The sequence below is a fragment of the Sphingomonas sp. dw_22 genome, from assembly GCF_018449795.1.
GTDB lineage: Bacteria > Pseudomonadota > Alphaproteobacteria > Sphingomonadales > Sphingomonadaceae > Sphingomonas.
In genome coordinates this window covers 1-114,393 of the sequence record NZ_JAAVVE010000006.1, presented here as the reverse complement: position 1 = coordinate 114,393, position 114,393 = coordinate 1, and the positions used below count along the sequence as shown (strand labels likewise).

Sequence of the window (114,393 nt, the reverse complement as noted above, 5' to 3'; positions counted from 1 at the left end):
AGGCTTGGTGATGATTATAAGCCATCGATCATTCATCTTGATTTCGGTCAGGTAGTGCAAACGCTGGAAAGCGAGGCGCGTTTCGATTTTCTTGTAATTCATCTTGATCATCGATGGTTTTTCGATGTCGCGCCTGGTGCGGAATCGGTAGAGCGAGCGGAGGATCTCGTCGAACGCATACGACGTTGGCTGGACCGCGGGCCGGGATCGGTATTGCTGAACACCATCCCCTATCGCCCACGTTCGACAGTGGACAGCGACCTTCATCAGCAGATCGAGGCGCTCCACGCGATCCATCGCGTATTTTTCGATCTGGCGGCATCTACAGAGCGCGTCGGTATCGTCGACGCTGCCGGGATCCTGTCCGAGATCGGGTACGCGACGAGCTTTCGAGAGCGAAATCGCATCCTGATGCAGTCGCCTTATGCGCCTGCTGCGGCGAACGCTATCATGGACGGCTATGCAGCCTCTATCGGAGCCGCCCTTCGTCCGCGACGAAAGGCGATCATAGTCGACGCGGACAATACGATCTGGGGCGGTGTGGTCGGCGAGGTCGGGGCTGAGAGCGTCGCTGTGGATCGAGAATATCCCGGCATCGTACATTTCACGCTACAGCAACAACTCAAAAGGCTGCGAGCGCTAGGTGTCATCCTCTGTGCCGTCACGAAAAATAACAAGGAAGATTTCCTGGAGGTTTTCGCGAAGAGGAACATGCCACTCACGCTCTCGGACTTCACGACCTACCGAAGTAACTGGAATCCGAAGAGCGAGAATATCAAGGAAATCGCAAATGAGCTCAATATCGGGCTGGATGCGATAATATTCCTTGATGACAACCCTTTCGAAATCGAAGAGGTCAGTACCCGTTTGCCTCAGGTGGAATGTCATCTCTTCCCCAATGCGCGCCCGGAGGTGGCATTGACGGTCTTGGACCACATCGGAAGTCTGAGTGCGCGTAGCCTCACGGCCGAGGATGTTGTCAAAGCGGAACAATATCGGGCCGAAGCCGAACGGAAGCAAGCGCGCGGGGCTGCGCCGACACTAGAGGAATATATCGCCTCGCTTGGAATTCAGGTGCAGGCGAGTGTCAACGATCCGTCGCACCTGCGTCGCATCACGCAGCTCACCAATAAGACGAACCAGTTCAATCTGACCTGCCGCCGCTATGTGGAGGCGGAAATTCAGCAGGCTATGGATCAGGGCCATGTCTATAGCTTCAAGGTCTCGGACCGTTTTGGCGACATGGGCCTGGTGGCTGTTGCGATCGTGCGTGACGGCATGATCGAGAATTTGCTGATGAGTTGCCGTGCGTTGGGACGGCGGGTCGAGATCGCGATCCTACGCTACATTTGTGACCGACACGCGGATGTACAAGGGATCTACAGCCCTGGTCCGCGCAACCAGATGGTCGCCGGCTTTTACGACGACAATGGGTTTGCGTTTCAGAAACTTTGCGGCGACAGCCGTATCTATACATTGGAACAAGGTCCGACCGATGAGCAGCATTTCACAATCGCAGACTGATCTCGCCAACGCGGAGAACATCGTTCGTCGCGTGATGGCTAACCTGTCGGTCGAATGGGCTCGACCGGATCTGGCCGAGATCGCGCTCGATCACGATCTGTTCTCCGAGATCGATTCATTTTCGGTCGTGGAATTGCTGTTGCAGACCGAAACCGAGGTCGAAAGCGTTACGGGTTCGTATATTCCCCTGGCCAGCGAGTCCGTGCTCGACGCGGACAAATCGCCGTTGCGCGAGTTGCGTCGTTGGATCGCGTATGTTGCGGAGGCTATCGCACGTGGCTGACCTTGCGTTCTCGAACGTCGGTATAACCGGCATCGTCACCACGGTTGGCGGTCAGCGTCTGATGTTCGATGCGGAACGCGAGCAACTCGGGCTTTCCCTTGAGGAGGCCGAGCGGCTCAAGCGGTCGATCGGGTTGTCATCGCGCCATGTCGTCGTGCGGCGTGACACGACCACTTCGGACCTTTGCCTGCATTCTGCTCAGCAGTTGCTGAAGGGGATCAATGTGGACCCGTCCGCGATCGATGGCCTGATCATGGTGACCCAAACCCCGGATTACGCATCACCGTCCAGTGCAATCCGTCTGCAGCATCTGCTGGGCATGCGGGTAGGAACAGCATGTTTCGACATACGACTTGGTTGCAGCGGTTTCGTATATGGGCTGGCCATGGCTGCGAGCTTAGTCGAGAGCGGGCTGTCCCGCGTGCTCTTGTGCGTCGGCGATGTCGCAAGCCGGATGGTGCCGCAGGACAACCACGCTATCACTCCGCTCATGGGGGATGCAGGCGCTGCCATAATGGTAGAGCGGAAACCCGGGTTCGCTCGGTTTCAGCTGTATAGCGACGGTTCGGGTGAAAAGGGCCTGTACATCCCCAACAGCGGCTTGCGCCGCGATCCAGAGGACGAAGGCAAGGCGCCGTTCATGGAGATGGACGGGGCTGCGGTGTTCAACTTCACATTGAAGCGGATACCAGCGATGCTGACGTCAATTCTGGAATTTGCCGGATGGACTGCCGATGAGGTTGATCATTTCGTCCTCCATCAGCCCAACCGCTATATTCTGAAGAACGTTCAGAAGCGCCTTGGATTGGGAGAGGATAGGCTGCCGAGTTCGACGCAATCCGTGTATGGCAATCAAAACTCCGCTTCGATTCCAGGTACGATCTGCGGTTTCCTGACAGATGCGTATTCGACGAGTTCTCAGCGGTCTGTATTCGCGGGTTTCGGCGTGGGGCTCAGCTGGGCCGCGTGCGCCATCGACACCGATCCTATGCTGGTCCCTCCTCCTTATCTTTACGAAGGTGAATCCTGATGAACCGTACAGAATTTATCGCCGAAGTGCAGAACACCCTGGACGTAGTCGAGCCTCTGACTGGCGAGCAGCTTCTTGCAGACATTCCGGATTATGACTCCCTTGCCGTCCTGAACCTGCTGAGCCTGTACGATGGCTTGGGCGTGGCTGCCACGCCTGAGCAGATCACCGAAGCTCTCACCGTCAACGACCTGATCGCGATCGCGGGAAACTCTCTGAGCGATGGTTGAACGTGGGCATGTTCTGATCGTCGGCGCCAGCAGTGGCGTGGGCTTTCGATTGGCCGAACGGCTTCTGCCGAACCATGATGTTTCGGCAGTCGCTCGTCGGGAAGATCGTCTGCGGCCATTGCAGGAGCAGGGCGCCAAGGTTTTCGCGGCCGACGTCTCTGCTCTGGATGGGATACCGAAGCTCACCAGTGAGGTCGTTGCGGCGGGCGGACCTCTCACCGCACTGATTTACTGTGCAGGGATGCAGCGGCTCAAGCCCATTCGCATGATGTCGCCGACGGATATCCAGCAGCTATACACGGTCAACCTGGTGGCGCCGACCGTTTTCGGCGCCCAGTTTGCCAGCAGGCGGGTTTCCACCGACGATGCGGTGTTCTGCGCGGTTTCCTCGATCGCGGCGGAACGTCCAGAATCCGGCATTGTCGCGTATGCAGCGTCCAAGGCAGGACTAAGCAACCTTGTTGGTGGGCTTGCACGCGAACTCGGGCCGCGCCGTGCAGTCGGCGTGGCGCCGGGCTGGATCGATACGGAAATGACCCAGGGGTTCGCCCATGTCTATGACGAAGCCTTCCGTGAGCGCCTTGCCAAAAATAGTCCTGCCGGTCCCGCTACCGTCGATTCGGTGACTGATACAGTGCTTTTCCTCCTTTCCCCGGCTGCGCGCTCGATCACTGGTCAGGTGGTGCGTGTCGACGGCGGGGCGGCAATCTAGGATTTAGACGATGTCACAACCCAAGCTCGCAATCTTGGGAGGGGGAGGGTTCGCCCGCGAAGTGGCGGAGGTCGCTCGACTATGCGGATTCACGATCTCCGCCTGCTACGCGATCGATCCTGGCACCTTCGCACCGATCCATCGCGGTTACCTGGACGAACTTGCCGCTGACGCGAAGGAAATTGACGGTGTCGTGTTCGGCATCGGGGCAACGGATCGCCGTACGCTGAAGCGTCGAATGGGTTTGGTCACCTGGCTACGGGATCTCGGCATCGCCTGTCCTCCGCTGGTATCCCCTCGTGCCGTGATATCGGAACATGTTTCGGTCGGGGACGGCGCCTTTGTCGCACATGGCGTAGTCCTGTCCGTTGGCGCGAAATTGTCACCGTTTTGCGTCGTGAACAGTGGTGCGATCATCGGCCATGATGTTCATGTCGCGGAGAATGCGATCATCGCGCCAGGGGCGTTCCTTGGCGGCGGGGCCTCGATTGGCGAAAGCACACTCATTGGGCCGCTGACCAAGGTCTTGCAGGAAGTGGCGATCGGCAGCGATGTCATTCTCGGCGTCGGCTGCACTGCACTCCGCTCTCTACCGGACGGAGCGACCGTCTGGCCGCGGCCCGATCGCACCACGTAATGGCGTGATCCGATAGAGTGGTCGAAGTAGGTCGCGTTCTGGCCAAGGCCTGTACGACACCATTTCCGCTTGCAGCTACTTCCAGCTTTTCCATCAGGGTCCGTCACGCCACCGCATCCAGAAAGGGATGCTCAATTTGGCTATTTGCCGTTTGAACCCATGAACTCGGGCATCGTCGCCGCTTCCGTCGAGTTAATGTCCTTGCGTCGTATGACTTGGGCCACGGTAGCGTAGAGTATTTTCAGATCGAGCCAAAGCGACCGATTATCCACATACCATGTATCCAGGGCGAATTTCTCATCCCATGAAATAGCATTGCGCCCGTTGACCTGGGCCCAGCCGGTAACCCCCGGCTTTACGTCGTGCCGTCGTGCCTGTTCGGAACTATAGCGCTCAAGATAGACCATGAGCAGGGGGCGAGGGCCTACCAGGCTCATATCTCCCATCAGGACATTCCAAAGCTCGGGCAGCTCATCAAGGCTTGTCGCCCGCAAGAACCGCCCAACTCGCGTCAACCGCTCCCCGTCCGAGAGCAATCGCCCATTGGCGTCTCGCGCGTCGGACATCGTGCGGAACTTGATCATGCCGAACGGTCGCCCGCCCTGACCTGGGCGTTGTTGGCGAAACAATACTGGCCGTCCCATGCTCCATGCGACCGCGGCGGCGCACAGCAGGACAATCGGCGACAGGAAAAACAAACCCGCCGCAGCACCGACAACATCTATAGCTCGCTTGATCATGACAATCAGGCTGCCAGCCTGCGTATCACATCGATAACGCGTTGGACGTCGTCTTGCGTCATCGCCGAGCCTGACGGCAAGCAAAGTCCTTGTTCGAATGCCAGTTCGGCGGCCTTCCCACCTCGGCGGGGGGCGCCGGCGAAGACGGGCTGCAGGTGCATCGGCTTCCACAATGGCCGGCTTTCGATATTCTCTGCCTCCAGAGCCAAGCGCGTTTGCTCGTTGTCGAATTTGGCGACGGCAGGATCAATCCGAACCGTCGTAAGCCAGCGATTGGCTTGCATGCCAGTGGCTTCCGGACTGAAATCTAGTCCCGGGATCGCGGCCAGCGCTTCGCGGTACCACGTATGGATGCGACGGCGCTGCTGAACACGTTCGGCGAGGACGTGCAACTGGCCTACGCCGATCGCGGCGCAGACATTGCTGAGGCGGTAGTTGTATCCGTATGTCGTATGTTCGTAATGCGGTGCGGGATCGCGCGCTTGGGTCGACAGGAACCGTGCACGTTCGATCGCTTCGGCGTCATCGCTTGCCAGCGCGCCGCCACCCGACGTAGTGATGATCTTGTTGCCGTTGAACGATAGGATGACGAAATCGGCGCCCTTTCCGGCGTGGCGTCCGTCGCGATATGCGCCCACCGCCTCGGCGGTATCGCTGATCCAGACGAATCCATATTCTTCGCGTAGGCGGGCCATTCTCGCGCCGTCGACGACGTGACCGTAAAGATCGGTGGTGATAACGACCTTCGGTTTCGCGCCCCGCGCGTGCGCTTGGCGGAGTTCTGCTTCCAGAAGATCCAGGTCGATGAGAAAATCATCGGGATCGACGTCGAGAAAAACCGGGGTCGCTCCAGCATATAAGATCGGTGCTACGCCACCGATAAAGGTCATGGTCGCGCCCCAGACCTCGTCCCCCGGCACGATTCCGCTCAATCGCAGCGCCAGATGCAGGGCGGCGGTTCCGCTCGACAACGCAGCGACGTGCGTGACGTCAGTCAATGCCGCCAACTCCTGCTCGAAGGCAGTGACCATCGGGCCAGTGGGAGCGATCCAGTTGGATGCGAACACGTCCTGAACGAGGCCGAGTTCCGTACCCCCCATGTGCGGAGCAGACAGGAATAGTCGATCGAACACGAAAACCTCTTCAAATGCACGTCAGACGCGCGCCAGCCAATACGCTGGAGACGAGTAGAGCGAGACTAATCGGTGTCAATGCTCGACACTCGATCCGCCGCGAACATGAGGCGGTTCTGCCATTCAGATGCAGACTTCCGGGGCTCACGCTTGAGGCTGGAAAGGCGCGATCGATGCGAACGCAGGTGCTAATGTCGATATCTGCGCGCGCTTCGCATGGGCAGGTCAGGCTTTGTTAGCGGCGCCCGCCAGGGACTGCTCCAGAGCTCTCACACCGATGTCGAACGCCAAGCGCTTGCGATAGTAGGCGGCCCCGGCGCTTCCCATCGCCATCCGTTCCGCCTGCGTCATCGCCAGCAGCGTCTTGATGGCGGCGAGGAACGCGTCGACATCATCCGGTGCGAACGTCAATCCTGCGCCGGCTTCCTCGACCATGGCCGCCGCATCGCCTCGCACACCCATCAGGATGGGTCGTCCGATCGCAAGATAGGCCTGGGTTTTCGACGGTATCGTGATTTCGAAAAGAGGGTCGTCGCGCAGGTGAACCAGTAACGCGTCGGCCGCTTCGAACAGTTCGCCCATCTGGGATGGAGGACGAGGTTCATGGAAGGCGATGTTGTTGAGGGACAGGTCCTTGGCGTGTTGCCGTAGTACCTCGCGCTCAATACCCCCGCCAACCATCGTGAATCGGACGTGCGCACCCTCTTCCTGTAGCGCGGCCGCCGCTTTCAAAACGATGTCCAGTCCTTGGGCCTTTCCCATGTTTCCGGCGAAAAGGATATCGAAAGGGCCAGTTTTATCAGGGAGCACGGGCTGCAAGCGGTGCGCGATATCGGCGATTTCCGAAGGTGCCCAGTTCCAGATGACCGTTATTGGAGTCTTGACGCCCCGTTCTTGAAGTCGGCGGCGGAAACCTTCCGAAAGTACGATGATCCTGCTGGCTCGACGCAAGCTGAAGTCGGTCCACCATCGGATTAATCCGAGAAGGCGGGGATCGTTGAGCATACCCGTCGCCGCAAGCGTATCTGGCCATAGATCTTGAACATCAGGCACGAATGGAACGCCGCGCAAGAAACGAAGCGCAATAGCTGGAAGGGCTGCCGTCATCGGTGGTGTGTAAACGTATACCACATCCGGCTTGCGGATAAACAATGCCAACAGGGTAGAAGAAATGGCAAACGAGGCGTAATTCGCTATACGACGCAAAGCGGAGTTATCATGGCTAGGATAGAGATATCCTCGCGTTATCGGTATATCGTCTATTATTTCGTGCTGACGAAGGCGAATCCGATATCCAGGATAGACTCTACCACCTGGATAATTCGGGAAGCCTGTGAGGACTTCGACTTCGTGGCCCATGGCTTGCAGCGCTTTGGCGAAACCCAGACCTTTGAAATGCGGCTCTGGCTGAAACCACTGAGTGATAATCAATATACGCATCGTTTTCCGTATCTAGCAGTGATTGCGTATCCTGTTGCCCGCTTGAGAGATACGAAATTTACTCTCTCGCGAATGGGCGTGCACCACGTGACAGTTTTGTATCGTGTGTCCTATCGCAAGATGTGCGATACCATCGCGTTTCATGTCTTGGCGGCCGACCGATGGCCGGAGGCGGATCTAACGTGTCCAGTCCGGCAGTAAGCGTGGTTGAGATCGCGTTCTGTTCAATTGCGGCGGTTTTGCAGTTTGTCCAACAAGTCCGTGACCGGATGCTTGCCAAAGCGTGGGACATAGCGACGATAGCGGCGATGGGAATCTCGCCAGTAGCTCCAAATAAGTCGTGACGACACCAGCCCCACCGATCCGTGATCATGGTGATATACCACAATCTCGGGGATGTAGTAGATCGCTTCACCTTCCTCCGAAATTCTACGACTTAGGAAAAATTCCTCATGCATCAGGAAAACTTCTGCAGGAAGTTCTCCAACTTTGTCGATGAAACGCCTGGACAAGATGTAACATGCACCCAATCCCATGAAAATGAAACCTTCAGCATGATGGTTATCGACATCTTTGCGTCGTGTGAATCTGTGTGTGATCTTCGCGAATAGGGTCAACAGGCGAGCTAAGTTGAAGGAAGCGGCGTATCCGTCGAGCACAAGGCCACGGAAGCTGCTGATGGGACGGATCGCGTGGGGATTTTGCCGGACCCCTGTGACGGTCAGAATATTGGGGGCGACCACCATCCGTTCCGCGATGGTGGCGCTACGCTTGGCGACCTGCACGCCGAAATCTGCCGGGAACTCGAGATCGTTGTTGCCGACGATATAGGCATCCGCGTCGGGCATGAGTTCCAGCGCGCGATGCAGGCCCAGGTTCAGTCCGGCGAAATATCCAACGTTCTTTTCCGAGAAGAGCAGATCGACGGTGGGCTTTCCAGACACCAGGCGGCGAAGCTCGTCCTGTTGGTCCTGTCTGGAGTCGTTATCCACCACCACGATCAACGCCGGAGGCGCATCGCCACTGAGCAAAGTGTCGACCGCCGGACCGGTATAATGGGAGTTGTTGTAGTTGGTGCAGATAAAGACGTATTTCATATAGAGACCCATGTAAATTGATTGGCCGCTACATGGCCTGATAGTTAAGCTTAAATCTGGTGATGTAGAGGACTATGCCGACTAAAAAAATACCAATGGGAAGTGTGGTCCAAGTGAGTGAGCTAATAAGGAAGCTCTGGTATATAAAGGCCGTAGAAAATATGAATGCGGCCACAGAGAATGATGGCTTACTAGAAATAAGCATCGATCTAAAGGCTTTGTGAGCAAAAAAACTCAAAGATGCAATGCAAATAAGTGACCCCGCCAGCCCAAAGTCGTGGATCATCCCCCGAAAAGAAGTGTATATATTAGTTTGTATGTAGGGTGGTATGGAAAGATATTCAGAGTATACGCCATTCGGTACGTATCTATCGTCTCCGAATAACTTGAATATTGACATAAACGTGTAAAAGCCTTGGGTAAGGCCAGGATCGTCATAAGATTGAGCAGATGCCTCGCCTATGTAATTTCCGAACCAATCCGAAAATGCGAATAGGTGCCCAGATGTGTATGAGGCCCAATAAGGAGCGAGGGCGTCGATAAGATCCCTGTCGGCGACAGACGACATCCCTCGTGACAGGAAGGATACGGTGACCAGGGAAATCGTGACCACGAGACCCACAATGGCAGCAGGAATAGCTCGCTTGGAGAAAAGTGATGTCTTGTTATGTTGAATTCTATCGCTCAATATTCCTCCAAGAAATATCGCCGCACTTAAAAAAAGCATTCCTTTAGCACTTTGTGATATCATAACGAATATAGATGGAAACAAGGCTGATATGGCTACGCCCCATTTCATGTAATGATTTCTCTGAGAAAGCACTATCAATCCACCCAGGCCGGCGCAAAAATAAGCGAGTACGGTGCCAGATTGTTGATATATATTAGAAGAAATATCATAACCATATCTGCGCCCGGCATATTCTGCGGCGCTATCGTTGATGTTGGTGAAAAGCTGCGTAAGCGAGATGCCTTGAACGATGGAGTTCATCAGCAAACATGCAACGGAGAGAGCAAAGCCTATAAAGAATAATACCAGAAAAAAGCGATCACTATAATAATCTCTATAAGGCGCTTTTATTATAGCACTGGTCGCAAAGGCCGTTTTCCAAGTGGACATGCTGGCGGCGGACACGGCTACGGTTGCGCCGAGGATATAGAGCATTGCAGCTGGGTACACATGCGCACTGGGGAAGCAAACCAGCGGTATGATCGTGTAGGCAAACCACGCCAGAGCGAACAACACGGCGGGAAAGGCCCAGGCCCGCACAATGCGACGGACCAGCAGGGCATTCCCCAGAATGCACAGGCTGAGCAGGATACAGAGTATGCGTTCCCCCCAATCAATCATGGATCGGGCTCCCGTAATCCGCGAGGCGATGCGGCCTCGTCCTGTAGCGAACGATGACGATGGCAAGAAGGAGAAGCTCGGCACCGCAGAAGCAGATGGCGGCACCAATGGCGCCGTACAGATGCGCCAGGAGCAGGCAGCCGATCGCGCTCGCTGTGCCGGCGGTTAGGATTGCTCGCAGATAATAACGCTGGTCGCCCAAGAAGTTCAGCCCGGCGGATCCGAACATGAAGTTGGCAAGGCCGAAAACCGGTGCGGGCGCGACAATGGCGAATATGATCCCGATCCCCGGGAGCTCCTGAAAGCGGCGCAATGCATCGATCCTCGGGGCCAATTGGTTGAAGCTCAGGAGCAGGGTGATGACGACGATCGTGACGACCGCGATCTGGGGTAACGTGTAGCGCAGGATTATCACAGCGGTATCGCGTCCAGGGCTGTCATATCCGCGCAGCGCGCGTAAGACTTTCGGGAAGGCGATCTGATTGAGCGGCCTGGTTATCGCCTGGATCATCTTGATGCTCTTTTCGGCCAAGGAGTAGCTGCTGATTGCGCCGGCCGGGACGCCGACCATGCCCATGAGCAAGACGTTCACCTCACGGTAGAGCATGACGGCCGCGGTTCCTACGAAGATCCGGTGGCCATGCGTCAGATAATCAAACACAATGCGTAGCCGGACCCAGCGCAGTCGCAGGCCAAGCGCATACACCTTGTATAGCGTGGAGGCGATGCCGGCGATTGCGAAGGGGCCACCGATCGCCAGAGGGACGAGGATGCTGTCTTGAGGTGAATGGACGAACAACAGGACAAGCACGAGGCTCAGCAAACGGGCTGTCAACGTGAGGATCGCCGGGGGAATATTGAATTCAATGCCTTGGTAGAACCAGTACGAGTGAAAGACCTGACCCAGCGGAACGAGTAGCCAGCAGGCCAGCAGCACGACAGGGAGGGACGTAAAGGCGAACGTCACGACCAGGAGAATAGTTGCTATGCCAACGAACAGAATAAGTCGCGTGGTCAGTACGGCACTAAGGACTTTGGATAAGGCCTCCCGGTGACTGTGCGGTTGAAAACCGCTGATCCGAGATACGCCGTCGACCTCGAAGCTATAGAGGACGATTGCGACGGCAATCATCGATATCGCTTCCGCGATCGCGACATTGGCATAGGACACTGTGCCGAGGCGTGCGATCGAGAACGGCACGATCAGCAGCGGGATAACGGCGTTCGACGCCTGAAGGCAGGTTAGTGCCGTCAGATTGAGTGCATCGGCTCGCCATTTTTTAAGCATGTGAAATCTTCGTCATAAATCTCTGCAGGGCGACCGAGTGATGTCGGCCCGATCCCATCAGGACGTCTTATGAATAGTCGTGCGTGCGGATGCCATCCCAACTGTTGGACAGTTTCGCTGTTCCTAGGATTAATTTTACCACGCGCTCGCTGGTATTGGCGATCTGGTAGTCCACCGGAACGAGCGGAGGCGTGCCGGCTTCCGCCTTTTCCTTATGCAGGGCAACCGCGGCCATCACGCCCGAAAGAATTGCATCAGGATTCATGCCCGTCACAATGATGTTGCCCGTATCCATCGCCTCCGGGCGTTCGATCGCGTCGCGAGGAGTGATGGCTGGGAAGTCGAGGAGTGAGCTTTCCTCCGCAATCGTGCCGCTGTCCGATATGGCGCAGCGCGCGTGCATCTGAAGATGGTTGTAGTCGTGGAACCCGAACGGCTTGAGATACTGGACGCGCGGATCCAACACCACGTCCGTCAACGCATCCAGCCGCTTCTTGGTGCGCGGGTGGGTGGAGACGATTACCGGCATGTCGTTCTGCTGGGCGAGCTGGTTCAGAGTTTCGACCAGGGCCGACAGGCGCGGCTTGCTGTCCACATTCTCCTCGCGGTGCATCGAGACGATGAAATAGCGATCCTTGCGCAACCCCAGGCGATTCAGGATGTCGGAAGCGTCGATCTGGCCCCGGTAATGGTCGAGCACTTCGCGCATGGGCGAGCCGGTCAGATAGATGCGGCGGTGCTGCATGCCTTCCGACAGCAAATGCCGGCGGGCATGCTCGGTATAGACCAGATTGAAGTCACTGACGTGATCGACCAGCCGGCGGTTGGTTTCTTCCGGCACATTGCGGTCGAAGCTGCGATTGCCGGCCTCCATGTGATAGATCGGCACCTTCATGCGACGGGCCATGACCGCACTTATTGCACTGTTGGTGTCGCCCAGCACTAGAAGTGCATCCGGGCGTTCCGCCTTCAGCACTTCTTCCGTTCCGATCAGGATTCCGCCTAGCACGGCACCCAGGCTGGATGTGTCCACTCCCAGGAAATGATCCGGCTTGCGGACGCCCAGATCGCTGAAGAACAACTCGTTCAGCTCATAGTCCCAGTTCTGCCCGGTATGGACGATCCGGTGATCGGTATAGGCATCCAGCCGCGCCATCACGCGGGAAAGCCGGATGATTTCCGGTCGGGTGCCCAGCACGGTCATAACCTTTAGACGCGCCATGATCAAACCTTTGCAGCGATGGTGTCGGGATAGGCGCGGTCGAAAATCTCGTTTGCCCAGAGTAGTGAGATCAGTTCGGTGTCACCGATATTGGTCACATCATGGGTCCAGCCCGGGACCGTCTCGACGATTTCGGGTCGCTCACCGGAGACGATGATCTCGTGCGTTTCGCCGGTCACAACATGACGGAAGCCAAAACGCGCGATTCCGTGGACGATCAGAAACTTCTCGGTTTTGCTATGATGGTAATGCCCACCGCGCGTCACCCCAGGGTGAGCCGTGAAATAGGAAAATTGCCCCGAAGTGCGGGTTTTCAATATTTCCGAGAACGAGCCACGGGGATCGGAATGTGCAGCAATGACGTAGCTGAATTCCTCGAGCGGCAGCGCGGAGACATAGGTCGAATAGAGTGCGCGGGTCAGTCCGGTTCCGACGCTGTCGATCAGATTGTCGCTGCGATCCTGGCGAAACCCGGCAATCGTCTCGGCCACTGCGCCGACCGTCGTGTGATATATCGGATCGATTGTCACCGCGCCTTCGGGCGCCTCGCCGTTCACGATGGCGACCAGCGCGGCCATGACGTCGTCGATGTAGACCAAGCTGAGTGGGGCGGCAGGATCGTTGACCTGGATCGGCAAGCCACGGGCGATATTATGGCAGAAAGTCGCCACTGCGGAATTGTAGTTCGGTCTTGCCCATTTTCCGAATACGTTCGGCAGGCGTAGGATGTGAACAGGCGATCCCGTCTCTTCGGCCAACACCTTGAGGCGCTCTTCGCCGGCCAGCTTGCTACGACCATAGTCGGTTGGTTCTTCGGCTCGACTGGATGAAGCATACGCGATGCGCACCGGATGTCCGGCCGCTGCGACGGCTTCGGCGATCAGATCGGCGGTGCCGTGATTTACCGCCATGAATTCGGCCGGGTCCGTCGGTCGATTGGCACCGGCCAGATGGATCACGGCGTCGGCGTCCGCGATTGCCGTGAACCAGGATTCGCGCGTGCTCTCACGAGAGAGGGGCACGGCATCCATGCCCAGTTCGCTCAACCGGACGATGAAATTACGGCCAATGAAGCCATTGGCGCCCGTGACGACGATCCGCTGTGCAGGCATCAGTCAGCCCGCCCCGCTTCACCACTCAGCACCGCTTGCATGTAATCGAGCTTGTGCAGGATTGCCGTCATGCCGGTCTGGTCTAACTGATCGGTGTTGTGCGAATTGAAATCCGCGGCCTCGGAAATGCGGCGCTCTCCTTCCTCCACGAACACTGCATAGTTGAGATCGCGGTTGTCGGGCGGGACACGATAATAATCGCCGCGGTCTTCCGCTACGGCCATTTCTTCTCGACTCAACAGTGTCTCGAATAGCTTCTCCCCGTGACGCGTACCGATAATCTTCATCGGATGGTCTGGCTTGCCGAGCACTTCCAAGACGGACTGCGCAAGCACTTGGATCGTTGCTGAGGGAGCCTTCTGGACGAACATGTCGCCGTTCCGGCCGTGCTCGAAGGCATAGAGCACCAGATCGACAGCTTCGGCCAACGTCATCACAAAGCGGGTCATCGCGGGATCGGTAAGCGTCAGCGGCAAGCCCTTGCGCACCTGGTCTACGAAGAGCGGAATAACCGACCCTCTCGAGGCCAGGACATTGCCATAGCGCGTCGCCGTGATCGTCGTCCGAGTATTCAGCGCCAGTCGCGATTTGGCGACGACTACCTTCTCCATCATCGCCTTGGAAATGCCCATGGCGTTGATCGGATACACGGCCTTGTCGGTCGAGAGGCATACTACCCGCTCGACACCCGCTGCGATTGCGGCTTCGAGCAAATTGTCCGTGCCGATCACATTGGTTTTCACCGCTTCCATCGGATGGAATTCACAGGAGGGCACCTGTTTCAGTGCGGCTGCGTGGAAAATATAGTCGACGCCTTGCACCGCACTCGCCACGGCGCGTATATCGCGAATATCGCCGATATAATATCGCAGACGAGCGTCGCGATAATGGAGGCGTTGATCCTCTTGCTTCTTTTCATCCCGACTGAAAATTCGGATTTCTGAAAATGGCTCGTTGATAAAGCGCCGAAGGACGGTCGAGCCGAACGACCCGGTGCCGCCGGTGATCAGAAGAATCTTGTTTTCGAACATCGTGATTCCTGAAACTGGGGATGCTCGCGCAACACCGGGTGGGCTGTTGAGCTTCGTGCCGGACCACCTAGCAAACCCCTTCTTTAGATCAATAGCAAAGCCTTTTCCCTGCCGTGACCGCGGCATCGCGACGCTGTTGCCGCGTGCTCATTTGGCGCGAGGATGGGGCGTTGCGCCATCTATCGGCGATCCTGCCCAAGCGATCGGCGTTCAGGTTGCGGCGCTCAGCCGCCTGCTTACCGTCAGCACTCCTTCTGCGTATGCCGCAGCCGTCATGCCGGAGGCGGAGTTGCCCGCAAGCTGCAAGTCGCCCACCTTGCCTTGAATGCGAATGCCAAAAGCACACTCTGCAGCCTGGCCTCGAGTGTCGGTGCATATATTGTCCAACAGAACGAGTCTGTGGATGAGCGATCCTGCTCCGTTGAAATCCACACCAATGCCTTGTGGCGTTGAAAAGGCTCCGGCGCGGGACAAATTGCGGCAAAGATTATGTTTTAACTCTATCGATCCGAGTTCACCATTGGGGTTAGTGATTATTTGGGAACCAAATGTCGTCTCGTTGAATGAATTATTCTCTATTTGAAAATTATCGTGAATCTGGTTGGGTTTCGCCGTTGCCTGAAGGGTGAATCCTGATGAAGCTGTTTTTTTCGCAAATGAATTAACCTTGTTTCCTTTTACGATGACATTTGTTTGGGATAGTGGGGAGAGGCATCCGATGCCGATTTTTATGTCAACGCCCGGATATGTAGTATCGTCAAATGTTATTACGTTATTGTCGATAATTACATTGGATACATGAGATTGTTCTCCATAGAACATTATGCCAAAGCCACTAACTCTATTTAATTCATTGTCAGAAATGGTTATATTTGTTGATATATTTTCAGTTCTATTTCCATCAATCCATACACCCTGATAGTAATTACTAATCTTGTTACCGATGAACCTTTGATTAGATCCGTGCACTTCAAATGCTACGTTTCCGCCGATATCCGTTTTGGGCGCACGGTTCGCGAAGGTGCATTTCTCGCACACGACATCCTGTGCCCAGGCGTAGATTGCGCTATGATCTGGCGTATCGAGGCCGCCATCGATGAATTGGCAACCATAGATTCTCCAGTTGCGGCCCAGCGTTGTGTTGGACGCGTTGGATTGCGCGGTCACGATGCACGAGACGCCGGGCGTATTCACAAACCGGCATCGATCGATGGCAACATTGGTAGCGAGCGCGGCATGTCCGCCCGGCGTGCCGCTGATGAAGATATGCGCTTGATTAAGCAGCCTATATTGTCTTGAGGAACGCGCGGGGCTGATGGGATTGTTCAGCCCGTTCATATCCATCTCGAGGCCTCGCCATGATATGTCGGCGAGTTGCTCGTTGGTGCCAAACATGCACATGAACACGACCGCTTCGTTCGTGCTGACGTCGTTGATGATTCGAAATGTCGCCCCTGGTTCTGCATCGATATGCATGCCGTTACGAATGGCGAAACAGCGTTGACAACGCCCGGCTTCCGCCTCGAACGATCCGATCGGCGTGATATTGTAGAGGCCGGCGGGAACGACCAGGCGCTGCCGCTTGCTTGCAGCGGTGTCGATCGCGCGCTGGATATGGCCAGTAAGCGCCCTTGCCCTGAGTGGGGCATTCTCGACCGTGCGCGCTATGATGCCGGCATGGAACGCCTGTGGGATCAAATCGAATAGGTTGATGGTGTCGGTGCTGGATTGGCTCCGCGCGACAGCCAATGCCGTGAAGGAAGCGGCTGCTGGAGTGACCAAGGTCATGCCAACGATGGCGCGGCGGGACAACGTCGATGGACCGTTTGTCATGGCGAAGATCTTTGCTTGCTGGGGGGGAGGGGCACGACCCCTATAAGCCATTGTCAGGGGCGATTCATTTCGCTGCCATGAACGTGCGATCGCGATGGCCTGTGACAAGAATTACGTAGGGTCCAATATGGGGTAACCGTTGATGGTGGGTCTTTCCGGCGATCCGTCCGGGCAAGACCGGTTTGGCGGCTGCTGCGGCATCATTTCCTGGTTCAAGCAAAGCGTCTCGGGAAAAGGTAGCCCCCTGCATTGGACGGCGGGGAATGTGCGTGCTAGTCGCCCGCCAGAAAACGGGGATCGACGGCGGACTATTGCAATGGCTTCGCAGATGAATAGCGGTCAGGCGTTTTCCGCTGCTATGTCTCGAATTGGAGTGATCATGCCCTTCGTTGAGGTTGCGCGCCCACTACTGGCGCTGCCCAGAGGGTCGAAGCGTTTGATGGCTGCGGCGCTTGACTGCGCGCTATGCGCGTTGACGGTATGGCTCGCCTATTATTTGCGCCTTGGACATTTTGTTCCACTCGCCGGGCGACCCAGCGTTGCAGTGGGCCTTTCGGTCCTAGTTGCGCTGCCGATATTCCATTTCCTCGGTCTGTATCGAATGGCGTTCCGGCGCGCAGGCGCAGATATCCTGCCGGCAGTGACCATGGCATGTGGTGCCTATGGCCTCTGCTACGCGACTGTCGTCACCGCCTACGGCTTTGACGAAATTCCGCGGACTATCGGGATTATCCAGCCGATCCTCCTGTTTCTGGCAGTAGGATTGCTTCGACTGTCGGTCGGCTATGTCTTGGGCGGGCAGATGCAACGGCGCATCGATACGAGGCCTCAGAGAAGCGTATTGATCTATGGCGCTGGTTCGTCAGGCCGGCAGTTAGCTGCGGCGATGAGTGCGAGCCGGGAATTGCGGGTCGTCGGGTTTCTCGATGACGATCAATCGTTGCATGATACGCGGGTAAATGGCCTCCGGGTGCATCCGATCGAGCGGCTGCGCGACCTTGTCGATCACAATAACGTGACCGATGTCATGCTGGCGCTGCCATCGGCACCGCGTCAGCGGCGCAACGAGATCATCCAGAGCTTGCGAGGGCTGCCCTTGACGGTGCGGACCTTGCCTGGGCTGATGGACCTTGCGCACGGACGCGTACAGGCAAGCGATCTGCGCGAGTTGTCGATCGAGGACCTGCTTAGTCGCGAGCCAGTAGCACCTGAAATTGACGCTGTTCGCGACAAGATCGCTGGCCGCACGGTATTGGTCACGGGTGCAGGGGGATCGATCGGTAGTGAATTGTGCCGTCAGATCGTGGCTGCCGGGCCGGCTCGTATCCTGTTACTGGAGACGAGTGAATTCGCGCTGTATGCGATCCACCGTAATTTGACTGAAGTGGCCAACATCGAAGTCGTGCCGCTGCTGGGATCGGTAACCGATGCGTTTCGCGTCACGGAGATCATGCGCGCGTGGTCTCCTGACATCGTATTCCACGCAGCAGCCTACAAACATGTCCCGCTCGTCGAGCACAATCCTCTTGAAGGATTGCGCAATAATGTCCTAGGCACGCTTCGAGTGGCTGAGTTGGCCACCCAGTTTGGTGTGAATGACTTTGTCCTGGTCAGCACGGATAAGGCGGTGCGGCCAACCAATACAATGGGAGCGACGAAGCGACTGGCCGAGCTCGTCCTCCAAGGGCTCGCAGCGCAGGACGGCGGTACGCGATTTTCGATGGTGCGTTTCGGGAATGTGCTCGGCTCCAGCGGATCCGTGGTCCCGTTGTTCCGCGAGCAGATCCGGCAGGGCGGCCCCATCACAATCACCCACCGTGACATCACCAGATATTTCATGACCATCCCGGAGGCCGCGCAGCTTGTGGTGCAGGCCAGTGCGATGGCGACGGGCGGGGAGGTCTTCGTACTGGACATGGGTGAACCGGTCCGCATTGTGGATTTGGCGCGCAACATGATAGAGTTGTGCGGCCTTAGTGTTCGGTCGGACGACAATCCTGATGGCGACATCGAGATCGTGACAATCGGTATGCGCCCCGGTGAAAAGCTCTATGAGGAGCTTCTAATCGGCGATAATCCCCGGCCAACGGCGCATCCCCGGATCATGATGGCATCTGAGCACCATATCCCTTGGCTGGAACTGCGACCCAAACTGGATGAGCTGGAGCATTTTATCGACACCGGGGCTGTCGAATCTGCGCGAGAGCTGTTGTGCGAGTTGGTTTTTGAGTTCGCTCCCGCAAGCGAAATTGTTGACTGGGTGAAAATGCAGACAGCTGAGCGCGGATAATCAAAAATAGCTACTATTGTTGCTATATATCGAGACATTTATGATATCGCGCTCAAAAAACCTGATTAAGCCTAGCTTGTCATTCATCTTGCTGGCGATATTGTTTGGTATTCTATGGATTGCTGGAGGCGCTTCGCGTGCTGATGTAGTCGGGCAGACCGTTGTTCGAGGCGCGGCTTGGTCGTCCCTGATCATCATGCTGTTATTTGGACGATGGCCCGTCTTGGCGCGGGCGAGACCGGCGTGGATATTCCTGGCTGCTGCGATAGTTATCGCCCTGCTTCAACTGTTTCCGCTGCCTGCGGAACTGTGGCGGTCACTGCCTGGTCGCGCGATCCTGATCGGGCCTGCAAGCGGTGAAACAGGAGCATGGCGGAGTCTTTCACTCGTGCCTGGGGCCACCATCAATGCGCTCGGCGCACTGATCGTCCCTTTCTCCGTTCTGATCCTGACGACGGGATTGGCCGATCGCGAGAGGGCCTGGCTACCTAGCATTGTCTTGATACTCGTGGTTGCTTCTATGCTTGTCGGAATTCTGCAGGTTTCGGGAGCGGGTATCGATAACCCCTTGGTCAACGATACGCCCGGCATCGTGAGCGGCACGTTTGCGAACCGCAACCATTTCGCACTGTTCTTGGCCCTGGGCTTCCTCTTTTTGCCGGTCTGGATGTTCCGCGGGGGGCACCGGTTGCGGTGGAGAGGCCCGATAGGCCTGGGAATGTTGCTGTTGTTCGCCTTGATGATTCTGGCCAGCGGATCGCGTGCTGGGATGGCGTTTGGCGTGCTTGCCATCGGTATCGCCAGCCTGATGGCGCGCCACGGACTGCGCCGTGAATTCCGGCATGCCCCGCGCTGGGTTCTTCCAGCAGTCGTCGCTGCTGCCATCACGTTGTTCGCATCGGTCGTGTTCATCAGCGTCGTTTCGGAACGGGCCTTCTCGGTCCAACGCAGCTTGGCGCTCGATGTCGAACAGGACATGCGAAGTCGCGCCCTGTCCACGGTTTTGGAAATGACCCGCGCCGCGTTCCCGGTCGGAAACGGGCTGGGAAGCTTTGACACGATGTTTCGGATCCATGAACCGGCCAATCTCCTGAAGCCGACATATTTCAACCATGCTCATAATGATTATCTTGAAGTCGTGCTGGACGCGGGCCTGCCCGGCCTACTGGTATTGCTGGCCGCTCTGGCATGGTGGATAGCGTCAAGCGTCAAGGCGTGGCGCAATGGCAAAAAGGATGGCGCAACGCTTCCGGTACTCGGCTCGGCGGTCCTGTTGCTTGTCTTCACCGCCAGCATATTTGACTATCCTGCGCGCACGCCGATGATTATGGCGATGATCGTCCTTGCCGCAGTATGGCTTTCCGACCCATCGGATGGCCGTTTACCTAGGTCAGACTAGCTTCTATAGCCCCGCCCCTAGTTTTCCCGGGAAATCTCAAGCGCATGCGAAAGATCTGCACTGCCCTCCTAGTGTTCCTCGCTCTCCCCGCATGCGCGGGTCGCGAGCCGCTTAAGTCGAGCGAACGACTGACCGTCGTGCAGGACAGGGCAACACTGCCCGCGCCGACCCGTCAGGATCTCAACGCACCGGATCGGCCAGCATTGATCGGACCATTGGACACGATCCAGGTCGACGTATTCAACGTCCCGGACCTAAGTCGGGAAATCCAGGTCGATGCCAGTGGCCGTATCGCCATGCCACTGGTCGGCACGGTCGATGCGCGCGGCAAAACGGCCCAGGAGCTGGCGGCAACGGTGGAGACCGCTCTACGTGGCCGATATGTCCGCAATCCCGAAGTCACCGTGAACATCAAGAGTTCGGTAAGCCAGGTAGTCACGATAGACGGGCAGGTCGTCGAGCCGGGTCTGTATCCGGTCACCAACCAGATGACGCTGCTGCGCGCGGTCGCGTCGGCCAAGGGGCTGAGCGAATTCGCGCGGCAGGACGACGTCGTCATCCTTCGGACCGTCGGAGGTCGCAAGATGGCCGGGTTGTACAATATCGATGCGATCCGTCGCGGGGCCTACGACGACCCGCCTATCTTCGCTAACGACGTCGTAGTCGTCGGAGACTCGCCGCAGCGCCGTCTGTTCCGTGATTTCGTGTCGCTGGCCCCCCTTCTCGCCGCGCCGCTCATTGCGGTTGTACAGTAAGGTTTCGAACCGACATGACTATAATTTCGCCAAATTCGGGCGGTGCCGCAGTTTCTGAACCGTCGCAGGTCGGGGGTGTGCAGCCAATGGAAGCTGCTCGCATTCCGATTGTCAGGCAGTACCTCCATATCGCGTTGCGATGGAAATATGTGATCATTGGCATCACGGTGGCATGTGTCATCCTGGGTCTTATCGTCACGTTGCTGATGACGCCTAAGTATACAGCGACTGCAACCGTCGAGATCGCGCGTGAGGCGAACCAAGTCACCAATTTTCAAGGTGTAGAGCGCGAGACTACATCATTCGATCAGGAGTTTTATCAGACTCAATATGGGTTGCTTCGTTCGCGCGCTTTGTCTGAGCGGGTGGCAACGCAATTGCGTTTTGTTGATAATCCAAAATTCTATACTTTGTTCAAGTATACGACAAATGATCCGGCGCTACGTTTGGTCAACGGAGTATTTCCTGCCGCAGGCCGTGCTCAGCGCCAGCAGATTGCCGGCAAGATTCTGCTGCGCAATATTTCGATCAATCCGACGCGTTTATCACGCTTGGTTGATATCGCTTTCAGCAGTTCTGATCCCATCCTTTCCACCCGCGTAGCTAATGCTTGGGCGGAGAATTTCATCCAGACTAACTTGGAGCGGAAGGTACAGGCGACTTCGTACGGTCGAAATATGCTCCAGCGCCAGCTTGCGTTGCAAAAGGAGTTGCTCGACAACAGTCAGCGCCAATTGGTAGCCTACGCGTCGTCGCAACAGATAATCAATCTTCCAGCACAAGGGGCGGGGAGCAGTGGGCCGACCACAGTGGAGCGGTCGATAGTGGCGGACGATCTCGCCGCTCTCAACGCCTCGCTTGCGCAGGCGACCGCTGAGCGCATCCAGGCTGAAGCAAGAGCTCAGCAGGGCGGGAATGCCGGCGCGTCGACAGAGGCGCTTCGCAACCAGGCCATCAATAATTTACGTCAGCGCCGTGCGGAATTGGCTGCAGATTATCAGCGCCTGATGGTTCAGTTCGAACCTGGCTATCCGGCCGCGCAGGCGATCAAGACCCAGATTGATCAACTAGACCGTTCGATCACGCGCGAGGAAGGCCGCGTTTCAGGATCTATCCAGGCGGATTATCGTGAGGCGCTACAACGGGAAAACGCGCTGCAAGCACGCGTGAACCAGTTGAAGGCAAACTATCTCGATAACCGGCGCCGCAGTATCCAGTATAACATCTACCAGCAGGAAGTGGATACCAACCGCGCACTCTATGATGGGCTGCTTCAGCGCTACAAGGAGATCGGTGTCGCCGGCAACATTGGCGTGAACAATGTGTCGGTAGTAGACGCCGCCGATGTGCCCCAGCGTCCGTCCAGCCCCAGCCTGCCAATCAACTTGCTCGTTTCGCTCCTCGCCGGCCTTGGGATTGGTGCGCTCGCAGCCTTTGCGCTCGAACAGATGGATGAGGCGATCGCCGATCCGGCGGAGGTCGAGCGGCGGCTCGGTCTACCGCTGCTGGGCTCAGTGCCGAAGGTTCCGGCCGGCACGTCTCCGCGCGACGAACTACTCGATCGCAAGTCCGACCTGGTAGACGCTTATCTCGCGATCAACACGAACCTTGGCTTCACGACCGCACACGGCGTGCCGCGGACATTGTCGGTTACGTCCACCCGGCCTGCGGAAGGCAAGTCGACTACCGCATTGGCATTGGCGACGATGCTGGCCCGGGCCGGCAGGCGTGTCATTCTTGTCGATGGCGACATGCGCTCACCATCGGTCCATCACTTGGGCGGGGTCGACCACGAACGTGGTCTGAGCAACTTCCTCGCTGGCGATGATGCGATCGATACGCTGACATTCCCGATGAGTGATTTGGGTTTCACTGCGATGTCGGCGGGGCCCATTCCGCCGAACGCGGCCGAGCTTCTGACTGGCGATCGTTTTGGCATGCTGCTTCAGCGGTTGCTCGAACGTTATGATCACGTTGTGATCGACTCCCCTCCTGTCATGGGCCTCGCTGATGCGCCGCTGATAGCGAGCCGGGTCGAAGGCGTGGTCTATGCCGTGGAATCGCATGGTATTCGATCGAGCTTGGTCAAAACTGCACTTGGTCGTCTCGCTGCGGCAAATGCGCGCATTTTCGGCGGCGTGCTGACCAAGTTCGAAGCCCGCAAGGCGCACTATGGCTATGGCTATGAATATGGCTACGGCTATGGGCGTCACGAAGCAAAGTCGTAAGGTATAGACATGTCTATGCGCCGCTATCTCGCGCGTCGCTCTCCGGCTGAGTGGGCGGTGCGGGTAGCGCTGGCTGCAGTTGCGGCAGTCTTAGGCTATTATGGGATCACGTTTTCTGCTGCGCAGGCCGCACGCAAGACGGATCCCGTGCTGGCATATCGGCTTGCCCCCTATGACGGGCGAAACACCGCAGCATATGCCGCATCGATCGTGAGAAACAATCCTACGCTGGAGGACGGTCGACGCGCGGGCGATCTGGCGCGGCGGGCGTTGCGCCAGGACCCAACCGCTGTCGCCGCGCTTTCTACCTTGGGGCTCATTGCCGACCTTCGTGGCGATAGGGCTGACGCGCGGCGGATGTTCGCCTCTGCGCAAGCGCTATCGCGGCGAAGCCCGTCCACTCAGCTTTGGCTGATCGAAGACGCAGTGACACGTGGGAGCGTTCGGGAGGCGCTTCGGCAATATGACATTACGCTGCGCGTCTTCCCCTCACTAGAGGGGATGCTCTATCCAGTTCTCGCCTCCGCTAGCGATGATCCGGAAATTCGGCATGAGCTGGTGAGGACGCTTGCGGGCAAGCCAATGTGGGGTGTGAACTTCATCACATTCATGGCGGGGAGCGACTCGGACCCGCAGGTAACTGCGGCTTTGTTCGTCGATCTGCATCGTGCTGGCGTCGCAGTGCCGCAGGCCGCAGTTGCAGGCGCCGTCAACGCACTGATCGCGGCGGGGCATTTCGATGCGGCTTGGTCCTATTATGCCGCCACGCATCCTGGCGCGGACAGACGTCGTTCGCGCGATCCGCGCTTCTTGGCGCAGGCCGAAGCGCCTTCGCAGCTTGACTGGATCGCTTTGAACGATGGCGGATTGACGACGAGCATTCAGGGCGGCCTGTTTGATTTCTCGGTGCCCGCGAGCGTTGGCGGTCCCTTGCTGCAGCAGATCCAGTTGCTTCCCCCGGGGACCTACCGGTTGATCGGGCACAGCATTGGACTTGACCTGCCCGCCGGCGCGTCTCCTTATTGGATGCTTAGCTGCCGCGGTGGTCGTGAGATCGGTCGTATCGAAATGCCGAATTCGTCAGTCGCCAAGGGGACGTTCACCGGCACATTCAGCGTCCCGGCCGACTGTCCGTCACAGCTGTTGCTTCTCAACGCCCGCCCGACTGACGCGATATCTGGCATATTCGGCCAAATCGATCGGGCCGAACTCGTGCCGGTCAGTTGATATGAAGATGCCGGTAACACTTCGATGGACGTTGGCGGTGCTGAGCGTAACGCTGTCCACTTCGGTGGCAGCGCAGGTACGCCCCACGCCAGCGCCTGTACAAGCGAACGATTTCGGCGAGGGCAGTCAGCCGGAGATACGGCAGCAGGCGCCAATTCAGGCCAATCAGGCAGGCCAGATTGGGGGTTCCGCTGTCGGACAGGTCGGTCAGCGGCAAACGCGCGAAAGCGCAGAGATCGAAACTGGGATAAAGCCGATGAGCCGGATCGCCAACCGGATACAGAATCGGATACAGAACCGTATCCGTAACCGGATCGACCACAACTACGACCCCCAAGCCAATGCGACCAACCCATTCGCGACCGCCGAGGATCAGGCCAGAAAAAGTGGCTCGCCGCGCTGATCCTATGGCCATACCTCGCGGGGTGCTGGAGGTAAGCTTTGCACGCGCGACGCGCGTTGCACGGGTTTGCTATGCGCCTTCGGCGTGCTGATGCTCCGTTGCTGAACCACTTAGTCATTCATGCACAGCTGCTGGGCAAAGCCTATATATGATAATGTCCTTTATCATGGATTTTGCCGGGGCCCGAACGTCACCTCGGAATTATCGGATGCGCCGGCCATCCCCGCCAAGCTCCTCGCAAAGCGGGCGATACACGGAATCGATCTGGAACGTCCGCACGCCCAGGCCATAGGCCTTTTGCAGATCCTTGCGCGCCAGCGTCATGGCGTCGTCGCCGCGATAGTGGAATGTGTTGACCGCCGCGATGGCGTCGAGCCCGTGCAGCCTGGCCAGGTCGATCGCTTCCCTGGTGATCGTGTCCGCACCTTCGAACAGATACCAGGCGCGGGGTAGGGCCTCGCCCCGGGCCGCCGCCGCGCGCAGGGCCTCGCCGTTCGCGGCGCCCGGAATCCGGCCCTGGAAATATCGCTCCGTCTCGACGTCGGTCAGGATATAGGTCGATTCCATCAAGTCGTTCCGCATCAGCGCCCGTTCCATCGCCTGGTAATATTCGGGCTGATTGGGCTCGTTCTTCACGTCGAGCATCAGCCGCATCCGGCCCTTGCAGCGCTCGGTGAGCTCTTCGAACAGCATCGGCCGCGATCCTCCCGGCGTCGCCCGCAGCTGCCGGATCTCCGACCAGTCCATCTCGAGAACCTTGCGGGGATCGCCGTAGAAGCGCTGGAAGGTCGCGTCATGCTGCAGGATCGGGCACCCGTCGCGAGTCCGGCGGACATCCACCTCGGCCATCCAATAGCCCTGCTCGATCGCGGCTTCGAGCGAGGCCGGGCTGTTCTCCGGATGGGCGTCGTCCACCACGCCGCCGCGGTGCGCGATCAGGCGCATCGCCGGCGCATCCTTCGCGGCGAGCGGGCCAGACAGCCCGGCGGCGACAGGGGCGGCGGCAAGCAGTTGCAGGAAATCACGGCGGTCCATGCGGGATACTCCAGGTCTCGGGTCAGGCGGGCGCGGCTCCGTGCCGGCACGGAGCCGCGCCCGATGCGATCGGTCAGAACTTCATCGTGCCGGTGAGCAGCGAGGTCGTGCCGGAATTGACGATGTCCGACACCGCCAGGCTGTGCCTGCCGATATGCGCCCAATAACTTTCGGTGTTGAACAGGTTGGAAATCGACAGATCCAGCTTGGCATTGCCGGTCACGCGCCAGCCGGCATGGAGATCGACCCGGCCCGCCGGGCGCACCCAGACATCGTCCCAGGTCGCCTTCTTGCTCAGCGTGTCATAGTCCGAGACATAGGCGCCGCTGTAATTATAGATCAGGTCGAAAGTGAACGGCCCCTGCTCGTAAAAGAGCTGCGCGTTGGCGAGATAATCGGGGGCGTTCTGGATGCGCTCCATCCGGGTTCCGTCGCCGAGCAGGTCGACGCGGGTCCATTGGCGGGTGAAATTGCCGCCGATGCCCAGGCCGTCGAACGGCGCCGGCATCGCGCTGAAGCGCTGCTGGAAGGACACTTCGAAACCATAGACGTCGCCCGAGCCGCCGTTCGCCGGCTCGACCGTGACGGTCCCGCCCGTGCCCTCCTGGTTCTGCACGCCCGCTGCGGTGCCGGCATCGTAGATATAGTTGCGCAGGCGCTTGTAATAGCCGGCCACCGACAGGCGCGTCCCGGTGGGGAAGCTCCGCTCCGCCGACAGATCGAGATTGAGCGCCCGGATCGGCTTCAGGTCGGGATTGCCCTGGGTGATCGTGACGACCCGGTTGCCGCCCGAATTGGTGACGCTTTCCGTGGCGCCACCGCCGAGCTGCAGGAAGGGCGGCCGCACATAGCTGGTCCAGATCGCGCCGCGCACCACCGAGCGGCTGTCCGGGCGATAGTTGAGCAGCAGGCTGGGCAGCGCCTCGTCGAACGTGGCGTTGCTGTGCTCGAAATGCCCGACCAGCCGGTTGTTGTCGTCGTCGCTCGGCGTGTACCAGAAGGTGCTGTGGACGTCGGTATGCTCGAAACGGAAGCCGGGGATGAGTTCAAGGTCGCCCGTCTTCAGATCGGCCAGCACATAGCCGGCGGAGACCGTCTCGCGCGCCTTCTGGGTGTTGCAGTTGAAGGCGTTGACGGAGTCGCCGCCGCACGAGGTGATCGTGCCGTCGCGGCCGCCAAGGGGCTCGGCCAGCCGATTGTACAGATCGAACAGCGCCCCCAGGTCGATATAGGGGGAGGACCAGTCATAGCCCCGGCCGGGGAAGACGGGGGAGAAGGCGCCCTTGACGATCCCGAGATCATCCAGGGTCTGGATCTCGTCGCCATAAGCGACGCCATAGCCGCGCTTGGTGACGGTGCGCCGGCTCTGGACGAGCTTGCCGCCGAACTTGACGTAGCGCAGCACGCCTTCCTCGCCGAAATCGTAGCGGAGATCGATCTGCCCGCCGAACTTCTTCTGGGTGCTGCGCTTGTCGGTGATGTCGATGGAGCCGCCGGCGGCCGACATGCCCGGAATGTCCTGCATCGCCGGGGTCAGCAGCGGCTGGGGATATTTGTCGGCATAGCCGAACAGCGTGGAGCCGCCATAGGGCGTGGCGGCCGCGACTTCGATATGGTTGGGGCGTGAATTCTGGCCCCAGCTGTAGAAGATGTTCGGCGCGATGTTGAGGCGCCCGAAATCATGTTTGCCGCCGAGCTGGACCGTGCCCAGCGTCGCCTTTTGCGGATTGGTCTCGTACCAGAATTTGGTCGCCACGCTGCCGAGCACCGGGGCGTAGAGGCCGGGGCCGATCGGCGTGCCCTTGGAACCGTCCTGCTTGTCCGTCGCGACGATCTGGGTGAGATTGCTGTTCTGCTCGCTGATGGCCTCCGCATAGGTGGCGCGCAGATAGATCGTCGTGCCGTCATCGGCATGCCAATCGAACGACGCGTTGCCGCTATAGCGCTCGGTATAGCCTTCCGAGACGCCGAAATTGGCGCCCGTCAGGATCAGGTTCTTGGCCGGATCGAGGCCGGGAGCGCTGTTTCCTGCAGCGTCCTGCTGCGCGAAATCGGTGCCATAGTCGCAGCAATGCGCCTCCTGGATGCCGCCGATCATGCTGTTGACGAAATGGCGGATGTCGTAAAACCCGCTGACATAGACGCCGAACTGCCGCCCCGCGCCGAACTTGTGGGCCAGCTCGCCACCGATATTGTAGCCCAGCCCGTCCCGGCCATAGGCGCGGGCGCGGCTCTCCAGCCGGCCGCCGGCGGTCACGCTGCCGCTGGTGTCGCCGCTATAGTCGAAGGCCGTGGGGTGCGGAAATCGACCGTGCCGCCGATCGCGTCGCCGTCCATGTCCGCGCGCGAGGTCTTGTTCAGCACGATCGTGTGCAGGCCGGAGGGGGGCAGCAGGCTGAGCTGGACGGCGCGGCTATAGGGGCTGGCCTGCGCGGCCTGCACGCCGTTGATGAGGTTGATGTTGTATTCGGCATTGAGGCCGCGGATCGACACGAACATGCCCTCGCCGCGCGAGGTGTTGTCGACGCCGGCGGCGAAGCCGGACGATCCGGTGTTCGTCACGTTGACGCCGGGCAGCAGCCCGAGCGCCTCGGCGACGTTGTGGACGGCGGTGTGCGACAGATCCTCGGCCGACAGCACGTCGATGGTGTTGCTGGCCTTGGTCTTCAGGTCGGACGCCTGATCGCGAGTGCCCACCACGACGATCGCGGGTTCCAGCTCCTGCGGCGGCGTCTCGTCCTGGGCGGCCGGGATCGGCCTGGCATCGGCGCCGAGGATCGCGGTCTTCCCGTCGAAGGAGCGCCCGCGCAGCCCCGTGCCGGACAGCAGGCGGCCGAGCGCCGCCCGGACGTCCAGCTCCCCCTTGACGGGCCTGGTCCTGCGCCCTGCGGCCTCGTCGCTCGATACGACGATCTGGATCCCGGCCTGCTCGGCGAATTGGTAGATGCCCGTGGCTGCCGGCTGCTCCGGCACGTCGAAGGAGCGGACTTGCGCCTGGGCGGCGGCGGGAAGGCAGATCGCAGTCGCGACGGCCGCGATGGCCGATCGGCGCGCAGAATAGAACATGAATGGAGACCCCTTTCTTGATGTTCTCAAACAAGGAGACAGCCGCGCGTTCGAAATTCCGTCGGGTGGCCGAATATTAATTCAGGAAGAACTATTTATTTCGTTTTGATTACAATCTGACCGTCACGATACAGGACTTCGGCGCCAACAAGCGCTGCGGCCGCCTCGGCGAACTGCTCGGGCTCATTTGCCTTGAACAGGCCGATGATGCGCTTCTTCCCGAATTTGGGGTCGTCCAGCACGATCTGGGTCCGATTGATGCGATTGAAACGGGCGACGGCCATGGCGATCGGCTCGTCCTTGATCCGGATCTGCGCCAGTTGCGGCAGCGGCGTGGGAACCGGTCTGATCGGCGGCAGGTTGGGTCCGGGATCGAGCTTCAGGCTGGCGCCAGCCCGCAGCAGGACCGCCTGGTCGCCCTCCCCGCGCTCCCAGACCAGCACGCGCCCCTCGCGCACGCTGACCGTGCCGCCGAAGCGGCCGAAGCGCTTCACGGAATATTCGGTGCCGGTCGCCTGGGCGAACACCGCGCCCGATCGCACCACGAAGGGCCGGTGCGTGTCCTTCGCCACCTTGAACCGCGCCTCTCCGCTCAGCAGGACGATCTGGCGCGCGCTGTCCGAAATCGCGACTTCGATCCTTCCCTCGCTGCCCAGCGTCACGATCGACCCGTCCTTGAGCTTCACGACATGATCGGCCTGCGCGACCTGGCCGGCGGGAAAGATCGGCACGCCGACCGCCGAAAGCGCCGCCGCCGATGGCGACGCGACGGCCCCAGCGCCGGGCGGCCGTGGGGAAGCCGGCAAATCCCGTCCGGCGCTCATTGTCGTTGCCCCCCGCCCGACGTGCGCCTGCCCGACGGCGTCTTCCATCGCGCACAGTCCCGCCTGGGCACGGAAAAACGCGCCCCGATGCCGGCGATCGGCATTCAGCCACGCCTCAAGCTCGGAACGGGTCGCGTCGGTCATCTCGCCATAGGCCGCGTGCGTGGCCCAGCGGACAGCCTCATCGTCCGGATCAGTGGGATCGAGGTTGGACAATCAGACGTACCTCTCGTTCTTGCGCTTCTGTTTCGGCGTCCTGGTCCGCGACCGTTTTGAGCACCCGCTTCAGCCCGCGCGCAATGTGATTCTCAACGACGTTCTCGCTCACGCCCAGTTGCCGGGCCGTTTCCTTCTGCGACAGCCCATCGAAACGCCGCAATTCGATCACCCGGCGGCAAGTCGAGGAGAGCGCGGATAAAAGCCCGTTGACGCGCTGCAGTTCCTGGCTGGCTTCCACGGCCCGATCGGCGGTCGGTTCATTATCAAGGACGTCGATCCATTCGTCATCCGTCATGGCCGTGAAGTTCGCGACCTTCGCCTAGCGCACCATATCGACGGCGACGCTGTGCAGCGTGCGCAGGAAATAGGCTTTGGGGCTGACGATATGGCTTATCGATTTCAGCGCGGAGAGCCGGCAACAGGTCTCCTGGATCACGTCATCGACATCGATCGTGTTGCCCCAGCGCCGAGCGAGCCAGCTCCGCGCGGCGCCTTCATGGGGCAGGATCTCATGCGCCACCCATATCGAGATACTGTTGCGATGGGCGATCATCGATACGGCCAATTGCGTTGCTGGACTGCCGCAAGCCGAATCGGCGTGAGGAACAGGAGGCTCCCTCAACCGCACCCGTGACGGGTTGATGACATGCCTACGCCGCTGGAAGGCGGAGGGGCGCCTAATGCCACGCCTGACCGGGAAAGCCGATCGCGTATCCGTTCAGAAGCCTAGGGCGATAACCGTCACCTATCAGTCGAATGGGCTCTCAAACCCTGCAAATCCTGGCGCTTCGGCGTCCTTCGCCGACAGTACGGGCTCCACGCTCGCCGGCCATTCGATCGCCAGTTCGGGATCGTTCCACCGGATCGCGCCTTCGCACTCGCGCGCATAGGGCGCGTCCACCTTGTAGAGCACCTCGACATCCGGGGTCAGCGTCATGAAGCCGTGCGCGAAGCCGGCCGGTATCAGCAACTGGTTGAACTTCTCGGACGACAGCTCGAGCCCGACCCATTGCCCGTAGCTCGGCGAGCCGCGGCGGATATCGACCGCCACGTCGAAGATCGCGCCGCGCAATACGCGAACCAGCTTGGCCTGGGCGAAGGGCGGCGCCTGGAAATGCAGCCCGCGCACCGTACCGGGCTCGGCGCTTAGCGATTGATTGTCCTGTACCCAGTCGATCGAGATTCCCTCGGCCTCGAAAGCCGAGCGCTTGTATACTTCGGAAAAGAAACCGCGATGATCGCCCTGCTTTACCGGCAGGATTTCGATGACCTCGGGAATGGCGAGACGGCGGAATTCGGTCATGCTTGGGTCACCAGTTTCTTGAGATAAGCGGCATAGCCGGTTTTGCCGAGCTTAGCCGCGCGGGCGAGCACCTGGTCCGCGCCCAGCCAGCCAGCGCCCAGCGCGATCTCCTCGGGGCAGGCGATCTTGATGCCGGTGCGATGCTCGATCATGCGGACGAACGAGCCGGCCTCGTGCAGGCTCTCATGCGTGCCGGTATCGAGCCAGGCATAGCCGCGGCCGAGCCGGGTGATGGTCAGATCGCCGCGCTCCATATAGATGCGGTTGACGTCGGTGATCTCGAGCTCGCCGCGCGCCGCGCGCCGAGGGACGGATCGAGCGGGCGAGGTCGGTCACGTCCTTGTCGTAGAAATAGAGGCCGGTGATCGCCCAGTTGGACTTGGGATCGGCCGGCTTCTCCTCGACGCTGAGCGCGCGGCCGGTCTCGTCGAACGAGACGACGCCATAGCGCTCCGGATCGTCGACATGATAGGCGAAGACGTTCGCCCCGCCCTTTTCCGCTTCGGCCACGGCGGCCTTGCATTTGTCGCCCATGTTCGCGCCGTGATAGATATTGTCGCCCAGGATCAGCGCGTTGGGCTGGCCACCGACGAAATCGGCGCCGATGACGAAGGCTTCCGCCAGGCCGTTGGGCTGGGGCTGCACCGCATAGCTGAACTGCACGCCGAATTCGGATCAGTCGCCCAGCAGCGCCTCGAACATCGGCAGGTCGCGCGGCGTGGAGATGATGAGGATCTCGCGGATGCCGGCCAGCATCAGCACCGACAGCGGATAATAAATCATCGGCTTGTCGAAGACCGGCAGCAACTGCCTCGAGATCGACAGCGTGGCGGGGTACAGGCGAGTGCCGCTGCCTCCTGCCAAGATAATGCCCTTCATTTGCGAATATGCCCCTTGGTGATCGAGAGGCGGCGTTTATCCGAGTTGGCGGTGGCTGCCCACCCTGTTCGCCGATGCTGTCTCGAAAAGAACTGTAGCGCCACACCCCTGCATGATTAGTGCCGATCTCGGGAAGCAGCTCGAGCCTTTGTCGCGCAACTCGTCGCGACGGGGCGCTACAACTCCAAGAGCGAAGTCCTGCGCGAAGGCGTAAGGCTCACCCAGGATCGGGAGACGCGGCTGGCGGCGCTGAACGCGTCGATCGCGCGCGGCCTGGCCGAGGCGCAGGCGGGCGCACGAAGTCGGCGTCCGAAGTCTTAGACCGGCTCGAAGCCAAATATCGCGCGATGACCCGCGGCACCGAAGATCGTCCACGGCGGAGGCCGAGGCCGACATCGAGGCGATCGGCGATCATATTGCCCGGGACAATCCCGAGCGGGCCATCCGCTTCACGGCCGAGCTGCGCGGCAAGTGTCTTGGGCTCGCCGATTTCCCCAGGAGGTTCCCCCTGGTCCCTCGATACGAGGCCCAGGGCATCCGCCGGCGCATGCACGGCGACTATCTGATCTTCTACCAGGAGGCGGCCGAAAAGGTGGCGGTGCTGCACGTCCTGCATGGTGCGCGGGACCATGCGGCGATCTTAGGGCTCCTCAGTGGCCGTAGGTCTTGATGCCCTGCCGCCGCAGCTTCACGCGCCGACGGCGCCGCCAGGCTAGGCTGCCCCAGATCGAGAGGCCAAGGAGGGAAATGGCGATCAGGCCATAGGCGATGAGTTCACGAGACAATGACGTACCTTCGATTTTCGAAGCGATTGACGACCATACCCATTTCTAGACAGATCCGTTGCGGATGTGGAACCTAATCCATAAAAAATCCGTCCTATCCCCCCCCCGGAATGCGCCGCGCCAGCCTGGAGCATTTCCTACTCGAAAGCACGAACTTTGCACCCGGATCCGGGCTTTTCCTCTCGCACTGTGTGATTGTGGTCCCAAAAGTTCGTGCTTTCGAGTAGGAAATATATGGAACGACTCGCCCCACCCCGCCCTCCTAGCAATCCCCCCAATCGTAGCGTGACTGTTCCAGCTGGACAGCCCCTTGAAGGGCGAGACTCGTAGCGAGCGCTCGCTGATGGCCTTTCCCTTCTTCTCTTTGTCGAAGACCGCCTGGATGAAACCCCTATGCCCGGCTGTCCGAGGCGCTGGGGCGGCGGCAGGGCACCCAAGTCAAGACCAATATCGAGGCCGGCGGCGAGGGCGAGGAGGGCTTTTTCTCCTGGCTGTCCGAGGCAGCTTCATTACAGCACCACCCGCGCCGGCGAGCGCCGGCTGAAGGCGGTGAAGGTCCGGCTACGCACTGGCTCTATCGCGCGATCCTGCGCGATCGCCAGATGCTCAACTATGCCGCCGCATATTTCCAGCTCGGCCCGATCGAGCGGCGCATCTACGAGGTGGCACGCACGACCGCCGAGGATGGCCGGCTTGAAGTGGATCTCGCGACCTTCCGCCTGCAGGTCGGCTATCAGAACCCGCTGCCGAATTTTCGCTCTGCAATGAAGGGGATAGCCCAAGCGGACGCAATCCCCGACTATCATGTCGAGCTGGTCGAGGACGCCGCCGCGCCACCCCGGTGCGGGTGGTGATTATCGCCCGCACGAAGCGGCGCTGCCCGCATCGTCCGAATCGGAAACGCAGGATGCCGGGGCCGATTCGGCTGGCCGCGCGAATTGATATCCGAAATCACGAACCACAGGCGCTTTCTTTGTTGGATTTTAACTGCGAGATTTGCCGATGCCGGCATTTGGCCGGCAGTGAGCGAACAACGGAATGGCTGTGACCACATAAAGGAAAGCCCGGCACGAAGGCCGGGCACCCCAAGGCTATAGGGAGTGACGTCGCCAAACGTCGATCCGGGTTCCCGTCGTCTCCTATCAGATAACTGAGGTGGTCCCGCCTTTTTGGACAGTTTTGCGACTGAGCTAAGCTAATCCTGGTTGTCGTTCATGCCGCCATTTTGGTCATCAGATCATGGGGGGCATGCCCCCCATGATCTGATACGCCGATCCGCCTATAGGCCTCCGCCGGGGTTTGCCCGGCCAGACCCGAGTGGGGTCGCTGGTGATTATAATAGGTGATCCACCGGCTGAGGCCAGCGCGTAGCTCGGAGCCGGTCTCGAAGGCGTGCAGATAGACGCACTCATATTTGAGAGAGCGCCACAGGCGCTCGATGAAGACGTTGTCCATCCATCGCCCCCGGCCATCCATGCTGATCCTCACCTCGGCATCTCGCAGCACGCTGGTGAACGCGAAGCTGGTAAACTGGCTACCTTGGTCCGTGTTGAAGATCTCGGGCCGACCGAAGCGCCCCAGCGCTTCCTCCAGCGCCGCGACGCAGAAGCCCGCGTCCATGGTGTTCGACAGCCGCCACGCCAGCACCTTGCGGGTCGCCCAGTCCATGATCGCGACCAGGTAGAGGAAGCCTCTCCGCATCGGGATATATGTAACGTCCGCGCACCAGACATGGTTCGGCCGTTCGATCGCCAACCGGCGCAGCAGATAAGGATAGACCCGATGCTACGGGTGCCGATCGCTCGTGCGGGGCCGCTGGTAGATGGGCGAGAGCCCCATCATGCCCATCAGCCGCCGCACCCGGCGCCGGCCAACGTCATAACCCTCACGCCGCAGATGCCGGACCATCTGGCGGCTGCCATACCACGGCATGTCGAGGAACGACGCGTCAATCACCCGCATCAGCGCCAGCGTCTCCTCCGTCGCCGGCACCGGCGCATAATAGTAGCTCGACCGGCTGATCGACAGCAGCCGGCATTGCGCCGTGATCGACAGATCGTCGTGAGCAGGGTCGATCCACTCCCGCCTCCGCGCCACGCTCATCGACCGGAGGCCTTCGCTAAAAAATCCCGCTCCACCAGCAACTGGCCGATCTTGGCGTGCAGCTTGTCCACTTCCGCGTCGCTGGCCGCCCTGGCCGCTTCGCCAGCACCGGAGAACGTAGCCGACATCCCCTCGATCGCCTGGCGCTTCCATGCCGCGATCATCGTGTGGTGCACCCCATGCTTCGCCGCCAACTCCGCCAGGGTCAAATCCCCACGGATCGCCTCCAGCGCCACCTTCGCCTTGAAATCCGCGCCGTAGCGCTTCCTCGTCGTCTTCATTCCCGTCCGTTCCTCACGTCGGGATTAGCTTAGCGACCTGTCCAGAAAACCGGCACCACCTCACGATGTCGGGTATGATCTTCGGATCGGCGCCCAGCTTCGAGACGGTGAGCGGGAGCATTGCGGAGATCCAGGAGCGGGTGAACGACGCCAAGCCCGGCTGAAAATCCGCGAGCAGGTCAACTGCGCAATCAGATGAAGGCAAGCAGATTGGTGGAAGCCGATTTGTGCGCGCCAGAAGCGTGTCGGATACTCGTTCTCGATGACCACAAGGAGGAATCCAGATCGATCTTCCAGAATGTGAGTCCAACCGCTCAATCAAGTCAGAGCGATAAATCCGAGGACATCCGTATGGACACGGTGGCAGTGTAGAAGTATAGAAGAGCCGTCGGAAAATTTTAGATGTAGGTCAGTGACCAAGGACTCGAACCGCGTCCGCGTGTTATAAAACGAGTGTATTTGGTGTTATAAAATTGACTTCAATTTTAGTTAGAGAAATCTTCTCAAATTGATGTCGATATTTATTAGGTTCTCTTCTGGGCCGATCAATTGCGCACGGGCGTGGATCTGCACGGCGCGGAATTGGCGGTCGCGAATGCTGTGACGGGTTGGGACAGTGCCCCTTCAGGACCAACGCTGCGAAATCGAAGGAACTCGCAGACCTGCTGGGCAATCTGAACGGCGATGCCGCATCCCTTGTCCGGCGATCCATCCCGCAGATATTCGGTGCCTTCTTTCCCCCCGGTGAAGACGTGTCGCCCACCACCAAGCCTCTCGCCGCGATGCTCTTCATGCTTATCCCCATGGACGAGTCGCTTTCGCGCGTGGACCTCGACCTCCTGGCCAACTGCTCGCACGTCTTTTGGAATTCGGACTATCCAGCGACGAATACGAGGGGCTGATTGGCGACCTGGATGAAATTCAGACGCGCATGGGATCGTATGCACACCTGCCCTGGAGCCTGGATGTCTGTGAAATTCTCGCCGTTGCACCGGCCGCGTCGGAAGCTGCGCGCGAGGCTCGACTGCGCTTCTTCTTGCAGGTGATTGGGCAGGCTCAAGGTTTTGCGCATCGGCTGGGTCCGCCGGACCTCCTACCGATCGACTATCTCGCCCAGGATTACCGGGTCGAGTCGGAAGCGCTTGCTGGTCTTAACCGAACCGCTGCTGAGAATGCCGCCGAAAAGGCGCTTCCGGATCTCGCTGGCAAAACGATCGGAATCTACACGCTCGCGGAAGCCGGTGGCAGCCGCACCAAGCGGACGCTCAAGCATATGTTTCCGGGCTGCAAGGTCGCGGTCAATTCGGACCTCGTGTGACGGCGCAACTCACGAGCCTCGCGAAGGCAGCCGACCTTTTCATCTTTGCGTGGAAGAGCAGTAGTCATCAGGCATTCTATTGCGTGAAGGATGCGCTTCCGACCGGCGAGCCGATATGGGCTCAAGGCAAGGGAACGGCGAGCATCGTGCGCGCCGTTATGGATAGCATCGGCTAGCGAAGCTGCACACGCTGGGCGGCATCGTGCTTTGCGAGAGCCTCTTCCCAAGCGTTACGGGTCGCGTGATCCGCTTTGGCAGCAACGGATGTGTGCATATTCATCGATCAGTTGCTTTTTCAGCCGACCCAACATAGCCCGGTCATGGCGGAACCGATGCGGCATCCGACATCGGCAAGCGGCTTGACGACTTCAGTCCGCGAGGTCTGGCCAGTCTTCCGGTACGAGCGCAGGCGGCTTAGTCCAAGGTCGCTCAACCAGGGCCTCCTGAAACCAGGGATTGCCGCCGCGCGCGCATCCTGGGCAGCATCGCTTTCATTAGCGCGACCGGACCAAAGACGTGGGTGGCGAACAGCTCGGCAACGTCCTGATCGTCATCCGGATACGGGCCGCCGTCCCCGGCGTCGATGTTCGCGGCGTTGCCGCCGATCTGGGCACAGCCGAGGGCGCTGTCGCTTTGGTCGCCGCCGAGCCCTATGCCGACATCCTGGTCAACAATGTCGGCATCTACCGCCAGCGCGACTTCTTCGACATCGAAGACGCCGAATGGCAGCAGATGTTCGACGTCAATGTGATGTCGGGCGTGCGCCTTTCGCGCGCCTACCTGCCCGGCATGATCGAACGGAACTGGGGACGCGTGCTGTTCCTGTCGTCCGAGGCATCGCTCCAGATCCCTGCCGACATGATCCACTATGCGATGACCAAGACCGCCTATCTCACGATCTCGCGCGGGCTCGCCAAGCGCGCCGCCGGTACCGGTGTCACCGTCAACGCCATCCTGCCCGGGCCGACGCTTTCGGAAGGTCTGGTCGCGCTGTTGCAAGATGAGCAGGCCAAGTCCGGCAAGTCGATCGACGAAGTCGCCCGTGATTTCATCCGCGCCGAGCGGCCCAGCTCGATCCTCCAGCGCCCGGCCACGGTCGAGGAAGTCGCTAATCTGGCGGTCTATGTCGCCTCGCCGCTGGCCTCTGCGACCACTGGCGCCGCGCTTCGGGTCGATGGCGGCGTCGTGGAGTCCATCGCCTGATGATTGTCGTCGCTGAAGCTACAGAGCGTAGTTTACCGACGGCTTTATCCACCTGACGGCGCAGGCCATTTTGGCCTCGGGAGGATCGCCCGCCCCCATCCCTCGGCGGTCCTCCCACCCCTTTCCAAGCCAAGGGCGCCGACTGGCGGCGCGAAGAGGTCGACATGAACATGCACGTTCCCGAGACGCTCGTGGCCGCCCGGCCCAGCCTCGCACTCCGCTGGCGCAAGAGCGCCCTGATCGCCGCGCCGTTGCTCGCCATTGCCGCGGGCATCGGCGCGACGTTGGTCCATGAGGCGCCTGCGGCGTCGTCCGCTCCGGTGCCGGTCGTCACCGTCGCCCAGCCGCTGGTGCGCAACATCGACCAGTGGGACGACTATGTCGGCCGCTTCGCCGCGAGCCAGGCGGTCGAGGTGCGGCCCCGCGTTGGCGGCGCGATCACCGCCATCCATTTCCACGACGGGCAGATGGTCGCGAAAGGCCAGCTTCTCTTCACTGTCGATCCGCGCCCCTATCAGGCTGCGCTCGCCGAGGCGCAGGCCGGCGTCGCCAGCGCCCGCAGTGCGCTGTCGCTTGCGCGGTCGGACTATCAGCGCGCCGTCCGCCTCCAGGCCGACGACGCCATCGCCGCGAGCGAGGTCGAGACGCTACGCAGCCGCGTGACCGCGTCGGAAGCCGCGCTCGCCGCCGCCGAGGCGCGTGTCCGTGCCCGCGCGCTTGACATGGAGTTCACCCAGGTCCGCGCGCCGATCGCCGGCCGCATCTCCGACCGCCGCATCGATGTCGGCAATCTGGTGTCGGGCGGGGAGGGGACGGCGGCGACATTGCTGACCACCATCAATGCGCTCGATCCGATCTACTTCGCCTTCGATGCGTCGGAGGGGCTGTTCCTGAAGGCCAAGCGGCAACAGGCGGGCGGCGGCACCGTCGAGGTGCGTCTCCAGGACGAGACCGGCTATCGCTGGAAGGGCAAGCTCGACTTCACCGACAATGGCGTGGATCCCCGCTCGGGCACGATCCGCGGCCGTGCGGTGATCGCCAATCCCGACGGCGTGCTGACTCCCGGCCTGTTCGGCAACATGCGGATGGGAAGCGGCCGCGGCCGGGCGCTGCTCGTCCCCGATACCGCGATCCAGACCGACCAGGCGAGCAAGCTCGTGCTCGTCGTCGGCCGCGACGACAAGGTCGAGCCGCGCATCGTCAAGCTCGGCCCGGTCGTGGACGGGCTGCGCGTCATCAATGCCGGGCTGAAGCCGGGCGAGCGCGTCGTCATCGGCGGGATCCCCGCTGCCGCTCCCGGCGCCAAGGTCCAGCCCAAGGCCGGCAGCTTCGCCGCCACCCCCGACACTTCCCCCGCAGCCGCCGCGTCCAGTGCCGGCGAAGCCACGCTCGCGTCGAACTGACGCCCTTTTTCGCAAGGAGAGCCACCATGCGTATCGCACGCTTCTTCATCGACCGGCCGATCTTCGCGGGCGTGCTTGCGCTCGCGATCGCCATTGTCGGCGCCATCGCCTATTTCGCGCTGCCGGTCTCGCAATATCCCAACATCGTGCCGCCGACGGTGACCGTCACCGCCAGCTATCCCGGCGCCAACGCCCAGACCGTCGCCGAGACCGTCGCCGCGCCGGTCGAGCAGGCGATCAACGGCGTCGACGACATGCTCTACCAGTCGTCGCAATCGACCGGCGACGGCAAGCTGACGATCACTGTCACCTTCAAGGTCGGCACCGACCCCGACAAGGCGCAGGTGCTGGTGCAGAACCGCGTCGCCACCGCGCTGCCGCGCCTCCCCGAGGAAGTGCAGCGGCTCGGCATCGAGACCAGGAAGATCTCGCCGTCGATCCTGATGGCGGTGAACCTGGTCTCGCCCGACGGCTCGCGTGACGCCGAGTACATCATGAACTATGCGCGCACCCAGGTGCTCGACCCGCTGAGCCGTATCGACGGCATCGGCAATGTCGACCTGATGGCGGGCGGCCGCGACTATTCGATCCGCGTCTGGATCGACCCCAACCGTGCCGCCGCGCTCGACCTGACCGCCGGCGAGATCGTCGCTGCGCTGCGGGCGCAGAACGTCCAGGTGGCCGCGGGCAAGCTCGGCCAGGCGCCGGCCGGGCCGGACGATGCCTTCCAGGTCAATGTGCGGACGCAGGGCCGCCTGACCACGCCCGAGCAGTTCTCCGACATCGTGATCCGCACCGATCCCGATGGCCGCCAGGTGCATGTGAAGGACGTCGCGCGGGTCGAGCTCGGCACCGACAATTATGCGGCCGTGACCTACCTGAACGGACAGCCGACCGCGATCCTCAACATGCTGGCACGCCCGGGCGGCGATGCGGTGCGCGCCCGGGCCGCGGTCTATTCGACAATGAAGACGCTCTCGAAGAGCTTCCCGGCCGGCCTCGAATACCGGATCGCCTATGATCCGACGAGCTTCGTGGTCGATTCGATCAACGCCGGCTTCTACACGCTGTTCGAGGCGACGATCCTCGTCATCCTCGTGATCCTGGTCTTCCTCCAGAAGTGGCGCGCGGCGCTGATCCCGGTGCTCGCGATCCCCGTCTCGGTGCTCGGCACCTGTGCCGTGCTGCTGGCGATGGGATACTCGATCAACAACCTCTCGCTGTTCGGCATCGTCCTCGCCATCGGCATCGTCGTCGACGACGCGATCGTCGTGGTCGAGAATGTCGAGCGCAACCTCGAGAACGGGATGACTCCGCTCGCGGCTGCCCGCGCCTCAATGGACGAGGTCTCGACCGCGCTGGTGGCGATCGTGCTCGTGCTGTGCGCCGTGTTCGTGCCGACCTTGTTCATCACGGGCCTGTCGGGCGAGTTCTACAAGCAGTTCGCCGTCACGATCGGCACCGCGACGATCTTCTCGCTGATCCTGTCGCTGACTCTCTCGCCCGCCATGTCGGCGCTGATGCTCAAGGCATCGCACCGCCACGAGGATCCGAAGGGCTGGCATCGCTACACCCAGGGTGCGGCCGACTGGTTCAACGACGGCTTCGACCGGCTGAGCGAGCGCTATGGCGCGCTCACCCGCAAGCTGGTGCTGATGCCGCGCCGGATGATGGCGATCTATTCGGTGCTGATAGCACTGACCGTCGGCCTGTTCTGGGCCACCCCCAGCGGCTTCGTACCGCTCCAGGACCAGGGCTATTTCGCCGTCCTCGCCCAGCTTCCTCCGGGCTCGTCGCTCCAGCGCACCGATGCGGTGGTCAAGGAGATCGCGAAGCGCGGCCTCAAGATCGACGGCATCGCCCATGCCGAGACATTCACCGGCATGGACGGCCTGTCCTCGACGCTGGCGCCGAACAGCGGCGTGGTGTTCTTCCCGCTCAAGTCGTTCCACGAGCGCGGCAGGACCGGGCGCACCGACCAGGCGATCATGGCCGACGTCCGCAAGGCGACCGCCGATATCGACCAGGCGCTGGTGATCGTCGCCTCGCCGCCCGTGATCGCCGGCATCGGCGGCAACGCGGCGACCGGATATCGCATGATGCTGCAGGACCGCAGCGGCCATGGCTATCAGGACATGGGGAAGGTCGCCGGCGAACTGGTCGGCAAGGCCAACAAGGCCGAGGGCCTCGCCCAGATCTTCACCTTCTACAACACGTCCTCGCCCAGCATCTTCGCCGATATCGACCGGCAAAAGGCCGATCTGCTCGGCGTGAAGCCCGAGCGCGTGTTCGAGGCGATGCAGGTCTATCTCGGTTCGGCCTTCGTCAACGACTTCAACCTGCTTGGCCGGACCTTCCACGTGACCGCCCAGGCCGACGCGCCCTATCGCCGCACGACCGCCGACATCGCCAATCTACGGGTCCGCTCGGATCTGGGCGGAATGGTGCCGATCGGCAGCCTTGCGACCTTCCACGACGAATCCGAGCCCTATCGCGTCACCCGCTACAATCTCTTTCCCGCGGTCGAGATCGATGGCGACACCGCGCCGGGCTATTCCTCGGGCCATTCCTTGAAGGCGATGAAGGAACTGGCCGCCCAGATCCTGCCTGCCGGCTATGGCTTTGAATGGACCGGTATCGCCTATCAGCAGGAGACGGTGGGCAATACCGCGGGGATCGTGTTCGCGCTCGCCATCGTGTTCGTCTTCATCGTGCTCGCGGCACAGTTCGAGAGCCTGATGATGCCGCTGGCGATCATCCTGATCCTGCCGATGTCGCTCCTGGCGGCCATGGCGGGAGTGAACCTGCGCGGGTTCGACAATAACGTCCTCACCCAGATCGGCCTGATCGTGCTGATCGCGCTGGCCGCCAAGAACGCGATCCTGATCGTCGAGTTCGCCCGTCAGGCCGAGCGCGAGGGACTCTCCGCCGTCGATGCCGCAGTGAAGGCGGCGCGGATGCGGCTGCGGCCGATCCTGATGACCAGCTTCGCCTTCATCCTCGGCGCGGTGCCGCTGGCGCTGGCGCACGGGGCAGGGGCGGAGCTGCGCACCGCACTCGGCACTGCCGTCACCTTCGGGATGTTCGGCGTCACCGGCTTCGGACTGGTCTTCACCCCCGTCTTCTATGTCGTGACCCGCACGCTGGGCGAGAAGCTCGCCCGGCGCCGGCCGATCCTCAATGCCGATGCTGCCCTGCAGCCGGCCGAATAGGGAGGGACTTCCCATGCGTACCGCACTCATCAGCCTCACCGCTTTGCTCCTCGCGAGCTGCGCCACCGGCCCTTCTTATGTCGCGCCGTCGCCACCGGTCGCCTCGGCCGGCCCGCTGATCGGCTCCGCTTCGCCCGCGGTCTCGACCGCAGAGGCCGTGACCGACTGGTGGAAGCTTTACGAGGATCCGATCCTTGATGGCCTCGTCGCCGACGCGCTCGCCGCCAACACCGATATCCGCGTCGCGGTGGCGCGGCTGGAGCGAGCACAGGCCGCGTTCCGGGCGGCGCGGGCCGATCGACTGCCGCAGGGCTCGATCGACGCCACCGGTGGCTACCAGCGCGCACCCGAAATGCAGGCGCTGCCCGGGGCAGATCGCGAGACCGGCTTTGTCGATGGTGGCCTGTCGGTCAGCTACGAGGTCGATCTGTTCGGCCGGGTGCGGCGTGGGATCGAAGCGGCACGCGGTGATGCGGCGGCAGCGCAAGCCGATGCGGACGCCGTCCGTGTCGCGATCGTCGCGGACACGACGCGAGCCTATGTCGATGCCGCGTCCGCCGCGCACCGACTGGCGGTGGCGAAGCGCAGCGTTGCGCTGCTCGATCAGTCGCTGCGCCTCACCGGCAAGCGGGTCGAGGCGGGGCGCGCCACGAAGCTCGACACGCTCCGTATCGGATCGCTGCGCGACCAGCAGGCTGCCGAGATTCCCGCGATCGAAGCCGAGCGCCAGGCGGCCTTATTCCGTCTCGCCACGCTCACCGGCCGCGCGCCGGCGGAGTTGCCCGCTTCGGCCGGCGCGCGGGAGACGCTGCCGCTGATCGATCGTCCGATTCCAGTGGGGGACGGCGCCGCGCTGCTCCAGCGCCGGCCCGATGTCCGCGCGGCCGAGCGCCGGCTCGCGGCCGACACCGCCCGGATCGGCGTCGCGACAGCGGACCTCTATCCGCATATCGCGCTCGGCGGATCGGTCGGCCAGACCAGCACCGGGTTCGGCGACCTGCTCACCGGCGGACCGCTGCGCTTCCTGCTCGGGCCGCTGATAAGCTGGAATGCCAATCCGTCCGCCGCCCGCGCGAAGATCGCCGAGGCTCGGGCCGACACACACGCCTCGCTCGCGCAATTCGACGGCGCCGTCCTGCGGGCGCTGGAGGAGACCGAGACCGCGCTTTCCGCTTATGCCAAGGCGCTCGACCGGCGCCACCGGCTGGTCGCCTCGCGCGATCAGGCCAATGACGCGGCCAGGATCGTCCGCGCCCGCCAGCGCGAGGGCCAGGTCGATTTCCTCGTCGTGATCGACGCCGAACGCACCGCCGCCGATGCCGAGGCGCGGGTCGCGCTGGCCGATGCCCGCGTAGCCGATGCCCAGATCGACCTGTTCAAGGCGCTGGGGGGTGGCTGGCAGTCCGCAAGCCGGGCGCAGGTCGCGGCCAAATGACTGTCGCTCCGGAGGCGACATATCGTCGCTTCCGGGCCAGTTTATCCATCAAATAGGCAACGCTACCTCGGCATCGCACCATCGATCGAGGAATCCGCCATGCACGCCGCACCTATCGAAGCCCCGCGCCAGGCCAGCGGCGTCGCCGTGGTCTTCGCGGTCTGCCTCGCCGCCTTGATCCTGCCGCTGAGCTTCTCGGGCGGCGCCGTCGCCACCCCGGCGATTGGCCGCGACCTGGGTGGCAGCGCGACGTCGCTGACCTGGATCACCAACGCCTTCATGCTGACCTTCGGCAGCCTGCTGATGACCGCCGGCGCGCTCGCCGACCAATATGGCCGCAAGCGCGTGTTCCTGGCCGGCGTCGGCATCTTCGTCATCTTCTCCGCGCTGCTGAGCTTCGCGCCGTCGATCTGGGCGATCGACCTGCTCCGCGCGGCGCAGGGTGTGGGTGCCGCGGCGGCGTTGGCCGGCGGGTCGGCGGCGATGGCGCAGGAGTTCGACGGCCATGCCCGCATCCGCGCCTTCTCGATGCTCGGCACCACCTTCGGCATCGGCCTGTCGTTCGGCCCGATGATCGCGGGCTGGCTGAGCGAGACGCTCGGCTGGCGGTCGATCTTCGTCACCAGCACGGTGATCGGCGCGGTCGCTCTCGCCTGGGGCGCCCGCACGCTCCACGAAACCCGCGATCCTGACGCGACCGGCCTCGATTGGCCCGGCGTGCTCAGTTTCACCGGGGCGCTGTCGCTGTTCACCTTCGGGGTGATCCAAGCGCCCGAGAGCGGTTGGACCAGCGCGTTGGTGCTAGTGCCGCTCGCCGCTTCCGCCCTGCTCGCCGCATTGTTCGTCCGGGTCGAGGGCCGTGTTGCTCGGCCGATGCTCGACCTCAGCCTGTTCCGTTTCCCGCGCTTCGTCGGCGTACAACTGCTGCCGATCGCGACCTGCTACAGCTATGTCGTCCTGCTGATCCTGCTGCCGCTGCGCTTCATCGGCGTCGAGGGGCAGAGCGAGATCGATGCAGGCCTGATGATGCTCGCGCTCTCCGCGCCGATGCTGGTGGTACCGACGCTCGCCGTATCGCTCAGCCGCTTTGTCTCGCCGGGCATCCTCACCGGTATCGGCCTGCTGATCGCGGCTGCCGGCCAGGTCTGGCTCGGCATGATGACGCCCGCCGATGGACTGTGGATCGCGCTGCCGATGCTCGTGATCGGCCTGGGCGCCGGCGTCCCCTGGGGCCTGATGGACGCGCTCTCGGTCACGGTCGTACCGAGGGAGCGCGCCGGCATGGCCAGCGGCATCTTCAACACCACAAAGGTGGCGAGCGAGGGCGTTGCGCTGGCGATCGTCAGCGCCGGACTGGCGGGGCTCACCAGCCTCGGCATCCAGCGTCTCGCCGCCAAGGGTCTCCCAGATGCCCAGCTTCGCGAGATCGGCGCCCGGCTGGTCAATGGCGACCTGGCCCACGCCCAAACGCTTGGGGCCCAACTCGACCGCGCGCTGCTCGTCCAGGGCTATGTCGAGGCTTTCCAGAGCCTCACCTGGGCGCTTGCAGCGATCACCGTCCTGTCGGCGATTGCCTCCTTCGTGCTCCTCGGCCGCACCCATGCCACCGAGAACGCCGCATCCTCCGCCGAATGTCAGCCCGCCTGACCCCCATTTTCCAGGAGAGAAATCATGACCCAGCCGCTTCAGAAGCTCCCGAACAAGGACCATCCAATCACGATCGAGCCCAAGCGCGCCCGCGTCGTCGTGCGCGCCGGTAGCCTCGTGATTGCTGATACCATCCGCGCTTTGTCGCTCAAGGAAGCCGCCTATCCGGCCGTGCTCTACGTGCCACGCGCCGATGTCGACATCACTCTGCTTGAGCGTACCGAGCTGACGACCCATTGCCCCTACAAGGGCGATGCCAGCTATTTCAGCATCCCCGGTGCTGGTGACCGTGCGGTCAACATCGCCTGGTCCTACGAGGCGCCCTATGAGGCGGTCGCGCAGATCGCCGGATATGTCGCCTTCTATCCTGATCGTATCGTCTCGATCGAGGAATGGGAATTGGGGAACGTGCAATGAGCACGCCCGAGCACCGCTATCGCGCGTTACTGGAGAGCGGCGACTTCGCGACGATGCTGGCCAGCGATGCGCCCGGCCAGCGCCTGTTGACTGACGCTGAGCGCTCCGAAAGCCTCCGGTGCACGCTGGCCAGTCGCCCCGCGGGGCCGGCCTGGGTCTTCGCCTACGGCTCGCTGGTGTGGAACCCGACGATCCGCAGCGTCGAGCGCCGCGTCGCCCATATCGATGGGTGGCATCGCGCCTTCTGCCTAACCAGCCCGCTCGGGCGTGGCTCGCCGGATCGACCGGGCCTGGTGCTCGCCCTCGAGGAAGGCGGGTCATGCGAAGGCGTCGCGCTGCGCCTCGATGAAGCCGATGTCGTGGCGGAGCTTGAGTTGCTCTGGCGTCGCGAGATGGTGACCGGCGCCTATGTCCCGCGCTGGATGGATCTGCTCGACAGCAACGGCGAACGCGTCGGCGCCGGCCTTGCCTTCACGATCGATCCGGCAAGCGCAAACTATGCCGGCGACCTGCCGCATGATCGGATCGTGGAACGGCTCGCCACCGCGCGCGGCAGTCTTGGCAGCTCGGCGGACTATCTGTTCCAGACTCGCGACGGCCTGCGTGCCTGCGGTATTCCCGACGCCGAAATAGAACAGCTCGCGGCCGAAGTGGAAGCCGCGCTAAATCGGTGAACGTAGCACCTCGCCCAGATGATCGAGCACGACGCGGGTCTTGGGCGGCATCCTGCGGCCGAGCGGGATGAGCGCATGGACCGGCGGGCCATCGACATCGAGCTCGGGCAGCACATGCACCATCTCGCCGGCCGCGACGAACGGCGCGGCGACCCGGTCGAAGATCTGCGCGACGCCGAGGCCGGCGCGCACCGAATCGATCATCGAGCGTCCGTCCGAGACGACCACGCTCGCGTTGGGTGATATCTCGATGAGCCGCCCGCCCTCCGGCACGCTCCAGGGGCGCAGCTGGCCGGAATTGGCGCGGAAGATGATGCCATCCTGCGCGCGCAAGTCCTGAACCGATGCGATCGGCCCACGCCGGTCGAGATAGGCGCGCGCGGCGTACAGGCAGTTACGCAGCCCGCACAGCCGCCGCACGGTCATCTCGCCGCTGGCGGGAAGCTCGCCGATCCGCACGACAATGTCCCAGCCTTCCTTCACCGGATCGGCCTGGCGATCGTTGAGCGACAGGTCGAGCGTGACCCGGGGCCAGCGCTCGCGCAGCGCCGCGAAGGTCGGGATGACGGCGATGCCGAGGCCAACCGCGATGTCGAGCCGCACCCGGCCGACCGGATCCTCGCGCCGTGCCGCCAGCGCAATCTCGGCCTCGCCCAGCCCGTCGAGCGCAGTCCGTGCCGCTTCGAGATAGGTCTCGCCATCCTCGGTCAGGCGCACCGCACGTGTCGTGCGCTGGAACAGTTTGGTGCCCAGTCGCGCCTCAAGCCGTTGTACCGCCTTGCCGACATTGGACTTGCTCGTCGCCATCTGTTCAGCGGCGCGGGTGAAGCTCGCATTCTGCGCAACCGCGACGAACATCGCGATGTCCTGGATAGGCGGGGCTGAACGATTCATTGGATACCTCAAAGAGACAAGGCAGGCGCTGGCGCTGACTTTATCACCGCAACGTGCGCAGTCACGGCAAGATCGATCGCAGAGCAAAGGGTCATCTTCAGTCGCGGATCAGCCAACCGCAGGGGGTGAGACAGATAATGCGACGTCGGTCTCTACGGCTTCACCCGCTAAAAGGCGGAGGGTACGTGATGGTCAATCCCAGCTCAACGGGTGGCTTCTTGAGCCAGCGAATAGCTGGTGCTGCGGCCGCCGCCCTGGTCACGGACGAGGATGCCTTTCTCGACGAGAGCCTGGATATCGCGCAGCGCTGTATCGTTCGACGTCTTGGCGAGCTCGGCCCATTTCGAGGTGTTCAATTTTCCCTCGAAGCCATTGAGCAACCGGTTGATCATTGCACGCTGACGCTCATTGAGTGACGTCTCGTGATGACGATCCCAGAAGCGTGCTTTGGCGAGAACCGAGGAAAGGGCCTGCTCGGCCGTCGAAAGCCCGGTCGAGGCAATCCAGGAACCACTCCAGCCAGGACGTGGTGTCGAGATCCGCCTTCTGGGTCATCTCGAGCAGAGCATAATAGGCCTTCCGCTCCGCCCTGATCTGCGTCGACATGCTGTAGAAGCGCTGTGCGCTTCCTTCCGAGCGTGCGAGCCCCAGATCGGCGATCGCGCGTGCGATCCGGCCGTTGCCATCGTCGAATGGATGGACGGTCACGAACCAGAGACGGGCGATGCCCGCCTTCAAGACCGGATCGATGCCCTTTTCGCTCTCGAACCAACCAATGAACGCCGCCATCTCGCGATCCAGAGCCGCAGCCGATGGCGCCTGATAATGGACACGCTCACGGCCGATCGGTCCCGAGACCACCTGCATGGGTCCATTCGCGTCGGTGCGCCACCCCCGACGGTTATCGGGGTCATGCCACTCCGACCGGTCGGGAACATTGCAGCGTGCCATGCCCACAGCCGTTCCGCGGAGAGCGGCGCTGCCCAAGAAGCGGGGGCCGAAACCCCGTCCAATCGTCGAATTCCCCCAGCCACTGAACGTGGATTGGAGCGATCCTCCGTCGTTTTCGGAGGCGTTCACGCTCCAGCTCCAGCGGCACGGTGATAGCTGCTGGCATCTCCATCGCGCGCTGCGGCGTCCCGGGGAGACCTTCGGCCGCAAGACGTTCCAACAATGAGCCGCTGGTACGAAGCAGCCCAACACCATCATGTCGTTCGAGATGCTCGTGCACGCCGAGCGCCGATATCGTCTGCCGAGCGGCTACTTCCGCGGCAAGACGAATAGATTCGGTGGAAGTCGCGTGGTGCTTGCCCGAGCCGTGCCAGCGAACGCGTTCGACGGCCGCAAGGATTGCCCCGGACCTATCTGGTAGAATGCAAGTCCATCCAATCCATAAAATCAATTTGATGCATCCGAGCTCAGCCATATGGCCATAGCGATAGCATTATAGTATAGAGAGATCACCGTCGAAGGTTATATGTAGACTTGTGACCGAGAATTTGATCAGCGATCGCGCCTGATTAAATAGGTATATTTGTGGATATAAATTCTACATCGATTTTAGTTAGATAAATCTTCTCAAATTGATGTCGATAGTTATTAGGCACACTTCCGCATCAGCCACTTTCAAAGCGTTGAAAATTCTGGTGGATCGTCGGAAAGACGGTCTCCTGAGCGTATCCGCTGCAGACTGTCGACAGCATCGATCCGCTTCACCCGATCTCGTCGAAAACATGGTTCTCAAGGCTCGATAACCAAGAGACATTGCGCCGATCCTTCCAGCCGCCTTTCATCGCGTCGTAGCAGCGACGCGCGACCATTTTCGAATGGCAGGGACGCTCGCTCGCCGAAGCCCCCTCTCCTACACGGGATCCTTGCCGCTTCGAACCATCTTCCGAAGCTCGATTGCCAGGCATCGCGCGTCCGAGAGCGACACGTCATGTACCGGACCCAGTCCGAAATCGCGGCGTTCGCTCTTATATCACATCCTGAGCGCCCACGCCCGGAAACCCGTGGGACGAGAACCACAAGATAGAGACCATGACCGTCCGCATGTCTTCCAGCGCGGGCAGTACGCACCTTAGGAGCGGACTCGCGTCACGGCGAACAGGCCGGGCTGAGCCGGTGCGATGGCGCTTCAAGCTCCATCCAATCGCAGTGCGCCGCCACCCGCTATCGATACACAATAGTGTTGCATGCTTGCGACACCACCGGTGCCACCCAGAGCGCCCATCCGCAATAAATCAAACGATTCTATAAACTTAACCACAAAATCAAAGCGCTTGACAGATACCTGGACTCAATATTGTATACTATAGACTTTATCATATTGAGCAACAGGGGGCCGTATGACGCATTCAAGGGCGTGGTTTTCCAAGTCTAAGATCCTGACGGGTTCGGCACTTTTCTATATTCTGGCGAGTCCGGGCTGGGCCATGGCCCAGGAGGCGTCGGCCACCGCCCAGCCCGCCGAGGGACCGGCACCCCAAGCCAATGACCTGGCTGCGGAGCAAGCGACGATAGATACCTCCCAGGGCAGGGAAATCATCGTTACCGGCTCGCGCATCCGCACCAGCGACACCACCACGCCCGCCCCGGTGACGATCATCAGCCCAGCGGTGATCGAGGAGCGCGGCTTCACCCAGATCGGCCAGGCGCTGAACGAGATCCCCTCGATCACGCCCTCTTATTCGCGCAACACCGGCATCGGCAGCCAGGTCACGGTCCAGAACTATCCCAACCTGTTCAACCTGGGGGCGGGACGCACGCTCAGCCTGGTGAATGGGCGGCGCATGGTCACCACCGGATCGGGTCTTGAGGACGCGGCGGTCGATACCAACATCATTCCCGTCGGCCTGATCGAGCGCGTCGATGTCGTCCAGGGCGGCGGCGCGGCCGTCTATGGCTCGGGCGCCATGGCGGGCGTTATCAACTATGTCCTGAAGCATGATTTCCAGGGCGCAGTGCTCGACGCGCAATACAGCATCTCCTCGCGCGGCGATTATCCGGTCTACAGCCTGCGCGGCACCTTCGGCACCAATTTCAAGGAGGGTCGCGGCAACATCGCCGTGAACTTCGATTATTCGAAGTCCGATTCGCTGCTGTTCCCGGATCGCGAGGCGTCGCGCCTGGTGCCCTATCCCGGCACCAACCCGGCCAATCATACGGGCGACGACGGCATCCCGGCGACGGTCTATTTCACCAACACCAAGACCTGGTCGTCGAGCTATAACGGCCTGTTCTGGGCCAATACCGGCACGACGCTGGGCTCGCTGCTGAAGGTCAACGGCAACTATGTCCAGTTCAACGAGGCCGGCAACGCGCTCGTGCCCTACGATACCGGTACAGTGGTGTTCTCCAACCTCGCCCAGGGCGGCGACGGCGTGGACTATAATTCGAAATCGACGCTTTTCGCCGGTATCGAACGCTATTCGGGCACGATGGTCGGCCATTACGATCTGACCGACAACATCACGATTTCCACCGAGCTGCTTTTCGCCCGCACCATCTCCAACGATCCGCTCGCACGCATGCGGCCGATGCAGTTCGACAATACCGGATCGGCGGCCGGCGGCACCTTCTCGTTCGCGGTCTATCGCGACAACCCGTATCTGGCGCCGGGCGTGCTCGCGCAGCTTTCCGCCGCGTCGCCCGGCTTCGCGGCCGGCGGCCCGCTCTATCTCGGCAAGTTCCTCGACAACATCATGCCGGATACGAACCTGCGGACCGACACCAAGACCTATCGGGGGCTGCTCGCCCTCGACGGCAAGTTCAATTGGCTGAACCGCGACTTCAACTGGTCGGCCTCGGTCAGCCGGGCGCGCGTCGACACCTCCTATCAGGGCTGGAACCTCAACCAGCTCCGCCTGCGCAACGCGGCCGATGTCGTGCTCAACGGCGCCGGCGTGCCCGTCTGCCGGATCAACCAGGTCACCGTCACCGATCCGAACTGCACGCCGCTCAACATCTTCGGCCACGACAACATCTCTCAGGCCGCTCGCGACTATGTCACCGTGCAGAGCGGCACCAACCAGAGCAGCGTCCTGCCCAATTACGTCAATGACCAGACCGACGCGCTGCTGAGCTTCGGCGGCGACGTGGTGAAGCTGCCGGGCGGGCTGGCGAAGTTCAACCTCACCTACGAGCATCGCTCGGAAAGCGTCGACACGACGCCGCTGGAGGCGGACCGCATGGGCCTGATCGGCGCTGGCTCCGCGCTTGCGCCGTTCAAGGGCGGCTATCACACCAACGAAGTGGCCGGCGAACTGCTGATCCCGCTGGTCGGCGGGGATTTCACGCTGCCGCTGATCGACTCGTTCGAAGTCAATGGCTCGTACCGGCTGGTCAGCGATTCGCTCGCCGGCAGCGAGAATGTGTGGGGCCTGGGCGCGCGATGGGGCGTGTTCCGCGGCCTGACCATCCGCTCCTCGCTCAGCCGCAACTTCCGCGCGCCGAACCTCAACCAGCTGCTCCAGCCGCAGACGACGGGCGTCGCGACGGCCACCAATCCCTGCTCGAACGCCTCGATCGCCAGCGGATCGAACCCCGCGGCGCGCGCCGCCAACTGCCTCGCGCTGTTCCAGGCGAACCCCACCTATGGCGCGGACGGGCTGCCCGCCGGGGCCACCGCGCAGGAACGCCTGGACAATTTCTTCGATCTCGGCGGCAGCTTCCGCCGCGTGCTGGTGACGACGGGCGGCAATTCGGACCTGAAGAACGAGATCTCGAAGACCTTCACGCTTGGCTTCGTGTTCCAGCCGACCTTCATTCCGGGGCTGACGCTGACGGCGGACCGCATCCGGCTCAACCTGGACGATGCGCTTTCGAACTTCTCGGCATCGTCGTTCCTCTCCACCTGCTTCGACAGCCCGACTCCGGATGCGGGCATCTGCAGCACCTTCACCTTCAACCCCGACGGCACGCTGGCGACGGCGCGCGCGACGACCTTCAACGCCGGCTATCTGAAATATCATGGCGAGATCTACACCGCGAGCTATCGCACGGACCTGTCCAGCCTGTTCGGCGCGAAGGGCGACATCGGCGCGCTGACGCTGAGCCTGCAGGCGACCCACAACACCTTGCGCGTCACCTCGGTAACGGGCCTCGACCTGGTGCGGATCGACGACACGACGCAGCTGCCACGCTGGGTGTGGAAGCCCGAGGTGCACTATGCGATCGGGGGGCTGCGGCTGAGCTACAGCGCCTACATCCTGCCGGCGGAAAAGATCAACTACACCGACACGGTCGAAAACGCCTCGGTCCTTCCGGTCGCGGGCAATACCCGGCACAATATCTCGGCCGAGTATCAGCTCGAACAATTCTCGATCCGCGCCGGCATCAACAACCTGACCGACAAGGCGCCCTCCTTCCCCTACAGCGCCGGTTATGGCGACATCATCGGCCGGCAATTCTTCGTCGGCGTGAAGACCAAATTTTGAGCATGCTCCCGATCTGTCATCATAAGGGCTTGGATATGAACGGAACCGTATCGAATATCCGCCGTCTCCTTCTCGGGCTCGCGGCGCTGGGCGCGGCGGGCATGGGAGCGAGCGCCGGGGCGCAACAGGCGCAGCCGGCGCCCGCGGCCCCTGCCCCACAGCGGCCGCCGTCGCCGTGGAAGACCGTCGAGGCCGATTATGCCGTCCCCGACTTCAAGTTCCACATCGGCGAGACGCTGGCCAGGCTGAACATCCACTATGCGACGCTGGGCACGCCGAAGCGCGATGCCCAGGGTCATGTCACCAACGCGATCATGCTGCTCCACGGCACCGGCGGCTCCGGGCGCGGCATGGCCTCGGCGGCCTTCGGCAACGAGGTGTTCGGCCCCGGCCAGGTATTCGACATCACCAGATATTTCATCGTCATGCCCGACGCCATCGGCCATGGCGGCAGCGCGAAGCCCAGCGACGGGCTGAAGGCGCGTTTCCCCAAATACAACTATCTCGACATGGTGAACGCGCAGCATGCGCTGGCCCAGCATCTGGGCATCCAGAAGTTCGAACTGATCGGCGGCCAGTCGATGGGATGCATGCATTCCTGGGTATGGGGCATCGCCTATCCGGACGCGATGAAGCGCATCCTGCCGCTCGCCTGCACGCCGACCGCGATCGCCGGCCGCAACCGGCTGTTCCGCAAGATGCTCATCGAAAGCATCAAGAGCGACCCCGCCTATATGGGCGGCGACTACACGACCGAGCCGTTCTCGGGCCTGCGCGAGGCGAACTACATCCTCAGCTTCTCCACCTCGACCGCGGCAACGCTGCAACGCCAGTTCCCCACGCGCGAGGCAGCGGACGCGCATATCGATCAGTTGCTCCAGACCGCGCCGCGGCAGGACGCCAACGACATGATCTACCAGTTCGATGCGTCGCGGGACTATAACCCCGAGCCCGATCTCGCGAAGATCAAGGCGAAGATCCTGTGGATCAACAGCGACGACGATTTCGTCAACGATCCCCGGGCCGGCGAGGTGCCGCGCATGGCGGCGAAGCTCAGGCCCGATCAGTTCATGATGATACCGTTCGGCCCGGATACGGTCGGACACGGCACGACGATGCGGCCCAAGCTGTGGGGCAATCGCGTCGTCGAGTTCATGCGCGACTGATGATGCCGGCAAACGGCGATAACCGGAAAGGGACGAATGTGAGACGATCGTTGCGGCTTGCGGCGGCGCTGGCCTGCTGCACGGTGCTTGGCGGCATGCCGGCGCGCGCCGACACCTATGAGCGCCAGCCGGGCATCTCGGTCGAGCATTATGTCTTCAACGTGGAGGTTGCGGACAACACCCATCGGATCCAGGGGGAAACGGTCGTCACCGTCCGCTTCACCGCGCCGGGCGTCGACCATTTCTTCCTCGACCTGGCCGCGCCGCGCGCGGACGGCACCGGCATGACCGTGGCATCGGTGACGCAGGGCGGTGCCGCGACGCGCTTCACCCATCAGGGCCAGCGGCTGACGATCCAGCTCGGCACCGCGCCCGGGGCAGGCGAGGTACGCGAATACCACATCAAATATGCGGGCGAGCCGCAGGACGGGATGCGCTTCGGCACCACCGACGCCGGCCAGCGCGGCATCTTCACCTGGAACTGGCCGACCAAGATGCGCGAATGGGCGCCGACGCTCGATCACGTATCGTCCAAGGTGACGACCGAGTTCGTGATAACCGCGCCCGAGCAATATACCGTGGCCGCCAACGGCCTGCTCGACAGCGAGGTCGCGCTGGGCGACGGGCGCAAGGTGACGCACTGGAAGCAGGGCGTGCCGATCACCCCCTGGCTCAACGCGGTCGCGATCGCGCGTTTCCAGACCTATTATGGCGGCAGCGCGCGCGGCGTGCCGCTCGTCATCTGGGCGCCGACCGGGCAGAAGGTCGATGTCGAGAACGGCTTCACCGTGGCGCGCCGGACGATCGACTTCTTCGGCGATCTGGTGGGGCCGTTCCCCTATGAGAAGCTCGGACAGGTGGTCGCGCCGTTCGACCGGTCGAGCACCGAGCATGCCAGCGTGATCTTCTACGGCGGCGGCGGCGTGCGCGACGGTGAGAAGCCGACGCCCCGGCGCGGCAATGCGGACGCGGCGGCGCTCTCCCGCTCGGGGCTCCTCGCGCACGAGATCGCGCATCAATGGTTCGGCGATTCGATCACGGAAGGCGGCTGGGGCGATGTGTGGTTGAGCGAGGCTTTCGCCACCTATTTCGCCGATCTCTATGCGGAGCATTATGACGGGCGCGACGCGTTCGTCACTTCGCTGCGCAGCGAACGCACCGGCGCCCTGGCCGCCGAACGGCGCGAGCGCGATCCGGTCATCACGCCGGCGGACGATGCGGCGGGCCCGGATCTCAGCCGCGTGCAATATGTGAAGGGCGGCTGGGTACTGCACATGCTGCGCCAGCAGGTGACGTCGCCGATCTTCTTCAAGGCGATCAAGACCTATTATGCCGATCATCATGGCGGCCACGCCACCACGGCGGACCTGCGGCGCGCGATGGAGGCCGCCTCGGGCCAGGATCTCGGCTGGTTCTTCGACCAGTGGCTGACGCGGGTAGATTCCCCCAAGCTCGACGTGAGTTGGGTCTATGACGCGGCGGCAAAGGCGGTGCGTGTCTCCGTCACCCAGTCCCAGACCGGCGCGGCCTATCGCCTGCCCTTCGAGATCGGCATCAGCGACGAGCCGCGCGGCGCGCTCCGCATCCAGCGCTTCGACATCGACGCCAAGCAGCAGGAATTCACCATTCCGGCCGAGAAGGCGCCGGCCGAGCTGCTGTTCGATCCGGACACCAAATTGCTCGCCGACGTGACGCTGACCCGGCGCTGACGGCCGGAACCCGCCTGGTCCCGTAGCGACATCTACCGCAGCCTTACCATCGCTCTATCGAGACGATATCGATCGACATACGCTGCCGGACCGATCAGTCGGACCGGGCTGTCCTGTTCGCCGGCAGCCAGGCTGGCGAACACGCAATCTCATCGTGGTCTCGCAGGCGGCTGCGCCGCCTGCCATGCCTGATATTTGTCGATCGCGTCGGACTGCATCAATATCTTCGAGTTCGGATCGATCGTCACCGCGGACCATTCGGATGCCGGCGCCTCTCCGGTTCCATCGGCCATCGGGAGCGTGACGGTCCTGCCGTCGATCTTGACCTCAAGCGGCATGGGGAAAGGCAGGTCGTCCGGCGTCTGCCAATGCACTCTCAGCATTCCGTTCGCGCGTGTTGCGACCAGCTTGGGCAGCGCGGCGCGATAGAGATAGACGTCGAAGAACCACTTATAGTCCTTCCCCGTCACGCCGTTGACGATCTTGAGGAAGCCCGGAGTGCTGCCGAACTGCGGCGTGAAATTGCCCGGCCGGGGATCCGGACGACCATAGACCAGCGTGCGGATCGAGGTAAAGAATGCGTCGTCGCCGATCAGCTTGCGCAGCGTGTGGGCAACCCAGCTCCCCTTGGTGTAGATGTCGCCGCGCGGGCCGGTCGGGTCGGCATAGACCGCCTTTTCCGGCCGCTCCTGCCCGGAGACCAGCGGCTGCTCGTTGCGGATGCCGGCGCGCTGCGACTTGAGCTGCGCCATATAGTCGATCTCGCCGCCATAGAATTCCGCGAGCAGCGGCTGGGCATAGGAGCCCAGGCCCTCGTGCAGCCACAGATCGTCATAATTGGCGTTGGAGAGCTGATTGGCGAACCATTCGTGCGAGAATTCGTGGTTCATCAGCCAATCCCAGCCATAGGGCGTCTTGGGATAGTTGTTCGAATAGCCGATCAGCGTCTGGTTCTCCAGGCCCGAGAACGGCACGCGGATGACGCCCATCTTCTGGTCGGCCCAGGGATAGGGCCCGATCACCGCTTCCCAGAAGGTCAGCGTCTTGGGGAATTCGGCGAACAGCTCGGCCGCCTGTTTCTCCTCGCCCGGGAGATAGAAGAAGCGCATCGGAATGACGTTGCCGAAGCGGCTCTTATAGTCGCCCTCCATTACCTTGTACGGTCCTACGTCGAGCACCGAGCCATAGGTGTGGATGCTGCGCGCGTGCCAGTTCCAGGTGGTCCAGCCGTCCTTCTCCACCTTGCTGACCAGCGCGCCGTTGCCCGGCGCCATCAGTCCGGCGGGCACGGTATAGTGCAGGTCGGAGGTGGCGGGCTTGAGCGTCGGATGGTCGAGGCACGGATAGAGCATGTCGCAGCCGCCGCCCCACAGGGAGGTGTCGATCCAGGGCGACTTGCCGTCGGGCGTGGTGCCCCAGGTGGTGCCCCCTTCCCAGGGCGGGCGCTTGGCGAGCGGCGGCGTGCCCGAATAGACAACGCGCGCGACCAGCTTGGTGCCTGGCTTGATCGGCCTGGCCAGCGCGATGCGCAGCTGGCCCTCGGGATTGGCATAGCGGCCGGGGGCCAGCTTCCTGCCGTCGAGATAGATCGCGGAAATCGCGTATTTGGGGAAGAGGTCGAGGATCAGCGTGCCGATCTGCGCCTTGGTGTGCAGGTCGAGGGTGACGTCGCCTTCGATGCGCTTCCGATCGGGAAAGACCTTCAGCGCGAGGTCGAGATGGTCGAACACCAGCGCCAGCTGCTCGGGCGGCATCACCCCGCCCATCTTGCGGGTCTGCTCCGTCACATATCTGGGATCGTTGGGATCGGTGATCGGCGCCGCCACCTGGCGCTGTGCGCACGCCGCATTCGCTCCGCCGATCGCCGCCGCGCCGCACAGCAATCCAGACACCCACCGTCGATTCATCCCGTCCCTCCTGGAAGACAAAGTGGTTTCGCCGCCGTCCACCGCTTGCGCAAGCGGCACCGGGGGCCTGTTGGGCTCTCCGGTGCCGACCGCGGGGGGACGGTGGACGCGGGCTCAGAAGCCCTTTTGCAGCCGGACGTAGAAGAAGCGTCCGCGCGAATTGAAGATCAGATTGTCGAAACCGTTGGCGTAATTGCCCTCGAGGAACGGCGGCATCGCATCGCCGATATTCTCCACGCCCAGGGTCATCTTCGCCTTGGCCGAAGCGATGTCGTAGCTCACCGAGATGTCGTTCTGCAGATAGGAATCGGCCATCAGATGCTTGCCGTCGACCAGCAGCGACGCATCGTTGCGGACCCCGCCGACATAGCGCAGGCCATAGCTGACGGTCAGGTCGTCGAGCGACCAGGTGAATCGTGCATTGGCCTTCCACCGCGGCAGCGTGCCGATCGCGGTGGTATAGGTGCCGATGCGCTCGACCGCGGGCTGGTTCGGCGCCGGCGACAGCGTGTAGGAATACATGTAGGTCGCGTCGATACGGGTGTTGAGCTTGCCCCATGAAGCGGGCGTCGTCGTATATTCCAGCCCGATGTCGATGCCCTTGATGCTCTGGTCGAGCAGATTGTCGCGGGTCGCGAACATCTCGTAGATCGATCCGTCCGGGTTGCGGGTGACGCGATCGACATAGTCGAGCCCGGCGGCGTTCTGGGCGATGATATAGTCGACATCCGCGATGCCGATGATGTTGGACTTCTTGATGTGATAATAATCGACCGTCAGCGACAGGCGCGGGACGAAGCTGGGCGTGAACACCGCGCCGACCGTCAGCGTCTTGGCCTTTTCCGGCTCCAGGTTCGGGTTGCCGCCGGTGACCACGAAGGTGCCGGTGGTGACCGGCGCCTGGATGCCGTGGCAGCCGGAAAGCGCCGAATATTGCGCAGTGGCGCACGGATCGGTGACCGGGCGATAGCCGCGGCTCTGGGTCGAGTTCGCCTCGCCGAAGGTCGGTGCGCGGAAGGCGGTGCCCCATGAGCCGCGGATCAGCAGGTCGCTATAGGGCCGCCACTTGATGCCGACCTTCGGGTTCCAGGTGTCGCCGAACGCATTGTAGTGCGAGTAGCGCCCGGCCGCCTCGACATCGAGACGATAGAAGAAAGGCACATCCTTGAGCAGCGGCAGGCCGACTTCGGCATAGACTTCCGAGACCTTGCGCATCGGCGGCAGGAACGGCGGCGTCTGGGTCGGATAGTCGGGTGCGTTGTCCTGGACCTGCTTGAAGCTCTCCTCGCGATATTCGGCGCCGAGCGCGACGTTGAGATCGCCCGCCCAGAGCGGCAGCACGGTGCCCGACACGTTGGCCACGAACGAGCGGAGATCGGCGGTCACGTCGCGGAAATGCTGGGCCGAGACCGAGTCGAGCTGCGCCTGGGTGATCGAGCCCACCGCCGAGAACAGGTCGATCGGGATGCAGCCGGTATAAGCGGCGCAGGCGGCGTCCGGGCCGACGGCGCGCTGCAGGCGGGCGGTCACCACGCCCTTGCCGCTGTCGGTATATTGGTTGAGATGCTGGAGGTTCGCCGACACGTCCCAGCGCCAGGTCGAGCCGAACTGGCCTTCCAGGCCGGTGACGATGCGATACAGGTTGGACTCGACGGCGCTGCGGCGGCCCGCGCTCAGCCCTTCCTCCACCAGCGTGCGATACGCGACCAGATCGCGGCCGAAGGGATTGAACCGGTTGTCCGCACTTACCGTGATCGTGCCGTCGAAATAGTCCGGCGCGAGGAAGCCGAGCGACGTGCGATGGCTGAAACCGCTCTCGACGAACGCCTTGATGCCCGATCCGAGCTCATATTCGCCCGCGAAGGTCGTATTGAACTGCTTTATTTCCGAAGCGCTGCTTTCGTACTGCCAATAGTTGATGCCGTCGTTCTGCGTGCCGCTCGCGTCGGTGAACACGCCGGGGAAATAGGCGTCGCGATAATCGGCGAGCGTCGTGCCCTGGGCCACGCCGTCCTTGATGATCATGATCGTGTCGGGACGGGTCGGATCCAGGCCCTTGAACGCGGTGCCGGAGGTCGGCGCGGAATCGCGGAAATTGCGGCCGCCCATCCCGCGCCAATCGGGATCGCGGCTGATCGGACGGTCGCCGATCAGGTTGCCGCCGGTCTCGCGATAGCTGGCGTTGAACACGAATCCGCCATTGTCGAACTTGCGGCCGAAGGTGCCGCTCAACTCGCGATTGGGCAGGTCGCCGCGGCTGGTGATGCCGTATCCGGCCTTGAGCAGCAGGCCGTCGAAATCGCGGCGCAGGATGATGTTGACCACGCCGGCGACGGCATCCGTACCATAGACCGCCGATGCGCCGTCCTGCAGCACCTCGACGCGATCGACCGCTTCGAACGGCACGCTGTTGAGGTCGACCGTGCCTCCCGAACTGTTCGAGAGCATCCGGCGCCCGTTGACGAGAACGAGGGTGTTGACCGCGCTCAATCCGCGCAAGGCGACATTGGCCGAACCGTCATTGCCGCGGCCCGCAGTGTCGCTGGCCGATGCGGAAGCGACCGGCAACTCGCGCACGAGCTCACCGATGCTGGTGCTTCCCGTAGCCTCGATCTCGTTGCGATCCAGGATGGTGAGCGGCGCCGCACCGGTCAGGTCGGTCGAAGGCAGGCGCGAGCCGGTAACGACGATCGCCTCGCCGGCTTCGGCTTCCGGGACGTCCTGCGAGGGCGCCGGCGGCGTCGCGTCCTGGGCCCGCGCGGCGGTGGCGAATGCGAGCGGCGCGGCGGCCGCGAGCAACAAGAACGAGGTTCCAAAGCGCTTCATGTGACCCCCTGATCAATCTTCGTGGATCTGAGACGAGCGGGTATTCCCGATTCGGTCAGTAATATACCGTATACTATCTACGTATTGTGCCGTCCAGCCTTGTTTCAAAAACATGTCATTCCCTGGTATTTTTTGTCGCAATCAGCGCTGTGGACCGTGCGGATATGTCGCAACGAGAAGGGGCCCGTCCTTGCCGGACGGGCCCCTGGTCGCTTGCGATTCGGATGCCGCGGTCAGATTCCGGTCACACCGCATGACCCTTGCCGGCCAGGCTCCGCGCCCTCCCGTAGAGAAGATAGACCGCGATCCCGATCAGGTTCCAATAGCCGAAGCGGACCAGGGTCTTCTCCGGCAGGCTGAAGATCAGATAGATGCAACCCAGGATGGCCAGCGTGCCCACGACATAGGGCGCGGGGCATTTGAACACGCGCGGCAGCTCCGGCATCTTCCTGCGCAGCACCATCATGCAGGCGGCGACCGCGATGAAGGCGAGCAGCGTGCCGGCATTGGCGAGCTCAGCGATCTCGTCCAGACGGAAGAACCCTGCGACCAGCGCCACGAACACCCCGGTGATCGCGGTGATGCGCGCCGGCGATCCGGTGCGCGCCGAGACGCGGCTCAGGCTGCGCGGCAACAGCCCGTCGCGCGACATGACGAAGAAGATGCGACTCTGCCCATACATCATCACCAGGATCACCGACGGCAGCGCGATCAGCGCCGCGAGGCCGATCGCCCAGGCCGCCAGCGGATGGTGCAGTGTGCGCAGCACATAGGCGAGCGGCTCGGCCGACTTGCCGAGATCGAGATAGTCGACCGCGCCGATCGCAGCGACCGCGACGAGCATGTAGATGATCGTGCATGCCGCCATCGAGCCGATGATGCCGATAGTGAGATCGCGCCCGGGATTCTTGGCTTCCTCGGCAGAGGTCGCCACTGCATCGAAGCCGTAAAAGGCGAAGAACACGATCGCCGCCGCCGCCATCACTCCGCGCTGCGTGCCGGTCGCGTCGACATGGCTGGTGAAGCCATAGGGCATGAACGGCTCGAAATGCGCGCCGCTGAACGCCGGCAGCGCGAGCGCGACGAACAGCGCCAGCGCGGTCAGCTTGATGACGACCAGGAGGATGTTGAACGTCGCGCTCTCGCGCGTGCCCGCGATCAGCATGCCCGCCACCGCCATCGCCACCAGGACGGCGGGCAGGTTCACGATGCCGCCGCCATGCGGCCCCGCGAGGATCGCATGCGGCAGATGGACGCCCGCCGCCTCGATCCAGCCGACCAGATAGGCCGACCAGCCGACCGCGACCGTGCTGCACGCCAGCGAATATTCGAGGATCAGGCTCCAGCCGACGATCCATGCGAGCGTCTCGCCGATCGCCGAATAGGTATAGGTATAGGCGCTGCCCGCGGTGGGGATCAGCGTTGCCATCTCGGCATAGGCCAGCGCCGCGCAGGCGCAGACCAGGCCGGCGATCGCGAATGCCAGGATCACGGCCGGCCCGGCGCGATCGGCGCCCACCCCGGTCAGCGTGTAGATGCCGGTCCCCACGATCGCGCCGATGCCGAGCGCGATCAGATGCGGCCAGCTGAGCGTCTTGCGGAGCTTGCGGTCCGGCTCATCCGAGCCCTGGATGCCGAGCGGCTTGAGCGGCCCCAATATTCCTCGCGCCATTTCTTCGCTCCCCCTGCGCTGTGTTTTCAAACGACGGTGAAGCCGGCCCAGAACGGGTCTTCGCGGTCGATCCAGATGGTGTTGAAGCCCGTCGCGAGGGCCGAACCCTCGATCGAGGGAATGATCGCCGGCTGGCCGGCGATCTCCGTTGCAGCCTCCACCCGGCCGATGAAGCGGCTGCCGATATAGCTTTCGTGGACGAAGCGGTCGCCGACCGCGAGGCGCCCCGTCGCCACCAGATGGGCGAGGCGCGCGGACGTGCCGGTGCCGCACGGGCTGCGATCGATCGCGCGCTCGCCGTAGAACACCGCGTTGCGGCCATCGGCCCCCTCGCCCTTCGGCTTGTCGGCCCATAGCAGGTGGCTCACGCCCCGGATCGTCGGATCGAGCGGATGCACGGGTTCATAGATGTCGCGGATCATCGATCGGATCGTGCGGCTGAGCTCGATGATCCGCGCCGCGCCGAGCTGGTCGAGGCCCTCATAGGGCCCCTGCGGCTCGATGATCGCGTAATAATTGCCGCCATAGGAGACGTCGATCGACAGCGGGCCGAAGCCGGGAACGTCGATCTCCAGCCCGCGCTTCGCCAGATAGGCCGGCACGTTGCGGATCTTGACCGAGCGGATGCGGTCTCCCTCGGCGCGATATTCGATGTCGATCATGCCCGCCGGCACTTCGATCCGCAGCCTGCCCGGCTCGCGCGGCGCGATCAGCCCCTGCTCCAGCCCGAAGGTCACCATGCCGATCGTGCCGTGGCCGCACATCGGCAGGCAGCCGCTGGTCTCGATGAACAGGATGCCGCAATCCGCGTCCTCCCGCGTCGGCGGATAGAGGAATCCGCCCGACATCATGTCATGCCCGCGCGGCTCGAAGCACAGACCGGTGCGGATCCAGTCGAAGCGCGCCAGGAAATCCTGGCGACGCTCCGCCATCGACGCGCCTTTGAGCAAGGGCGCACCGCCGACCACCAGCCGGACCGGATTGCCCGCCGTGTGGCCGTCGATGCAGAAGAAGGTGTGGCGCATCAGGCCGCAGCCACTACCTTTTCGAGCGTCGGCCGCGTCGCCGCGCACGTCTCGACCATCGCGATCACCTCGGCGCGGCGCGCGCCGGCGAGCGGCAGCCGCGGCAGCCGCACGCGTTCGGAGCCACGGCCCATGATCTCCTCGGCCAGCTTGATCGACTGGACCAGGTCATGCTCGGCATCGAGGTGGAGCAGCGGCATGAACCAGCGATAGATGCGGCGCGCCTCGATCCAGTCGCCGGCCTCGACCGCCTTGATGAGCGCGACCGATTCCTGCGGGAAGGCGCTGGTCAGGCCCGAGACCCAGCCGCTGGCGCCCAGCAGCATGCCCTCGAGCGCGATGTCGTCGAGCCCCGCCATCACGATGTAGCGATCGCCGAACCGGTTGATGACGTCGGTGAAGCGGCGCGGATCGGGCGCGCTTTCCTTGACCGCGACGATGTTCTCGACCGGGCGGAGCTGTTCGAGCGTGGCGAAATCGACCGACACGCGATAGGCTGGGGGATTGTTGTAGAGCATGATCGGCAGCGACGTGTTCTTCGCCACCGTCGTGAAATGCGTGGCGAGCTCGTTCGAGGTCGGCACATAGACCATCGCCGGCAGCAGCATCAGCGCGTCGATGCCGATCGTCTCGGCCTCCCTCGCAAAGGCCGCCGCACGCGCGGTGGTGAACTCGGATACGCCCGAAACCAGCGGCACGCGGCCGCCCACCGCCTCGACCGCTGCCCGCAACACGGTGCGCTTTTCCTCGGCCTCCAGCGAATTGTTCTCACCGCAGGTTCCGAGCAGGATCAGGCCGGTGACGCCATCGTCGACAAGCGCGGTCAGCACCTTCTGGGTAGCGGGAATGTCCACCGATCCGTCCAGGGCGAATTGCGTGGTCGCGGCCGGATAGACTCCGGTCCACAGGGGCGTATCAAATTTCACTTGGTATCTCCGTTGAACTGCCTTTCGTATACGATATAAGATCGCCCATGCCAATTGCTAAAATCAGCCCGGAACGGGCACTTGTCATCGGCGGCGGAATCGTCGGCCTTTCGGTAGCTATCGCTCTGCAGGGAAAGGGCATTTCGACCATATTGGTGGCGCCGTCGGGCATGCGCGGCACGGCATCCTGGGGCAATGCCGGGCACATCGCAACCGAGCAGGTCGAGCCGCTCGCCTCGGCCGCGCTCGTCAAAAGCGCGTGGCGCCGGTTGTTCTGGCGCGGCGGCGCATTGTCGCTTCCCCCCGGCGAGATCGCCCACTGGCTGCCCTTTTCGCTGCGGCTGCTCCTTGCCGCCCGGCCGAGCGGATATGCCCGCGGCAGGGCGGCGCTGGAAGCGGCGCTGGCGCAGGCGATGCCGGCGTGGCGACGGCTGGTCGCAGTCGCCGACGCGCCGGGACTGCTGATCGAGCGGGGTCATTTCATCGCCTGGGAAAGCGAAGCCAGCGCGGAAAAGGGTCGCGCGCATTGGCTGGCAGCGCCCACGGGATCGGCCCGGGTACGCGACGTCACGCCGGCGGAGCTCGCGCAGCTGAGGGCGCTGGTATCGGCTCCGATCGCGGGAGCGATACGCTTCGAGGGCAGCGGCCAGATCGCCGATCCCGACCTGCTCGCGGATGCGCTGGAAGCGACCTTCCTGCGGCTGGGCGGCGCGCGTCGAAGCGGGATCGCCACGCTGCGCCGCACCGCCGGCGGTGCGGTCGAGGCCATTTCCGCCGACGGCGCGCTGCTGACGAGCGGCCCGGTGGTCATCGCCGCCGGCGCGGCATCGGGCGCGCTGCTGCGTCCGCTCGGCCATGCCGTGCCGATCATCGCCGAACGCGGCTATCACATCCAGTCGGACGGCGCGGGCTGGCCCGAGGATCTGCCCCCCGTGGTGTTCGAGGACCGCTCGCTGATCGTCACGCGCTTCCGGAGCGGCTTGCGCGCGGCAAGCTTCGTCGAGTTCGGCAGCATCGCCACCCCGCCCGACGCGCGCAAATGGGCGCGGCTCCGCGCGCATGCCGCCGCGATCGGCCTGCCCTTCGCCGGTGCGGTGCACGAATGGATCGGCGCGCGTCCCACCCTGCCGGATTATCTCCCCGCGATCGGCCGCAGCAGCGCCGCGCCCAACCTGTTCTACGCATTCGGGCACCAGCATCTCGGCCTCACGCTCGGTCCGGTGACCGGCGAGGCCGTCGCGGCGCTGATCGCGGGCGAAACGCCCGAACTCGATCTGGCGCCGTTCGATCTGCGGCGCTTCGGCGGAAGCTGACGTCTGGAGCCTCGCCCCTGTTCCTGCTTTGCCGAAACAGGCTCCAACGGTCAGTCGAGCAACGCCAGGATATCGTCGAGCAACGCCCTGGGTACCCGCACGCCTTCGGCCAGGCTGCGCGCCCGCGCCGCATAGCGCCGCTGCGACGGCAGGCGCGCGCCCTGCCCCGCTATCCCCTCGAACAGCGCCTCCGCACGGGCGAGGTGCGCCGCCACGCCGGCGCCCAGGAAGCCGGCGGGATCGATCGCGATCACCAGCTCGCCGCCCAGCGGCGACGCCTTGGCGCCGGCATCGGCCGCGATCGATTCGCGGCTGGTCATGTCGCCGATCAGCGGTCCGGCGATCAACTCGACCATCGTCGCCAGCGCCGATCCCTTGTGCCCGCCGAAGGTGAGCATCGCCCCGGCCAGCGCCGCCTCGGCATCGGTGGTCGGCGCGCCGGCGGCGTCGATCCCCCAGCCGGGCGGGATCGGCTCTCCGGCGCGGCGATGCAGCTCGATCTCGCCGCGCGCCACCGCGCTGGTCGCGAAGTCGAACACATAGGGGTGCCCGCCCGGCCGCGGCCAGCCGAACGCGATCGGGTTCGTACCGAAGATCGGCGCGGTGCCGCCCGCCGGCGCGACCCAGGCATGGCTGGGCGTGCAGGCGAAGGCGACCAGTCCCCGCTCGGCCAGCACCTCGACCTCGGGCCACAGCGCGGCGAAATGGACGCAGTTGTTGATCGCCAGCGCGGCGATGCCGTGGCGCCGCGCCTTCTGCGCCAGCAACGGCCGGCCAAGCGCGAACGCCAGCTGCGCATAGCCGCCATCGGCATGCACCCGCACCAGCGCGGGCGCGCAATCCTCGGCCACCGGCTCGGCGTCGAGCCTGACCTTGCCGGCGCGGATCGTGTGCGCGCACACCAGGAGGCGATAGATGCCGTGCGAGGCGCAGCCGTCCCGTTCGCCGGCGACCATCGTCTCGGCCACCGCGTCGACATGGGCCGGCGACAGGCCGAATCGCGCCAGTACCGACCGCGCCAGCGCGCGGACCGCGTCGAGCGTCATCGTCTCGGTATCGGTCTCTGTCATGTCAGGGCTGCGGCACGATCTCGTTCTCGATCAGCGCCGGCGGGATCATGCCGGCGCCGTTCCACTTGTCGAGGAAGTCGCGCAGCGCGAACGGCCTGCCCTGCCGATCGAGCGCGTGCGAGTCCGCCGCGATGACGTGATCGAGCTCCAGCTTGCCGATGATATAGCTGGTGCCATAGCCGGGCTGGCGCAGATAGAGCAGCTGCTCGAACGCCGTCAGCTCGTCATTGGGGTTGGACCAGCCGCGCGGCGTCCATTCGGCGTGGAAATGCCCGGCCTGCTTCAAGGTCCATTCGTTCGACTGGACATAAAGCGAGGCGAGGCCGCGCGCGGCGCGATTGGCGAGCATGATCCATACCAGCTCCCTGGCGCGCGGATTGTCGTCGTAGAGGCCGGCATGCATCAGCAGTTCCTCGAACGCCGTCGCGAAGCCCTCGGCACGCACGTCCCAGATGTTCGACAGCGAAGCCTCACGCCGGATCAGGCTGGGATGCGGCTCGTCGCGCATGCGGGCAAGATCGATCCAGTGGACATCATGGCTGTAGAGCAGCATCGGCTCGCGCAGGATGACCTGGGTGAAGAAGGGCCGCTTGCCCTCGGGCGCGAAGCGGCTGATCTGCGGGACCAGCGCATCCTTGAGATAGGGCTTGTCCGGAATGACCTCCTGCCTGACCAGGAAGTCGACGAACTTGTCGAGCCGCTGACGCGCCATCTTGTCGAAGGTCGCGGCGTCGGGCGCCGGGTCGAGCGGCGGCAGGTTGCGGTTGTTATGCTCCTCCAGCCGCAGCGAGGCGTGCGCGCGATCGAGCTCGCGGCGGAGCAAGGCGACTTCGTCGTCCCAGGTATAGGGCACCAGATGGACGTTCTTCTGGTACCAATTGTAATTGTCCTTGCCGACGCCCGACGGACCGGTCTTGCCCGGCGCCTCGGCCTTGACCCAGTCGATAAAACTCTGGGTCGCCGCGATCGCATCGGCCACCGCCTTCTTGAGCGCGGGGCTCGCGCCGTTCAGATTGGCGTTCCAGCTGCCTTCGAGCGTGCTCACCCGCAGCGTGCCGGCCTGGAGCTGCTGGAGCGCCTTCAGCTGCCCGTCTAGGCTCGCGACGCTGTAGAACCACAGGTCGCGCGCGTTGGCGTCCTTCAGATTGACGCGGCCCTGCGCCAGGAAGCCGGGAATCGCGCCGATCTCGCCGAGCAGCTTCTTCTGGTCGGCGGCGGAGAGCGGATATTTATAGGCGTAGAGCAGGGTTTCCGGGCTCGCCACCGGCGCCTCGCGCGAGGGCACGTCGGTGCGCGACGGCCAGATCGTGACGTAGAAGCTCGGATCGCGCGCCCAGGGCCGCAATACGCGCTGGTCGAAGTCCATGCCGTTCATCTCGGCCTTGACCAGCTGATAGTCGGTCTGCTGCGCGACCGGCCAGCCCTTGGGATCGATCGCGGCGAGGCGCGCCTGCCAGGCAGGGAGCGCGGCAACCTTCGCCGCCATGCCGGCGGCGGTATAGTCCGGCACGCCGCCGCGCCATTCGGGCCTGGCGAAGGCGCGCCACTCCTGGAACAGCCTGACCAAGGCGGGATAGCCGGCCGCCGTTGTCTGCGCCTCGGCGGGGATTGCGGGAGAGATGGCGGCGGCCGTGCCCATGGCGAGCATCACTGCGGCGAGACGATATGCGATGGCCATGCGGCTTCCCCTTGCGTGCGGTCAATTCGCCGGATCGGCCGGCAGATGGTCGTGCAGATAGTTGGTCAGCATCGTGAACAAATGGAGCCGGGTGTTGCGTCCCTCGGTGATGCCGTGCGTCCGGTTCGGATAGGCCATCATCGAGAACTGCTTGTTGAGCCCGATCAGGCGATCCACCAGCTGCTCGCTATTCTGGTAATGGACATTGTCGTCGCCGGTGCCGTGGACGATGAGCAGATTGCCCTTCAGGTTCTGGGCGAAGTTGATCGGCGAACCGTCGCGATAGCCGGCTTCATTGTCGCCCGGCAGACCCATGTACCGCTCCTGATACACCGAATTGTACAGGAGCTGGTTGGCCGGCCCTGCCACCGCGATGCCGGTCCTGTAGAGATCCGGATAGCGGAACATCGCATTGAGCGTCATCGCGCCACCGCCGCTCCAGCCCCACACGCCGATGCGGCTCGCATCGATATAGGGCCGGGTGGCGATCATCTTTTCCACCGCCGCGGCCTGGTCTGCCGATGCCTGGATGCCGACCTGGCGATAGATGCTCTTGCGCCAGTCGCGACCGCGCGGCGCGGCCGCCCCGCGGCTGTCGACGCTCGCCACCAGATAGCCCTGCTGGGCGAGCATCATGTGCCACAGATAGCGGTCGCCGCCCCAGCGATCGGCCACGGTCTGGCCGGCGGGCTCGGAATAGACATAGACGAGCAGCGGATATTTCTTCGCCGGATCGAAATGCGGCGGCTTCATCATCCAGGCATCGAGCACGGTACCGCCGCCGATATCGACCTTGAAGAACTCGGTCGGCCGGTGCGGCGTGGCATCGACGAAGGCGCGCATCTTCGCATTGTCCGCCATCACCCGCGCCACCTTGTGGCCGGGCAGGCTGACGACGTCGGTCACCGGCGGCGTATCGACCGTCGAGAAAGTGTGGAACGCCCATTTCGCGCCGGGCGCGATATCATAGCTATGCGTGCCCGCCTGGCCGGCCGGGCTCAGCCGCTCGATCCGGGGCGCGCCCGTCAGCCGTGCCCGGTAGAGATAGCGCTGGGTGACATTGTCGGGCGCGGCGATGAAATAGGCATAGTCCGGGTCGATCTGCTCGACGCTGACCACGTCGAAATTGCCGGGGGTGCGCAGATCCAGCCTGCCGTCCCGGCCGACCAGATAGAGGTGGCGCCAGCCGTCACGCTCGCTGAGCCAGGTGAACTTGCCGCCCCTGGTGAAACGCACCTCCGCGTTGATGTTCACGAACGCCTTGTCGGTGTCGGTGAACACGGGACGCACCGCGCCGCTGGCGACGTCCCCCAGCAGTACGCGATTGGCGTTCTGGAGCCGGTTCTCATGCTGGATCAACACATGGCCGGCATCGGCCCAGTCCATCCGGGGCACATAATTGTTGCGCGGATCGCCCTCGAGCGCCAGCCAGGTCGTTGCCGGCGCGTCGATCGCCGTCACCCCGACCCTGACCGCCGAGTTGGTGGTGCCGGGCTTGGGATATTGCTGCGGCACCGGCCTGGAATATTGTCCGTCGGTGTTGCGGATCATGTAGAAGGTGCCGACGCCTTCGGTATCGAACCGCCAATACGCGATATGCCGCGAATCCGGGCTCCATTCGAATGCCTTGCCGAGGCCGAACTCCTCCTCGTAGACCACGTCGCTGCGGCCGTTCAGGATGCGGTCCGACCCGTCGGTGGTGAGCCGGGTCACCGCGCCGCTGGCGACGTTCTCTACATAGAGATCGTTGCCGCTGACATAGGCGACATGCGCGCCGTCGGGCGCGAATTCGGCATGGATCAGGCTCAGCGCGGGCCGGGCCGCGCCGATCTGGCGCAGCTTGCGGGTCCGGAGATCGAGCAGCCAATAATCGCCGAGCGGATTGTTGCGCCGCGCAGTGGGCGCGCGGACCTGGACCATCAGCGCCTGGCCGTCGGGCGACCAGACATAATCGGTGATCGCGAGCGGCTTGTCGGCACCCGCAGGCTTGAGCAGCGCAGCATCGACGAGAATGGAGCGGGCGCCCGTGGCGGCCTCGTAGCGGACGATATCGATCCCGCCGGCCACCGAAGCCGATTCTTCAAGCGTGGTATAGGCCTCGCCGTCCGCGCGCCACTTGCTCGCGAGCGGCCGATCCAGCGCGGCGGCACCGTCGCCGAATATCTGCTCGACCGTGAGCGCCTGGGCCATGGCCGTGGCGGGAAGGACAAGCGCACAAGCCGCAACCATCGCGAGACCGAACCGCATACCAACCCTTCCCTGAAGAATGGTATACTTTATTCAACTATGCCGTGACCATGTCAACGCGCTATCGTCGCGGGCCGGACAGGCGCCGCGGCGGGCGGAAGCGCAGTGCCTATTCGGCGGCGGCCAGCTGATGGTTCAGGTCGTCCAGCGTCTTCTGGATATGCGCCGCGGTGAGATCATGCAGCGTGCCGAGATCCTTGTTCAGCCAGGCGTCGAGCATCTGGCGGTGCTCCTCGTTCGCACGCTCGTCGCGGCCCATCGGCTCGAGATGCTTGCGCACATAACGTTCGGACAGGACGTGCAGCCGCTCTAGGAAGTTGACCGTGATGACCTGTCCGCTCGGCCGCAGCAATGCCAGGTGGAACGCGCGGTTGAACGCGCCGACGCCTTCCCCACCGGCATCGGTGACCTGATAGAGCGTCGCCAGCGTATCGGTCGCCGCCTGGTGATCGGCGGCGGTCGCATGCTCCGCGGCCATCGTTATGGCATCGGGCTCCAGCTTGAGACGGAGGGCATAGACCTCCTCCGCCTCCGCGGCGCTTAGTTCGCGAACGAAGAAGCCGCGATTGGCCTGGCTCTGGACCAGCCCTTCCTCCTCCAGCCGCGCCAGCGCCTCGCGCAGCGGAATCTTCGAGATGCCGAGCTCCCCGGCCAACGCGTCCTGGCGTATCGGGCTGTTGGGCAGAACCTTGCCGGAAAGAATGCGGTCGCGGACCAAGCTCACCAGCTGATCGGACAGCGTGCGGATGACAAGGCTCATGAGTTCTTCTCTTTATGATTGTGTTCTGATGCGGGCAGTCAAACTGTATAAAATCTACAGGATCCGTGCAATATGCTTGGCCTCAAATCCATTCAAAGGTTCGGCTTGGGGTTCTTGCCGCCTTCGGCAATAAAATGCTCGATCTGCGTGGAAAGCACGGGAAGCGGGACTGACCCCAGTTCAAGTACCATATCGTGAAAGTTGCGGATGTCGAATTTCGCGCCAAGCGACTTTTCCGCTTTGGCTCGCCCTTCGACTATCGCCATCTCGCCAAGATAATAGGAAAGCGCCTGTCCCGGCCCGGCGATGTACCGATCTACTTCGGTGGTGATTTCCTGATCGGTCAGGGACGTATTGTCCTTCATGTACCGGATCGCCTGGTCGCGGCTCCAGCCCCTGGCGTGGATGCCGGTATCGACCACCAGCCGGACCGCGCGCCATATCTGATAGTTGAGCATGCCGAACAGATCATAGGGCGTCTGGTACATGCCCATCTCCACGCCGAGCCTTTCGCAATAGAGCCCCCAGCCCTCGCCATAGGCGGACATATAGACCTTCCGGCGGAAATCGGGCTGGTCGGCATTCTCCTCGGCGAGCGGCATCTGGAAGCCGTGGCCCGGCGCGGACTCATGGAGCGTCAGCGCGGTCAGCACATATAGCGGCCGCTGCGGCAGGTTATAGGTGTTGAGCAGAAAATAGCCGGGGCCGCCGAGCGCATAGGTGGAGAAGGGCGCGGTCGCCGCCGGCATCGGGGTGATGCCGAAGCGCCGCCGCGGCATGCGGCCGAACCATAGATCGGCCTTGGCATCGAAGCGCTTGGCGATCCACGCAGCCTCGCGCAGCAGCTGTTCCTCGCTGGTCGGATAGAAGCGCGGATCGGTGCGCAGGAAATCGAAAAAGGCGTGGAGATCGCCGGTGAAGCCGGTCGCCCGCATCGTCGCGACCATCTCGGCCTGGATCTTCGCGACTTCCTTGAGGCCGATCTGGTGGATCGCGTCAGGTGCCAGGTCGAGCGTCACGAACTCGCGGATCTTCGAGCGGTAATAGGCCTTGCCGTCGGGCAGCGCCTCGGCCGCCAGCGTCTCGCGCGCGCCGGGGACATAGACGTCGCGGAAGAAGGTCAGCACCTTGCGGTGCGCCGGGATCACCGCGTCGCGGATCAGCGCCACGGCCTGGGCGCGCAGCGCGGCCTGGCGCGCGGCGGGGATGCTCGCCGGCATCTCCCTGAACGGCGCGTAGAACGGCGTCGCCTCGGGCGATGCCGCGTCGGCGATCGCCGCGAGCGGCTTGTCGCGGCCGGCCAGCGTCACCCTGGGCGCGGTGAAGCCGCGCGCCAGCCCCGCCCGCATGTTCGCGACCTGCTCATCGAAATAGCGCGGCACGTCGCGCATCAGCGACAGGAAGTTCAGATAGTCCTGCTCGGTGCGGAAGGGGCGCCGCGCATCGCGTGCCGCGCCGTTCCAGAAGCCGCCCGACGAGCCGACCGGCTTTTCCCAGTCGCGAAACTTCCAGCGCGCGACCAGCGCGTCGATCTGGGCATGATAGACGGCATAATCGACCTGCGCCTTGGGCGACAGGCCGGCGACCCGGATGCCGTCGAGCGCGGCCTCCACCTGCTCCAGATAGGCGAGCCGCTTCGCCTGGGTGGCGGCGGAGACGTCGGGCAGGCTGGAGCGGATCGGCAGGTTCGAATCATCCTCGTCCTCGATCCCGATCTCGCGCCGGCGCCACTCCCATTCGCGGGTGTAGAGGGCGCGGAACCGGGCATCGGCGGCGGTCTCAGCCGCGGACTCCGCGACCGGCTGCGCCAGGGCCGGCGCCGGAATAGGCGCGCCCGCCAGCAATGCCAGAGCCAGAACCGCCTTCGCCATCGTGTCGCGCCCCTCTAGGTTTCTTGTTTCATATACCGTATACGTTCGAGTCGAGAAGTGAAATCGCAAACGAAAGGGAGGGTTCGTGATGACGATCGCAACAGGACGCAGGGCAAGGTTGCTGGCCACGCTCGCGGTGGCGGCCATGACCATCGGCACCGCCGCCCCGGCATTGGCCCAGCAAAAGCCGGCCGTGTCGCAGCCGCCCGCGCAGCAGGTGCCGCCGCCCAGCACTGCCGAGGGCCTGGCCAGCGCCGACCTGTTCCATCTGCGCTCGGCCGCCGATCCGCAGATCGCGCCGAGCGGCCGGCAGGCGCTGTTCACCGTGCAATATGCCGATCGCATCGGCGCGCCCTATACCCGCATCTGGACGCTCGACGTGGCGAGCGGCGCCACCAGGCCCTGGGGCAGCGCCGAGGGCGTCGAGGGCGGCGGCCCGCGCTTCTCGCCCGATGGGACCAGGGTGGTCTATCGCGGCGATGGCGGGCTGGTGATCGCCAATGCCGACGGCTCCGGCGCCCACAAGCTCGCGCCGATCGACGACACCAATCATCCGCTGCCGCGCATGGGCGAGCGCTATGCCTGGTCGCCCGACGGCACGCGCGTCGCCTTCGTCTCCGCCACCCCCTCGACCGAGCCGGAGATGGAAGCCGATCCGATCGTGATCACCCGCTATTGGTATCGCCCGGCGCGCGGTTTCCCCGACCGGTTCAACGACAACAAGCATCTCCATCTGTTCGTCGCCGATGTCGCCAGCGGCAAGGTGACCCAGCTGACCGACGGCGACTATTACGAGCATTCGCCCGACTGGGCGCCCGACGGCCGGAAGCTGCTGTTCGTGTCGAACCATGAGGCCGATCCGGACCTCACCTACAATGCCGACATCTTCACGATCGACGTGGCGACCAAGGCCGTGCAGCAGATCACGAAGACCAAGGGCATCGAATGGGCGCCGACCTGGTCGCCCGACGGCAGGACGATCGCCTATTCGGGGCTCAAGCGGAAATTCACCTCGTCCGAAAGCAATATGGAGGAGCCGCACGCCTGGACGCTCGACGTCGCGAGCGGCACCGCCAAGGAAGTCGGGCTGGTCATCGACAGCACCCAGAGCCGGCCGACCTGGTCGCCCGACGGCAAATGGCTGTATTTCACCGTCCAGGCGCGCGGCAGCGTCGGTCTGTACCGCCTGCCCTGGCAGGGCGGCACGCCCGAGCGGATCGGCCCGCCGCCGGCGATGCGCGCCTCGGTCGGCACCTTCGCGGTGGCGCCCAGCGGCGAAGTGATCGCGGCGATGGCGACGCCCGGCGACCTGCCGGAACTCTATGCGTTCCGCGGCAGCGCCACGCCCAGGCCGCTCACCAGCCTCAACGCCGAACTGCTGGGCAGGAAGAAGATCGCCCAGGTCGAGGCCTTCACCTTCAAGACCTTCGATGATCGCGACGTCGAGGCGTTCCTGACCATGCCGATCGGCTATGATCCCAAGGCCAAGGGCAGATACCCGCTGATCGTGGTGATCCATGGCGGCCCGCACGGCCAGCAGAGCCCGGCCTTCGCGTTCAAGAACCAGGCGCTGGCGGCCAAGGGCTATGCCTCGCTGATGGTCAATTATCGCGGCTCGACCGGATACGGCCAGAGCTTCGCCAATCTGATCGCGCGCGACCAGGACGGCGGCGAGGGCCGCGACGTGCTCGCCGGGCTCGATGCGGCGATCGCGAAATATCCATGGATCGACGCCGACCGGCTGGGCGTGGAGGGCGCCAGCTATGGCGGGCAGCTCACCGACTGGCTGATCACCCAGACGACGCGGTTCAAGGCGGCGATCCCCTGGGCCGGCATCTCGAACCTGGTCAGCCACAACTACATGTCGGTCTATCACGATTATCTGCAGCAGGAATATTTCGGCAAGCCGCATGAGGACGGCATCAACGACATGCTGTGGGGCCGATCGGCGATCCGCTTCGTCGACAAGGTGAAGACGCCGATCATGCTCAGCCATGGCGATGCCGATCTGCTGGTGAACCCGGCCGAAGACGAGCAATATTTCACGGCGCTCCACGATGTCGGCGTCGAGGCGATCATGCTGCGCTATCCGCGCGAAGGGCATGGCATGCGCGAGACCCAGCATATCGCCGATTTCCTCGACCGCTCGATCGCCTGGTACGCCAGGCATTTCGCGGCGGTGAAGCCCTGAACGCCGCAGTCCGGGACCGGCATGCGGCCAGGCGATAGCGGCGATGCGTCCGACACCGGCGGGGAGACGATCCTCCCCGCCGGTGTCGGCAATATGGGCGGCGCGCTGCTCGCCGGCTGGCTGAGGCGGGAGCGCGGGGAATCGACCACGGTGACCGCCGTCCCGCGCAACGCCGAGATGGCACATGGCGCGCGCGGCTGAGAGCCCCCGCACGAGAATAGTCGAACCACGGAGAGCCGCGATGACGTCACCCAAGCTGCAACGGCGCCAGTTCCTGGCTGCGGCACCCGGCGCGATCGGCGGCCTTGCCCTGGCCGCGCGGGCGGAGGGCAAGGCGCCCGCGCCCGCCGCGGCAAGCGCCGCCTTTCCCACCGGGCGGGACTTCCCGCTGCGCACCAAGCCCTTCTGGGAAGTAGCGCTCAAGGACGATTTCTGGGCACCCAAGGTCGCGCGCAACGCCGAGGTCACCATCCCCTTCGAGATCGCCAAGCTCGGCGACGTCGCCGAGCGGCTGAACGGCGGCGTGCTGGAGGCGGCGATCTACACCGCGAAGACGCGCGAGGATCTGGGCCTGAAACCCTATGTCGAGCGGTGCGTCGCGGCGATGCTGGCGACTCCGGGCGCGGGCGGCGAGAACCGCCAGTTCGAGCTGGGCGCCGCGCTATATACCACGCTGGGCGACCGCCGGCTGATCGACAAGACGCTGCCCGCCGCCGACGCGCTCGACCGCCAGTTTCGCGAAAGCGACCCGCCCTTTCCCGGCGGCGAGCGGCACGCGCTGAGCTGTCTCCATCTGTATCGCGTAACGCGCGATCCTCGCCATCTGGCGCTCGCGAAACATTATCTCGACGCGCGCGGCCGGGCGGATTCGCCGGGCCGCAGCCGCCATACCCAGTCGCATGCGCCCGTGGTCGAGCAGCGCGAGGCGGTGGGCCATGCCGTGAACGGCGTCACGCTGATGCTGTCGATGGTCGAATATGGCGTATATTCGGGCGACCGGCGTTATTTCGACGCGGCGCAGGCGATGTGGAACGACGTCGCGACCACCAAGCTCTATTTCACCGGCGGAGTCGGCGCGACCGGCAACGAAGGCTTCGGCGCGCCCTGGCAGCTGCCCAATCTCGCCGCCTATTCCGAAACCTGCGCGGTGCTGATGTGGCAGACCCTCAACCACCGCCTGTTCCTGGCGACCGGCGACGGGCGCTACATCGACGTGATGGAGCGCGGCATGTACAACAATGCCGTCTCCGGCGTGTCGCAATCGGGGGACCATTTCTTCTACGTCAACCGCCTCGCCAGCGCCGGCGACGGCCGCGACGCGCGATGGCAGCATGCCGCGCTCGAATGCTGCCCGCCCAATCTGGTGCGCTTCCTCGCGTCGATGCCGGGATTGATCTACGCCCAGGACAACGCCGGCGCGATCCACGTGAACCTCTATGTCTCCAGCACGGCGGCGTTCGACCTGGCGGGCGAAACGCTGAAGCTGGCCATCGAGAGCGGTCTGCCCTGGAGCGGCAGAACCCGGATCACCGTCACGGGCGCGGCGAGCGGAGCGATCCGGTTGCGCATTCCCGGCTGGGCGCGTGGCGAAGTCTCGCCCGGTGGTCTCTATGCCTTTGCCGGCACCGTCGGCGCACCGGTGGCGATCGCCGTGAATGGCAGGCCCGTGTCCGCCACACCCGACCCTCTCGGCTATGTGACGCTACGCCGCGACTGGCGCGATGGCGACACTATCGAGATCGATTTCCCGATGGATGCGCGCCGCGTCGTCGCCGATGTGCGGGTCAAGGACGATCGCCGGCGCGTCGCGATCACCCGCGGTCCGATCGCATATTGTGCCGAATGGCCCGACGCGCCAGGCCATGCCGCGCTCGATCTCGTCGTGGCACCCGATGCAGCGCTCGCGCCGCGCCTCGACAAGCGACTCCTTGGCGGCGCGGTGGTGATCGACACCGTGGCGCGCCACGCCGCCGATCCATCGGGCAAGATCGCGCCGCTCACGCTGATTCCCTATCACCTCTGGGCCAATCGCGGGGTTGGCGAGATGACCGGCTGGCTGCTGGCCGACGACTATCAGGTCGGCGACACAGGCCCCGCAGGCGGGCTGATCTTCTATCGCAACCCCGATGCGGCCAGGGACGGCTGGCGCTATCTCGAAGCCGCGCCGTTCGACCAGAGCATGGGCGCGAAATGGGGATGCTTCCGCCACGAGATCCCCGGCGCGCGCGGCCTGGCGATCGGCACCGGGCGGCAGAACACTGCGGAAATGCTGGCGGGCTGCGCCGAGTCTACGGGTGCGGCCCAGCTCTGCACGGCATTCCGCCTCAATGGGGTCGGCGGCTGGTTCCTCCCGTCGCGCGACGAACTCGCCGAAATGTACACGGCACTGTGCGCCACCGGCATCGGCGCCTTCCACCTGGGCGGTGCCACGGACAATTGCGAATATTGGGCATCATCGCAGCACGATGCGGACATGGCCGCGCATATCGACTTCGCCGACAATGGCCGGCTGCACGGCGACGACAAGGATTTCCCGCGCCGGGTCCGCGCGATCCGGGCATTCTAGCGCCATAGTCAGCCGCGCTTCGCTAGGCGATCCTCCAGCCCTGCAAGCGCCGGGCGCCGCCCCAAGCCGCGTCAGTCCTGCGGTTGCGGCGGCCAGGCGTTGTCGCCGCCCATGCCCGCCGAAAAGGCGATGCGGAGCGCGTCGGACAGGCTGCGCGCGCCGAGCTTGGTCATCACATTGGCGCGGTGGACCTCCACGGTGCGCGGCGAGATGCCCAGATCATAGGCGATCGTCTTGTTGGGATAGCCCTGCGCCAACCCCTCCAGCACCTCGCGCTCGCGCGCGGTGAGGCCGGCGACCACCACTTCCGCCTCCGATGCGCGGCCCACGCTGTCTTCCGCCGCGTCGAGCCGGGCGAACGCCGCCTCGATCGCCGCGAGCAGCACGTCGTTGGCGAAGGGCTTCTCGATGAAATCGACCGCACCCGCCTTCATCGCCTTGACTGCGATCGTCACGTCGCCATGGCCCGTCAACACGATCACCGGCATCGTCACGCCGCGATCGAGCAGCGCCTGCTGCACCGCCAACCCATCCATCTCGGGCATGCGCACGTCGAGCAGGATGCAGCCGGCATCGAGATGGCGCACTTCCTTGAGGAAGGCGATGCCCGAGGCCCAGCTCTGCACGGCGAAGCCCGAGGTCTTGAGCATGAAGCCCGCCGAACGGCGGACGCTGTCCTCGTCGTCGATGATATGGATGAGCCGCGCCTGCGTCATTCGTTCGTCTCCGGTTCCGCACTGACCAAGGTGAAGTGAAACAGCGAGCCGCCGCCTTCGCGCGGCTCCATCCAGATGCGCCCGCCATTCGCCTCGACGATCGTGCGACAGATCGAGAGGCCCAGACCCATGCCCGATTCCTTCGTGCTGTTGAAGGCGCGAAACAGATTCTCGGCGATCGCCGGCGCGACACCGGGGCCGGTATCCGCCACGGTCATGCGGACAAGGCCCGATCCTTCGCGCGCGCTGGAAACCGCAAGGTGCCGCTGCGGCGAATCGGACATCGCCTCGATCGCGTTGCGCATCAGGTTGATGAGCACCTGCTGCGTCTGCACCTTGTCGACCAGCACGCGAGTCGCATGCGGATCGAGATCGAAGCTGACCGAGACGCCCCTCTCCCGCGCGCCGATCAGCGCCAGCTTGGAGGCTTCGTCGACCAGGTTGGGCAGATCCTCGACGCTCTTCTCGACTTCGCCGCGGCCGACGAACTCGCGCAGCCGCCGGACGATGTCGCCCGCGCGCATCGCCTCGCTGGTGGCTTCGTCGAGTGCCTCGTGGATCATCGGCAGATCCTCGGGAGCCGGGTCGCGCATCAGGTTGCGCACGCCCTGGACATAATTGGTGACGGCGGTGATCGGCTGGTTGAGCTCATGCGCCAGCGTCGATGCCATCGTCCCCATCGCGCTCACCCGCGCGGCATGCACCAGCCCGGAGCGCAGTTCCTCGATCCGTTCCTCGGTGCGCTGCTTCTCGGTCAGATCGCGGATGAAGCCGGTGAACATCCGCTCGCCCTGGGTGATGGCCTCGCCCACCGCCAGCTCCATCGGAAAGGTGGTGCCGTCGCGGCGCCGGCCGATCACGGTGCGGCCGCGGCCGATGATCCGCTTTTCGCCGGTCGCGAGATAGCGCTGGAGATAGGCGTCGTGATTCTCGCGATCGGGCGAGGGCATCAGCATATCGACATTGCGGCCGACCACTTCGGCCTCGGTGATGCCGAACAGGCGCTCGGCGGCGGCGCTGAAGGAGAGGATGTCGCCGATCTCGTTGATGACGATCATCGGATCGGGCACCGTCGCCAGGATCGAGCGGAACTGCGCGGCGCTGGCGCTGAGCTGACGCTCGGCGGCGCGCTGGGCGGTCACGTCGCGGATGACCTTGCCATAGCCCTTGAGCTTGCCGGCCTTGTCGTAGAGCGGCGTGGTGGTGACATGGGCGAGGAATTCCGACCCATCCTTGCGGACGCGCCAATCCTCCTCCTCCAGCTTGCCGCCGGCGCGCGCGCGCTCAAGATCGGATTCCGGCTTTCCCGCCGCCACGGCGCTTGCGGGATAGAAGATCGAGGAAGGGCGGCCCACCACTTCCTTCTCGGTCCAGCCCTTCAGCCGCTCGGCGCCCTTGTTCCAGATCGATATCCGGCCCTGCGGATCCAGCATGTAGATGGCATAGCCGGCGGCGCCGTCGATCAGCAGGTTGAGCTCTTCGGCCAGATCCTCGGCGCGCCGCACGTCGTCTTCGCGCCGAAGCCGAAGACGGGGGCCCCAATTGCTCAGCCAGTGCCTCATGCCCGATCAGTAGGAATATTTCGGAGCCATAACCAGTGGGCGCGTGAAGGTGGACGACGGAGCCGCCGCCATCAGCGCGTGAGTGCGCCCAGCAGCACCTGCTGGCGCAGCGGCTTTTCGAGCACCGCGGCGAACCCCGCCTGCTCCGCCGCCTCGCTGACCCCGGATGAGGGAAAGGCGGTAATCAGGATCGCCCGCCCCTGCCAGCCGCGCGCGCGCAGCGTCCGGAGCGCGCTCAGGCCGTCGCCGTCGGGCAGGCGATTGTCGGCGATCAGAAAGTCCATCTCCGCGGAAAGTGGATCGGCGAGCGCGGGCGTGGCCGCGGCGAACGAGCGCACCTCGAAACCGAGCCCCTGGAGCAGCAATTGCAGCGAGCGCCGCACGCCATCATCGTCTTCGAGAAGCAGGATGCGTCCGCGGGGAAAAGTCTGGATTTCGGAATTTACTGACATCCGCCGAGCGCTACATTTCGGGCCGCCGCGCCGCGATGCGTAGTCTTACGGATGGTGCGGCGGGGCCCCCGCGCGCCGCGAACCGAAATTGAGCCTGCGCGTGACGTTATAGTCGAGCACCGCCATCACGAAATAGGCGGCGAGCTGCTTGAGGCGGGTCCAGGGGCCGGTGCGCGCCTTGTAGAGTTCGGGCGTGATCCGCTCCGATACGGAAATCTCGCCCTCAACATAGCCGCGCACATAGGCGGCGAAATCGGGATCCTCGATCCGCAGCATCAGCTCCAGGTTCAGGAACATGCTGCGGATGTCGAAATTGGCAGAGCCGATATGGACGACATCGTCGATGACGAAGAGCTTCGAATGGAGCTTGGTCGGCAGATATTCGTAGATCTGCACCTGCTTGCGCAGCAGCCCGGCATAGGTGAAGCGCGCCGCCCAGATCGCCGCGCCATGGTCCAGCTTCGACGGCAGCACCAGCCGCACCCGGCCGCGCTGCCCCGCCTTGTCGAGCCGGCGCAGCATCGCCGGGCTGGGGGCGAAATAGGCGGCGATCAGATCGATCGCGCGCGATCGCTCCATGTCGCGCTTGACCACCCGCGCCCAGGGAGAAAGCTGCCGCATCGGCCCGCCGAGCAGCCAGCGCGTCGTGCCTTCGGGCTCGCTCCATGCCTGGAGCAGCCGCGCCAGCGCGCGCAGCGACGACCCCGGCCGCTTCGCCCAGCGCGCCAGCGCGTCGAAATAGCCGACCAGCCGGGTCGCCGCCGGCCCCTCGACCAGCAGGCCAAGATCGCGCCAGGCGCCTTCCGAGACGGTGCCGAAATAGCTGTCCTCGACATTGAAGCCGCCGATGATGACGCGCCTCGCATCGGCCAGCGCCAGCTTCTGGTGGTTGCGCAGCAGATAGCGCCGCCCCCAGCGCGGCACGAATCGACAGACCTCGATGCCGGCGGCGTGGAGCGGATCGAAGAAATGGCGGCTCTGGGCATGCTCGCTGCCCAGGCCGTCGACGATGAGCTGGACCGAGACGCCCCGCGCCGCCGCCTCGATCAGCGCGTCGCGCACCGCCGCGCCGGCCTCGTCGTCGACATAGATGTAATAAAGGACGCGCAGCGTCTGCCGGGCCGACCGGATCAGGTCGAGCAGCGCCTCCATCCGCTCGGGTCCGTCGGGCAGCAGGGTGAGCCGGTTGCCCTCCACCGGGAAACTGGGCTGGGACAACGGCGTCATGCCCTCCAGATGCCGCCCGCGCCCGGCCGGCGCAAGCGCGGCGCTCTGGATATCGGAGCAGCGACTCCGGCTGTGACGGGACTGGAACAGCGGAACGACCGGGCTCGCCGCTTGGGGGAAGCCCGATTTTCTTGACATCGACGCCCATCGTCCCTAGATGCCGCGCCTCTCCCGGACACCATTATTCCTAAGGAAGCGTAGATGGCGCGCGTCACAGTCGAGGATTGCGTCGACAAGGTTCCCAACCGTTTCGACCTGGTGCTGTTCGCCGCCCAGCGGGCGCGGCAGATCTCGGGCGGCGCCGAGCTGACCCTCGATCGCGATCGCGACAAGAACCCGGTGGTGGCGCTGCGCGAGATCGCCGAGGAAACCGTGCGCCCCACGCATCTCGAGGAAGCGGTGGTCTCCAGCCTCCAGCGCGTCCAAGTCGACGACGAGGAAGCGCCGGACGAGGTCGGCTCGCTGGCCGCTTCGGCCGAGGCGCTGCGTCTCACCGCCGCCGCCCCGCCGCGCAACCAGAATCTGGGCGGCGACTACGACGGCTGAGCCCGGCCTTCCCTGCCAGGGGAATTTCAGCAACGAATCATGAAAAAGGCCGGGGTGCGATACCCCCGGCCTTTTTTCTTTTCAGGTCGCGCGCCTCATCCCTTGGCTTCTTCCGACGCCTCCCGCGCCAGCGCAGCGGCATATCTGCCGGCAAAATTCTCATGGACACGGGCAATGGCGGGATCCGACGCGGCCCGCGCCCTTTCGAGCGACTGGCGGTGGCGGCGTTCGAGATATTCGCGGTCAGCACTTTGGGGCATGACAAGCTCCAGACTTGCGAGCGGCAGCTATCCATTGCTGTCCGTCGGCGCTGTGCTCGAATCCCCTGGCGCCGATGTGCAGAAGCTTACGCCTCCTTCGCCCCGGACGCGACTCGATTCCTATTGATCCAAGTCAGTCGGGCGCCCCTTGAAACCCTGGGCCACGACGAACCATTCGACCGATCCCTTGCGGCTCGACGGCGGCTTGGCGTGCTTCACAGTGGCGAAATTGCGCTTCATCTCGGCAACGAGCTGCGAATCGGCCCCGCCGGCGAACACCTTCGACACGAACGCGCCGCCGGGCTGGAGCGTCTTTATCGCGAAATCGAGCGCGGTCTCCACCAGCCCCAGGGTGCGGAGCGCATCGGTCTGCGGATGGCCGACGGTGTTGGCCGCCATGTCCGACACGATCAGGTCGGGCGCGCCGCCCAGCTCCGCGATCAGCAGATCGGGCGCGGCATCGTCCATGAAGTCCATCTGGAGGATCACGGCGCCGTCGATCGGATCGACCGGCAACAGATCGATGCCCACCACCGCGGCGCCCGGCAGCCGCTTGCGGATCACCTGGGTCCAGCCGCCGGGCGCGAGGCCGAGATCGACGATCCGCTTCGAGCCCTTCAGAAAGCCGAACTTCTCGTCAAGCTCGATCAGCTTATAGGCGGCGCGGCTGCGATAGCCCTCGGCCTTGGCCTTCTTCACATAGGGATCGTTGAGCTGGCGTTCGAGCCAGCGGTTCGATTGCGGAGTCCGCCCCCGCGCCGTGCGCACGCGCGTATGGCCGCGCCCGCCGCCGCGGCTCACAGCCCGGCCCCGCTCATCAGGCGGCGCAATATCCCCTCGCGGATGCCGCGATCGGCGATGCCGAGCCGCTCGGCCGGCCAGAGATCGAGGATCGATTCGAGGATGGCACAGCCCGCCACCACCAGATCGGCGCGCTCGTTGCCGATGCAGGGCACCTGGGCGCGTTCGGCGATGCTCATGCCCGCGATCCGGCGGCTGATGTCGCGCATTGCGGGCGCGGGAACGATAAGGCCGTCGACGACGGAACGGTCATAAGCAGGAAGCCCCAGATGGACGCTGGCAAGCGTGGTGACGGTGCCGCTGGTGCCCAGCAGACGCGGCGTGCCGCCCGGCGAGCGGAGCCGGGCGACGAAGGGCGCGAAGCTGGCCTGCACCCGCGCGCGCATATCGGAATAGATCGCCGCGCGTGCTTCCGGGCTGTCGCCTGCGCCCGCGGTCGCCTCGGTGAGCGAGACCACGCCCCAGGGCGCGCTGTGCCAGTCGAGGATGCGGGGCACGGGGGCATGCGAATCGACCAATACCAGCTCGGTCGATCCGCCGCCGATATCGAACACCAAAGCCGGCCCGTCGCCGGGCTCCAGCAGCGCATGGCAGCCGAGCACAGCCAGCCGCGCCTCTTCCTCGGCGGTGATGATGTCGAGCGCGATGCCGGTCTCGCGATAGACGCGCTCGATGAACTCGGCGCCGTTCGCCGCCTGGCGGCAGGCTTCGGTCGCGACCGAGCGGGCGAGCGAGACGTTGCGGCGCTTGAGCTTCTCGGCGCAGATGCGCAGCGCCGCCAGCGTGCGCTCGATCGCGGCGTCGGACAGGCGGCCGGTGGTAGCGAGCCCCTCGCCCAGCCGGACGATCCGCGAAAAGGCGTCGATCACGGTGAAGCCCGATCCGTGCGGGCGGGCTATCAGCAGCCGGCAATTGTTGGTGCCCAGGTCCAGCGCGGCATAGTGGCGCGATTCGGGCCAGCGCGCGCGCGCCGGCCTTTCCGCCGGCGGAAAGGGTCTCACGGGGCGGACGGAGCCTGTATTCCGGCCGCGGGGCATTCTGGCGGAGCCATCCCCCATCGTCTCACTCGCTTATGTTCTGTTCCGTCACGGCCATGCGGGCCGCCGGTGCTTGAAAGCGAAGCTAGCGCAGGGTGTTCCACAGGGCAAGGAGCGCCCAGGAGCCATTGACCGGTGTCGAATTTCTTCGCCGGGATCGAGGCCCGGTTCATCGGAACCGTCTATTATGTCGCACGGGCGGCGAATTTTTTGTCGCACCGCGCTCTGCGGAGAAGCTTGACCCGAGGATTTCCGCCGCCTAGAGGCACCCGCCTGTTGCCCCGTCGTCTAAAGGTAAGACTACGGACTCTGACTCCGTCAATTGAGGTTCGAATCCTCACGGGGCATCCAGCATCCTCTCGCGCTCACTTCGCCTCGGCGATCAGCGCCGCGGCCTTCTCTCCCGACCAGTCATAATCGCCCGACATCCGCCACACTTCCTTGCCGGCGGAATCGTAGAGGATCGTCGTCGGCAGGTTCGCGGCCATGCCGGTGCTCAGCGCGGCATCGGTGTCGAGATAGGGCTTCAGATGCTTGTAGCCCGCCTTGGCGAAGAAGGGATCGACCGATTCCTTGCCCTTCAGATCCTGGCTGACCGTCAGCACCTGCAGCGCATCGCCCCTGGTGCCCGCCAGCGCATCGAGCGTTGGCATCTCCTTGATGCAGGGGATGCACCAGGTCGCCCACAGGTTGAGCAGCACCGGCTTGCCCTTGAAGCTGGCGATCGAGACCTTCCTGCCCGTGGGATCGAGGAATGCGGCCGTGGGGGCCGCCTCGCCCTTGTGGGTACGATCCAGCGCCCCGCCATATTGGGGCTCGGCCGCGTTTGCCGCCGCCGAAGTTTCGTTCGCTTGCTGTGGGCCTTGCGATTGCCTATCGCAGCCGCCGATTGCCAGCGCGCCCAGAAGGAGAAAACCGATCGCCGAGCGCAAGGACAGCTCCAATACCATGTGGGGAGGGCGCTTCGCCGAAGGCCCGTCCGCGGTGATGCGCGAGATAAACGCCTCGATCCCCTTCGACAAGCGAATGTGGCGCCAGGATCTGCGCGGCTCGCAGGCGCATGTCGCGATGCTGGGCAAGCAGGGCATCGTCGCGGCGGAGGACGCCGCCCGGATCGCCGAGGGGCTGACGCAGGTCGCCGCCGATTTCGAGGCCGAGGGCGTGCCGGACGACCTGTCCCTGGAGGACATCCACATGGTGTCCGAATCGCGCCTCGCCGAGAAGATCGGGCCGGTCGCGGGTCGGCTCCACACCGCGCGCTCGCGCAACGATCAGGTGGCGACCGATTTCCGGCTATGGGTACGCGACGCGATCGACCAGGCGGAAGCGGCGCTGGGCACATTGCAGGACGCGCTGCTGGCGCGCGCCGAGGAACATGCCGACAGCGTGATGCCCGGCTTCACCCATCTCCAGAGCGCGCAGCCGGTGACGCTGGGCCATCACCTGATGGCCTATTTCGAGATGATCGCGCGCGACCGTTCGCGGCTGGCCGATGCCCGCGCGCGGATGAACCTGTGTCCGCTGGGATCGGCGGCGCTGGCCGGCACCGGCTTTCCGCTCGATCGCGAGGCGACGGCGAAGGCGCTCGGTTTCGACGGTCCCACCCGCAACTCGCTCGATTCGGTGTCCGACCGCGACTTCGCGATCGAATATCTCACCGCCGCCGCCCAGTGCAGCCTGCACCTCAGCCGCCTGGCCGAGGAATTCGTGATCTGGGCGAGCCAGCCCTTCGGCTTCGTCTCGCTCAGCGACCAATGGTCTACCGGCAGCTCGATCATGCCGCAGAAGCGCAACCCCGACGCCGCCGAGCTGGTGCGCGGCCATTCGGGGCGGATCGTCGGCAGCCTCGTCAGCCTGATGATTACGATGAAGGGCCTGCCGCTCGCCTATTCGAAGGACATGCAGGACGACAAGCCGCCGGTGTTCGAGGCGCACGACCTGCTGGGGCTCTGCATCGCGGCGATGACCGGCATGGTCGGAAGCGCGACCTTCCGCACCGATCGGATGCGCGCCCTGGCCGAATCGGGCTTCGCCACCGCCACCGACCTGGCCGACTGGCTGGTGCGCGAGGCGGGCGTGCCGTTCCGCGAGGCGCATCACATCACCGGGCGCGCAGTCGCCAGGGCAGAGGCCGAGGGCGTCCGGCTCGACCAGCTGTCGATCGATGCACTGAAGGAAATCGACGCGCGGATCGACGATCGCGTATATGGCGTTCTGAGCATCGACGCATCGGTATCGAGCCGCGCCAGCTTCGGCGGCACGGCGCCGGTGCGGGTGCGCGAGGCGATCGCTACGGCTCGCGCGGGCCGCAAGGAGAACGGGCGATGAAGCGAGTGATCCCGGCAGCGGCGCTGCTCCTGATCCTGGGCGGCTGCGGCGCGCGCGGCGAGCTCAAGCGTCCGCAAGGCGTCGCCGCTCCCGCCACGCCCTATGGCGCAACCGAGGCGCCGAGCACCGGCGACCTGCTCAAGGCGCCGATCCAGACACGCCCGGCGCGCAGCGACGACCTGATCGAAAGCTCGGACAAACGCCGCAGCGACGAATACGACCTGCCCCCTTCCAACTGATCCCGAGCACCATGAACCATTTCGAATTGATCGACGGCGAGATGCACGTCGAGAACGTACCGATTTCCGCCATCGCCCAGGCCGTGGGCACGCCGGTCTATGCCTATTCGGCGGCGCGGCTGCGTGAGAATGCGCGCGCGTTCCGTGACGGCGTGGCGCCGCTGGGCCGCGTCCACCTGGCCTTCGCGATCAAGGCCAATCCCAATCTCGCGGTGGTGCGGCTGCTGGCCAACGAGGGCTTCGGCGCCGATGTCGTCTCGGGCGGCGAGCTGGCACGCGCGATGGCCGCGGGCGTGGCGGCGAAGGACATCGTCTTCTCCGGCGTCGGCAAGTCGCGCGCCGAACTGATCCAGGGGCTGGAGGCCGGGATCGGCCAGTTCAACCTGGAGCTGGAGGAAGAGGGCGTCGTGCTCGCCGCGCTGGCGGCGGAGCGCGGCTTGCGCGCGCCCGCGGCGCTGCGGGTCAATCCCGATGTCGATGCCGGCACCCATGCCAAGATCTCGACCGGCAAGGCGGAGAACAAGTTCGGCCTGCCGATCGACGAGGCGCCGGCGATCTTCGATCGGCTGGGCGGCCTGGAGGGGCTCAACCTGCGCGGCGTGGCCGTGCATATCGGCAGCCAGCTATTGGGCCTGGCGCCGCTGGAAGCCGCGTTCGAGCGCGTCGGGCGGCTGGTCGCCGATCTGCGCGCCGCCGGCCACACGATCACCCATGTCGATCTGGGCGGCGGACTGGGCGTCGCCTATCGCCCCGGCGAGACGCCGCCGACTCCCGCCGCATTCGGCGAGATGGTCGCGCGCGTGACCAAGGGCTGGGATGTCGAGCTGATGTTCGAGCCCGGCCGCGTCATCGCGGGCGATGCCGGCGTGCTGGTGACCGAAGTGCTGTGGGTGAAGCCCGGCGTCACCCATCCCTGGGTGATCGTCGATGCGGCGATGAACGACCTCGCGCGCGTCGCGCTCTACGACGCCTATCACGGCTTTGCGGCGGTGAAGCCCAGCGGCAAGACGATGGTCGCCAATGTCGCGGGGCCGGTGTGCGAGAGCAGCGACGTGTTCGTGAAGGGCCGCGAGATCGATGCGGTGAAGGGCGGCGACCTCGCCGTGCTCCAGACCGCGGGCGCCTACGGCGCGACGATGGCGAGCACCTACAACAGCCGGCCGCTGGTGCCCGAGGTGCTGGTGTCCGGCGACCGGTTCGAAGTGGTCGCCAAGCGCATCGCCGCCGAGCACATCATGGCCGAGGAACATGTCCCGGACTGGCTGAAATGAGCCTGCCCGCCCTGCCGATCTTCGTGCGGCTGGCGGGGCGGGCGGTAATGCTGATTGGCGACGGCGAAGCGGCGGACGCCAAGCGGCGCCTGCTGGAGCGCACCGGCGCGTCGATCGTCGGCGAGGACGCCGAAGCGGCGCTCGCGATCGTGGCTCTGGCCGAGCCGGAGGAGACGGTGGCGCGGCTGCGCGCGCGCGGCGTGCTGGTCAATGCAGTCGATCGGCCCGATCTGTGCGATTTCACCCTGCCGGCGATCGTCGATCGCGATCCGGTGATCGTCGCGGTGGGCACCGGCGGCACCTCGGCCGGACTGGCGGCGGCGCTGCGGCAGCGGCTGGAGGGGTTGTTGCCGGCAAGCCTGGGCCAGCTCGCTCGCGAGCTGGAGAAGCACAAAGCAGCGCTGCGCCAACGCTGGCCTGACCCGGCCGAGCGACGGCGCATGCTCGGTGCCGGGCTTGCCGGTCCCCTCGATCCGCTTGCGGAAAGCCGCGAAGGCGCTGTCGGGCATTGGATCGCCTCGGCCGGCAATGTGCCGGCGAGCGGGCTCGTCCACCTGCGCCTGACCTCGCCCGATCCCGACGATCTCACCCTGCGCCAGGCCCGCCTCCTTGCGCAGGCGGACCGGGTCTTCCATCTTGCGGGCGTGCCCGATGCGATCCTGAACCGCGCCCGCGCCGATGCGCCGCGCCTAGCCATTAGCGAACCCCCGGCCGAACCCGGCCCCGGCCTGTCGATCCTGGTGGAGATGGCCGGGTGAGCGGCTTCGCCTATGTCGTCCATGACGGAAAGGTCGAATCCCCGCCGCTCAAGCAGGCGCTGGACATTCGCGCCGGCCTCACCTGGGTCCACCTCACCACCAATGACGAGCGCGCCAAGGCATGGCTGGGCAGCGAGGCGGGGCTTTCGCCCTATATCCTCGAAGCGCTGACCGCCGCCGAGACGCGGCCGCGCTGCGACGCCGTGGGCGAAGGCGCGGTCATCAATTTGCGCGGCCTCTCTTCGGAGGCGCTGGCGATGTCGGATCCGCTCGCGTCGATCCGGCTATATGCCCATGGCGGCTGCGTCTTTTCCGTGACCAGGAAGCCCCTCAACGCGCTGGAGGACGTACGCACCCAGGTCCAGGACGGCAAGATCCTCGATCCCGGCGACCTGATCGCCGCGCTCGCGCTCGCCATCACCGAGGAGCTCGATCCGCAGGTGGCCGAACTGGGCGATTCGCTCGACGATTGCGAGGAGCAGATCGCCACGCACCGCGCCTTCGAGCTGCGCCGGCTGGTCAATCGCATCCGCGTCCAGGCGATCGGCTATCGCCGCTTCCTCGTCCCCCAGCGCACCGCGCTCGAAAAGCTCGCGGCCTTCCCGGGCGAATGGCTGCGCGACGACGACCGGCTGCACCTGAACGCCGCCGCCGATCGCGCCGCGCGTATGGCCGAAGAGCTGGAGAGCATCCGCGAGCGCGCCGCGCTGACCCATGAGACGCTGACCGACCTGCGCGCCGAACAGATCGACCAGCGCTCGCTGGTCATATCGGTGGTGGCGATGGTGTTCCTGCCGCTGACCTTCCTCACCGGGCTGCTGGGGATGAACGTGGCGGGCATCCCCTATGCGCACGAGCCCTGGGCGTTCTGGGGCGTGGTGGCGGTGTGCGTGGTGACGGCAGTCGCGATCGCGGCCTATTTCATCCGCCGCCACTGGTTCGAGCGATAGCGATCAGGCGGCCTGGCTTTGGCCGATCTGCACATGCAGCGCCTGGATCGACGCGGCGAGCCGGCTGCGATCGGCACGCGTCGCGGCAAGCTCGCCGCGGACCTCGCCCAGCTCGATCGCCCGCGCGGCGATGCGCGCATCCAGCGCGAGGTTGGAGCGCTTGAGCTCCTCCAGCCGCGCGGCACGGGCAAGCGTGCGCTCGACACGGGCGAAGATGATCTCGAAATCGAACGGCTTGACGCAATAATCGTCCGCCCCTGCGGCCAGTGCCGCCGTGCCGCTGCCGTCCTCGCCATCGGCGAGCATGATGACGGGCAGATCGGCCGTATGGCGAGATCCGCGGATCTCGCCCAGCACCTCCATGCCGGACATGTCGGGCAGGCGCGTATCGAGCAGCACCAGATCGAAGCCGCGCGCCGCGATCAGGTCAAGCGCCTCGGCGCCGCGATCGCTGAGCACCACGAGATGGCCGAGATGGCCCAGGCGATGCGCAAGTGCGTTCAGGCTGGAACGGCAATCGTCGACCGCCAGGATCACGGGCACGGGCCGGCGGCGCGTGGCCATCCTCTCCCGACCTGCACTTTGCTCCATTGCCCTCTTGTCCCTCGCGCCCTGGAGACAGGCATAAGGCCCAAGCCCTGAGCAAAGGGTAAAGGCGGCGGAAACCGCTTGTTAGTCGCCGAGGAAATCGAAGATCTGGTCGATCATGACCTTCATCGCCGCATCGCAAGCCGTGACGGCGTCGCCGGGCTCGGCGGTATTGATCGCGAGACCCATCGGGGTCGGCCAGCCGCGCAGCGCGTGGGTGATCGTGCGCAGCGCCTGGAGCGTGGAAACCGCCGCCTGCCATCCCGCCGCGGTCGCGATCAGACCGACCGGGAGCCCGTCGAAATAGACCCGCTCGTCGCCGCGCAGCAGCTCGACATAGTCCAGCGCGGTCTTGACCAGCCCCGAAAGCGTGCCGTGATAGCCGGGCGAGCCGACGATCACCGCATCGGCGCTGCGCAGCGCCTCCAGATAGCGGGCGATCGCGGGATTCCCCTCGGCATTGCCGGGCTCGTAATGCGGGAAGGCGATGGCTTCGCCGGTCAGCAACGTGGTGCGGGCGCCGCGCGCCTCGGCCATGGAGAGAGCGGCGGCGAGCAGCCTGCCGGTGGTCGATTCGGCCCGGAGCGTTCCGCCCAGGGCGACGATATGGGGTGTGCGCATGGGAGAAGCGCTAGCCGAAAGCGCCGCCCGCCGCCAGATCAGGCGCGGACGCTCGACCAGGCGCCGGCGATTTCCTCCAGGCTGGCCGCCGCATCGCGGAACGGCTTGGGGTCGTTGCCCAGGCTCGCCTGCACCACCTGATTGCGCAGCCCGTGATAGAAAGCCGCGAGCGCCTTCGAGACTTCGCCGCCCTTGGCGAAATCCAGCCCCGCTTCCAGCGCGAACATCACCGCCGTCGCCCGCGCGACGCGCTCGCTCTTGACCGTCGGCTTGCCCTTCTCGGCCGCCCAGGCGGCGGCGCGCAGCGCCCCCACGCCTTCCTCATAGAGCAGCGACACCAGCCGGTGCGGATCGGCGTCGGCGGTGCGCCCGGCGATGTCGATCTGGCGATAGGTGGAGGCAGGATCGGCGGCCAATGCCGTCGCGTAACGGGCCATCAGTTGCTGCTCGCGTTCCAGCTGTCGATCTGCTGCTGGAGGAAGGTCTGGGTCGATTTGTAGCTGGCGACGATGGCGTCCATCGACGCGAACTGGCGGGTCATGCGCGTGCGCGTGTCCTCGGCGGCGGTGATCGCGTCCTGCTGGTCCTCGGCGACCTGGGCCTGCGCCTTTTCATAGCGGTCTTCGCTCGCGCCCAGACCGAAGGTGGTGCTCGACGCGTCGCTCGCGATCTGCGCCAGCGCCGCCGACACGCCTGCGCCGTCCGCGAACATCGCCTCCACCGCGGCGGGATGCCCGGCCAGCGTCTTGGTGAGCGTGGCCGAATCGAGCGTCAGCGATCCATCGCGATTGGTCTGCACGCCCAGCGCGGCGAGCGTGCGCGGCTCGCCCGCCGGGGCGGCGGTGTTCATGTCCCGCGCGGTGAGCTGGCTCATCGATCGCATCAGCGCCTTGGCGGCAGTATCGCCCTTGAGCGGGCCGTTCACCGGATCGGTGGCGGTCTTCAGCATCGAATAGAGCTGATTATAGGCATCGACGAAATCACCGACGGCCTGCCTGAGCGAATCGGTGGGCGCCACCGTGCCGAGCAAGATCTTGGTGCCCGGCGCGGCCGAGACGAGATCGAGCTTCACGCCGGGGATCAGATCGTCGATCGAATTGCCGGTGCGCTTCACCGCGACGCCGTCGACCGCGACGATCGCGTCCTGCGCAGCCGTGCCGATCGTCGTGCCGGCGGCGCCGACGCCGATGTCGAGCGCCGACAGGCCGGGAGCCTCGACGTCCTCGGTGACGGTGAGGGTGAAGGCCTGGGCGGCCCCGGTCGCGCCCTTCAGCACCAGCCGCGAGCCGTCGGCATCGGTCAGGATCGAAGCCGTGACGCCCGCCTTCTTCGCGTTGATCGCATCGGCGATGCCCTGGAGGCTCGAATTGGCCGAGGTCACGTCGATCTCGATCGGCGTGCCGCTGCCGGCGGTGAAGCCCGTCATCGCGCCGTCTGCAACGGTGGTGGTGCCGAAGGTCAGGGTCAATTTGCCGGTGCCGATCGCCGCGCTCTTGTCGGCCACCGCCGCCGCGCTGGCGACCTGGGCCTGGGCGAGCTGCCGCACCTCCACCGTGCCCGAAAGCTGGCCGATCGTCTTGCCGATGATCGCGCTCGCCTTGACGACGCCGGTGTTGCTGCTGTTCGGCTGGGTCTGGAGCGATCCGTCCTTGATGAGCGCCTTCAACGCGCTGTCGAACGCCGTGACCGCGCTCTTGATCTGCGACGCCGCCGAGATCTGCGCGGTGAGCGCATCGTTCTTCGACGTCAGCGCGTCGTTCTTGTTCTGATATTGGGCGGTGACGAGCTGATCGACCAGCGCCTTGATATCGATCCCCGAACCCGCGCCGAGCGTGGTCGTGATCGACGGTGTGGACGTGGTCGGCGTGGTCGTCGTCATGGAATCCCCCTGTCCCGATAAGCGGCCGCGCGCGCGGCGGCTTTAGGTGGCAGCGCCGATTTTGTTGCCGTTTTCGTCGAAAAGCGCGCTCGCGGGCACGTTGACCAAGGGCTGGATGCCGGTGGCCCGCGCATTGACCCCGAACACGAAGGCGAGGACGGTCGCGATCGCGAGATACAGGTCGTCGCGCACCTCCTGCCCCTCGCGGCTGGTGTAATAGACGGCGCGGGCGAGGCTCGGATATTCGAGGATCGGCACCGCGAACTCGCCCGCCAGCTCGCGGATCGCCAGCGCGGTCTGGCCGCGTCCCCTGGCGACCACCACCGGCACCTGGTCCTGCCCCTGGTCATAGCGCAGCGCCACGGCGAAATGGGTCGGATTGGTGAGCACGACATGGGCGGTCGCGACCGACTTGCGGAAGCCGCCCTTCAATATCTCGCGCTGGCGCTGGCGCTGGGCGCCCTTCAGCTCGGGCGAGCCTTCGCTTTCCTTGTGCTCCTCCTTCACCTCCTGCTTGGTCATGCGGAGCTGGTTCAAATGGCGGAAGATCTGGATCGGCAGGTCGACGCCAGCGATCAGCAGCAGCCCCGCCGCCATCACGAACATCAGCGTCAGGAATTGCCCGCCGAGCGCCCCCACCGCGCCGTTCAGGTCCGCCGAGGCGAGCCCGATCGACTTGCCCGTGATCGACCACAGCATCCAGCCGCCCATTACCCCGAGCAGCACGACCTTGAGCAGCGACTTGCCGAGCTCGATCCAGCCGGTGGGGCCGAAGATGCGCTTGAGCCCGGCGCCCGGATCGATCCGCGATGCCTTGGGCGCGAACAGCTTGTTGTTCCAGCCGAGCGAGCCGAGCCCGGCCTGGCCGGCGATCGTCGCGATCATCGTGAAGGCGAACAGCCCGGCGAGCGACGGCAGCAGCTTCCACCCCGCCGAGGCGAGCGGCCGCCAGGGCTCGAAATCCTCGACATCGGCATGGCTGAACGAGAAGCTCGCGGTCATCACCTCGCGGCAGGCGCGCAGCAGAGACGGCCCCATGAAGAGCATCCAGGCGCAGCCCGCCAGGATGATGATCGCCGCGCCGAAATCCTTCGACTTGAGGAGCTGGCCTTCCTCTACCGCCTTGCGCTTGCGCTTGGCTGTCGGGGCCTCGCTCTTTTCGCCCGAAGTCTCCGCCATCAGCCGAGCACCAGCGCCGGCGCGGCGGCGAGCGCCTCGCGGATGATGACGAGCATGTAATCGCCCATCGCCGGCAGTGCGAGCAGGATGGCGACGATGCCCATCGCCAGGCTGGCTGGGATGCCGATCGCGAACAGGTTGAGCGCCGGCGCGGCACGGCTGAGCATGCCGACCACGACGTTGAGGCACAGCAGCAGGAAGCCGACCGGCAGCGCGAGCAGCAGCCCGGCGAGGAAGGCATAACCGCCGAACATCGCGATGTTCAGCAGCCGCTGCGGCGCGATCCAGGCGCCGGGCGGCATCACTTCGTAGCTGCGCACCACCAGATCGACGAGCACCAGATGCCCGTCGACCGCAAGGAACAACAGGGTCAGCAGCAGCGACAGGAACTGGCCGAGCGCCGGGGTCGCATGACCGCTATTGGGATCGACGGCGTTGGCGAAGCCCAGCCCCATGCCCATGCCGATCACTTCGCTGGCGATCATCGGCGCGGAAAAGGCGATCTGGAGCACGAAACCGAGCGCGAGCCCGATCAGCGCTTCGGCCGCGACCGCGAGGAAGGTGTTGATCGAGAATATCTCGGGCGGCGCGACGATATGCGCGGTGTTGACCACCAGCACGCCGATCGCCCCCGACAGCGCGATCCGCACGGGCAGCGGCACCGAGACCGCGCTGAACACCGGCGCCGCGACGAACGCCGCGCCGATCCGCACCATCGCGAACAGCAGCGCCCAGAGCTGCGGCTCGATCGAGAGCCCGAAGCCCATCATCCCGGATTCCCCTCCCGCTTGCGGGAGGGGTTAGGGGAGGGCGTGTGCGACAAGGCGGGAAACAGGCCCTCCCCCGACCCCTCCCGCAAGCGGGAAGGGAGAAGATATCCCCGATCCCTCATCGCACCAGATCCGGAATGCGCTCAAAAATGCTCGTCGTGAAATCGCCGAGCAGGCCCAGGATCATGCCGCCGAAGATCACCAGGCTCACCGCCACCACGACCAGCTTGGGAACGAAGGTGAGCGTCTGCTCCTGGATCGAGGTCGCCGCCTGGATCATGCCCAGGATCAGGCCCGAAAGCAGCGCGGGGATCAGGATCGGCGCGGCGGCGAGCGCCAGCACCCACATCGCCTCGCGCGCGACGGTGAGGAAATAATCGGCGTCCATGGCTAACTCGCGAAGCTCTGGGCAAGCGAGCCCATCGTCAGCGCCCATCCGTCGACCAGGACGAAGAGCAGCAGCTTGAAGGGCAAGGATATGATCGTCGGCGACATCATCATCATACCGAGCGACATCAGCACCGTCGCGACCACCAGATCGATGACGATGAAGGGCAGGAAGATCAGGAAGCCGATCTGGAATGCGGTCTTGAGCTCGCTGGTGACGAAGGCGGGGAGCAACACCGAGAAGGGCACGTCGGCGGGGTTCGCATAGGGGCCGCTCTTGGCCATGTCGGCGAACATCTTCACGTCGCGGTTGCGGGTCTGCTTTATCATGAAGCCGTGCAGCGCCTGGCCCGATCCGGCGATCATCTCGGTCGCCCCGATCTTGCCGGCGGCATAGGGCTGGATCGCATTGGTGTTCATCGTGGCGATCGTCGGCGCCATCACGAAGAAGCTGAGGAACAGCGCGAGCCCGATCAGCACCTGGTTAGGCGGCGTCTGCTGGAGGCCCAGCGCCTGGCGGAGCAGCGCCAGCACGATCACGATCCGGGTGAAGCTGGTCATCATCAGCAATATGCCCGGCAGGACCGAGAGCAGACCCATGATGATGAGCACCTGGAGCGACAGGCTGAGCGGCGCGTTGCCGCCGCCCAGGTCGCCCAGCGCGCGATCGACCGCATCGCCGACGCCGGGTGTCGCCGCCGGGGCGGGCACTCCTTGCGCGTAGGCGGGCGCCACGAACAGGACCAGCAAGGCGAGGAGGGCGACGAACAGCGTCGCGGACTTGATGCGCATCAGCCGGCCTTGTCCACCAGGGTCACGCCGGTACGGCTGACCGACACAAGCAGCCGGCGCCCTTCGAAATCGACCACCGCGAGGCGCAGGCCGGGGGCGAGCATCATCGTCTCCTTCACCTGCACCAGCTTCTCGCCCTGGTTCTTGGGCAGCCGCGCCTCCAGCTTGCGCCAGGCATAGAGGCAGCCGATCAGCAGCCCGCAGACGAGCGGCAGCAGGATGACCAGCTTCAGGATATAGGCCCACATCATGCCCGGGCGGCCCGCTTCTCCGGCGAGACCAGCTCGGTCATCCGCACGCCGAACTTCTCGCCCACGGTGACGACTTCGCCCCGGCCGATCAGCGTGCCGTTGACGAACACGTCGAGCAGCTCATTGGCCTCGCGATCCAGCTCGATCACGCTGGTCTCGCCCAGCGCGAGCAGCTCGCGCAGCGACAATTGCGTCGAGCCGATCTCGACGGTCAGCTTGACGCCGACGTCCTGTAGCAGCCGGAAATTGGCCGTCACGGACGTATCGACGGGGAATCCGCCGCTCATCTCGTTCATCGGAAATCCTCTTCGGTAAGCGGTTCGAGTTGGGTGAGGCGCACGGCCGCGCGGCCGTTGGCAGTGCCGACCAGGCCGGTGCCGAGGCGGCGCTCGGCCACCATCACCGGAACCTCGGGGCCGAAATCGATCGGGATCACATCGCCGGCCTTGAGATCGAGCAGCAGGCCCAGCGGCACCACCGGCTCGGCGAGCACCGAGCGCACCGGCAGCTTCACGCCCATCACCGCGCGGGTGAGGCCGGAGCGCCATTCGGGCTCCACGTCGAGGGCGTCGCCATGGACCTTGGCGACCAGCGAATTGCTGTGCGGCTTCAGCGCCGCGACGGGATAGAGAATGTCGACATGCTGCGGCTTGCCCTCGCCGGCGGCGAGGCCGAACCGCGTCACCACCACGGGATCGTCGGCCGCAAGATCGGGCGCGGCGGCGATGTTGGCCGATGCCTCGGCCCGGAAGGCGACGCGGGTCAGCGGCTCCCAGGCGGATTCCATCGGCACCGCGAGCATGGTGCCCAGCCGCGCCAGCAGCGCTTCGGCGGCGGGGGTAAATTCGGCCGGCAGCGGATTGGGCGCCTCGCCGTCGCCGCCGAAGAACGCATCGAGCATCTGGAGCAGCAGCCGGGCGTCGATCACGACCTGCGCGCGCGCACGCGCGCTGCCCATCGCCAGCGGCTGCCAGGCGGACAGCGCATCACCGCGCTCGGCCTTGTAGTCGGCGAAACGCTGGACGACGAGCGGCTCGGCCCAGCAGCGCAGCTCCTGGCGGAGCACCCCTTCGAAAACGCCCCTGAGCGACTTCGCCAGCCGCGCCGACAGATGCTGCAGCGTGACCAGCTCGCCGAACGGATTGAGGTTGACCGTCCCCAGCGCCGGCGCATGCTCCGCGCCGGCCCGGGGCCGCTCGCGCCGTTCGGCGGCAATGTCTGAAGGAGCGTTAACCATGTTCGTTCACTGAACGATGAAATTGGTAAAGTAGACGTTACTGACCCCGCCGAATCCTTCCTTTTCCTTCAGGACGGCGTTGATCGCCTTCACCAGCCGGTCCTGGATGTGCTTCTTGCCCTCGGCGGTGAACACCTCGTCCTCGGTCGTCTCGCCGAGCGACATCAGGATCGACGATCGGATCGCGATCTCATGCGTCTTGATGTTCTCCAGGACGCGCGCGTCATAGGGCGTCGAGACGGCGATGCCGACCTGGATGAAATGGACGCTGTCCTGAAGGTTGGAGGTGAACTCCTTCTCCAGCGGATAGTAATTGGAGGCGTATCTGTCGCCACCCTCGCCCGTCGGCGTTTCCTTGCCGTGGATCTCGGCGGCGCCTTCCTCGCCGTGCCCGCCGCCTTCGCCGCCCTTCAGCGAGGCACGCTTCTCCTCGCTCTTGGGCACCAGGCGCGGACCATCCTCGGCGTCGCCATGGCCGCCGGCGGCGTCGAACCAGCCGGCCTTGACGCCGTAGGCGGCCGCGCCGCCCCCGCCACCAAGCAGCAGCACGGGCAGGCCGACCAGCAACAGCAGCTTGCCCTTCTTTTTCTTCTTCGGCGCGGCGGCCGCGTCTTCGGTCTTGTCAGCCATTGGGGTCTCCTGGGTCAGGCGATGCGTTGATCGGTATCGGCCGCGGCCTCAGCCGCAGCGCCGGCAGGGCGCGGCGGCGCGGGCTGGCGCGTCGCGGCGTTCTGCTGCTGGCCCGAGCCGGCGGTGCCGCCGTCGACGCTCGTCTGGCCGAGCTTCACGCCGCGGGCTTCGGCGAGTTCGCTCAGGCGCGGCTGGGCGTCGCTGAGCAACTGGCGCGCGGCCTGGGTCTCGGTCGCGAAATGGACATGGATGCGGTCGCCCTCGTGCCGGATCGAGATATCGACCTGGCCGAGCGCGTCGGGCGCCAAGCGGATGCGGGTATCGCCGGTGGCCGATGCGTCGCGCATCGTCTCGATCCGGTCGATCATCGATCCCATCCATTCGTGGCGGCGCGTATCGAGCGCGGCCTGCTGCATGCCGGCCGGCGCGGCAATGGCGGGCGCGGAAGGCGCATCCGGCGCGGCGGGGGTGAAGATCGCGTCCACCGCTTCACCCACGGGACGGCGCGGCGCGAGCGGCACGTCGAGCGAGAACGTCACCGCCGGCGTCGCAACCGGATGGTTCGACAGCGCCGGGACTTCGACGGCAGGCGCGGCGACGGGTTGTGGCGGCACGGCCGGCTGCGCAGCATCGGCCTTGGCCTGGAACACCGGCTTGGGCGCCGCCTCGACCGATGGGGCAATAGTGACGGCAGGCACGGCCTTGCCGGTGGCGAGGACTGCACCGTCATCAGCCGGAACGGCATCGGGCACGGGTCCGCCCTTTTGCGGCTTGGCGCCCTCGACGACAGGCTGCGCCTCCATTGGCGCGGCTTCACCCGGTGTTACCGGACGCGGCGCCGGTTTCGCGGCAGGCGCGAAGCCGGTGCGGACGGGCTCGGCCGCAATGGGCGCGGCGAACCACGCAAAGGCCGGGTCCGGATCGCTATCCTTGTCCGCGTCGCCGTCGCCCGGCTTTTCGTCGAGATCGAGTTCCGGCAATTTCTTGCCGCCCGCGGCAATCGCCTGCCCCCCCGGCAGCAATGTCTCGCCCGCCTCCGCAGGCGCGCCGGGCACAAGAACCGTGGCGAGCGCGACCGCGAAGCTGCTGACGCCGGCCACGGGCGCCGCACGCGGTGCTGCTGGGGCTGGCGTTGCTATGGCAGGCGAGATCTGGATCAAGACGAAATCCCCGGTGAAACATATTCACCAAGGACTTCAGCAAAGATCGTGCCGGTTTCTTCCCGAAGGCGGAAGCTGCTCGAGCTCGCGCAGCGCCTTGAGCGCCGCATCGGCCTGTTCGCGGGCGATCAGCTTCTCGATCGCGCTCTGGTCGCGGCGTGCATCGCGCGTCGCCGCGCGGGCGGCGTCAAGGCCCTGCTCGGCAACGGCGACGCGCTGCTCGGCGGCATAGGCCGATTGCTGGAGCCGCTCGCGATAATGCGCCGCGGCGATCAGGCTGGTGGCGAAAGCGGGTGCCGGCGCGACGCTGGGCGCGACATTGGCGGCCAGGCCGGCGATGCGCTCGCGCAATGCCTCTTCCTGATCGACCCGCGCCCGCGCCCGCGCCTCCTCACCCTGCACCTGCCCGAGCTGGAGCGTGCGGACGCGCAACAGCCGCTCCAGCTTCTTCGCGCTCCTAGGCATCGCCGAAAACGCCGATCAGCTCGGCGATCGCATCGGGCAGCGTCACCACGTCATCGGCGCCCTGGCGGATATATTCCATCACCGCCGGATGGCAGGCGATCGCCGCGTCGATCTCGGGATCGGCGCCGGGGCGATAGGCACCCATCAGCACGAGATCGCGATTCTCCTCATAAGTCGCGAGATGGCGCCGCAGCACGCGCGCCGCCCGGATATGCTCCTTCGAAGCGATGTCGGTCATCACCCGGCTCACCGAAGGCCCCAGGTCGATCGCGGGATAGACGCCGCGCTCGGCCAGCGCCCGGCTCAGCACGATGTGCCCGTCGAGGATCGAGCGCGCGCTGTCCACGACGGGATCGTTGCCGTCGTCGCCATCGGCCAGCACCGTGTAGATTGCCGTGATCGACCCGCCCGAGGATACGCAGGTGCCCGCGCGCTCGATCAGGCTCGGCAGCATCGCGATGGCCGAAGGGGGATAACCGCGCGCCGAAGCCGGCTCGCCCAGCGCCAGCCCGATCTCGCGGCCCGCATGGGCGACGCGCGTCAGGCTGTCCATGATGAGCAGCACCTTCCTGCCCTCGTCGCGAAAGGCTTCGGCGATGGCGGTGGCGCGCAGCGCGCCGCGGATGCGCAGCACCGGCGAATGATTGGCCGGCACCGCGACCACGACCGAACGCGCGCGCGCCTCGCCCGCCACCTTGGTCTCCAGGAAATCGGCGACCTCGCGGCTGCGCTCGCCGATCAGCCCGATCACCACCACGTCCGCCTGCGCCGCGCGGACCATCATCCCGAGCAATACCGATTTGCCGACGCCCGAGCCCGCCATGATCCCGACGCGCTGGCCCTGACCGATCGTCAGAAGCCCGTTGATCGCGCGCACGCCGACGTCCATCGGCTGGAGCACCCGCCCGCGATCGAGCGGCGACTGGAGCTTGCCGGCGAGCGGCCATTTCCCCGCGCCCCGGATCGGCCCGAGCCCGTCGATCGGCCGGCCCGCGCCATCGACCACGCGGCCAAGCAATGCGGCGCCGACCTCGGCCTCGCCCGGAGGTCCGATCGGCCGCACCGGCGCATTGGGGAGCAAGGCGGCGGGGCCGCCCAGGTTCATCAGCAGCGTCCTGCCGCCGCGAAAGCCGATCACCTCGGCCTCGATGCGGCTCGCGCCGGTGCCGATCGCGCAGACCGTGCCGACCGGAAGCGACAGCCCCACGGCCTCCATCAGCAGCCCGTCATAGGAGGAGAGCCGGCCCGAAACCTTGGGCGCAGGCGCAAAATCGCGGCAGCCCAGGCTGTCGAGATAATCGGCGGTGAAGCGGTTCAGCATGCAGGCGGAATCGGCACGCGATCGATCGCCTGGGCGAGCTGCTCCAGCCACAGATCGGGGCCGTCCTCGACGATGGTCGAGGCGCTCTCGATCACGAAGGCGCCGCGCGCGAGATGCGGATCGCCAACCGGGAATATGCTCGCCGGCAGCCTGCCCTCGACCAATGCGACATCGTCGGGGTGGAGCCGGAGCAGCGCCGATTCGGCCTTGTCGGCCAGCAGATCGGTCGCAGCGGCGATCCGCTGGGTGAGGATATCGGGCACCACGCCGATCTCGCCGACCATCTTGGCGACGAGGTGCAGCACGGTCTGGCGCAGATGGCCGGCCATGCGCTCGCGATCGAAATGCGCGCCCGCCGCCAGCGCGGCCGAGACCTGCTCCAGCAGCGCCGCCTCCCGCTTCCGCGCCGCTTCCGCTTCGGCAAGCGCGGCAGTGCTCCCCTCCGCGAAGCCCGCAGCATGCGCAGCGGCGATCGGATCGGCAAAGGCACCGTGCGCCGGCGGGGTCGCCGCCTCGAACGGATCCCAGCCCTCGGTCGGATTGGCCGAAGGATCGGCCGGCGAGAAATGACGCGGCGCGGCCATCGGCTCGGGCACCGCACGGCGCCCGATCGCCTCGATCCTCGACGCCGAGAACCCCACCGGATCGGAAAAGGCACGCTGAAGAACCTGCTCGGCGGCACAGTGGCGCGCTGCAAAGCCCGGGGCGAATTCAGACATAATCGTCCTCGCCGCCATTGCCCGGCATCATGATCGTGCCGTCCTTCACCAGCGCCCGCGCGGTCGCGATCATCGCCTTCTGCGCGTCGAGCACCTCGGCGAGTTTCATCGGCCCGCGCGCCTCCATCTCGTCGCGAATGCCGTCGGCGGCGCGGCTCGACATGCAGCCGAGGAAGCGGTTGCGCACCTCCTCCTCGACGCCCTTCAGCGCCTTGACCAGCACTTCGCCGTCGATGCTGCGGATCAGGGTCGAGAGGTTCTTGTCGTCCAGCTCCAGCAGATTGTCGAAGACGAACATCGCCTCCTCGATCGCCTTGGCGACTTCCTTGTCGATCTTGGCGAGCCGGGGCATCACGCGCAGCTCGGTGACTTTCCGCGCGCCCTGCAGGATACGGGCAGCCTCGCGCGTGCCGCCCATCTGGAGGCCGGCGGATTTCCTGCGCATCCCCGAACGATTGGCGATCATCGCCCGCAGCGTCTCGATCGCCTCGGGCGGCACCGGACCCAGCCGCGCGACGCGGCGCAGGATCTGCGGCTGCACCGCCTCGGGCAGGAATTCGAACACCTTGGCGGCGACATCGGGATCGAGCTGCGCCAGCAGCACCGCCGCGATCTGCGGATGCTCCGCCTCGATCATGCCGGCGATCTCGTCCGGCTCGAACCATTGCAGCATCTCCAGCCCGCCCGCAGCCTGAGCCGGCATGATCCGCGCAAGCACGCTCTCCGCACGCTCGGCGCCGAGCGCACGGTTCATCATGCCCTCGATCTGGGGCGCGGGATCGAACTGGATGCCCGATCGCCCGCGCGCCTTGTAGGTGAAGTCGTCGAGCACCTGCTCGACCTCGGCCTCGCTCACATCGGCGACGCTGAACATCGCCTTGCCCAGATCGCGCACTTCGTCGGGATCGAGCTTCTGGAGGATGGCCGCGGCCTCCTCCTCGCCGACCAGCATCATCAGCACGGCGGCGCGCTCGACGCCGTTGAAGCTGCGCAGCGCGTTCATTGCGCGTCCGCCCGGATCATGTCGCGCACCGCCAGCGCGGCGCGCGCCGGATTATCGCGGGTGAAGCCGCGCACCAGCCCGACGCGATCGTCATAGCCGTTGCCGCCCTGCTGGAGCATGTCGATGCTGACCGGCGGCTGCGCGACCGGAGCCGCGCCGTCGTCGGGTGCGCCGATCGCCAGCGCCGGGCGATGTGCGACGTCCTCGCGCTTCTTGAGCAGCGCCTTGGCGAGCGGACGAACGCCGAGGAACAGCACCAGCAGCACGATCACCAAAGCCGTTGCGTTGCGCGCGACCAGCGGCACCCAGCCGGCATCGTACCAGGCCGGGCCACCAGCGGCCGCCTCGGCGGGCGCGCTGAATTTGCGGCTGATGACGGTCACCTGGTCCTGCCGCCCGGCATTGAAGCCGACCGCGGCCTTCACCAGCTCGTTGATCTGGGCGATCTCCACCGTGCCGCGCGGCTTGCCCGGCTCCTCGCGCAGCAGCACCGCGACCGAGAGCCGCTTGACGTTGCCCGGCACGGCGCGGGTGACCGAGATCTCCTTGCCGGTCTCGAAGGTGCGGGCGAAGCTGTCGCTCTGCTTCTGCGTGACCGGCGGCGTGCCCGGAGGAGTAGCGCCGGCGGGTGGCGTGGTGTTGGCGGCCTGGCCCTGCGCATTGGGCGCGACCAGGGTGCTGGCGGGCGGCGGCGTGTTGGAAAGCGCGCCGGGGATACCGCCGGGCTGCGGATTGCCGTCCTTCGAGGTGCCGGTCCAGGCGCCCTGCTCGGCGCGGATCACGCCCCCCTGCTTGTCATAGCTTTCGCGCGTCGCCTGGTTTTCGTCCAGGTCGACATCGGCCTGGACCTCGGCGGTGAAATTGCCCGCGCCGATCAGCGGCGTCAGGAGCTGGATGAGCTGGGTGCGGTATTTGTCCTCGATGCGCCGCTGGAAATCGATCCGCGTGTCGCCCAGGCTGTTGCCGCCGGCACCCGCGCCCGCCTTGGAGAGCAAGGCACCCATCTGGTCGACGATCGTCACCGCATCGGGCTGCATCCCCGGCACCGACGATGCGACGAGATTGACGATCGAGCGGACCTGCGCCTCACTCAGCGCACGGCCGCCCTGGAGCTTGAGGATCACCGATGCCGAGGGCTCGGCATGGTCGCGGACGAACACGCTGGCCTCCGGCGTGGCGAGATGCACGCGCGCCTCGGCCACCGAATCGATTTCCTCGATCGATCGCGCCAACTCGGTCTCGCGCGCCTGGCGGAGGCGTTCGCCCTCCACCGCGCGGCTGACGCCCATCGGAAGCTGGTCGAGGATCGCATAGCCGCCGGGCGCCGCCTTGGGCAGGTTCTGGCTGGCGAGCAGCATCCGTGCCTTGTGATACTGATCCTCGGCGACGGTGATCGAGCCCGAATCGTCGATACTCGCCGCGATATTGGCGCCCTGGAGCGCGCTGGTGATCGCCGCCTTGTCCGAATCGGTCACGTTGGCGAACAGGATCCGCTGCGGCGACGTCGCGACCATCGACCAGGCGAGCCAGCCCGCCGCGACCAGCCCGACCAGGAACAGGAAGGGCAGGCTCCGTTTCACCGCGGGCTGGGCGAGGATGTCGCCAACCTGCTTCAGCGGGTTGAAGGTCGCGGGCATGCGGGCCGCGTCGGTGGGGGTGAGTGCGTTGCTCATGTCAGACCGGCATGCTCATGATGTCGCGATAGGCGGAGAGGATCTTGTTGCGGACCTGCAGGGTCGCCTCGAAGCCGACCGAGGCCTGTTGGCGGGCCAGCATCACCTTGGCGATGTCGACCGTCTCGCCGCGCTCATACGCCTCGGAAAGCGCGCCGGCCTGGCTCTGGTCGGCGTTCACCTGCTTGAAGGCGTCCTCCATCGTCGAGGCGAAGCTGGCGGGCTTGGCCTCGACGGCGGGAGCTGCGCCCGGCGCCTGGTTGGCGCGGGCGAGCGCGGCGTTGCGCTCTAGGATCTGCGAGCGGAGCGCCATCACGCGATCGACGCTCATCGGCGCGGCGACGCCGCTCATGCCGACACCGCCCGGGCGATATCGTCACCCTGTTCGCGCGCCTTGGCGAGACGATAGCGCAGCGTCCGCTCGGAGATGCCGAGCCGCTTCGCAGTCTCGATCCGGCTGCCGTTGCAGGCCGCCAGCGTCTCGCGGATCGCCTGGAATTCGTGGATCTGGACGATGTTGCTGAGCGATCCGCCGGTTTCGGCGCGCGGCTCCGGCCGGCGATCGAAGATCAGATGCTCGGCCTCGATCGCGTCGCCCGGCGCCATCAGCAGCGCGCGCTGGATGACGTTCTCAAGCTCGCGGACATTGCCCGGCCAGTCATGGTCGCGCAGCACCTCTAGCGCATCGGCGCTAATCCAGGGCAAGGTCGCCCGCGCACCGGCATGGCGCAGCACCATCGCCGCGGCCAGCGCGGGGATGTCGCCCGGGCGCTCGGCCAGCGCCTTGGTGGTCAGCGGGAAGACCGAGAGGCGGTAGTAAAGGTCGGCGCGGAAGCGGCCGGCCAGCACTTCGCCCTGCAAGTCGCGATTGGCGCAGGCGATGACGCGGACGTCCACCTTCTCGGGCGTCGTCCCGCCGATCGGCACCACTTCGCGCTCCTGGAGCACGCGCAGCAGCTTGGCCTGGAGCCCGATCGGCATCTCGGCGATCTCATCGAGCAGCAAAGTGCCGCCGTTCGCGGCGCGGAAGAAACCCTGGCCGCCCGATGAGGCGCCGGTGAACGAACCCTTCTGGTGGCCGAACAGCATCGCTTCCAGCATCGTCTCGGGCAAGGCGGCGCAGTTGATCGCCACGAACGGCCCGTCGCGGCGCGAGGAACCCATATGGATCGCCTTGGCCAGTACTTCCTTGCCGGTGCCGGTGGGGCCGTTGATGAGCACGGTGATGTCGGACGCCGCGACCCGCTCGGCCAGCGCCAGCAGCGCCAGGCTCTCAGGATCGGCCGCGACCGGCTCGCCGGGTCCGCGCAGCATCGCGCCGACGAAGCCGCTGCCGATCGCCGCATCCTCGGGCCCGTGCGAAAGCCGGGCGGGATTGCCGTCGCGGAACGGGACGGCGCAGCGCGCGCCCTCGCCCAGGATCAGCGTGCGGGCCGGCGCCGGCGGGATCTCCCCCTCTGCGACCAGGTAAAGGCCGGAAGCCGCGGGCTTGCCGTCCTCGCACGAACCGATCGCGAAACCCTGGGCGCGCAGCGCCGACACCAGGGCATATCTTTGCCGGAGTACGGCCGCCGACGGAACGATCGATCGCATGAAAATCCCCCTTCGAGGCCCTTGATGCGCGAAAGATGGTTAACCTCCGGTAAAATACCGTGGCCCGCCCGCAACCTTGGTCCGAGCGCGTCCTACGCGCGCGCGTAGGGCCGGATCCGGGCCCAAATTTTCGCTTAAGCCCGGCTGCGCGCGGCCGTTCCTTGGCTCGTCGGCTCCGAGCTCCCGTTCAGGGGGGTAGACGGGGAAGCCGTGAGCATGGAGTAACTGACATGACTGTTATCGCGACCAACACCGCCTCGCTGCGCGCCGCCAATGCCTCGGCGAGCGCCAATTCGGCCCTGAGCACCGCCATGGAGCGCCTTTCGACCGGCAAGCGCATCAACAGCGCGAAGGACGACGCCGCCGGCCTGGCGATCGCATCGACCATGACCGCATCGATCCGCGGCATGAGCCAGGGCATCCGCAACGCCAATGACGGCATCTCGATGGCGCAGACCGCCGAAGGCGCGCTGGACGAAGTGACCAACATGCTGCAGCGCATCCGCGAGCTTTCGGTGCAGTCGGCCTCGGGCACCTATTCCGATGACGATCGCACCAACCTGCAGACCGAAGTCGGCAAGCTGACCTCGCAGATCAGCAGCATCCTCACCAATTCGACGTTCAACGGCGTGAAGCTGTTCGACGGCACCGCGGGCACCGATGGCGACGTCACCATCCAGGTCGGTTCGACCTCGGCTGACACGGTGACGTTGAGCTTCGGTGAGCTGGATCTCTCCGCCGTCACCGGCGGCGCCGGCACCCCGGCCGTTCCCGGCACCCCCGGCAATGACGGTCCCGACGGCATCGCCGGCAACGCCGACGACGTTGCGGCCACTCCGGGCACGCCCGCCGTTCCCGCCGGCACCGGTATCGACATCTCCAATGCCGCCGACGCCTCGTCGGCGCTCGACACGATCGACGCCGCGCTGAAGACGGTGAACACCGCCCGCGCCAGCCTGGGCGCCGGCCAGAGCCAGCTCGAATCGGTGGTGAACAACCTGCAGTCGAACGTCTCGAACCTGAGCGACGCCCGCAGCCGGATCGAGGACGCCGATTATTCGACGGAAACCGCAGCGCTCGCCAAGGCCCAGATCCTGTCGCAGGCGTCGACGGCGATGCTCGCCCAGGCGAACCAGAGCCAGCAGACGGTTCTCCAGCTGCTCCGCTAAGCGCGTGCCGGTCGGGGTGTCACCCCCCTGACATGGCATCGCGGCCGGTCAACCTCCCGCTTGCGGGGGGACGCACGGGGAACCCCGGTGGTCCGATGACCACCGGGGTTTTCCTTCATTCGGCAGGCTTGCCACCGGGCTTCCATTCGGGCTTGGCGTCGCTGTCGGCCAGCGAGCGGACGGGCTCGACCAGCGACTGGATCGCGCGCGTCATGAAGGCGATGTCCAGGCTCTCCAGCGTGTCGTTCGCAGTGTGATAGGTCGGCGTCACCGCCCAGCCCGAAAGCGTGTGGGCGACCACGCCCTTCACCGCGAGCGAATAATTGTCCGATCGCTGGAAGAAGTTCTGGTCCGGATAGGGATCGGGCGAAACCAGCGCGCCATGCGCCTTCAGCGTCTCGCCCAGCGTCGAGCGCTCGAAACCGGTCATCATCATCGATCCGGCGGGGAGCTTGGGATCCTGCGCGCCGATCATCTCGACTTCTATGTTCGCGACGATGTCGGTGAGCGGCACCGGCGGATGCGCGCCGAAATATTTGGAGCCGTAGCCGCCGATCTCCTCGCTGCCATAGGCGACGAACAGGATGCCCCGCTTCGTCGGCTTGCCCGCCGCCAGCGCCCGGGCAAGCTCCAGCACGGCGGTGGTGCCCGATGCGTCGTCATTGGCGCCGGGCATGGTCACGCCGTCGGGCCGCACGCCCAGATGATCGAGATGCGCGCTCAGCAGCAGCACCCCGGCCTTGGGATCGCTGCCCGGCAGATAGCCGATCGCATTGGTGGTCGTGCTCACTTCCCTGGCGAGACCGGGCAAGGTCATCGAGACCTCGGCACCCGGCTTCTTCGCCAGCGCGTCGAACGCGGCGGCGGGCAGGATCATCACCGCCGTCCGCTCCGGCACTTCGCTGCCGCTCAGATAGGCCGGCATGCGCGGCTTGCCGCCGACGCCCTTGTAGGTGCCCTGCATCTCCTCGCTGTCGCGGACGAGGACCAGCTTGACCTTCTTCGCGCTGGCCGCGCGGTAATATTGCATCGCCGGCGCAGCCCCGCTGACCAGCACCACGTCGCCCACGGGCACGCCCTCGGGCTTGCCGGTATAGACCTGGAGCTTGCCGGTGACCGTGTCGGTGCGCCCGATCAGCAGCTTGGGATCGGCAACCGCCTTGCCGTCGACGGTGAGCACCGCGGGGCTGTCGAGCCGGAAGCGGAAGATCTCGGCCTTCTGGAGATAGCCCTGCATCCCCGGCGCGAACTTCAGCCCGAAGCTCTCGAACTGCGCAGCGACATAGGCGGCGGCGATCGCCTCGTCGCGCGTCGCGCTGCCGCGCCCCTGGAGCGCTTCGCTGGCAAGGAAGGACTCATGCGCGCGCACCCATTCGGGCCGCACCGTCCAGTCCTGCGCCTGCGCGCCCGAGGAAAACAGGCTCGCCGCCGCTACGGCAGCCAGCAGGAAATGCTTCGACATCGATTGGAACCCCTCGCCCGTGACGACAAGGGTGATGCGGCAATCGTCGACGGTGTGCAACGGGGGTAGCACACCAAATAGTATCCAGTGCGACTATCCCAGCCGCTGGTGCAGCGCCTTTTTCAGCCGCGCATGCGCCGCCGCCTTGATCTGGCAGACGCGCGCCGCGCCTACGCCGAGCACCTGGCCGATCTCCTCCAGGTTCAATTCCTCGACATAATAGAGCTGGATCACCTGCGCCTCGCGCTCGGGAAGCTCGGTGATCGCCTCGATCAGCGCCGCGCGCTGGTCGCTCTCGGCAAGCTGCTCGAACGCATCGGGATCGTCGGACATGAACCAGGGCGATTCGTCCGAATACATCTCGTCGATCGAATCGAAGCGCACCGCCTCCGCCGTCGCATATTCGGTGCGCAGCTTCTCGACCGTCACCCCCAGCCGTTCCGCCACTTCGACATCGGAGGGGGGATGCCCCAGCTCGCCGGTGAGCGCGGCCACCGCGTCGCCATAGGCCCGCCGCCGCCGCATCGCGCCGCGGGTGAGCGTCGCCTGGCGGCGCAATTCGTCGATCATCGCGCCGCGCACCCGCGTCACCAGATATTGCTCGAAGGTCACCGCGCCGCGATCCTCGAAGGCCCCGACGGCCTCGATCAGCGCGACCATGCCGATCTGGATCAGATCCTCGACCTCGACGATCGTGCTCATCGATCCATGGATGTGCCAGGCGAGGCGGCGCACCAGCGGCAAATGCTTGCGCACCGTCGCCTCGGCATCGCGCCGGGGCGCACGGGCATAGGTAAGCGGGGTCTGAGCCAGCGAAGCCATGTCGAACCTGTCTTTCCGGGTGTAAGCGTTCATGCGGGCAGCGCCTCCGGCGCACCGATTACGGCAACGACCTCGACGGCCTTGTCCTCGGGCACTTCGAAGAAGCTCATCACCGGCGTATCGGGCAGCACCGACTTGATGAGCTTGCGGATCGCGACGCGGATCGCCGGCTGGACGACCAGCGCGAAGGGCTTGGCCTCCGCCACCAGCGGCCCGGCGGCGCGCTGCAGCGCCTCGGCGATGCGGCGGCCGAGATCGGGCTCGATCGTGTGGCGGCGCGACGGATCGGAGCGGACGGCCTGGCCGAGCAGCGCCTCGAGCTGCCCCTCCAGCGTCATCACCCGGAGCGGCTCGCGCACGCCGCACAGCCGCTGGATGATGAGCGGACCGAGGTCCGGCCGGATCAATTCCAGGATTTCCTCGGCATCGAGCGTCTTCTGCGCGGCGGTGGCGATCGCGGCGGCGATGCGGCGGAACTCCTTGAGCGGAATATTCTCGGCCAGCAGCCCGCGCAGCACCGTGGTCAGCGTGGTGAGCGGCACCGGCTGCGGCGAGAGCGCGGCGACCAATGCGGCGGCGCGCTCCTTGAGGCCATCCAGCAGCGACTGGACCTCATCGGGGCCGAGCAGATCGGCGGCGTTCTGGATCAGCGCCTGGTTGAGATGCGTCGCGACCACGGTGCCCGGATCGACCACCAGATAGCCCATGCCGGTGGCGGCATCGGCGTCGCTCGAATGGATCCACACCGCGTCGAGTCCGAAGGTCGGATCCTTCACCGGCTTGCCATTGAGCCGCCCCGAGGCCTGGCCGGTATCGAGCGCCAGCATCTCGTCGGGCGAGACATTGTCCTCGCCCACCACGACGCCGCCCAGCACGATGCGATAAGTGAAGGGCGCCAGGTTGATGTCGTCGCGCACCCGCACCTGCGGCACGACGAAGCCGAGATCCTTGGAGAGCTGGCGGCGGACCCCGGTGATGCGGGCCATCAGCGGTCCGCCGCGGCGCTCGTCGACCAGCGGGACGAGCCCGTATCCGATGTCGAGCATCACCTGCATATTGTCGGTCACTTCGTCCCAGCCGATCTTCGACAGGTCGACGGGCTCGGCCAGGGGCGCGGGCGGCGGCGGCCGGTTGGCGATCTTCCGCAGCTTCCACGCGGCGAAGCCGGCGCCGGCGGCGGCGGGCAGGATCACCAGATGCGGCATGCCGGGCATCACGCCGAGCAGGCCCAGGATCACCGCGACCGGCATCCAGGTCTTGTGGCTGCCGAACTGGCTGCCGATCTGGCCGGCGAGATCATAGGTGGAGGCGACGCGGGTGACGATCGCCGCGGCGGCGATCGACAGCATCAGCGAGGGGAGCTGCGCCACCAGCGCGTCGCCGATCGCGAGCAGCACATAGGTCTGCGCCGCCTCGCCCACCGCCATCTTGTGGCTGACGACGCCCAGGATGAGCCCGCCGATGATGTTGATCGCCAGGATCAGCAGGCCGGCGATCGCGTCGCCCTTCACGAACTTCGAGGAACCGTCCATCGCGCCGTAGAAATCGGCTTCGGTCGAGACCTCGATGCGGCGCGCGCGGGCATCGTCCGGCGTGATGAGCCCCGCGTTCAGGTCCGCATCGATCGCCATCTGCTTGCCGGGCAAGGCGTCCAGCGTGAAGCGCGCGCTGACTTCGGAGACGCGGCCCGCGCCCTTGGTCACGACGATCATGTTGATGATGATGAGGATCGCGAAGACGAACAGGCCGACGACATAGTCGCCGCCGATCAGGAAGGTGCCGAACGCCTCGATCACATGGCCGGCCGCCGCCTCGCCCTCATGCCCATGCACCAGCACCACGCGCGTCGAGGCGACGTTGAGGCCGAGCCGGAACAGCGTCGCGAACAGCAGCACGGTGGGAAAGGCGGAGAAATCCAGCGGCTTCTGCGCGTTGAGCGCCACCATCAGCACGGCGAGGCTTATCATGATGTTCATGATGAAGAAGGCGTCGAGCAGGAAGGCCGGGATCGGCACCACCATCAGCGCGACCAGCAGCAGGATGGCGCCGGGCAGCGCGAAGCTCTTCATGGCGGGAGCGAAGCCCCCGGGAAGCGTCAGACCGTTCACTTGGCTTTACGCTCCCAGATTCGCGAGCATGAGATAGGCGAGCCGGGCGGTCTCCGGCGTCGGCCGGAGCGGATTGACCGCATCGCGCTGGCTGCCCGCGTTGAGCTGGGCCAGCGTGTTCTGGACCCAGTGGCGGTCACCGCCGACTGCGCCGTTGCCCAGGATCACTTCATTGCCGTCGCCGGAATCGCCGAGCCCGTCCGAGGCGAGCCCGGTCGCCCCCGCCGAGGCGGCGCCGCGATCGAGCTTGCCCGACAGCCGCTCATAGATCTGGCCCAGCGAGCGCGGCTGGCCGTTCGAGGCATAGAAGATGCCGCGATTGGCGCGGGCGGCGGCAGGAAACATGCTCGCGCCGATCCGATCGGGATTGTCCTGCATCGCCCCCAGGAACGAGCGTGCGCCGCCCAGCCCCAGGAAATGCGCCATATAAAGGTCGGTGCCGGTCGCAGGCCGGTCGAGCGAGCCCTCCAGCGCGGCCTTGTTGTCGGCGGCGTGCTCGGCGGCCATCAGCGCGGCGGTCTGCGGATCGCTGCGCAGGTTGAGGATCGCCTGGCGCGTCCCCGCATCGCTGACGACATACCGCCCGCTGGAGGTCCGCGAGATGCTGTCGGCGGCCCAGCCCAGGCCGTGCTCGGCGCCGTGCTGCTTGACCACGCCGAGCCAGCTCTGGTCGATGAACTGATAGAGGCCGCTCGCCGAGGAGGTGCCGGCGCGCGCATCGGCGCGCATGCCGCTCTCCACCTGCGCCTGGCCGAGCAGGTAGTCGAAGTCGATGCCGGTCTTGCGGCTCGCCGCGGCGATCGCCGTCTGGACGCTGGCCCTGTATTCGACCGATGTTATGCTCATGGATCCCTGATCCGATTGCCCTGGGTGCGAGCAAATCAGCAAGGACCGTGCCAGTCAGGCGGAGAAGCGCACCGGGGCTCTCAGGGGAAAAGATGGAGGGGCGCTCGGCAGGCATTTCGCTAGCCGTAATCCCCTCCACCCCCCGTTCCCTTGCGGGAAACTCAGGCGAAGGCATAGCCTCCGGGGCGATAGGCGGGTGCCATATTGCCGGAAAGAAGTTGCAGGCGGCGGCGGACATTTGCCGCCATCAGGTTCACATAGATGCGGCAGGTCTCGTTGAGCCGGTTCGCCTCGGCGGCCAGTTCCTTGACCTCGGCCGAAGGCGCCTCGCCGTCATAGAGCGACACCGTATCGATGCCCGCCAGCTTGGCGCGCGTCGCCGCCTCGAGCGCGGAAACGTCGCTCGCCTTGAGCGCGGCGATCTCGGCATGGAGCGCCTCGATCACGTCGATCAGCGCCTCACGCCTGCTCATTGGGATTCCATTCGAGCTTCAGCGCCAGCAGCCGATCGGCGATGGTGGAGGGATAGATCGGGAACCGGCCTTCCTGCACCGCCTTGCGGATACGCGCCACGCGCTCCGAATCGACCGGCGGCTGGGCCGCCATGGTCTGCGAGAGCTCCGCCGCCGCGGATTCGACCGCCTGGGGCTCGCTCGCCACCGTCTTGACCGGCTCGACGCTGGGCGCAGCGCCGACCGACACCGGGCGGCGATCGACGACCGTGCCTGTCTTGATGCCGATAGGGTCTGTCATTGCCTGCGATCCTTGAACCTGTGCCGACAGTGCAGGAAACGACAGGGCGCCGGGAAGCTTTAGCGGAAAAAATTCAGTCCCCCGTGCCGGGCAGGCGGGCGAGCCCCTGCTCGACCGCAACCGCCTGGATCGGCTGCCTTTTCTCATCGACCTTGACGAGCAGCCGCGCGCCCGGCGCGGCATCGCCCATCGCCACGCCCTCGCGCGTGATCGAAAAGCCGGGTGCCCCGGCCTCGACCGTGATCGGATCGCCGCGCCGGATCACCGGCTCGGCCTTGACCACCGGCGCCGCCCGCGCTTCGGCGACCGGCCTGGACTGCGGCGCCGCATTGACCGGCACATAGACGCGCCAGCCCGGCGCCATGCAGCGCACCAGCACCGCGTCCTTCGCCTCGCTGCGCCATTCAAGCTGCGGCGCGGCGCATTGGGCGAGCTTCAGCCGGCTGTCGACCGGCGCGCGCGCGCCGCCCAGCTCGCCCACCGGCTTGCCGGTGAACTGCGCGACGATCGCGTCGAGCACGACGGTCGACTGGAACTGCTCCGCGGCAGGCGCGGCAGCGAGGATCGCGGCGAACAGGATCATGGCGAGCTTCCTTATCGGGATGGGGCGGCAATGGCCGGTTGCCGGGCGGCAGGAAGCTGCCGCCCTCCGTCATAGCCGAGGGTGAGGACGGTGCGGCGCTGGCCGCGCCCAGTGGAAAGCGTGATGCGATCCGGCGACACCGCGCCCGCCCGCACCAGCCGCGCGGCTGGCGGATCGCCACCGTCACCCGCGAAGACTTCGCGGATC

The 114,393-nt window shown here is 64.8% G+C and carries 103 protein-coding genes, 1 tRNA gene and 3 pseudogenes (1 of these 107 only partly in view); 38 read left to right on the top strand and 69 right to left on the bottom strand.

From position 1 onward, the window contains the following. The 6 genes in view from HB724_RS04660 to HB724_RS04635 are tightly spaced (at most 10 nt apart) and all read left to right on the top strand, a layout consistent with a single transcriptional unit that may run on beyond the window. Positions 1-1,524: the 3' portion of an HAD-IIIC family phosphatase gene (locus HB724_RS04660; protein WP_213979744.1), read on the top strand. Its footprint begins 129 nt before the window's first position; 1,524 of the gene's 1,653 nt are visible here — the last part of the coding sequence; its start codon lies beyond the left edge, outside the window; its stop codon occupies positions 1,522-1,524. Next, complete coding sequence (locus tag HB724_RS04655; RefSeq protein WP_213979743.1) at positions 1,496-1,807, top strand: hypothetical protein; 312 nt, start codon at positions 1,496-1,498, stop codon at positions 1,805-1,807. The genes HB724_RS04660 and HB724_RS04655 overlap by 29 nt, the downstream gene beginning before the upstream one ends. After that, complete coding sequence (locus HB724_RS04650; protein ID WP_213979742.1) at positions 1,800-2,837, top strand: ketoacyl-ACP synthase III; 1,038 nt, start codon at positions 1,800-1,802, stop codon at positions 2,835-2,837. Before HB724_RS04655 ends, HB724_RS04650 begins: the two co-directional genes overlap by 8 nt. After that, positions 2,837-3,067 (top strand): hypothetical protein, encoded by a 231-nt coding sequence (locus HB724_RS04645; RefSeq protein ID WP_213979741.1) that lies wholly within the window; start codon positions 2,837-2,839, stop codon positions 3,065-3,067. The genes HB724_RS04650 and HB724_RS04645 overlap by 1 nt, the downstream gene beginning before the upstream one ends. Then, on the top strand, positions 3,060-3,779 hold the full coding sequence (locus HB724_RS04640; RefSeq protein WP_213979740.1) for an SDR family oxidoreductase: 720 nt from the start codon (positions 3,060-3,062) through the stop codon (positions 3,777-3,779). The genes HB724_RS04645 and HB724_RS04640 overlap by 8 nt, the downstream gene beginning before the upstream one ends. 10 nt (positions 3,780-3,789) lie before the next feature. Beyond that, on the top strand, positions 3,790-4,416 hold the full coding sequence (locus HB724_RS04635) for a hypothetical protein (protein WP_213979739.1): 627 nt from the start codon (positions 3,790-3,792) through the stop codon (positions 4,414-4,416). A gap of 140 nt (positions 4,417-4,556) precedes the next feature. Here the strand turns inward: HB724_RS04635 and HB724_RS04630 are convergent, their stop codons facing one another. From HB724_RS04630 to HB724_RS04585, 10 genes are all read right to left on the bottom strand, one after another. Next, a complete protein-coding gene (locus HB724_RS04630) occupies positions 4,557-5,156 on the bottom strand; it encodes a sugar transferase (RefSeq protein WP_213979738.1) in 600 nt (199 codons plus the stop codon). A 5-nt stretch (positions 5,157-5,161) separates the two neighbouring features. Further along, positions 5,162-6,289 carry an aminotransferase class I/II-fold pyridoxal phosphate-dependent enzyme gene (locus HB724_RS04625; protein ID WP_213979737.1) on the bottom strand — a complete coding sequence of 376 codons (1,128 nt, stop codon included), beginning with the start codon at positions 6,287-6,289 and terminating at the stop codon, positions 5,162-5,164. 225 nt (positions 6,290-6,514) lie between these two features. Continuing rightward, positions 6,515-7,729: a glycosyltransferase family 4 protein gene (locus HB724_RS04620; protein WP_213979736.1), complete on the bottom strand. Its 1,215-nt coding sequence runs from the start codon at positions 7,727-7,729 to the stop codon at positions 6,515-6,517. Positions 7,730-7,953: 224 nt separating this feature from the next. Then, positions 7,954-8,826, bottom strand: coding sequence for a glycosyltransferase (locus HB724_RS04615; protein WP_213979735.1), 873 nt, complete (start codon positions 8,824-8,826; stop codon positions 7,954-7,956). Between the two features lie 28 nt (positions 8,827-8,854). Further along, positions 8,855-10,177 carry an O-antigen polymerase gene (locus HB724_RS04610; protein ID WP_213979734.1) on the bottom strand — a complete coding sequence of 441 codons (1,323 nt, stop codon included), beginning with the start codon at positions 10,175-10,177 and terminating at the stop codon, positions 8,855-8,857. Further along, entirely contained in the window at positions 10,170-11,465 is a 1,296-nt protein-coding gene (locus HB724_RS04605) for an oligosaccharide flippase family protein (protein WP_213979733.1), read from the bottom strand. The genes HB724_RS04610 and HB724_RS04605 overlap by 8 nt, the downstream gene beginning before the upstream one ends. A gap of 67 nt (positions 11,466-11,532) precedes the next feature. Continuing rightward, complete coding sequence (gene wecB / locus HB724_RS04600; protein ID WP_256731319.1) at positions 11,533-12,669, bottom strand: UDP-N-acetylglucosamine 2-epimerase (non-hydrolyzing); 1,137 nt, start codon at positions 12,667-12,669, stop codon at positions 11,533-11,535. Between the two features lie 20 nt (positions 12,670-12,689). Beyond that, entirely contained in the window at positions 12,690-13,799 is a 1,110-nt protein-coding gene (locus HB724_RS04595) for an NAD-dependent epimerase/dehydratase family protein (RefSeq protein ID WP_213979731.1), read from the bottom strand. Beyond that, positions 13,799-14,830: a polysaccharide biosynthesis protein gene (locus tag HB724_RS04590; RefSeq protein ID WP_213979730.1), complete on the bottom strand. Its 1,032-nt coding sequence runs from the start codon at positions 14,828-14,830 to the stop codon at positions 13,799-13,801. The genes HB724_RS04595 and HB724_RS04590 overlap by 1 nt, the downstream gene beginning before the upstream one ends. Before the next feature lie 210 nt (positions 14,831-15,040). Beyond that, a complete protein-coding gene (locus tag HB724_RS04585; RefSeq protein ID WP_213979729.1) occupies positions 15,041-16,618 on the bottom strand; it encodes a hypothetical protein in 1,578 nt (525 codons plus the stop codon). Between the two features lie 187 nt (positions 16,619-16,805). On the opposite strand from HB724_RS04585, the gene HB724_RS04580 reads away from it, so the two are divergent. The 6 genes from HB724_RS04580 (at position 16,806) to HB724_RS04555 (ending at position 24,965) form a co-directional block, all read left to right on the top strand. Then, complete coding sequence (locus tag HB724_RS04580; protein WP_213979728.1) at positions 16,806-18,953, top strand: nucleoside-diphosphate sugar epimerase/dehydratase; 2,148 nt, start codon at positions 16,806-16,808, stop codon at positions 18,951-18,953. Between the two features lie 40 nt (positions 18,954-18,993). Next, complete coding sequence (locus tag HB724_RS04575; protein ID WP_213979727.1) at positions 18,994-20,352, top strand: O-antigen ligase family protein; 1,359 nt, start codon at positions 18,994-18,996, stop codon at positions 20,350-20,352. Positions 20,353-20,396: 44 nt separating this feature from the next. After that, positions 20,397-21,107 (top strand): polysaccharide biosynthesis/export family protein, encoded by a 711-nt coding sequence (locus HB724_RS04570; RefSeq protein ID WP_213979726.1) that lies wholly within the window; start codon positions 20,397-20,399, stop codon positions 21,105-21,107. Positions 21,108-21,193: 86 nt separating this feature from the next. Then, positions 21,194-23,335: a polysaccharide biosynthesis tyrosine autokinase gene (locus tag HB724_RS04565; RefSeq protein WP_256731318.1), complete on the top strand. Its 2,142-nt coding sequence runs from the start codon at positions 21,194-21,196 to the stop codon at positions 23,333-23,335. Between the two features lie 15 nt (positions 23,336-23,350). After that, complete coding sequence (locus HB724_RS04560; protein WP_213979724.1) at positions 23,351-24,562, top strand: hypothetical protein; 1,212 nt, start codon at positions 23,351-23,353, stop codon at positions 24,560-24,562. Position 24,563: 1 nt separating this feature from the next. Beyond that, complete coding sequence (locus tag HB724_RS04555) at positions 24,564-24,965, top strand: hypothetical protein (RefSeq protein ID WP_213979723.1); 402 nt, start codon at positions 24,564-24,566, stop codon at positions 24,963-24,965. 201 nt (positions 24,966-25,166) lie between these two features. Here HB724_RS04555 and HB724_RS04550 read toward each other — a convergent pair whose 3' ends face one another. The 8 genes and pseudogenes from HB724_RS04550 to rfbA all read right to left on the bottom strand — a co-directional run bounded on the left by HB724_RS04550 (position 25,167) and on the right by rfbA (position 32,291). Continuing rightward, positions 25,167-26,000: a glycerophosphodiester phosphodiesterase family protein gene (locus HB724_RS04550; protein WP_213979722.1), complete on the bottom strand. Its 834-nt coding sequence runs from the start codon at positions 25,998-26,000 to the stop codon at positions 25,167-25,169. A 73-nt stretch (positions 26,001-26,073) separates the two neighbouring features. Then, positions 26,074-28,257 carry a TonB-dependent receptor gene (locus HB724_RS04545; protein WP_213979721.1) on the bottom strand — a complete coding sequence of 728 codons (2,184 nt, stop codon included), beginning with the start codon at positions 28,255-28,257 and terminating at the stop codon, positions 26,074-26,076. After that, positions 28,254-29,066 carry an STN domain-containing protein gene (locus tag HB724_RS04540; RefSeq protein ID WP_213979720.1) on the bottom strand — a complete coding sequence of 271 codons (813 nt, stop codon included), beginning with the start codon at positions 29,064-29,066 and terminating at the stop codon, positions 28,254-28,256. The genes HB724_RS04545 and HB724_RS04540 overlap by 4 nt, the downstream gene beginning before the upstream one ends. A 95-nt stretch (positions 29,067-29,161) precedes the next feature. Continuing rightward, positions 29,162-30,106, bottom strand: a complete 945-nt coding sequence (locus HB724_RS04535; protein WP_213979719.1) for a FecR domain-containing protein — start codon at positions 30,104-30,106, stop codon at positions 29,162-29,164. After that, on the bottom strand, positions 30,084-30,404 hold the full coding sequence (locus HB724_RS04530) for a sigma-70 family RNA polymerase sigma factor (protein WP_213979718.1): 321 nt from the start codon (positions 30,402-30,404) through the stop codon (positions 30,084-30,086). Before HB724_RS04530 ends, HB724_RS04535 begins: the two co-directional genes overlap by 23 nt. A gap of 24 nt (positions 30,405-30,428) precedes the next feature. Further along, positions 30,429-30,662 (bottom strand): sigma factor, encoded by a 234-nt coding sequence (locus tag HB724_RS04525; protein ID WP_213979717.1) that lies wholly within the window; start codon positions 30,660-30,662, stop codon positions 30,429-30,431. A 195-nt stretch (positions 30,663-30,857) separates the two neighbouring features. Then, complete coding sequence (gene rfbC / locus HB724_RS04520; protein WP_213979716.1) at positions 30,858-31,412, bottom strand: dTDP-4-dehydrorhamnose 3,5-epimerase; 555 nt, start codon at positions 31,410-31,412, stop codon at positions 30,858-30,860. Further along, positions 31,409-32,291: pseudogene (gene rfbA / locus HB724_RS04515) on the bottom strand (glucose-1-phosphate thymidylyltransferase RfbA). Before rfbA ends, rfbC begins: the two are co-directional and overlap by 4 nt. Positions 32,292-32,486: 195 nt before the next feature. Here rfbA and HB724_RS20410 point away from each other — a divergent pair. Both HB724_RS20410 and HB724_RS20405 read left to right on the top strand, forming a co-directional pair. Beyond that, positions 32,487-32,612: pseudogene (locus HB724_RS20410) on the top strand (hypothetical protein); the annotation flags it as partial. 16 nt (positions 32,613-32,628) lie between these two features. Then, positions 32,629-32,961 carry a type II toxin-antitoxin system RelE/ParE family toxin gene (locus HB724_RS20405; protein WP_346344666.1) on the top strand — a complete coding sequence of 111 codons (333 nt, stop codon included), beginning with the start codon at positions 32,629-32,631 and terminating at the stop codon, positions 32,959-32,961. Here HB724_RS20405 and HB724_RS20400 read toward each other — a convergent pair. Continuing rightward, positions 32,942-33,076, bottom strand: coding sequence for a hypothetical protein (locus HB724_RS20400; protein ID WP_256731317.1), 135 nt, complete (start codon positions 33,074-33,076; stop codon positions 32,942-32,944). The two genes, HB724_RS20405 and HB724_RS20400, sit on opposite strands and share 20 nt — an antisense overlap. Positions 33,077-33,477: 401 nt before the next feature. Between HB724_RS20400 and HB724_RS04505 the strand changes: the two genes are divergently transcribed. Continuing rightward, a complete protein-coding gene (locus HB724_RS04505; RefSeq protein WP_213979770.1) occupies positions 33,478-33,930 on the top strand; it encodes a replication initiator protein A in 453 nt (150 codons plus the stop codon). A 358-nt stretch (positions 33,931-34,288) separates the two neighbouring features. On the opposite strand, the pseudogene HB724_RS04500 reads toward HB724_RS04505, so the two are convergent. Continuing rightward, a pseudogene (locus HB724_RS04500) lies at positions 34,289-35,460 on the bottom strand (IS3 family transposase). Positions 35,461-36,322: 862 nt separating this feature from the next. On the opposite strand from HB724_RS04500, the gene HB724_RS04495 reads away from it, so the two are divergent. From HB724_RS04495 to HB724_RS04460, 8 genes are all read left to right on the top strand, one after another. Continuing rightward, the gene (locus HB724_RS04495) at positions 36,323-36,778 is read left to right on the top strand and encodes a hypothetical protein (RefSeq protein WP_213979715.1); all 456 of its coding nucleotides are present in this window, start codon (positions 36,323-36,325) and stop codon (positions 36,776-36,778) included. A 516-nt stretch (positions 36,779-37,294) separates the two neighbouring features. Then, positions 37,295-37,981, top strand: a complete 687-nt coding sequence (locus HB724_RS04490; protein ID WP_213979714.1) for an SDR family oxidoreductase — start codon at positions 37,295-37,297, stop codon at positions 37,979-37,981. 164 nt (positions 37,982-38,145) lie between these two features. Then, positions 38,146-39,384: an efflux RND transporter periplasmic adaptor subunit gene (locus tag HB724_RS04485; RefSeq protein ID WP_213979713.1), complete on the top strand. Its 1,239-nt coding sequence runs from the start codon at positions 38,146-38,148 to the stop codon at positions 39,382-39,384. Positions 39,385-39,410: 26 nt separating this feature from the next. After that, positions 39,411-42,596, top strand: a complete 3,186-nt coding sequence (locus HB724_RS04480) for a multidrug efflux RND transporter permease subunit (protein ID WP_213979712.1) — start codon at positions 39,411-39,413, stop codon at positions 42,594-42,596. 13 nt (positions 42,597-42,609) lie between these two features. Then, positions 42,610-44,031 carry a TolC family protein gene (locus HB724_RS04475; protein WP_213979711.1) on the top strand — a complete coding sequence of 474 codons (1,422 nt, stop codon included), beginning with the start codon at positions 42,610-42,612 and terminating at the stop codon, positions 44,029-44,031. Positions 44,032-44,130: 99 nt separating this feature from the next. Continuing rightward, complete coding sequence (locus HB724_RS04470; RefSeq protein ID WP_213979710.1) at positions 44,131-45,678, top strand: MFS transporter; 1,548 nt, start codon at positions 44,131-44,133, stop codon at positions 45,676-45,678. Positions 45,679-45,702: 24 nt separating this feature from the next. Continuing rightward, entirely contained in the window at positions 45,703-46,095 is a 393-nt protein-coding gene (locus tag HB724_RS04465; protein ID WP_213979709.1) for a DUF427 domain-containing protein, read from the top strand. Then, a complete protein-coding gene (locus HB724_RS04460) occupies positions 46,092-46,769 on the top strand; it encodes a gamma-glutamylcyclotransferase (protein WP_256731316.1) in 678 nt (225 codons plus the stop codon). Before HB724_RS04465 ends, HB724_RS04460 begins: the two co-directional genes overlap by 4 nt. Here the strand turns inward: HB724_RS04460 and HB724_RS04455 are convergent. The 3 genes from HB724_RS04455 to HB724_RS20390 form a co-directional block, all read right to left on the bottom strand. After that, positions 46,758-47,663, bottom strand: a complete 906-nt coding sequence (locus HB724_RS04455; RefSeq protein ID WP_213979707.1) for a LysR family transcriptional regulator — start codon at positions 47,661-47,663, stop codon at positions 46,758-46,760. The two genes, HB724_RS04460 and HB724_RS04455, sit on opposite strands and share 12 nt — an antisense overlap. Before the next feature lie 203 nt (positions 47,664-47,866). Further along, complete coding sequence (locus HB724_RS20395) at positions 47,867-48,055, bottom strand: DeoR family transcriptional regulator (RefSeq protein ID WP_256731315.1); 189 nt, start codon at positions 48,053-48,055, stop codon at positions 47,867-47,869. Between the two features lie 13 nt (positions 48,056-48,068). Next, complete coding sequence (locus HB724_RS20390; protein WP_256731314.1) at positions 48,069-48,530, bottom strand: Fic family protein; 462 nt, start codon at positions 48,528-48,530, stop codon at positions 48,069-48,071. 1,568 nt (positions 48,531-50,098) lie between these two features. Between HB724_RS20390 and HB724_RS04445 the strand changes: the two genes are divergently transcribed. Genes HB724_RS04445 through HB724_RS04435 form a run of 3 tightly spaced genes read left to right on the top strand, consistent with a single transcriptional unit; the run spans position 50,099 to position 55,976 of the window. After that, a complete protein-coding gene (locus HB724_RS04445; RefSeq protein WP_213979706.1) occupies positions 50,099-53,101 on the top strand; it encodes a TonB-dependent receptor in 3,003 nt (1,000 codons plus the stop codon). A gap of 35 nt (positions 53,102-53,136) precedes the next feature. Next, positions 53,137-54,267, top strand: a complete 1,131-nt coding sequence (locus HB724_RS04440) for an alpha/beta fold hydrolase (RefSeq protein ID WP_213979705.1) — start codon at positions 53,137-53,139, stop codon at positions 54,265-54,267. Between the two features lie 38 nt (positions 54,268-54,305). Further along, on the top strand, positions 54,306-55,976 hold the full coding sequence (locus tag HB724_RS04435; protein ID WP_213979704.1) for a M1 family metallopeptidase: 1,671 nt from the start codon (positions 54,306-54,308) through the stop codon (positions 55,974-55,976). Between the two features lie 149 nt (positions 55,977-56,125). Here the strand turns inward: HB724_RS04435 and HB724_RS04430 are convergent, their stop codons facing one another. The 5 genes from HB724_RS04430 to HB724_RS04410 all read right to left on the bottom strand — a co-directional run bounded on the left by HB724_RS04430 (position 56,126) and on the right by HB724_RS04410 (position 64,332). Then, on the bottom strand, positions 56,126-57,883 hold the full coding sequence (locus tag HB724_RS04430; protein ID WP_213979703.1) for a M1 family metallopeptidase: 1,758 nt from the start codon (positions 57,881-57,883) through the stop codon (positions 56,126-56,128). A gap of 114 nt (positions 57,884-57,997) precedes the next feature. Then, positions 57,998-60,709 (bottom strand): TonB-dependent receptor, encoded by a 2,712-nt coding sequence (locus HB724_RS04425; RefSeq protein ID WP_213979702.1) that lies wholly within the window; start codon positions 60,707-60,709, stop codon positions 57,998-58,000. Positions 60,710-60,953: 244 nt separating this feature from the next. Next, positions 60,954-62,381, bottom strand: a complete 1,428-nt coding sequence (locus tag HB724_RS04420) for an amino acid permease (protein WP_213979701.1) — start codon at positions 62,379-62,381, stop codon at positions 60,954-60,956. Between the two features lie 26 nt (positions 62,382-62,407). Further along, positions 62,408-63,406 (bottom strand): 4-hydroxyproline epimerase, encoded by a 999-nt coding sequence (locus HB724_RS04415; protein ID WP_213979700.1) that lies wholly within the window; start codon positions 63,404-63,406, stop codon positions 62,408-62,410. Continuing rightward, the gene (locus HB724_RS04410; protein WP_213979699.1) at positions 63,406-64,332 is read right to left on the bottom strand and encodes a dihydrodipicolinate synthase family protein; all 927 of its coding nucleotides are present in this window, start codon (positions 64,330-64,332) and stop codon (positions 63,406-63,408) included. The genes HB724_RS04415 and HB724_RS04410 overlap by 1 nt, the downstream gene beginning before the upstream one ends. Positions 64,333-64,379: 47 nt before the next feature. Between HB724_RS04410 and HB724_RS04405 the strand changes: the two genes are divergently transcribed. Next, positions 64,380-65,645 carry an FAD-binding oxidoreductase gene (locus HB724_RS04405; RefSeq protein ID WP_213979698.1) on the top strand — a complete coding sequence of 422 codons (1,266 nt, stop codon included), beginning with the start codon at positions 64,380-64,382 and terminating at the stop codon, positions 65,643-65,645. 50 nt (positions 65,646-65,695) lie between these two features. Here the strand turns inward: HB724_RS04405 and HB724_RS04400 are convergent, their stop codons facing one another. The 5 genes from HB724_RS04400 to HB724_RS04380 form a co-directional block, all read right to left on the bottom strand. Next, positions 65,696-66,715, bottom strand: a complete 1,020-nt coding sequence (locus HB724_RS04400; RefSeq protein WP_213979697.1) for an Ldh family oxidoreductase — start codon at positions 66,713-66,715, stop codon at positions 65,696-65,698. Position 66,716: 1 nt separating this feature from the next. Then, the gene (locus HB724_RS04395; RefSeq protein WP_213979696.1) at positions 66,717-68,393 is read right to left on the bottom strand and encodes a DUF885 family protein; all 1,677 of its coding nucleotides are present in this window, start codon (positions 68,391-68,393) and stop codon (positions 66,717-66,719) included. Between the two features lie 21 nt (positions 68,394-68,414). Next, complete coding sequence (locus HB724_RS04390; protein WP_213979695.1) at positions 68,415-70,640, bottom strand: S9 family peptidase; 2,226 nt, start codon at positions 70,638-70,640, stop codon at positions 68,415-68,417. Between the two features lie 109 nt (positions 70,641-70,749). Beyond that, on the bottom strand, positions 70,750-71,400 hold the full coding sequence (locus HB724_RS04385; RefSeq protein WP_213979694.1) for a GntR family transcriptional regulator: 651 nt from the start codon (positions 71,398-71,400) through the stop codon (positions 70,750-70,752). A gap of 92 nt (positions 71,401-71,492) precedes the next feature. Next, entirely contained in the window at positions 71,493-73,271 is a 1,779-nt protein-coding gene (locus HB724_RS04380; protein ID WP_213979693.1) for a DUF885 family protein, read from the bottom strand. 88 nt (positions 73,272-73,359) lie between these two features. Here HB724_RS04380 and HB724_RS04375 point away from each other — a divergent pair, with 88 nt between their 5' ends. From HB724_RS04375 to HB724_RS04365, 3 genes are read left to right on the top strand one after another with little or no spacing between them, the layout of a single operon-like run. Further along, positions 73,360-75,462, top strand: coding sequence for a S9 family peptidase (locus tag HB724_RS04375; RefSeq protein WP_213979692.1), 2,103 nt, complete (start codon positions 73,360-73,362; stop codon positions 75,460-75,462). A gap of 21 nt (positions 75,463-75,483) precedes the next feature. Next, positions 75,484-75,663 carry a hypothetical protein gene (locus HB724_RS04370; protein WP_213979691.1) on the top strand — a complete coding sequence of 60 codons (180 nt, stop codon included), beginning with the start codon at positions 75,484-75,486 and terminating at the stop codon, positions 75,661-75,663. A gap of 40 nt (positions 75,664-75,703) precedes the next feature. Next, positions 75,704-78,028, top strand: coding sequence for a beta-L-arabinofuranosidase domain-containing protein (locus tag HB724_RS04365; RefSeq protein WP_213979690.1), 2,325 nt, complete (start codon positions 75,704-75,706; stop codon positions 78,026-78,028). Positions 78,029-78,099: 71 nt separating this feature from the next. Here the strand turns inward: HB724_RS04365 and HB724_RS04360 are convergent, their stop codons facing one another. From HB724_RS04360 to HB724_RS04345, 4 genes are all read right to left on the bottom strand, one after another. Continuing rightward, positions 78,100-78,744, bottom strand: coding sequence for a response regulator (locus HB724_RS04360; protein ID WP_213979689.1), 645 nt, complete (start codon positions 78,742-78,744; stop codon positions 78,100-78,102). Then, positions 78,741-80,306, bottom strand: coding sequence for a PAS domain S-box protein (locus HB724_RS04355; protein WP_213979688.1), 1,566 nt, complete (start codon positions 80,304-80,306; stop codon positions 78,741-78,743). The genes HB724_RS04360 and HB724_RS04355 overlap by 4 nt, the downstream gene beginning before the upstream one ends. A gap of 71 nt (positions 80,307-80,377) precedes the next feature. Beyond that, the gene (locus HB724_RS04350; protein ID WP_213979687.1) at positions 80,378-80,758 is read right to left on the bottom strand and encodes a response regulator; all 381 of its coding nucleotides are present in this window, start codon (positions 80,756-80,758) and stop codon (positions 80,378-80,380) included. Positions 80,759-80,803: 45 nt separating this feature from the next. Then, complete coding sequence (locus tag HB724_RS04345) at positions 80,804-81,985, bottom strand: phosphatidylserine/phosphatidylglycerophosphate/cardiolipin synthase family protein (protein ID WP_213979686.1); 1,182 nt, start codon at positions 81,983-81,985, stop codon at positions 80,804-80,806. A gap of 201 nt (positions 81,986-82,186) precedes the next feature. Here HB724_RS04345 and rpoZ point away from each other — a divergent pair, with 201 nt between their 5' ends. Next, on the top strand, positions 82,187-82,531 hold the full coding sequence (gene rpoZ, locus HB724_RS04340) for a DNA-directed RNA polymerase subunit omega (RefSeq protein WP_213979685.1): 345 nt from the start codon (positions 82,187-82,189) through the stop codon (positions 82,529-82,531). A gap of 95 nt (positions 82,532-82,626) precedes the next feature. Here the strand turns inward: rpoZ and HB724_RS04335 are convergent, their stop codons facing one another. The 3 genes from HB724_RS04335 to HB724_RS04325 form a co-directional block, all read right to left on the bottom strand. Next, the gene (locus tag HB724_RS04335) at positions 82,627-82,791 is read right to left on the bottom strand and encodes a hypothetical protein (protein ID WP_213979684.1); all 165 of its coding nucleotides are present in this window, start codon (positions 82,789-82,791) and stop codon (positions 82,627-82,629) included. Between the two features lie 120 nt (positions 82,792-82,911). Then, the gene (locus tag HB724_RS04330) at positions 82,912-83,592 is read right to left on the bottom strand and encodes an RlmE family RNA methyltransferase (protein ID WP_213979683.1); all 681 of its coding nucleotides are present in this window, start codon (positions 83,590-83,592) and stop codon (positions 82,912-82,914) included. After that, positions 83,589-84,629, bottom strand: coding sequence for a Ppx/GppA phosphatase family protein (locus tag HB724_RS04325; RefSeq protein ID WP_256731313.1), 1,041 nt, complete (start codon positions 84,627-84,629; stop codon positions 83,589-83,591). Before HB724_RS04325 ends, HB724_RS04330 begins: the two co-directional genes overlap by 4 nt. Positions 84,630-84,906: 277 nt before the next feature. Between HB724_RS04325 and HB724_RS04320 the strand changes: the two genes are divergently transcribed. Further along, positions 84,907-84,980: transfer RNA gene (locus tag HB724_RS04320), tRNA-Gln, on the top strand. A 14-nt stretch (positions 84,981-84,994) separates the two neighbouring features. Here the strand turns inward: HB724_RS04320 and HB724_RS04315 are convergent. After that, the gene (locus HB724_RS04315) at positions 84,995-85,561 is read right to left on the bottom strand and encodes a redoxin family protein (RefSeq protein ID WP_346344663.1); all 567 of its coding nucleotides are present in this window, start codon (positions 85,559-85,561) and stop codon (positions 84,995-84,997) included. Positions 85,562-85,577: 16 nt separating this feature from the next. Between HB724_RS04315 and argH the strand changes: the two genes are divergently transcribed. The 5 genes from argH to HB724_RS04290 are packed head-to-tail and all read left to right on the top strand — an operon-like array spanning position 85,578 to position 90,175. Continuing rightward, positions 85,578-86,957: an argininosuccinate lyase gene (argH, locus tag HB724_RS04310; protein ID WP_213979680.1), complete on the top strand. Its 1,380-nt coding sequence runs from the start codon at positions 85,578-85,580 to the stop codon at positions 86,955-86,957. Beyond that, positions 86,954-87,196: a hypothetical protein gene (locus HB724_RS04305; protein ID WP_213979679.1), complete on the top strand. Its 243-nt coding sequence runs from the start codon at positions 86,954-86,956 to the stop codon at positions 87,194-87,196. The genes argH and HB724_RS04305 overlap by 4 nt, the downstream gene beginning before the upstream one ends. A gap of 11 nt (positions 87,197-87,207) precedes the next feature. Beyond that, positions 87,208-88,467, top strand: a complete 1,260-nt coding sequence (gene lysA / locus HB724_RS04300; protein ID WP_213979678.1) for a diaminopimelate decarboxylase — start codon at positions 87,208-87,210, stop codon at positions 88,465-88,467. Further along, positions 88,464-89,225: a bifunctional precorrin-2 dehydrogenase/sirohydrochlorin ferrochelatase gene (locus HB724_RS04295; RefSeq protein WP_213979677.1), complete on the top strand. Its 762-nt coding sequence runs from the start codon at positions 88,464-88,466 to the stop codon at positions 89,223-89,225. The genes lysA and HB724_RS04295 overlap by 4 nt, the downstream gene beginning before the upstream one ends. Beyond that, complete coding sequence (locus tag HB724_RS04290) at positions 89,222-90,175, top strand: CorA family divalent cation transporter (protein WP_213979676.1); 954 nt, start codon at positions 89,222-89,224, stop codon at positions 90,173-90,175. Before HB724_RS04295 ends, HB724_RS04290 begins: the two co-directional genes overlap by 4 nt. A gap of 3 nt (positions 90,176-90,178) precedes the next feature. Here HB724_RS04290 and HB724_RS04285 read toward each other — a convergent pair whose 3' ends face one another. From HB724_RS04285 to HB724_RS04190, 20 genes are all read right to left on the bottom strand, one after another. After that, a complete protein-coding gene (locus HB724_RS04285; protein WP_256731312.1) occupies positions 90,179-90,739 on the bottom strand; it encodes a response regulator in 561 nt (186 codons plus the stop codon). A 108-nt stretch (positions 90,740-90,847) separates the two neighbouring features. Beyond that, the gene (locus tag HB724_RS04280) at positions 90,848-91,384 is read right to left on the bottom strand and encodes an NAD(P)H-dependent oxidoreductase (RefSeq protein WP_213979674.1); all 537 of its coding nucleotides are present in this window, start codon (positions 91,382-91,384) and stop codon (positions 90,848-90,850) included. 38 nt (positions 91,385-91,422) lie between these two features. Next, complete coding sequence (locus HB724_RS04275; protein ID WP_213979673.1) at positions 91,423-91,821, bottom strand: flagellar protein FliS; 399 nt, start codon at positions 91,819-91,821, stop codon at positions 91,423-91,425. After that, complete coding sequence (fliD, locus tag HB724_RS04270) at positions 91,821-93,263, bottom strand: flagellar filament capping protein FliD (RefSeq protein WP_213979672.1); 1,443 nt, start codon at positions 93,261-93,263, stop codon at positions 91,821-91,823. The genes HB724_RS04275 and fliD overlap by 1 nt, the downstream gene beginning before the upstream one ends. Positions 93,264-93,305: 42 nt before the next feature. After that, positions 93,306-94,442 (bottom strand): flagellar type III secretion system protein FlhB, encoded by a 1,137-nt coding sequence (locus HB724_RS04265; RefSeq protein ID WP_213979671.1) that lies wholly within the window; start codon positions 94,440-94,442, stop codon positions 93,306-93,308. Beyond that, positions 94,442-95,212 carry a flagellar biosynthetic protein FliR gene (fliR, locus tag HB724_RS04260; RefSeq protein ID WP_213979670.1) on the bottom strand — a complete coding sequence of 257 codons (771 nt, stop codon included), beginning with the start codon at positions 95,210-95,212 and terminating at the stop codon, positions 94,442-94,444. The genes HB724_RS04265 and fliR overlap by 1 nt, the downstream gene beginning before the upstream one ends. Positions 95,213-95,330: 118 nt before the next feature. After that, positions 95,331-95,600, bottom strand: coding sequence for a flagellar biosynthesis protein FliQ (fliQ, locus tag HB724_RS04255; protein WP_213979669.1), 270 nt, complete (start codon positions 95,598-95,600; stop codon positions 95,331-95,333). A 2-nt stretch (positions 95,601-95,602) separates the two neighbouring features. After that, the gene (gene fliP, locus HB724_RS04250) at positions 95,603-96,391 is read right to left on the bottom strand and encodes a flagellar type III secretion system pore protein FliP (protein WP_213979668.1); all 789 of its coding nucleotides are present in this window, start codon (positions 96,389-96,391) and stop codon (positions 95,603-95,605) included. Beyond that, the gene (locus HB724_RS04245; protein WP_187730240.1) at positions 96,391-96,642 is read right to left on the bottom strand and encodes a flagellar biosynthetic protein FliO; all 252 of its coding nucleotides are present in this window, start codon (positions 96,640-96,642) and stop codon (positions 96,391-96,393) included. Before HB724_RS04245 ends, fliP begins: the two co-directional genes overlap by 1 nt. After that, on the bottom strand, positions 96,639-96,938 hold the full coding sequence (fliN, locus tag HB724_RS04240; protein ID WP_213979667.1) for a flagellar motor switch protein FliN: 300 nt from the start codon (positions 96,936-96,938) through the stop codon (positions 96,639-96,641). The genes HB724_RS04245 and fliN overlap by 4 nt, the downstream gene beginning before the upstream one ends. Then, entirely contained in the window at positions 96,935-97,879 is a 945-nt protein-coding gene (locus HB724_RS04235) for a FliM/FliN family flagellar motor switch protein (RefSeq protein WP_213979666.1), read from the bottom strand. Before HB724_RS04235 ends, fliN begins: the two co-directional genes overlap by 4 nt. Before the next feature lie 6 nt (positions 97,880-97,885). Next, a complete protein-coding gene (locus HB724_RS04230) occupies positions 97,886-98,509 on the bottom strand; it encodes a flagellar basal body-associated FliL family protein (RefSeq protein ID WP_213979665.1) in 624 nt (207 codons plus the stop codon). A 14-nt stretch (positions 98,510-98,523) separates the two neighbouring features. Beyond that, complete coding sequence (locus HB724_RS20680; protein WP_213979664.1) at positions 98,524-99,609, bottom strand: flagellar hook-length control protein FliK; 1,086 nt, start codon at positions 99,607-99,609, stop codon at positions 98,524-98,526. 96 nt (positions 99,610-99,705) lie between these two features. After that, positions 99,706-100,134, bottom strand: coding sequence for a hypothetical protein (locus HB724_RS04220; protein ID WP_213979663.1), 429 nt, complete (start codon positions 100,132-100,134; stop codon positions 99,706-99,708). After that, complete coding sequence (locus HB724_RS04215) at positions 100,127-101,455, bottom strand: FliI/YscN family ATPase (RefSeq protein ID WP_213979662.1); 1,329 nt, start codon at positions 101,453-101,455, stop codon at positions 100,127-100,129. Before HB724_RS04215 ends, HB724_RS04220 begins: the two co-directional genes overlap by 8 nt. Then, complete coding sequence (locus tag HB724_RS04210) at positions 101,449-102,174, bottom strand: FliH/SctL family protein (protein ID WP_213979661.1); 726 nt, start codon at positions 102,172-102,174, stop codon at positions 101,449-101,451. The genes HB724_RS04215 and HB724_RS04210 overlap by 7 nt, the downstream gene beginning before the upstream one ends. Beyond that, positions 102,167-103,177 (bottom strand): flagellar motor switch protein FliG, encoded by a 1,011-nt coding sequence (fliG, locus tag HB724_RS04205; protein ID WP_213979660.1) that lies wholly within the window; start codon positions 103,175-103,177, stop codon positions 102,167-102,169. Before fliG ends, HB724_RS04210 begins: the two co-directional genes overlap by 8 nt. Further along, the gene (fliF, locus tag HB724_RS04200; RefSeq protein ID WP_213979659.1) at positions 103,174-104,850 is read right to left on the bottom strand and encodes a flagellar basal-body MS-ring/collar protein FliF; all 1,677 of its coding nucleotides are present in this window, start codon (positions 104,848-104,850) and stop codon (positions 103,174-103,176) included. The genes fliG and fliF overlap by 4 nt, the downstream gene beginning before the upstream one ends. Position 104,851: 1 nt before the next feature. Further along, entirely contained in the window at positions 104,852-105,202 is a 351-nt protein-coding gene (gene fliE / locus HB724_RS04195) for a flagellar hook-basal body complex protein FliE (protein ID WP_256731311.1), read from the bottom strand. After that, the gene (locus HB724_RS04190; protein ID WP_213979658.1) at positions 105,199-106,443 is read right to left on the bottom strand and encodes a sigma 54-interacting transcriptional regulator; all 1,245 of its coding nucleotides are present in this window, start codon (positions 106,441-106,443) and stop codon (positions 105,199-105,201) included. The genes fliE and HB724_RS04190 overlap by 4 nt, the downstream gene beginning before the upstream one ends. A 230-nt stretch (positions 106,444-106,673) precedes the next feature. Between HB724_RS04190 and HB724_RS04185 the strand changes: the two genes are divergently transcribed. Continuing rightward, on the top strand, positions 106,674-107,612 hold the full coding sequence (locus HB724_RS04185) for a flagellin (RefSeq protein WP_213979657.1): 939 nt from the start codon (positions 106,674-106,676) through the stop codon (positions 107,610-107,612). Between the two features lie 115 nt (positions 107,613-107,727). Here HB724_RS04185 and HB724_RS04180 read toward each other — a convergent pair whose 3' ends face one another. From HB724_RS04180 to HB724_RS04145, 8 genes are all read right to left on the bottom strand, one after another. Beyond that, positions 107,728-109,074, bottom strand: a complete 1,347-nt coding sequence (locus HB724_RS04180; RefSeq protein WP_213979656.1) for a M28 family peptidase — start codon at positions 109,072-109,074, stop codon at positions 107,728-107,730. Positions 109,075-109,167: 93 nt separating this feature from the next. Beyond that, positions 109,168-109,929, bottom strand: coding sequence for an RNA polymerase sigma factor FliA (fliA, locus tag HB724_RS04175; protein ID WP_256731310.1), 762 nt, complete (start codon positions 109,927-109,929; stop codon positions 109,168-109,170). After that, complete coding sequence (gene flhA, locus HB724_RS04170) at positions 109,926-111,965, bottom strand: flagellar biosynthesis protein FlhA (protein ID WP_213979767.1); 2,040 nt, start codon at positions 111,963-111,965, stop codon at positions 109,926-109,928. The genes fliA and flhA overlap by 4 nt, the downstream gene beginning before the upstream one ends. 45 nt (positions 111,966-112,010) lie before the next feature. Continuing rightward, positions 112,011-112,850: a lytic transglycosylase domain-containing protein gene (locus tag HB724_RS04165; protein WP_213979655.1), complete on the bottom strand. Its 840-nt coding sequence runs from the start codon at positions 112,848-112,850 to the stop codon at positions 112,011-112,013. A 161-nt stretch (positions 112,851-113,011) separates the two neighbouring features. Further along, positions 113,012-113,323 (bottom strand): flagellar protein FlgN, encoded by a 312-nt coding sequence (locus HB724_RS04160; RefSeq protein ID WP_213979654.1) that lies wholly within the window; start codon positions 113,321-113,323, stop codon positions 113,012-113,014. Continuing rightward, the gene (flgM, locus tag HB724_RS04155) at positions 113,310-113,603 is read right to left on the bottom strand and encodes a flagellar biosynthesis anti-sigma factor FlgM (RefSeq protein WP_213979653.1); all 294 of its coding nucleotides are present in this window, start codon (positions 113,601-113,603) and stop codon (positions 113,310-113,312) included. The genes HB724_RS04160 and flgM overlap by 14 nt, the downstream gene beginning before the upstream one ends. A gap of 73 nt (positions 113,604-113,676) precedes the next feature. Next, a complete protein-coding gene (locus tag HB724_RS04150; protein ID WP_213979652.1) occupies positions 113,677-114,186 on the bottom strand; it encodes a flagella basal body P-ring formation protein FlgA in 510 nt (169 codons plus the stop codon). A gap of 11 nt (positions 114,187-114,197) precedes the next feature. Next, positions 114,198-114,393, bottom strand: a 196-nt coding sequence (locus tag HB724_RS04145; RefSeq protein WP_213979651.1) for a hypothetical protein, incomplete at its 5' end; no start/stop codon positions are given.

Excerpts from the sequence above, each read along its gene's own strand:
- HB724_RS04420 (WP_213979701.1), bottom strand. The coding sequence starts at position 62,381 with ATGGCGCGAGGAATATTGGGGCCGCTCAAGCCGCTCGGCATCCAGGGC.
- HB724_RS04425 (WP_213979702.1), bottom strand. The coding sequence starts at position 60,709 with ATGAAGCGCTTTGGAACCTCGTTCTTGTTGCTCGCGGCCGCCGCGCCG.
- HB724_RS04540 (WP_213979720.1), bottom strand. The coding sequence starts at position 29,066 with ATGTTCTATTCTGCGCGCCGATCGGCCATCGCGGCCGTCGCGACTGCG.
- fliE (WP_256731311.1), bottom strand. The coding sequence starts at position 105,202 with ATGAGCGGCGTCGCCGCGCCGATGAGCGTCGATCGCGTGATGGCGCTC.
- fliD (WP_213979672.1), bottom strand. The coding sequence starts at position 93,263 with ATGACGACGACCACGCCGACCACGTCCACACCGTCGATCACGACCACG.
- flhA (WP_213979767.1), bottom strand. The coding sequence starts at position 111,965 with ATGAAGAGCTTCGCGCTGCCCGGCGCCATCCTGCTGCTGGTCGCGCTG.
- HB724_RS04385 (WP_213979694.1), bottom strand. The coding sequence starts at position 71,400 with ATGAGCCTTGTCATCCGCACGCTGTCCGATCAGCTGGTGAGCTTGGTC.
- HB724_RS04275 (WP_213979673.1), bottom strand. The coding sequence starts at position 91,821 with ATGGCCCGTTACGCGACGGCATTGGCCGCCGATCCTGCCTCCACCTAT.
- HB724_RS04335 (WP_213979684.1), bottom strand. The coding sequence starts at position 82,791 with ATGCCCCAAAGTGCTGACCGCGAATATCTCGAACGCCGCCACCGCCAG.
- HB724_RS04525 (WP_213979717.1), bottom strand. The coding sequence starts at position 30,662 with ATGATCGCCCATCGCAACAGTATCTCGATATGGGTGGCGCATGAGATC.
- HB724_RS04440 (WP_213979705.1), top strand. The coding sequence starts at position 53,137 with ATGAACGGAACCGTATCGAATATCCGCCGTCTCCTTCTCGGGCTCGCG.
- HB724_RS04245 (WP_187730240.1), bottom strand. The coding sequence starts at position 96,642 with ATGATGTGGGCCTATATCCTGAAGCTGGTCATCCTGCTGCCGCTCGTC.
- HB724_RS04430 (WP_213979703.1), bottom strand. The coding sequence starts at position 57,883 with ATGAATCGACGGTGGGTGTCTGGATTGCTGTGCGGCGCGGCGGCGATC.
- HB724_RS04280 (WP_213979674.1), bottom strand. The coding sequence starts at position 91,384 with ATGCGCACACCCCATATCGTCGCCCTGGGCGGAACGCTCCGGGCCGAA.
- HB724_RS04390 (WP_213979695.1), bottom strand. The coding sequence starts at position 70,640 with ATGCGGTTCGGTCTCGCGATGGTTGCGGCTTGTGCGCTTGTCCTTCCC.
- HB724_RS04460 (WP_256731316.1), top strand. The coding sequence starts at position 46,092 with ATGAGCACGCCCGAGCACCGCTATCGCGCGTTACTGGAGAGCGGCGAC.
- HB724_RS04620 (WP_213979736.1), bottom strand. The coding sequence starts at position 7,729 with ATGCGTATATTGATTATCACTCAGTGGTTTCAGCCAGAGCCGCATTTC.
- rpoZ (WP_213979685.1), top strand. The coding sequence starts at position 82,187 with ATGGCGCGCGTCACAGTCGAGGATTGCGTCGACAAGGTTCCCAACCGT.
- HB724_RS04365 (WP_213979690.1), top strand. The coding sequence starts at position 75,704 with ATGACGTCACCCAAGCTGCAACGGCGCCAGTTCCTGGCTGCGGCACCC.
- HB724_RS04570 (WP_213979726.1), top strand. The coding sequence starts at position 20,397 with ATGCGAAAGATCTGCACTGCCCTCCTAGTGTTCCTCGCTCTCCCCGCA.
- wecB (WP_256731319.1), bottom strand. The coding sequence starts at position 12,669 with ATGACCGTGCTGGGCACCCGACCGGAAATCATCCGGCTTTCCCGCGTG.
- HB724_RS04605 (WP_213979733.1), bottom strand. The coding sequence starts at position 11,465 with ATGCTTAAAAAATGGCGAGCCGATGCACTCAATCTGACGGCACTAACC.
- HB724_RS04555 (WP_213979723.1), top strand. The coding sequence starts at position 24,564 with ATGAAGATGCCGGTAACACTTCGATGGACGTTGGCGGTGCTGAGCGTA.
- HB724_RS04160 (WP_213979654.1), bottom strand. The coding sequence starts at position 113,323 with ATGAGCAGGCGTGAGGCGCTGATCGACGTGATCGAGGCGCTCCATGCC.
- HB724_RS04655 (WP_213979743.1), top strand. The coding sequence starts at position 1,496 with ATGAGCAGCATTTCACAATCGCAGACTGATCTCGCCAACGCGGAGAAC.
- HB724_RS04485 (WP_213979713.1), top strand. The coding sequence starts at position 38,146 with ATGAACATGCACGTTCCCGAGACGCTCGTGGCCGCCCGGCCCAGCCTC.
- fliG (WP_213979660.1), bottom strand. The coding sequence starts at position 103,177 with ATGAACGCGCTGCGCAGCTTCAACGGCGTCGAGCGCGCCGCCGTGCTG.
- HB724_RS04190 (WP_213979658.1), bottom strand. The coding sequence starts at position 106,443 with ATGCGATCGATCGTTCCGTCGGCGGCCGTACTCCGGCAAAGATATGCC.
- argH (WP_213979680.1), top strand. The coding sequence starts at position 85,578 with ATGTGGGGAGGGCGCTTCGCCGAAGGCCCGTCCGCGGTGATGCGCGAG.
- HB724_RS04580 (WP_213979728.1), top strand. The coding sequence starts at position 16,806 with ATGGTGGGTCTTTCCGGCGATCCGTCCGGGCAAGACCGGTTTGGCGGC.
- HB724_RS04180 (WP_213979656.1), bottom strand. The coding sequence starts at position 109,074 with ATGTCGAAGCATTTCCTGCTGGCTGCCGTAGCGGCGGCGAGCCTGTTT.
- HB724_RS04215 (WP_213979662.1), bottom strand. The coding sequence starts at position 101,455 with ATGCTGAACCGCTTCACCGCCGATTATCTCGACAGCCTGGGCTGCCGC.
- HB724_RS04150 (WP_213979652.1), bottom strand. The coding sequence starts at position 114,186 with ATGATCCTGTTCGCCGCGATCCTCGCTGCCGCGCCTGCCGCGGAGCAG.
- HB724_RS04230 (WP_213979665.1), bottom strand. The coding sequence starts at position 98,509 with ATGGCTGACAAGACCGAAGACGCGGCCGCCGCGCCGAAGAAGAAAAAG.
- fliP (WP_213979668.1), bottom strand. The coding sequence starts at position 96,391 with ATGCGCATCAAGTCCGCGACGCTGTTCGTCGCCCTCCTCGCCTTGCTG.
- HB724_RS04210 (WP_213979661.1), bottom strand. The coding sequence starts at position 102,174 with ATGTCTGAATTCGCCCCGGGCTTTGCAGCGCGCCACTGTGCCGCCGAG.
- lysA (WP_213979678.1), top strand. The coding sequence starts at position 87,208 with ATGAACCATTTCGAATTGATCGACGGCGAGATGCACGTCGAGAACGTA.
- HB724_RS04590 (WP_213979730.1), bottom strand. The coding sequence starts at position 14,830 with ATGTTCGAAAACAAGATTCTTCTGATCACCGGCGGCACCGGGTCGTTC.
- HB724_RS04185 (WP_213979657.1), top strand. The coding sequence starts at position 106,674 with ATGACTGTTATCGCGACCAACACCGCCTCGCTGCGCGCCGCCAATGCC.
- flgM (WP_213979653.1), bottom strand. The coding sequence starts at position 113,603 with ATGACAGACCCTATCGGCATCAAGACAGGCACGGTCGTCGATCGCCGC.
- HB724_RS04630 (WP_213979738.1), bottom strand. The coding sequence starts at position 5,156 with ATGATCAAGCGAGCTATAGATGTTGTCGGTGCTGCGGCGGGTTTGTTT.
- HB724_RS04165 (WP_213979655.1), bottom strand. The coding sequence starts at position 112,850 with ATGAGCATAACATCGGTCGAATACAGGGCCAGCGTCCAGACGGCGATC.
- fliF (WP_213979659.1), bottom strand. The coding sequence starts at position 104,850 with ATGAGCAACGCACTCACCCCCACCGACGCGGCCCGCATGCCCGCGACC.
- HB724_RS04445 (WP_213979706.1), top strand. The coding sequence starts at position 50,099 with ATGGCCCAGGAGGCGTCGGCCACCGCCCAGCCCGCCGAGGGACCGGCA.
- HB724_RS04640 (WP_213979740.1), top strand. The coding sequence starts at position 3,060 with ATGGTTGAACGTGGGCATGTTCTGATCGTCGGCGCCAGCAGTGGCGTG.
- HB724_RS04575 (WP_213979727.1), top strand. The coding sequence starts at position 18,994 with ATGATATCGCGCTCAAAAAACCTGATTAAGCCTAGCTTGTCATTCATC.
- HB724_RS04615 (WP_213979735.1), bottom strand. The coding sequence starts at position 8,826 with ATGAAATACGTCTTTATCTGCACCAACTACAACAACTCCCATTATACC.
- fliN (WP_213979667.1), bottom strand. The coding sequence starts at position 96,938 with ATGAACGAGATGAGCGGCGGATTCCCCGTCGATACGTCCGTGACGGCC.
- HB724_RS04610 (WP_213979734.1), bottom strand. The coding sequence starts at position 10,177 with ATGATTGATTGGGGGGAACGCATACTCTGTATCCTGCTCAGCCTGTGC.
- HB724_RS04355 (WP_213979688.1), bottom strand. The coding sequence starts at position 80,306 with ATGAGGCACTGGCTGAGCAATTGGGGCCCCCGTCTTCGGCTTCGGCGC.
- rfbC (WP_213979716.1), bottom strand. The coding sequence starts at position 31,412 with ATGACCGAATTCCGCCGTCTCGCCATTCCCGAGGTCATCGAAATCCTG.
- HB724_RS04480 (WP_213979712.1), top strand. The coding sequence starts at position 39,411 with ATGCGTATCGCACGCTTCTTCATCGACCGGCCGATCTTCGCGGGCGTG.
- HB724_RS04375 (WP_213979692.1), top strand. The coding sequence starts at position 73,360 with ATGACGATCGCAACAGGACGCAGGGCAAGGTTGCTGGCCACGCTCGCG.
- HB724_RS04635 (WP_213979739.1), top strand. The coding sequence starts at position 3,790 with ATGTCACAACCCAAGCTCGCAATCTTGGGAGGGGGAGGGTTCGCCCGC.
- HB724_RS04465 (WP_213979709.1), top strand. The coding sequence starts at position 45,703 with ATGACCCAGCCGCTTCAGAAGCTCCCGAACAAGGACCATCCAATCACG.
- HB724_RS04400 (WP_213979697.1), bottom strand. The coding sequence starts at position 66,715 with ATGACAGAGACCGATACCGAGACGATGACGCTCGACGCGGTCCGCGCG.
- HB724_RS04370 (WP_213979691.1), top strand. The coding sequence starts at position 75,484 with ATGCGGCCAGGCGATAGCGGCGATGCGTCCGACACCGGCGGGGAGACG.
- HB724_RS04395 (WP_213979696.1), bottom strand. The coding sequence starts at position 68,393 with ATGGCCATCGCATATCGTCTCGCCGCAGTGATGCTCGCCATGGGCACG.
- HB724_RS04325 (WP_256731313.1), bottom strand. The coding sequence starts at position 84,629 with ATGCCCCGCGGCCGGAATACAGGCTCCGTCCGCCCCGTGAGACCCTTT.
- HB724_RS04285 (WP_256731312.1), bottom strand. The coding sequence starts at position 90,739 with ATGGCCACGCGCCGCCGGCCCGTGCCCGTGATCCTGGCGGTCGACGAT.
- HB724_RS04550 (WP_213979722.1), bottom strand. The coding sequence starts at position 26,000 with ATGGACCGCCGTGATTTCCTGCAACTGCTTGCCGCCGCCCCTGTCGCC.
- fliA (WP_256731310.1), bottom strand. The coding sequence starts at position 109,929 with ATGAACGCTTACACCCGGAAAGACAGGTTCGACATGGCTTCGCTGGCT.
- HB724_RS04305 (WP_213979679.1), top strand. The coding sequence starts at position 86,954 with ATGAAGCGAGTGATCCCGGCAGCGGCGCTGCTCCTGATCCTGGGCGGC.
- HB724_RS04565 (WP_256731318.1), top strand. The coding sequence starts at position 21,194 with ATGGAAGCTGCTCGCATTCCGATTGTCAGGCAGTACCTCCATATCGCG.
- HB724_RS04220 (WP_213979663.1), bottom strand. The coding sequence starts at position 100,134 with ATGCCTAGGAGCGCGAAGAAGCTGGAGCGGCTGTTGCGCGTCCGCACG.
- HB724_RS04455 (WP_213979707.1), bottom strand. The coding sequence starts at position 47,663 with ATGAATCGTTCAGCCCCGCCTATCCAGGACATCGCGATGTTCGTCGCG.
- HB724_RS04295 (WP_213979677.1), top strand. The coding sequence starts at position 88,464 with ATGAGCCTGCCCGCCCTGCCGATCTTCGTGCGGCTGGCGGGGCGGGCG.
- HB724_RS04380 (WP_213979693.1), bottom strand. The coding sequence starts at position 73,271 with ATGGCGAAGGCGGTTCTGGCTCTGGCATTGCTGGCGGGCGCGCCTATT.
- HB724_RS04415 (WP_213979700.1), bottom strand. The coding sequence starts at position 63,406 with ATGCGCCACACCTTCTTCTGCATCGACGGCCACACGGCGGGCAATCCG.
- HB724_RS04350 (WP_213979687.1), bottom strand. The coding sequence starts at position 80,758 with ATGTCAGTAAATTCCGAAATCCAGACTTTTCCCCGCGGACGCATCCTG.
- HB724_RS04265 (WP_213979671.1), bottom strand. The coding sequence starts at position 94,442 with ATGGCGGAGACTTCGGGCGAAAAGAGCGAGGCCCCGACAGCCAAGCGC.
- HB724_RS04360 (WP_213979689.1), bottom strand. The coding sequence starts at position 78,744 with ATGACGCAGGCGCGGCTCATCCATATCATCGACGACGAGGACAGCGTC.
- HB724_RS04560 (WP_213979724.1), top strand. The coding sequence starts at position 23,351 with ATGCGCCGCTATCTCGCGCGTCGCTCTCCGGCTGAGTGGGCGGTGCGG.
- HB724_RS20390 (WP_256731314.1), bottom strand. The coding sequence starts at position 48,530 with ATGCAGGTGGTCTCGGGACCGATCGGCCGTGAGCGTGTCCATTATCAG.
- HB724_RS04530 (WP_213979718.1), bottom strand. The coding sequence starts at position 30,404 with ATGACGGATGACGAATGGATCGACGTCCTTGATAATGAACCGACCGCC.
- fliQ (WP_213979669.1), bottom strand. The coding sequence starts at position 95,600 with ATGGACGCCGATTATTTCCTCACCGTCGCGCGCGAGGCGATGTGGGTG.
- HB724_RS04585 (WP_213979729.1), bottom strand. The coding sequence starts at position 16,618 with ATGACCTTGGTCACTCCAGCAGCCGCTTCCTTCACGGCATTGGCTGTC.
- HB724_RS04645 (WP_213979741.1), top strand. The coding sequence starts at position 2,837 with ATGAACCGTACAGAATTTATCGCCGAAGTGCAGAACACCCTGGACGTA.
- HB724_RS04345 (WP_213979686.1), bottom strand. The coding sequence starts at position 81,985 with ATGACGCCGTTGTCCCAGCCCAGTTTCCCGGTGGAGGGCAACCGGCTC.
- HB724_RS04595 (WP_213979731.1), bottom strand. The coding sequence starts at position 13,799 with ATGCCTGCACAGCGGATCGTCGTCACGGGCGCCAATGGCTTCATTGGC.
- HB724_RS04405 (WP_213979698.1), top strand. The coding sequence starts at position 64,380 with ATGCCAATTGCTAAAATCAGCCCGGAACGGGCACTTGTCATCGGCGGC.
- fliR (WP_213979670.1), bottom strand. The coding sequence starts at position 95,212 with ATGATGGGCTTCGGGCTCTCGATCGAGCCGCAGCTCTGGGCGCTGCTG.
- HB724_RS04235 (WP_213979666.1), bottom strand. The coding sequence starts at position 97,879 with ATGGTTAACGCTCCTTCAGACATTGCCGCCGAACGGCGCGAGCGGCCC.
- HB724_RS04470 (WP_213979710.1), top strand. The coding sequence starts at position 44,131 with ATGCACGCCGCACCTATCGAAGCCCCGCGCCAGGCCAGCGGCGTCGCC.
- HB724_RS04475 (WP_213979711.1), top strand. The coding sequence starts at position 42,610 with ATGCGTACCGCACTCATCAGCCTCACCGCTTTGCTCCTCGCGAGCTGC.
- HB724_RS20395 (WP_256731315.1), bottom strand. The coding sequence starts at position 48,055 with ATGATCAACCGGTTGCTCAATGGCTTCGAGGGAAAATTGAACACCTCG.